Raw genomic sequence first — 100637 nt, 5'->3', positions numbered from 1 at the left:
GGGGGGGGGGGGGGGGGGGGGGCGGGGGGCCTGAAACGGGCGTCGGGGGGCAACCCGTGGGGTTTCCCGCCGTCCGCCCGGATGCGCCGTGCCGTCAGGGGCTCCGTCAGGAGGCCGCGCCGGCCTTCCACTCCGACCAGCCCATGTTCCAGCCGTTGAGGCCGTTGTCCGGCTTGATGGTCTTGTCCGGGGAGTTCACCACGGTGACCACGTCGCCGATGAGCGAGTTGTCGAAGAACCAGGCCGCCGGCTGGTTCGGGTCGCCCGCGCCCTTGGCGTCGTTCAGGCCGACACAGCCGTGGCTGGTGTTGACGCTGCCGAAGATCGAGTCCGATCCCCAGTAGTTGCCGTGGATGAAGGTGCCGGAGGTGGACAGCCGCATGGCGTGCGGGACGTCCTTGATGTCGTACTCGCCCTTGCCCTCGTCGTTCTTGAAGCCGACGGTCGAGCCGTCCATCCGGGTCTCCTTGAACTTCTCGGAGATCACCATCTGGCCGTTGTAGGTCGGGTTCTCCGGGGAGCCCGCCGAGATCGGGATGGTCTTGAGGACCGCGCCGTCCCGGGTGACCGTCATCTTCTTCGTCTTCGTGTCGACCGTGGAGACCTGGCTGCGGCCGATCTTGAAGGTGACGGTCTTGTTCTGGACGCCCTGCACACCGGGAGCGCCCTGTACGCCTTCCAGCGCCAGCTTCAGCGTGACGGTGGAGTTCGCCTGCCAGTACTGCTCCGGGCGGAAGTCCAGCCGCTGCGCGCCGAACCAGTGGCCGACGACCTCCTGGCCGCTGCTGGAGGTCACGGAGATGGCCGCCTGGACGGCCTTCTGGTCCTTGATCGGCTTGTTGAAGGTGATCGAGACCGGCATGCCCACACCGACGGTCTGGCCGTCGTCCGGGATGAACGAGCCGACGAAGCTGTTCTCCGGGGAGACGGTGGTGAAGGAGGCGTTCTCGTGCGCCTCCCGGCCCTCGGCGTCCTTGGCGGTCGCCGACAGGGCGTACTTCGTGGAGCGCTTCAGCGCGGCGTCCGGCTTCCAGCTCTTGCCGTCAGCGGCGATCTTGCCCGCCACGGCCGCGCCCTCGCTGGTCTTCAGCTCCACCTGCGTCAGGGTGCCGTCGGCGACGGCGACGTTCGTCGCGTCGTTGAGGCCGACATTGGTGGCGCCGTCCTTCGGCGTGATGGTTATTCGGGCCTTGGAGGCGTCCTTGGCCGCCGCCGCGTCGACATCCGCCTGGGACTTGCTGCTCTCGCCGCTGCCCTTCGGTTCGCCGCCGTCATTGCAGGCCGAGAGCATCAGTACACCGCCGAGCACGGCGGATATGGCCACCAGGGACCTTCTCCGCCGCTTGCTGTCCGTCCTCACACGCCACTCCATCGTTGCCGGAACCCCCGAGGCTGCCGTCCCGGGGTGGGCCGGGCAGGGGGAATCACCCCCTGCCTCTGCCATGACAACGCGATAACGACGCGGATCGGTTCCACATTCCGTTGGGATGTGGGCCACCACACGGTCAGGCGTTGTCGGTTTCTTCGTCGAAGTCCCCATCTTCCTGGTCCATGTCCCACTCCATGGACTCGGGGTCGTATTCGACGGGCTCGCTGCTCCAGGAGGCCTGCGCGAGCTCCACGCCGGGGATCTCCAGGACCAGGTCGGTGGGGTCGACCAGGTAGGCCAGGGCCTCCGATTCGTCCTCCCGGACGGCGGACTCGGCGTGGCCGCGCTCCTCGTCCGGCATGAACTCGTCGGCCTCGATGTGAGCGAGCGCGGCTCCGGTCAGTGCCTGCGGGTCCGGCACCTCAAGTACCAAATCCACCCGAAGTCGTACGTATCGTGATGTCTCAGAAGAGTTCATACGACGGAGAGTAAGCCCGCGGAACCCCTGACTTTCCCACGACCCGCCCCTTTCCGTAGCATCACCGCACACGGCCAATTCGCTGCTGCCACAAGGGGGATCGCACCGTGTCCGCACGTCGACCGCTGCTCACCGCTCTCGGAGCGACCACCCTCCTCGCCGCCCTCTGGTTCGTACCATCGGCCAACGCCACCGCACCGGAGCAGGCACCAGGCCGTTCCGGCGCGCCCTCGTCCGCGAACACGGCCCGGACGACGGACCTGACGGCCACTTCGACGACCACTTCGACGGCGGCGGGGCCGGACGCGCCGCCGGACGCCCGTCCCGCGGCCGTCACGCTCGCCGACACCGGCTCCGTCGACACCTCCCCCTACCTCCTGGGCGGCACGCTCTGCCTCGGCGTCGGGGCCGGTTTCGTGGCCTTCTCCGTACGCCGCTCCCGCACCGCGTGAACGGCGAAGGGCCGCCCCCGGTGGCGGGGCGGCCCTTCGCCGTTCACTGCGCGTGCGGACGGTGTCAGGCGAGCGGTCCCGTCACGCCCTCGACCGCGTCGACGAGGGCGCCCGTACGGATGAACTCGTCGGCGGCGGCCAGGTCGGGAGCGAGGAAACGATCCGGCCCGGGACCCTGCACGCCCGCTGCCCGGGCGGCGGTGATCGCGGCCCGGCTGGCCGGGGCCGGGGTGAGCCCGTGGCGCAGCTCGATGGCGCGGGTCGCCGCGTACAGCTCGATGGCGATGATCCGGGTCAGGTTGTCGACGGCGGTACGGAGCTTGCGCGCGGCCGACCAGCCCATCGAGACGTGGTCCTCCTGCATCGCGGAGGAGGGGATGGAGTCGGCGGAGGCCGGCACCGCGAGCCGCTTCATCTCGCTGACCAGGGCGGCCTGCGTGTACTGGGCGATCATCAGCCCGGAGTCCACGCCGGCGTCGTCCGCGAGGAACGGCGGCAGGCCGTGCGAGCGGTTCTTGTCGAGCAGCCGGTCGGTGCGCCGCTCGGCGATGGAGCCGAGGTCGGCGGCCGCGATGGCCAGGAAGTCCAGGACGTACGCGACCGGGGCCCCGTGGAAGTTGCCGTTGGACTCGACGCGCCCGTCGGGCAGGACCACCGGGTTGTCCACGGCGGCGGCGAGCTCGCGCGAGGCCACCAGGGCGGCGTGCGCCATGGTGTCGCGGCCCGCGCCGGCGACCTGCGGGGCGCAGCGCACGGAGTAGGCGTCCTGCACGCGGGGGGCGGTCTCCTCCTGGTAGTGGCGGACGAGCCCGGAGCCCTTCAGCACGGCGGCCATGTTCGCGGCGGAGGCGCCCTGGCCGGGGTGCGGGCGGATGGCGTGCAGCTCGGGCTGGAGCACCTTCTCCGTACCGAGCAGCGCCTCCAGCGTCAGCGCGGCGGTGATGTCGGCGGCGGTGTAGAGCTTGCCGAGGTCGGCGAGGGCCATGACGAGCATGCCGAGCATGCCGTCGGTGCCGTTGAGGAGGGCGAGGCCCTCCTTCTCGCGGAGCTCGACGGGCTCGATGCCGGCTTCGGCGAGCAGTTCGCCGGCGGGGCGGACGGTGCCGTCCGGGCCCTCGGCGTCACCCTCGCCCATGAGCGCGAGCGCGCAGTGGGAGAGCGGTGCGAGGTCGCCGGAGCAGCCGAGGGAGCCGTACTCGTGGACGACGGGGGTGATCCCGGCGTTGAGCACGTCGACCATGGTCTGGGCGACGGAGGGCCGTACGCCGGTGTGCCCGGAGGCGACGGTCTTGAGCCGGAGGAACATCAGCGCGCGGACGACCTCGCGCTCGACGCGCGGGCCCATGCCCGCGGCGTGCGAGCGGACGATGTTGCGCTGGAGCTGGGCGCGCAGCTCGGGGCTGATGTGCCGGGAGGCGAGGGCGCCGAATCCGGTGGACACCCCGTAGACGGGCTCGGGCTTGGCGGCGAGCGCGTCGACGATCTCCCGGGAGCGGGCGAGTGCGTCGAGGGCCTCGCCGGACAGCTCGACCCGCGCGTTGCCGCGGGCGACGGCGATGACGTCCTCGGCGGTGGTCCCGGACGTCCCCACCACGACAGTGTGCATATCCATATTCAGCACCCTACGGATTGAATCGCTGTATGTCACTAGGCAAAATTGTCACGATCGCGCAGTACGAGCACCCCTTACCGAGAGCCCCGGCCGGGCGACGGGCCGGGGGCCGTCATTGACGCCCGCGGAAGCGGCGCCGCTCCCCCGGAGCCTCCTGGGCGGCCGCGTCGGCGAGGCGGACCACCGCGGTGTCCCGGCCCGCCACCACCGGCTTGGCCGAACGGGCGGCCTTCGCCTTGTACTGGGCGGCGTCGGCGAGGCGGAACAGCCGACGGGAGGACTTGACCAGCCCGATCGGGTCCCCGGTGGAGGCCACCCCGCAGGCCACGCCCTCGCCCAGTTCCAGCTCGGCGGCCCGGGCGCACAGCTCCTCGGTGACCCGCACCACCTCGTCCGCCGTGGGACCCAGCCCGACCAGGCAGAACTCGTCGCCGCCGAGGCGCGCCACCAGTGCGCCGGGCAGCATGGCCCCGCACAGGCTGAGCACCGACCCGAACCGCTCCAGCAGCCGGTCGCCCATGGCGTGGCCCAGGGTGTCGTTGACCTTCTTCAGCCCGTTCAGGTCGCAGACCACGAGGCTGACCACGGCCCCCGTCCGCCGGTGCTCCTCCAGGGCCTCGTCGAGCCGCATGTCGACCGCCCGCCGGTTGGCGAGGCCGGTCAGCGGGTCGGTGAAGGCCAGGCGCCGGGCCTCGGCCAGCCGCTCGTTCTGCGCGAGGCCGGCGGCGACCACGGCGGCGAGCACGGTCGCGAACTCGGCGTCGTCCTCGTCGAAGTCGGGCAGCCCCTCGTCCCGGGCCACGTACAGCTCACCCCAGGCCCGCCCGCTGAGCACGATGGGCGCGACCACGCAGGTCCCGCGCCCGCGCCGGCGCAGGGCCTCGCCGCGGCGGCCCGGCCGGTCGCCGACCGCGCTCTCGACCCAGGCGTGCGGGCCGCCGCCACCCGCCCAGCGCTCGTGCAGGAACTCGGTGATCTCGGGGAAGTCGTGGACGGGATAGGACTCGTCCTCGGGGAACTCCTCCTCCCCGCTGCGCCGCTCCCCCTCGTTCACGAGCACCCGCAGGCGCCCCCGCTCGCGCTCCCACGCGGAGATCGCGGCGAAGGAGCCGTCCAGGGCCACCCGCGCCCCCCGCGCGGCCGCCCGCACACTGTCCCGCGGCACGCACGCCGCGGCCATCGCCTGCGCGAGGCTCACCACGGCCCGCAGCCGCCCGTCGACTCCCATCACCCCAGGTTAGGTAGTTTTGCCCAATTCAGTGATAGTCGGCGCGGCTTTCGGTAGCAAGATCACCAGCGGTGACGGCGGCGCGGCGGCCCCGCCGGACACCCCCTAGCGCCCGGGCCAGTTCGGCTTGCGCTTCTCGTTGAACGCCGCCACACCCTCGGCCCGGTCACCCGAGAAGGCCACCGTCCGCCAGGCCGCGTCCTCGATCTCCAGACCGGCCGCCAGGTCCATCCCGTGCCCCAGCCGCAGCGCCCGCTTGGCGGCGCGCAGCCCGACGGGGGAGTTCGCGGCCATCCGCCCGGCCAGGGCGAGGGCCTCGGCCGTGTCCGTGCCCGCCGGAACCACCGAGTCCACCAGGTTCAGCGACAGCGCCTCGGCCGCCTCCACCCGGCGCGCCGTGAAGATCAGCTCGGCGGCCCGCGCCGCTCCGACCCGGCGCGGCAGCAGCTGCGTGCCCCCGCCGCCCGGGATCACGCCCACCGACACCTCGGGCAGGCCGACCACCGCCGTCTCGTCGGCCACGATCACATCGCAGGCCAGGGCCAGCTCGAATCCGCCGCCCAGCGCGAAGCCGTGCACGGCGGCGATCGTCGGCATCGGCAGCTCCAGTACGCCCCCGTACGCCCCGCGCGTGGTCGGCCGCTGCCGCACCAGCTCGGCGTCCGACAGGGAGTTGCGCTCCTTGAGGTCAGCCCCCACGCAGAAGGCCCGCTCCGCGGCGGAGGAGAGCACGACCACCCGTACGGACGCGTCCGCGGCGAGCTCGGCGCAGGCCGCCCCGATGGCGCGGGCCATCTCCGTGGACACCGCGTTCATCGCCTTGGGGCGGTCCAGGACCAGCTCCGCGACCCCGCCATCGTGCCGACGTACCGCCACGAACTCAGACTGCACAGCCACAGGACCCTCCCGGTTAACGAACGTTACCCGGGGATCTTAGGCTTCCGCCTGGTCAGCGACCAGGGCTCCACGACACCCAGCCCGCGCACCGGACGCTGCCACATCGGCTGGAGCGCGAAGCGGTACACGCCGCCGCCCTCCTCCGACTCGGCCTCCTTCTCCGACACCGGCGCGGCGCCGGTCCGGCCCAGCTCCTCGGCCATCGCCCCGTCCACCAGCACCGCGTCCTTGGGGGCTATCGACGTCAGCCGGCTCGCCAGGTTCACCGTGGTCCCGAAGACATCGCCCATCCGGGTCGTCACCGTGCCGAAGGCGATCCCGACCCGCAGCTCCGGCATCTGCGGATCGGCTTCCATCGTCTCGATGAGCCGCAGCGCGATCTCCGCCGCCGTGGCCGCGTCGTCGGCGCAGTACAGCACCTCGTCGCCGAGCGTCTTGATCAGCCGGCCGCCGTGCGCCGCCACCAGGTCCGCCGACGTCGTCTCGAAGGACTCGACCAGCTCGCCGAGCTCCTCCTCCTCCAGCCGCCGCGTCAGACGGGTGAACCCCACCAGGTCGGCGAAGCCCACCGCGAGCCGCCGGTCGACCATCTCCTCGTCGTCCGCCACCTGCACGACACGCCCGGTGGCGGCCGCCAGCTGGCGGCGCCACACGTAGACGAGGAACTCCTCCAGCTCGGGCAGCAGCAGCTCGACGAGGGGGTAGGTGACCTCCGTACGGGTCATGCCCGGCTCCGGCGGCTCCGTCAGCCCCTCGAGGAACGAGTCGATCTGCCACTCCGCGAGGCGCGCCGTGGTCTGCCCGGTGGACCGCGCCACCTGCACCGCCATCGGCTCGGACAGCAGCCCGGCCTCCACCAGACCGGCGAGCCGGCGCAGCGCCAGTACGTCCGCCTCCGTCAGGGCCTTGGCCTGGCCGATGTCCGCGAAGCCCATCGCCCGCCAGAAGCGGGAGGCGAGCTCCATCGAGACGCCGGCGCTGCGCGCGGCCTGGAAGGGGGTGTACCGGCGCTCGGCACCCAGGATCAGCTGTTCGAGCCTGATCGCGAGGGGGTCCGCCGTCGGCTGGGCGGTGTGGTCCACCTCGTGCAGCGGGGTGTGCTGGTCGCGCCCGATCGGGGTGCCGGGACCAGAAGGCCCGGGGGCGGACGCGCTGGACGCAGAGTCGTCGACGGTCAAGGGCCGCCTCCTGTCCATTTCCGTGCGCACTGCCCTGCCGAACCGGGTGATCACCACGAGTACCGGGATCGCCTAAACCATACGGCAGGTGTGCCGTAGCTCACTCCCCCTGCCCGTTTTGCGGCTCGCTCCGTCCGGGTCCGGCGGCCCTCAGTGGACCGACCTCAGGTGGACGACGTCCCCGGCCCCCACCGCTTCGTGCTGTCCCTCGGCCGTCCGGATCACCAGGCGGCCGTCGGTGTCGACCGCTTCGGCCGTTCCGGTGAGCGTGCGGCCCCCGGGCAGCTCCGCGCGGACGTGACGGCCCAGCGTCGCGCAGCCCGCCGCGTAGGTCTCCTGGAGGCCGCTGGAGGCAGGGTCGCCGCCGGCCGCGCGCCAGTTCCCGTACCACTGCTCCAGGGAGCGCAGGACGGCCCTCAGCAGCGGGTCCCGGTCGGTCACGGCCGCCTTGGCCAGCGCCAGGGACCCGGCGGCCGGCACCGGCAGCTCGTCCTCGGTGAGGCTGACGTTGAGCCCGATCCCGATGACCACGCCGTCGGCGACCCGCTCGGCGAGGATCCCGCCGGTCTTGCGCTCCTCGCCGTCCACGGTGACCAGCAGGTCGTTGGGCCATTTGAGGGCGGTGTCCACGCCCGCCGCCCGCGAGAGCCCGCCGGCGGTGGCCACCCCGGCCAGCAGGGTCAGCCACCCCCACCGCTCCTGGGGGACGGCGTCGCCCGGCTTGAGCAGGACGGAGAAGAACAGCCCGGACCGGGCCGGCGCGACCCAGCTGCGGTCGAGCCGCCCGCGCCCGGCGGTCTGCTCTTCGGCGACGAGCACGGCCCCCTCGGGCAGCTGCGCCGCCCGGGCCGCGAGATCGGAATTGGTCGACCCGGTGGCGTCGACGACCTCCAGGGAGGTCCACAGCCCTTCCCCGGTGACGAGGGCCCGCTGCAGGGCCGCGGCGTTCAGGGGCGGCCGGTCCAGGCTCGACCAGCGACCGGCGGAAGCTCCAGCTGATGCATCTGATGGCATTTTCGAGTTCCTTTGCGTTACCGCACGTGATCCTTCGACCCGGGATTGTGTTCGGATCGTGACCGACCCTAGCCTCCGGCCTGTGGGGAATTCTCCGGTAAAGCGGGCATTCAAGTTCCGTTTCCACCCCGACGACGCTCAAGCAGCGGAACTGTCGCGGACCTTCGGTTGCGTACGGAAGGTCTACAACCTGGCCCTGTCCGCCCGAGCCCGATCTGCGTTCTCCTACCGGGACGGGCAGCTCGCGCCGGCCAAGGTGGTCGCTCCTCTCGCCATCGTCCGGTCACGCCCGCTTCCGGACGGCATCGAGCCCTGCACCGTCACGGTGTCCCGGGACTCAGGCCCGCCGTTGGTTCGTCTCGCTCCGGTGCGAGGAGCGAGGACACCCCGAGGCCATGCCCGCCACCGCGAGCGCCATCGGCATCGACGTCGGGCTGACGGCCCCGGTCACCCTCTCCAGCGGTGAGGAGGTCGCGAACCCGAATCCCGGACGCAGGGACCGGGAGCGCCTCACCCGCCGGGGGCCGTCCCCCTAGGGAAGGCGGCGAGGCCAGGCAAGCCAATGCAGGTGTGTCAAACGCCGCACTGCCGAGCGCCATGCCCGCCGATACGCTACGCACCAGTAGCCAGCAGTAGTCATCCAATTGACCAGGCCGTTGACACCACGCAGGGAGCCGCGACCCCGATGTCACAACCGTCAGAGCCGATCGACATGCACACCACCGCGGGCAAGATCGCGGATCTGCAGCGCCGCATCGACGAAGCCACCCACGCCGGATCCTCGCGTGCCGTGGAGAAGCAGCACGCCAAGGGCAAGCTGACGGCGCGTGAGCGGGTTGCCCTGCTGCTCGACGAAGGTTCCTTCGTCGAGCTGGACGAGTTCGCCCGGCACCGTTCCACCAGCTTCGGGCTGGAGAAGACCCGCCCGTACGGCGACGGCGTCGTCACCGGCTACGGCACGGTGGACGGCCGCCCGGTGGCGGTGTTCTCGCAGGACTTCACCGTCTTCGGCGGTGCCCTCGGCGAGGTCTACGGCCAGAAGATCATCAAGGTCATGGACTTCGCCCTGAAGACCGGCTGCCCGGTCATCGGCATCAACGACTCCGGCGGCGCCCGCATCCAGGAGGGCGTCAGCGCGCTGGGCATGTACGGGGAGATCTTCCGCCGCAACGTCCACGCCTCCGGGGTCATCCCGCAGATCAGCCTCGTCGTGGGGCCCTGCGCGGGCGGCGCCGTCTACTCCCCCGCCATCACCGACTTCACGGTCATGGTGGACCAGACCTCGCACATGTTCATCACCGGCCCGGACGTCATCAAGACGGTCACCGGCGAGGACGTGGGCTTCGAGGAGCTGGGCGGGGCCCGGACGCACAACAGCACGTCCGGCGTCGCGCACCACATGGCGGGCGACGAGAAGGACGCCATCGAGTACGTGAAGTCGCTGCTCGCGTACCTGCCGTCGAACAACCTCTCCGAGCCGCCGGCCTTCCCGGAGGAGGCGGACACCGAGGTCTCCGACGCGGACCGCGAGCTCGACGCACTGATCCCGGACAGCGCGAACCAGCCGTACGACATGCACACCGTGATCGAGCACGTGCTCGACGACGCGGAGTTCCTGGAGACGCAGTCGCTCTTCGCGCCGAACATCCTCACCGGCTTCGGCCGGGTCGAGGGCCACCCGGTGGGCGTCGTCGCCAACCAGCCGATGCAGTTCGCCGGCTGCCTGGACATCGACGCCTCCGAGAAGGCGGCGCGGTTCGTCCGTACGTGCGACGCCTTCAACATCCCGGTGCTGACGTTCGTGGACGTACCGGGCTTCCTGCCGGGCACCGACCAGGAGTACAACGGAATCATCCGGCGCGGCGCGAAGCTGATCTACGCGTACGCCGAGGCCACCGTCCCCCTGATCACCGTCATCACCCGCAAGGCCTTCGGCGGCGCGTACGACGTCATGGGCTCCAAGCACCTCGGCGCGGACCTCAACCTGGCCTGGCCGACGGCGCAGATCGCCGTCATGGGCGCCCAGGGCGCGGTCAACATCCTGCACCGGCGCACGATCGCGGAAGCCTCCGCGGAGGAGGTGGACGAGACCCGGGCGCGGCTGATCACCGAGTACGAGGACGCGCTGCTGAACCCGTACACGGCCGCCGAGCGCGGTTACATCGACGCGGTGACCATGCCGTCGGAGACGCGGGCACACGTGGTGAAGGGGCTGCGCCAGCTCCGCACCAAGCGGGAGTCCCTGCCGCCGAAGAAGCACGGCAACATCCCCCTCTAGGAGGTCAGTCCTGTGGTGATCAAGGTCGTCAAGGGAAACCCGACCCCGGAGGAGCTGGCCGCCGCACTGGCGGTGGTCCAAGCGCGCGCGGCGGTGCTGGCATCGGCGCCGTCGGGCGCGCCGCCGGTGGCGGACGAGTGGGCGGCGCCCGCCCGGGTGGCACGGCACCGGCTGCCGCAGCCGGGGCCGCGGGCGTGGGGCCGTACGTACTGGCCCGGCTAGGGCGCGTACTGCCCCGGCCAGGGCGCGATCGTGCCGAAGATGGTGTGAACGGGCGGCGGCGCCTGAGTACGGGTACTCAGGCGCCGTGCCCGTCCCGGGGTCAGGATCGGAGCATGCTCTGGTCCGATCCCAAGAACGAGCCGCCGAAGGACATGCGCGACGCGCAGGCGATGGTCCGGCGGCTGACCGTGGTCCTGGCCCTCGCCATGCTCGTCGTGGTCTACGTGCTCGGCGTCGACCACCTGGCCGACCACTTCTAGGCCCTGCCGTCACAGCGGCGCCTGGCCCGCGCTGCTTTGACGACGGGACTTAGGGGTGCCCCGCAGCGCCCCTACGATGGCCACCATGACTGTCGAACCGCGCCCGCTCGTCCTCGCCTCCGCTTCCCCCGCCCGGCTGAACCTGCTGCGGCAGGCCGGGCTCGCCCCGCACGTCATCGTCAGCGGCTTCGACGAGGACGCGCTGGACCACGACGAGCCGGCCGAGCTGGCGCTGGCGCTGGCCGAGGCGAAGGCGGCGGTCGTGGCGACCCTGGACGGGGCCGCGGGCGCGCTGGTGATCGGCTGTGACTCCGTGCTGGAGCTGGACGGCGAGGCACTGGGCAAGCCGGCCGACGCCGAGGAGGCCACCGCGCGCTGGAAGGCGATGCGCGGGCGGTCCGGAATCCTGCGCACGGGCCACTGCGTGATCGACACGGCGACCGGCCGTCAGGTCTCGGCGACGGCGTCCACGACGGTCCGGTTCGGCGAGCCGACGGACGCCGAGGTAGCGGCGTACGTGGCGAGCGGCGAGCCGCTGCACGTGGCGGGGGCGTTCACGCTGGACGGGCTGTCGGCGCCGTTCATCGAGGGCATCGACGGGGACCCCGGCAACGTGATCGGGCTGTCGCTGCCGCTGCTGCGCTCCCTGCTGGGCGAACTGGGTGTATCCATCACGGATTTGTGGGCTTGAGTTCCCCGAACGGCGGCGGGGTGTCCTGCACCCCGCCCCCCGGCCCGGACGCGGTCCCGGATCCCGCCCCGGATCCCGCCCCGGAGGCGGACTCGCCCGGGACGGGTCCGCCCGGGACGGCGTAGAGCGTCAGGGTCAGGACGAGGAGGCACAGGATCAGCGTCGTCACCGCGAAGGCGCCCCAGCCGACCAGGACGACGGCGAGGATGCCGAGCACCCCGTGGGTGACGGCCGCGGTGACGAGGACGACGCGGGCGAAGGATCCGGGCGCCCGGTCGCGGACGGCCGTGACGGCGACGAGCACGGCGCACAGCAGGAGGAAGGCGCCCATGCCCGCCCCGAGGCCGTAGGTTGCCTTGGACATGACATCCGGGTCGCTGCCCGCGATCGACATCGACTGGTTCGCGGTGGTCTCGCCCAGCACGATGTGGACGAGCACGAGCACGGCCGCTTCCGCGACAAGTACGATCGCGGCCAGTCCGGCCACGAGTCTGCGCAGCATCGCGCCCCCACCCCCCACGCGTCACAAGCCTGTTCGACGCCTGGAGGCTACTAACGGGTAAACGTGCGGACAAGGGGTCCGGACCGCTTCGTTACGTGAGGACCCCGGCATGGCGATCATGCAAGGAAAACGTGGGCCGTTCGTAGGGACTCGACAAAGAATCACCCGGGGCGGCTGACCGGCAAGACAGAGACCTTGGCTACATGACGGGGTTACTGTGCAGTCGGGGATCCCCCTGACTTGGGGCGCCATAAGGGTTCCCCGGTAGTGAGGGCCTCGGATCACACTCTGTGTGGGCAAGGTCACCACCGGGGAAGGGTCGAAAGGCCGTGTGGAGTGTCCCTAAACTCAGCTTGTTTCAAGGAGGGAGCCATCGTGCGCAAGGTGCTCATCGCCAACCGTGGCGAAATCGCTGTCCGCGTTGCTCGGGCCTGCCGGGACGCCGGGATCGCGAGCGTAGCCGTCTACGCCGATCCGGACCGGGACGCTCTGCACGTCCGCGCGGCCGACGAAGCTTTCGCGTTGGGCGGTGACACCCCGGCCGCCAGCTACCTGGACATCTCCAAGGTCCTCCAGGCCGCAGCCGATTCCGGTGCGGACGCCATCCATCCCGGATACGGATTCCTGTCCGAGAACGCCGACTTCGCGCAGGCCGTCATCGACGCGGGCCTGACCTGGATCGGACCGCCGCCGCAGGCCATCCGTGACCTGGGTGACAAGGTCGCCGCCCGGCACATCGCCCAGCGCGCCGGTGCGCCGCTGGTCGCCGGTACGCCGGACCCGGTCTCCGGGGCCGAGGAGGTCGTGGCCTTCGCCAAGGAGCACGGCCTGCCGATCGCCATCAAGGCGGCCTTCGGCGGCGGCGGCCGCGGCCTCAAGGTCGCCCGCACCCTCGAAGAGGTGCCGGAGCTCTACGACTCCGCCGTCCGTGAGGCCGTCGCCGCCTTCGGCCGCGGCGAGTGCTTCGTCGAGCGCTACCTCGACAAGCCGCGCCACGTCGAGACCCAGTGCCTCGCCGACAGCCACGGCAACGTGGTCGTCGTCTCCACCCGTGACTGCTCGCTCCAGCGCCGCCACCAGAAGCTGGTCGAGGAAGCCCCCGCCCCGTTCCTGAGCGAGGCGCAGAACGCCGAGCTGTACGCGGCGTCGAAGGCGATCCTGAAGGAGGCCGGCTACGTCGGCGCGGGCACCGTCGAGTTCCTCGTCGCCGCCGACGGCCTCATCTCCTTCCTCGAGGTCAACACCCGCCTCCAGGTCGAGCACCCGGTCACCGAAGAGGTGGCCGGCATCGACCTGGTGCGCGAGATGTTCCGCATCGCCGACGGCGAGGAGCTCGGTTACGGGGACCCGGTCCTGCGCGGCCACTCCTTCGAGTTCCGCATCAACGGCGAGGACCCGGGCCGCGGCTTCCTCCCGGCCCCCGGCACGGTGACGAAGTTCGCCGCCCCGTCGGGTCCGGGTGTCCGCCTCGACGCGGGCGTCGAGTCCGGCTCGGTCATCGGCCCGGCCTGGGACTCCCTGCTGGCCAAGCTGGTCGTCACCGGCGCCACCCGCGAGCAGGCGCTCCAGCGTGCCGCCCGCGCGCTGGCCGAGTTCGAGATCGAGGGCATGGCCACGGCCATCCCGTTCCACCGCGCCGTCGTCGCCGACCCGGCCTTCGCGCCCGCGGAGGGACCCTTCACGGTCCACACCCGCTGGATCGAGACCGAGTTCGTCAACGAGATCCCGGCGTTCGCGGCTCCGGCCGCGGAGGACACCGAGGACGAGCCGGGCCGCGAGACGGTGGTCGTCGAGGTCGGCGGCAAGCGCCTGGAGGTCTCGCTCCCGTCGTCCCTGGGCATGACCCTGGCCCGTACGGCGGCGGCGGGCGGCGCCAAGCCGAAGCGGCGCGCGGCCAAGAAGTCCGGCCCGGCCGCCTCCGGTGACACCCTCGCCTCCCCGATGCAGGGCACGATCGTCAAGGTCGCGGTCGAGGAGGGCCAGCAGGTCACCGAGGGCGAGCTGATCGTCGTACTCGAGGCCATGAAGATGGAGCAGCCGCTCAACGCGCACCGCTCCGGCACCGTCGTCGGCCTCACGGCCGAGGTCGGCGCCTCCCTCACGTCGGGCGCCACGATCTGCGAGATCAAGGACTGACGTCCGCGGCCCGCACAACGCAATCGGCCCCCAGGACCCGTTCGGGTCCTGGGGGCCGACGTCATGTGCGGGGCCCGGCGGCTACCAGGTGCCGGGCGATGCCTCCCAGCTCTTCAGCGGGGGTTCGAACCCACCGTCGGTGCGGTCGGTGCGGCCCTTGAAGGTGAAGGCCGCGCTGCCTCCGGCGTAGTAGTTGTACATGATCGCGATGTCGTCGCGACCGTCCTTGTTGATGTCGCCGGACACCGGCATCCCGGTGTTCTCCAGGTACCAGGACTGCTCCGGGCTGCTCCAGCTCTGGATTTCCTCGTTGACCCCGCCGTCGGGCTTCCCGGTCAGGGTGTACACGGCCGTGCGGCCGTTGTCGAACCGGTACACGATGGCGGCGTCGGCCCGGCCGTCGCCGTTGTAGTCGCCCGAGGTGAGCTTGCTCCTGCTGTAGTCCCACATGCCCGCGGCGCGGTTCCAGGAGCGCACGGGCGCCGCGAAGCCGCCGTCGGCCTTGCCGAGCAGCGTGTACATCTCGACGGATCCGTTGCCGTGGCCGTACAGGGCGAGCATGTCGTCGCGGCCGTCCCCGTTGAAGTCACCGGTGACGTGCTTGGACTCGTTCCAGCACCAGTTGCCGTTGCCGGACTTCCAGCTGCCGAAGGAGGCGTTGAACGTGCCGTCCGCCTTCGAGAGGAAGGTGTGCGTGCCCGTGTTGCAGCTGCCGTGGTCGTACATCATGCCCACGTCGTCGCGGCCGTCACCGTTGAAGTCACCGGCGAAGATCTTGGCCGACGAGGCACTCCAGTTGCCGGGGCCGACGTAGGCGCTGCGCCCGATGGAGTTGAACGTTCCGTCGGCGTTGCCGAGGAAGGTGAACAGGCCGTTGGAGCCGTCGCTGTAGCCGTACAGCGCGGCCAGGTCGTCGCGGCCGTCGCCGTTGAAGTCACCGGCGGCCCACTGCGCGTGGGAGTTGTTCCAGTTGCCGCGGCCGGTGTTGAAGCCGAGGACCGGGGCGCCGACTCCGCCGTCGGCCTTGCCCGGCAGGGTGTAGAGCGCCATGACATCGCTGCCGAAGTCGTAGACGGTGGCCATGTCCGACAGGCCGTCGCCGTTGAAGTCGCCCGCCAGGTCGGTGCGCTGGTCGGCGGTGCGGTCGGTCGCCTTGTGCTCGACGCTGACGCCCGTGGTGTGGTTGTGACGGATGTAGCCGCCCGAGAAGTCCTCGCGGGGGCCGCCGTAGACGTCGTACTCGTCCGACTGCGGGTAGCCCAGGAAGCTCTTCTCGGCACCGAGCGAAAGCCACTTGGCACGGATGCTGCCGCGTACGGACCAGGCCTTGCCGGTGGTCGAGGTCCAGTAGATGGAGGCGGTGTCGGAGGTCTGGCCGCGCTGGCGGAAGTGGTTGTACCGGCCGATGCCGTCGGGGTGCTTGGTCTCGTCGGTGGTCGGGTAGCCGAGCCAGCCGCCGGGGCCGCCGGTCGCCAGGTACTTCTTGTAGACGGTGCCATGGACGGACCAGGAGCCGATTTCGGGCGCCCAGTAGATGGCACCGTTGCCGCCGGAACCGGTGAAGGTGGTGAACCAGCCCACCTGGTCGAAGGTGTTGTTCTCGTCGGAGGTGGGGTAGCCCAGGAAGCTCTTCTCCGCGCCGAGGCTCATCCACTTCTCGCGGATGCCGTTCATGGTCAGCCAGGCGCCGGTGGTCGGGTGCCAGTAGATCGAGGCGTTGTCGCTGGTGGACCCGTTGGTCCGCAGGTGCACGAACTTGCCGCCGTCGGCGGTGTCCGTGACGTTGCCCGAGGGTTTGCCGAAGTGTGTGGTGCCGCCCTTGGCACGGAACTTGGCCAGGATCGGACCGCACAGCTTGTGGGTGCCGGTGGTGGAGACCGCCGAGGCGACGTTCTCGCACTCGCTCCAGGGCGTGCCGCTGACGGCGATCTGGCGAGCGGGGCCAAAGGCGGAGCCGTTGGCCGGCTGACGGCCGGGGAACTCGTTGATCACGCCGTTGTTGTCACGCGACCACAGGTCGGGGAATCCGTCGTTCTCGAAGTCGCCGAGGCTGGTCAGGTGCGGCCAGGCGGTACCGGCGAAACCGGTGCCGATGGAACCGGTGCGCGCGGCGGGGTCCGTGTACACGGTCAGGTCGATGGCCGCCTTCGCCGTGGCGTCGGTGGTCTTCCGGCTCGTGTACTGGTGGATCTTGCCGGTGGTCTTGGAGCGGGCCCAGATCTCGGGCAGCCCGTCGCCGTTGAGGTCACCGGGGGCGCTCAGGGTCATGTCCTGCCAGTCGGCGTTGCCGAGCAGCATGGGGTCGAGGTTGCGCGGGGTGAGACTGCCGGTCGCCGTGCCGAAGTACAGCCAGAGGTTGGCGCCCTCCTTGACCAGCAGGTCGGGCTGGTCGTCCTCGCCGATCCTGCCGTCCAGGTTGTCGTCGTTCACGCTGCCGATGGCCACGGCCTGCTGGGCCTGGGCCCAGTGGTTGTCTTCGGCGTACCGGGTCTTCAGCTCCATCCGGGTGGCGTCACCGGGCTGGAGCTCTCCGTCGCCGGCGCCCAGGTAGGCGTACAGCATGTTCGTGTTGGGGTCGGCGTCCGAGGGCTTCAGGACGACGAGGTCCTCGTAGAAGTCCCCGCCGTTCCAGCTGCCCCACTGGGTCAGCGACACGGCGTTGCCGAAGTTGCTCTCCTTGACCTGCCGGGGCTCGCCGAACGTGCCGGCGCCCTTGCCGGGGACCATCCACAGCCGTCCGGCGCCCTGGTCCATGCTCCAGATGTCGGTCGCGCCGTCACCGTTGACGTCGCCGTGCTTGTCGCGTTCGAGCGGGCGCTTGGCGTAGAAGAGGTACGCCGTCGCGTCGGACCGGTTGCCCGCCGCGTCGAGGCTCCAGACGAAGAGGGACTGGGGACCGGCGGCGGTCGGGGTGTACTTGATCTCCGCCGGACCGCCGGGAGTGGCCGTGTTGACCGTACGGGGGGTCGGGTCACCGATCGTGTTCCACTGGTACCGGGTGACGTCGGGGACCCCGTTGGCACTCAGTGTGAAGGTGCCCTCGGTACGCGCGAAGGTGGGGTTGTCCGGATTGTCCCTGGGGTACTGCGCCGAGGTGACGCCCGGCGCCTTGCTGGGACGGGTGTGGTCGATGCTGAACACGCACTGCCCGGCCCAGGGACCGGCGCCCGCCGCGTCGAGACCCCTCACGTCCCACCGGTAGGTGGCACCGGTGAGCTCGGAGGCGGGGATCCGCAGCAGGGCGACGTTGCCGTTGGCGACGTCGACCTTGGTGGCCTTGAGAGTGCCGTAGTTGTCCGCGTTCCAGTAGTGGAACTCGGCCTTCAGGGCGTTGTCCTCGGCATCGCTGATGCGGGCGCGCAGCACGACCTCGTCCGACGTACCCATCTGGCCGCCGGTGCAGGGCACGTACGGGTCCATCGAGCGGTCGGACGGCAGGTTCGGCAGGGTGTTGAACTGGGTGGAGATGCGGGCGCTGTCCGGGTTCATCTTGCGCCAGGAGACGTCGACCGTGTCCGTGGCGGACTTGAGGCCCATGGTCCAGGCGGGCCAGTTCCAGCGGGCCGCGTCCGCGACCGCGGAGGTCACCTTCAGCTCGATGGTGTCGCTGTCGCCGGGGCAGTTGCGGCCGCCGTAGGACTGGCCGGAGGCGTCCACCAGGCGCTGCCAGTTGGGCTGGTTGTTCCAGGTGGTGGACCTGGTGATGGTGCCCGTGTCCCAGATCTGGATGTCACCGGAATTGCAGCTCCAGGACCCGGCCGACTTCTGCTGGATGCGGAAGGTGGCGTCGAGGATCTGCTTGCCGTGGAGCTCGCCCATGCCGATCTGGAAGAAGGTCTTGGCGCAGACCACCGCGTAGCCCTTGGCGGCGTCCTTGGCGCAGCCGACGCGGGCGTCGTTGCTGAGGGTGCCGCCGTTCCAGTAGTTCGTGTCGGCGGACCCGGAGATCGCGTTGTGCTTGTAGGCGAGCGCCCAGGACGACTTCCAGTCGTCCCGCCAGACCGGGTCGATGACGACCGGGAACGCGGTGTCGGGGGCCGTGAGCAGCTTGCGGTCCGTGGTGAGGGTGAGCTTGCCGCCCTTCAGCTCGACGCCGAGGTCGGCCTGCCTGCTGCCGAGGTCGATGCCGTCGACGGCGGGAGCCCCGGCGGCGGGAGCCGCGGGGCTGGCCGGAGCCGCGGGGGCGTCCGCCGCCGGGGCCTGGGCACCCGCGGTGGTCTTCGCGGCGGATTCGGCGAGCGACTTGGCCGCGGGGGCCTTCGGGGCCGTGGGGGCCGCGGCAGTCCCGGCGGCCGCGGGCCGGTCGGCGCCCGAGTCCCACATCTGCGGCTTGGCGGCGCTGAACAGCGTCTTGCCCGCGGGGTCGACGGCCAGCAGTTCGCCGTTCGCCTCCTTGCGCAGGGTGACGCCGTTGCCCTTGAGCCCGAAGTCGAGGGAGGCGAGGGCCGGGTTGGCCGCGGCCTCGCGGGTCTTGACGACCAGCTGGTGCGAGAAGCCGGTGGCGTCCGCGGTGACCCGCAGGTCCACGCCCCCCAGGACTTCGGCGTACGTGGCGCTGTTGCCGTCCAGCGTCGGCGCGGGGAGCGGCCTCGGCCAGGTCAGGGTGACGTCGCGGCCGTCCTTGCGCATGGTGACCAGCGGGGCGTTGCCGCCGCCGGAGAAGGTGAGCTCGCTGCGGGTCGCCTTGGGGGCGATCCGGCCGTCCTTCAGCTTCTGCAGGCCGGTGTCCACCGGTACCAGCTTGCCGTCGCGGTAGACGCGCGTCGGCACCAGCGACTGCTCGGAGTTGAAGGTCCCGTCCGGGTTGGCCCAGACCTCCTCGCTCTCCGAGCGCTGCGAGGTGATCTCGACGCGCTTGCCGGTGCGCTTGGCCTCGGCGGTCGCCTTGGCCGTGAGCTCCGCCTCGGTGGGCGATGCCGCCTTGGACCTCTCGGCCTTGGGGGCGGTGGGCGCTGCGGCCGCGACGGCGGGCACCGCGCCGATCAGGGTGGCGACCAGAGCGGTCGTCAGGGTGAGTGCCGGCGCCCTGCGGGACGGCGGTCCGGCGACGCGAGCCCGCGTCGGGAAGGGTCTCACTGACTGAGTCCTCGGGGTCGGTTCCGGCGGCTCCCGCGTGGGAGTGGCCGAAAACAATCGGTTGAACCTCTCACCAATGGCCGATTTTCGGCATCTTTTTGGCGACAGGCCATCTGTGTTCGATTGATTTGTAGCAGCAGAACGAGGCAACAGGCGAAGAGAACCCCCCTTTGAGTCGCACCGGACGAGCCCTTTATCAGACGAGGCGCCGGAATTAAAAATTCCGAATATCGCAATCCGCTTAGCGCCCTGACCAGCACTGATGTCACCTTCAGTAACTCCTGGAAAACCGGCCCATTTTCGACGCGCCGATCGTCCACTGTTAGGTTCAGCGCGATTACCCCATAGCGCGGAAACCTGTGAACCGCGCGACCAGATCGGGAGTGTTCGAATTTTGAAAAGATCCCAGGCGCACTTCATGCGTGCGCCTTTGAGACGTGTCTGGCGGTGGCCGATACCGCTGCTGGCCGTCACGATGATGACCACGGGGCTCACCGCGCTCGACGCGGCAGCCGCCACCGGGCCCTCGCTGCCCGGCAAGCAGAAGCTGACCAAGGTCAGCGGCGAATCCGTCAAGGGCAAGCCCGCGGCGGGCCCCGCCGAGTCGCAGACGAAGGCCTGGAAGGGCGCCCCGAAGGTCGCCTGGCCCGCAGCGGGCTCGGCCGAGATCACGCTGCCGGCCACAGCGGCCGCACCGCTCACCGCGCTGAAGTCGGCCTCCGGCGCGGCTTTCGGGGTCTCGGCCCCGGGGATCGCCGTACCCGGCCACGGGGTCAAGGCGGGCACGCTCCCCGTGTCGGTCGCTCCCGCGGCGCCCGCGGCTTCCTCGAAGGCACCCGCCGCTCTCCAGCGGTCGCAGGGAGCGGCGGCTCCCGCCGCCGGCGCCCCCGCCGACGTCAAGCTGAAGGTCGACCTGCACGACCAGGCCACCGCCAAGCGGGCCGGCCTGGCGAACAGCCTGCTCCTCTCGGTGAACCGCACCGACGCGGGCGGCTCGGCCGCCCCGGTCTCGGTGGAGCTCGACTACGCCGCGTTCAAGAACGCGTACGGCGGCAGCTGGGGCTCCCGCCTGCGCTTCACGGCGATCCCGACCTGTGCGCTGACCACCCCGCAGCTGGCGGAGTGCCAGGGCAGCCGTCCGGTCACCACGCAGAACAACCCGGAGACCGGCAGGCTCGTCGCCACCTTCGACGCCCCGGCCAAGCCCGCACCGGCCGCTCCGGCCGCGGGCAAGTCCTTCCTGTCGGCCCCGGCCGCGGGCCCGGCCGCCGCACCCGCCTCCAGCGGGATGACGCTGGCCGCCTCCCCGGGCGCCGACGGCGCGAACGGCACGTACAAGGCCACCTCCCTGAGCCCGTCGGGTTCCTGGCAGGCCGGCGGCTCGGCGGGTGACTTCTCCTGGTCCTACCCGCTGGACATCCCCGCCTCCCTCGGCGGTCCGAGCCCGTCGCTGTCGCTGGGCTACTCCAGCTCCAACATCGACGGCCGCACCAACGCCTCGGCCCAGCAGACCTCCTGGGTCGGCGACGGCTGGGACCTGGCCTCGAACTACATCGAGCGGGGCTACGTCCCCTGCAGCCAGGACAAGCGCAAGGACTCCGGGTACAACAACCCGAAGGACGACACGGGCGACCTCTGCCACGGCGCGCCGATGGTCACGATGTCCCTGAACGGCGGCTCCACGCAGCTGGTCCTGGACGACGCCACCAAGAAGTGGCGCCCGGCCAAGGACGACGGCTCCCGCATCGAGCTGCTCCAGGGCGCGCAGAACGGTGACAAGGAGGGTGACCACTGGCGGTTCACGAACCCCCAGGGCATCCAGTTCTACTTCGGCCTGAACAAGCTCTCGGGCTGGGCGGCGGGCAAGCCCGTCACCAACTCCACCTGGAACGTACCGGTCTACGGCAACCACCCGGGTGAGCCGTGCTACACCGCGACCTTCGCCGACGCGGTCTGCGACCAGGCGTACCGCTGGAACCTCGACTACGTCGTGGACCCGCGCGGCAACGCGATGACCTACTGGTACCAGAAGGAGGTCAACCACTACGGCTCGAACTACAAGATCGCGGGTGGTTCGACCGCCCGCGCGTACGACCGGTCCGGCTGGCTGGACCACATCTCGTACGGTCTGCGCAGCGACAACCTGTTCGCCAACGCCCCGGCCCAGGTGAACTTCAAGGTCGCCGAACGCTGCCTCACCACGGCGACGTTCGACTGCGACCCGGCCAAGCTGAAGCCGGAGGTCGACTGGAACATCGCCAAGGAGTGGCCCGACACCCCCGGCGACCAGCTGTGCGCCGCGGGCGAAGAGTGTAAGGGGCGGTTCACCCCGACCTTCTTCACCCGCAAGCGGCTGACCGAGGTCAGCACCTTCGTGTGGAACGGCACCGCGCACAAGCCGGTCGACACCTGGGCCCTGACCCAGACCTTCCCGATGACCGGTGACGGCACGGACTACCCGCTGTGGCTCGCCGAGATCAAGCACTCCGGCAAGAACGGCGCACAGCTCGACCTGCCGCCGGTGAAGTTCCGCGGCAAGCAGCTCGACAACCGCGTGGACGGCCTGGGCGACGGCAAGCCCGCGTACCGCCGCTACCGGATCGAGGCGATCGACACCGAGACCGGCTCGACGATCCTGGCGCACTACAAGGACACCCAGTGCCGGGCCGCCGACCCGCGCGTGATGCCGGCCTCGCCGGAGACCAACACGCTGCGCTGCTTCCCGGTGGTCTCCGAGCTCCCGGATCCCAGCGATCCGGCGCACGAGAAGAAAATCTACTCCACCGACTGGTTCCACAAGCACGTCGTGGACTGGGTCCAGGAGGACGACCGCAACGGCAACTCGCCGTCGCGCCGCACCGAGTACGAGTTCCTCGGCAACCCTGCGTGGGCGTTCGACGACGAGACCGAGATGATGCGTCCGAAGACGCGCACCTGGTCCCAGTGGCGCGGCTACGAGCGGGTCCGGACCTTCATCGGCCAGGCCCCGGACAAGCGCTCCATGACGGAGACGCTGTTCTTCCGCGGCCTCGACGGTGACCGTCTCGCCCCTTCCGGCGGCACGCGGTCGGTCAGGGTCAAGGACTCCGAGGGCGTCGAGATGGCGGACCACCGCCTCTTCGCCGGCCAGACCCGCGAGGTCCTGGCGTACAACGGCGAGGGCGGCGCCCTGGAGGCGGCGACCACGTACACCCCGTGGCTGCACGGCCCCACCGCGACCCGCCTGCGCAAGGGCGAGACGGCCGCGGAGGACATCGAGCCGCAGCAGGCCTTCGTCCAGCAGACCACCGGGGTCAACTCCCGCATCCTGCTGTCGGACGGCCGCGGCTGGCGCCGTACGGCGATGAAGACGGAGTACGACAACCGCGGCTTCGCCCAGTCGGTGTCGAACCTCGGCGACGTCGCCGACCCGTCGGACGACAGCTGCACCCGCTACGAGTACGACGCGGACGAGACCCGCTGGATCATCGCCCGCCAGAAGCGGGTGGAGACGGTCGCCAAGGCCTGTGACGCCACCGGCGTGCAGCGCCCGGCGGACGTGACCTCGGACAAGCGGATGTCCTACGACGCGGCGGGCAACCTGAAGTCCACCGAGTCGCTGACCGGGTACTCCGGCACCACTGCGCTCTACCAGGTGGACGGCAGCGCGACCTTCGACGCCTACGGCCGCCCGAAGACCACCACCGATGTCTTCGGCAAGGTCACAAAGCTCGACTACACCCCGGCCTCCGGCCAGATCGTCACCAAGGTCGTCACCACCAACTCCGAGGGCCACACCCAGACCACGGAGACCGACCAGGGCCGCGGCTCGGTCCTCGCCAAGCAGGACACCAACGGCCGCCGTCAGGTGATGGAGTACGACTCCCTCGGCCGCCTGACGAAGGTCTGGTCCCCGTCCCGCAACCCGGCGAACAAGTCGCCGAACGGCATGTTCTCGTACGACGTCCGCACCGACGGTCCGGTCGTCATCACCAACAAGGCCCTGCTGGACGACGGCACCTACCGCACCAGCTACGACATCTACGACAGCAGCCTGCGGATCCGTCAGTCCCAGATGGAGGCGCTGGGCGGTGGCCGAGTCATCTCGGACACCTTCTACAACAGCCTGGGCCAGGTCTGGAAGAGCAACGGCGCGTACTACACGGCCGGTACGGCCTCAGGCGTCCAGTTCGCCCCGAAGGACAACGAGGTCCCGTCCTCGACGGTGACCGAGTACGACGGCTCCGGCCGCTCGACCGCCCAGATCTCGCGCAAGCTCGGCGAGGAGACCTCCCGGACGACGACGACGTACGGCGGCGACAACATCACCGTCGACCCCCCGAAGGGCGAGACCCCGACCCGGGCCTTCCTGGACGGCGCGGGCCGCAAGACGGAGCTGCGGTTCTTCCGCTCGGACTCGCCGACCGGCGCGTACGACAAGACGACGTACGCGTACAACCAGCGCGGCGCGCTGGAGTCGGTCGTCAACCAGGCGGGCGACAAGTGGGGCTTCGAGTACGACATCCGCGGTCGCAAGACCAAGCAGACGGACCCCGACAAGGGCGCGTCGACAACCACCTACGGCAAGGGCGACCGCGTCGAATCGGTCACCGACGCCCGGGGCAAGGTCACTGCTCCTGAGTACGACGCGCTCGGTCGGGTCATTGCGACCCACGAGGGCTCTGTGACGGGTCCGAAGCTGACCTCCACCACCTACGACACCCTGCCAGGTGCTGTCGGCTTGCCGGTGGCGTCGACGCGGTACGTGGACGGCAAGGCGTATACCCAGGAAGTCACGGGTTACGACGCTGAGTACCGGGCGACTGGATCCAAGATCACGATCCCGTCCACGGAAGGCGCACTCGCCGGAACGTACGAGTACACGACCGGCTACCGCCAGAACACCGGCCTGGTCGAGTGGATGGAGCAGCCGGCCGTGGCCGGCCTGCCCATCGAGCTCACCGAAATGCAGTACAACCACTTCGAGCTGCCCACGATGATGGGCATCGAGGGGAAGACGTTCGTCGACAAGGTCGACTACTCGCCGATGGGCGACGTACTGCGCACCTATACGGGCCCTGCCTTGTCGCAGGTCTACACGACGAACTACTTCGACGAGCAGACGCGGCGTCTCACCCGGACCGTCAACAGCCGGGAGAAGTCGCCGGGCGCGATCAACGACACGACGTTCAAGTACGACGACGTCGGCAACATTCTCAAGATCACCGACAAGGAGGGCTCGACCGCCACTGCCGACGTGCAGTGCTTCGCGTACGACTACCTGCGCCGGATGAACGAGGCCTGGACGGCGACGGACGACTGCGCGGCCCAGCCGAACGCGTCCGGCCCTGGTGCCAAGCCTCAGGTCGGCGGCCCGAACCCGTACTGGAGCTCGTACAGCTTCGACGCGGCCGGCAACCGCACGAAGGACGTCCAGCACTCCCCGACCGGTGACCTCACCAAGGACGTCACCCGCACCTACACCTATGGCACTCCGGGACAGGCCGCCGCCAACAGCCTGAAGAAGGTCGACACCACCGGACCCGGCGGTTCGCGCACCGAGTCGTACACCTACGACGCGGCGGGCAACACCAAGACCCGCACCGTCCAGGGCGACACCCAGACCCTGGACTGGAACAGCACGGGCCAGCTGGAAAAGGTCACCAAGGGGACCGAGTCCACCGCCTTCGTCTACGACGCAGGCGGCAACCGTCTGATCAAGCGCGACATGACCGGCACCACGCTCTACCTGCCGGGCACCGAGGTCAAGCTGACGGCGGCGGGCAAGCTGGAGGGCACGCGCTACTACGCCCATCCGGCTGGCCCGACGATGGTCAAGACGGCCAAGGACGGCGTGACCTCCACGTCGTACCTGATGAGCGACCAGAACGGCACGGCGACCACCGCGGTGGACGCCACGACCTCGGCGGTCACCCGCCGGAAGTTCACCCCGTACGGTGAGGTCCGCGGCGCGGTCCCATCCGTGTGGCCGGGCAAGAAGGGCTTCGTCGGCGGAGAGGTCGACGAGTCCATCGGAACGGTCCATCTGGGCGCTCGTGAATACGACCCGGCTACTGGCCGATTCCTGTCGGTCGACCCCATCGTCGACTACAGCGAGCCCAAGCAGCAGAACCCGTACGCCTACGCGAACAACTCGCCGGTGACGTTCAGCGACCCGAGTGGTCTGTCGATCGCGCCTCCCACGATGCCGATCAAGGACTTCTCGGACGCCGAGGCGGCCTGGGCCAACATGATCCAGGGCAAGAGCGCCCTGGACATCGCGCTCGAAGTCGCGATGGGCATCCTGAAGGACGTCTCGGGCTTCAACGACATCCGTGACTGCCTCGGCGGTGACTGGGGTGCCTGCGCCGGCCTCGCCCTGGATGCGGCACTGCCCTTCGCGGGCCGCGCCAAGCGGATCATCAAGGCGCTGGACCGGGCCTGGGAGGCCTTCAACAGCTGGTCCCAGAAGCTCTCCCTGGCCCGTGACATCCTCCGCAGAGTCGAGCGCTACCAGCAGGCGATGGCGAAGTACGCCGAGGACCTGGCCGAGTGGAAACGACAGATAGAGGAAGCCGCAGAACGAGCGAGAAAGCTGGAGGAGGAAGCCGCGGCGGCGAGAAGGGCCGCCCAAGAGGCAGCAGCCGCAGCCGCCAAGAAGGCCGACGAGGCGAAGGCAACGGCGGCCAAGCAGGGCAAGTCGTCGGCGACGAAGTCCAAGAAGGCCGACGGCGACGGCAAGGCATCGAAGTCCTCGGAGACGAAGAAGGGCGACGCCCCGAAGAAGTCGAACGGCAAGGACTCCGACGGCGGCGGCGACATGAAGGCCCCCGATGGCTGCAACACCAACAGTTTTGTCCCGGGCACGAAGGTCCTCATGGCCGACGGGTCTTCTAAGCCGATCGAGAACGTTGAGCTTGGCGATACGGTTCTGGCCACCAACGCGGAGTCAGGTACCAGTTCGGCGCAGCCGGTTGTCGGTCAGATCATCGGCGAGGGTCAGAAGAACCTCGTCCAGATCACGATCGACACCGATGGCGACAAGGGCAACGCCACCGAGTCTGTCACCGCGACCGACGGCCACCCGTTCTGGGCCCCGGTTCTGGACAAGTGGCTGAGGGCGACCGACCTCACGGCCGGCCAGTGGCTCCAGACGTCCTCCGGCACCTGGGTTCAGGTCAGTGAGGTCAAGCGCTGGACCCAGCAGAAGCAGGTCCGCAACCTCACCGTTGCAAGCGAGCACACGTACTATGTGCTGGCGGGGACCACACCGTTGCTTGCCCATAATTGCGGGAAATGGACAGGCAAGGGCGAGCACCCTCTCGAGGACAAGGTGGCCAATGCCATCGAAGACGCCCACCCGGATATCGTGAAGGGTATGGGGCGGAAGACGCTTCGCGAGGATGGATCGACCTGGTCAGATCACGATATTTTCGGAGACGACTTTGTCATCGAGGTGGCCAGCGGAAAGGGAACCGGAAAGACCGCGCAAATCCGGGATCGCGTCATACCTACAGCCGGTGGGGCCCGTGTCGCGGTTTACGGCCCAAAGATGGGCGGCAACGTCGCAAAGGGGATTGAAGCGCTAGGCGTACCTGTCTTCAGGAGGATGGAAGACGTGGTCGCCTGGGCCGCTGGCGGATAGCCATCACTGCGCGCCGGTCGATGAGAACGTACCTTCGACCGGCGCGTAGCCGTTCCAGGGGAGTCTTAGGCGATGGAGACGCTTGTAATTGTTGTCGCCGCAGAAGGCTGGGACCTTCAAGCGGTTGCGCACACACTGAGAACCTCCCATCAGGTGTTCTTGACGGAGGGTAGATACCTAGAAGTTTCGCAAGCGACCTCGAGCGCTTACGTGTGCGTTATGGATCCCTGGGAGGAGGGCCTTTTCGAGGATTGGCCCGAGGAACTGATCCCCAAGGGGCATTTCGCAGCCTTTTCGATTGACTATCGAAATCCTGCGCTAATGGAGTCAATTGTTAGAGAAATTTCCGCCAAGGCTAACGTTGCCGTTGATACAAATTTTGGCGACGTGATGTCTGGCGGTGCATTTGTTGCCCGAGTTGACCGCAGTGAGCCTCGATGGGAATGGTGGCATTGGCCGCGCGATCTCAACGATTCCTCCAGCTAAGTCCGGCGACAATCAAGTCTCAAGGACGACCTCCTGGAGCGATTCCGTCAAGACCCGTCATGGGACTGGCTATCCGCAGTGGCAGAATGGCTCCACGGTCAATTCCTGGGCCATTTCAATAGCGCGACACTTGGGCCCCTCCGGCAGAACCGGAGGGGCCCAAGTGTTTGAATACCGCCCCTCACCGGCGCCGCATGTCCGCCACCCTCGCCCGCTCCCGCTCCCCCGGGTCCGACAGGGGTGAGGCGCTGCGGAGCTGGGCCGTCGGGCCGCCGCGCCGCTGGACCGGCAGCGGGGAGTCGCGGCGCGGGCGGCGGCCCGCCATGCCGTCGCCGCCGACGGCCACACCGCCACCGGCCACGGTGATCTGGACGCCCTGGTCGGCCAGCGCCTGGAGCTCCGTGGCCGCGCGGTCGTCGTGCGGCGGGGGCTCGTCCGTCACCAGGCGGGTCATCACGTCCGTCGGCACCGTCTGGAACATGGTGTCCGTGCCGAGCTTCGTGTGGTCGGCCAGGACGACCACCTCGGCCGCCGCCTGGACCAGCGCCCGGTCGACGCTCGCGGAGAGCATGTTGGACGTGGACAGCCCGCGCTCGGCGGTCAGGCCGCTGCCGGAGAGGAAGGCGCGGGAGACCCGGAGCCCCTGGAGGGACTGCTCGGCACCGCTGCCGACGAGGGCGTAGTTGGACCCCCGCAGGGTGCCGCCGGTCATCACCACCTCCACGCGGTTGGCGTGCGCCAGCGCCTGGGCGACCAGCAGCGAGTTGGTGACGACGGTCAGTCCGGGCACCCGGGCGAGCCGGCGCGCCAGCTCCTGGGTCGTGGTACCCGCGCCGACGACGACGGCTTCGCCCTCTTCGACGAGGGAGGCCGCGACATCGGCGATGGCGGTCTTCTCCGCCGTCGCGAGATGGGACTTTTGCGGAAAGCCGGACTCCCGCGTGAAACCGCCCGGCAAGACCGCACCGCCGTGCCGGCGGTCGAGGAGTCCTTCTGCCTCCAGCGCCCGCACGTCCCGCCGTACGGTCACTTCGGAGGTCTGGACGACGCGGGCGAGCTCCCGGAGCGATACCGCTCCGTTGGCCCGCACCATTTCGAGGATCAATTGGCGACGTTCTGCAGCGAACACGAAACTGACAGTAACCCGGGCGACCGTCTGCTTTCAGCTCCTTGCACCGAAATACCGAAGTTGTCCGTACGGCGGGGCGACTAGTGGTATACGCGGTCGGACGGCTGTGTGAACGACCGGCCACGGGACGGCGCCCCGCCCCAAACTCCTTACGGCACGCGGCGGTTACGCCTCTCCGGCGGCCTTCCGCGTGTGCAGCTGCCGCGCCACCTCGGCGATCGAACCCGACAGCGAGGGGTACACGGTGAACGCTTTTGCGATCTGCTCGACCGTCAGGTTGTTGTCGACCGCGATCGAGATCGGGTGGATCAGCTCGCTCGCGCGCGGGGAGACGACCACACCGCCGACGACGATGCCGGTGCCCGGGCGGCAGAACATCTTCACGAAGCCGTCCCGGATGCCCTGCATCTTGGCGCGCGGGTTGCGCAGCAGCGGGAGCTTCACCACGCGGGCATCGATCTTGCCGGAGTCCACGTCGGCCTGGGTGTAGCCGACGGTGGCGATCTCGGGGTCGGTGAAGACGTTCGAGGACACCGTCTTCAGGTTCAGCGGGGCCACCGCGTCGCCGAGGAAGTGGTACATCGCGATGCGGCCCTGCATGGCGGCCACCGAGGCCAGCGCGAACACGCCGGTCACGTCGCCGGCCGCGTACACGCCGGGCGCGGACGTACGGGAGACCTTGTCGGTCCAGATGTGGCCGGAATCCTTGAGCCGGACCCCGGACTCCTCCAGGTTCATGTCCTTGGTGTTCGGGATCGCGCCGACCGCCATCAGGCAGTGCGTGCCGGTCAGCACGCGGCCGTCGGAGAGGGTGACCTCCACCCGGTCGCCGACGCGCTTGGCGGACTCGGCGCGGGAGCGGCCCACGACGTTCATCCCGCGGCGCCGGAACACGTCCTCCAGGACGGCGGCCGCGTCGGGGTCCTCGCCCGGCAGCACGCGGTCGCGGGAGGAGACCAGCGTCACCCGGGAGCCGAGGGCCTGGTACGCGCCGGCGAACTCGGCGCCGGTCACGCCGGAGCCGACCACGATGAGCTCCTCGGGGAGCTCGTCCAGGTCGTAGACCTGGGTCCAGTTCAGGATCCGCTCACCGTCGGGCATGGCGTCCGGGATCTCGCGGGGGGTGCCGCCGGTCGCGATCAGCACGGCGTCCGCGGTCAGGATCGTCTCGGAGCCGTCGGCGGCCGTGACGATGACGTCCCGGGTGCCGTCGATGCCCTGCGGGCCTCCGAGCTTGCCGCGGCCCCGTACGACACGGGCGCCGGCCCGGGTCACGGAAGCCGTGATGTCGTGCGACTGGGCGAGGGCGAGGCGCTTGACGCGCCGGTTCACCTTGCCGAGGTCCACGCCGACGACGCGCGCGGCCTGCTCCAGGGGCGGGGTGTCGTCCGCGACGACGATGCCGAGCTCCTCGTACGACGAGTCGAAGGTCGTCATGACCTCGGCGGTCGCGATGAGCGTCTTGGACGGTACGCAGTCGGTCAGGACCGAGGCCCCGCCCAGACCGTCGCAGTCGACGACGGTCACCTCCGCGCCGAGCTGGGCCCCCACCAGGGCCGCCTCGTACCCGCCGGGTCCGCCGCCGATGATCACGATCCGGGTCACGAAAACTCCGCCTCACGTCTACCCGGCCGGCTGCCGCCCCGGCCGGTGTTCCGGGGGGTCTCCCCGGGGGATGCATTCCGTGCTCCATTGTCCCGCACGCTTCAAGGTGCTTCGCGCCCGGTCCCTCCATCCGGGCACCGGCCGGGCACACCGCCATCGCCACCCCTCCCGTACCCTCGGACTCATGTCGCTCTACGCCGCGTACGCCGGCAACCTCGACCCGCGGCTGATGACGCGCCGTGCTCCCCATTCGCCGCTGCGCGGAACGGGCTGGATCAACGACTGGCGGCTGACCTTCGGCGGCGAGCAGATGGGCTGGGAGGGCGCACTCGCCACGATCGTCGAAGCCCCCCGCCACCAGGTCTTCGTCGCCCTGTACGACATCGCGCCGCTGGACGAGGACTCGATGGACCGCTGGGAGGGCGTCGGGCTCGACATCTACCGCCGGATGCGGGTCCGCGTGCACACGCTGGACGGCGAGGAGGCGGCCTGGGTGTACGTCCTCAACGGCTACGAGGGCGGGCTGCCCTCGGCGCGCTACCTGGGCGAGATCGCCGACGCGGCCGAGTCCGCGGGTGCCCCGCACGACTATGTGATGGAACTCCGCAAGCGGCCCTGCTGAGCGCCGCCCGGCCCGGCCGCGGGCCCCTGCCCCATAGCCGGCCCGGCCCCGCCCCGGCCCCGCCCCGGCCCCGGCCCGCGGCACCCGTGGGGACGATTCGGCGGAAACGACAAGGCAACGATCCGAACACCGTGACCCGTGCCATCTACGCGCGTAGGCAATGAGCGGCTACGCTCTTCCGCGTGAACGCATCTGTTACCGACCCCTTCGCCGACGCCACCGCCGCAGCCGCCCGCCTGCGTGAGCTGACCGGCGCCGAAACCCACGATGTCGCCCTCGTCATGGGCTCCGGCTGGGCCCCCGCCGCAGAGGCGCTCGGCGCCCCCGAGGCCGAGTTCCCGGTCACCGAGCTGCCCGGCTTCCCGCCGCCCGCCGTCGAGGGCCACGGCGGCAAGATCCGCTCGTACAAGATCGGCGACAAGCGCGCGCTGCTCTTCCTCGGCCGGACCCACTACTACGAGGGCCGCGGCGTCGCCGCCGTCGCCCACGGCGTGCGCACCGCCGTCGCCGCCGGCTGCAAGACCGTGGTCCTCACCAACGGCTGCGGCGGCCTGCGCGAGGGCATGAAGCCCGGCCAGCCGGTGCTGATCAGCGACCACCTCAACCTGACGGCCACCTCGCCGATCGTCGGCGCGAACTTCGTGGACCTCACCGACCTCTACTCGCCGCGCCTGCGCGCGCTGTGCAAGGAGATCGACGAGACCCTCGAAGAGGGCGTCTACGTGCAGTTCCCCGGCCCGCACTACGAGACCCCGGCCGAGATCAACATGATCCGCGTCATGGGCGCCGACCTGGTCGGCATGTCCACCGTGCTGGAGGCCATCGCCGCCCGCGAGGCCGGCGCCGAGGTGCTGGGCATCTCCCTGGTCACCAACCTGGCGGCGGGCATCTCCGGCGAGCCGCTGAACCACGAAGAGGTGCTCCAGGCCGGCCGTGACTCGGCCGCGCGCATGGGCACGCTGCTGACCCAGGTCCTCGCCCGCATCTGAGTGACCGTACGAGAGGCCCCAGAGGTACGAGAGGTAAGGCGGAAGCAGTGCAGGAACAGGACGACCTGATCACCCGGGCCCAGGCCTGGCTGGCGGAGGACCCCGACCCGGAGACGGCGGACGAGCTCGCCGAGCTCATCGAGGCTGGCGACACGGCGGACCTCGCGGACCGCTTCTCCGGCACCCTCCAGTTCGGCACCGCCGGACTGCGCGGCGAGCTGGGCGCGGGCCCGATGCGGATGAACCGTGCCGTGGTCATCCGGGCCGCGGCGGGCCTGGCGGCGTACCTGAAGGCCCAGGGCCACACCGGCGGCCTGGTCGTCGTCGGTTACGACGCGCGCTACAAGTCCGCGGACTTCGCCCGCGACACCGCGGCCGTGATGACCGGCGCCGGGCTGCGCGCGGCCGTCCTGCCCCGTCCGCTGCCGACGCCCGTCCTCGCGTACGCCATAAGGCACCTGGGTGCCGTCGCCGGCGTCGAGGTGACCGCGAGCCACAATCCGCCCCGGGACAACGGCTACAAGGTCTACCTCGGCGACGGCTCGCAGATCGTCTCCCCGGCGGACACCGAGATCGCGGCGCAGATCGCGGCGATCGGAGCGCTGTCGGACGTGCCCCGCCCGGCGGACGGCTGGCTGCAGCTCGACGAGGAGGTCCTGGAGGCCTACCTGACCCGCACGGACTCCGTCCTGACCCCGGGGTCCCCCCGGGGCGTGCGGACCGTCTACACGGCCATGCACGGCGTCGGCAAGGACGTCGTGATGGCGGCCTTCGCCCGGCACGGCTTCCCGGAGCCGGTCCTGGTGGCCGAGCAGGCCGAGCCGGACCCGGCCTTCCCGACGGTGGCCTTCCCCAACCCGGAGGAGCCGGGCGCGATGGACCTGGCCTTCGCCAAGGCGGCGGAGACCGGCCCGGACATCGTGATCGCCAACGACCCGGACGCGGACCGCTGCGCGGTGGCCGTCCCGGACGATTCCGCCGCCTCCGGCTGGCGGATGCTGCGCGGTGACGAGGTCGGCGCGCTGCTGGCGGCCCATCTGGTCCACAAGGGTGCGCGCGGGGTCTTCGCGGAGTCCATCGTCTCCTCCTCCCTCCTGGGCCGGATCGCGGAGGCGGCGGGCGTCGGCTACGAGGAGACCCTCACGGGCTTCAAGTGGATCGCCCGCGTCGAGGGCCTGCGCTACGGCTACGAGGAGGCGCTCGGCTACTGCGTGGATCCCGAGGGCGTCCGCGACAAGGACGGCGTCACCGCCGCCCTGCTGGTGGCGGAGCTGGCCTCGGAACTCAAGGAGCAGGGCCGTACCCTGACCGACCTGCTGGACGACCTGGCGATGGCCCACGGCCTGCACGCCACCGACCAGCTGTCGGTCCGCGTCTCGGACCTGTCCGTCATCGCCTCGGCGATGGCCGCGCTCCGCGCCGAGCCCCCGGCCTCACTCGCGGGGCTGCGCGTCGTCTCGGCGGAGGACCTGAACCGGGGCACGGAGTCCCTGCCGCCGACGGACGGCCTGCGCTACTACCTGGACGGCGCCTACAAGGCCCGGGTGATCGTGCGCCCGTCGGGCACGGAGCCGAAGCTGAAGTGCTACCTGGAGGTCGTGGTCCCGGTGCCCGAAGCCTCCGACCTGGGCCCGGCCCGCGTCCGCGGCCAGGAAATCCTGGACGCGATCAAGAAGGACCTGGCCGCGGCCGCGGGCATCTGATCCCTGTCCGCGGGCCCCTCCCGGCGGTAGCCGGGGGGAGACTCCGTCCGTAGTCGGCCTCCTGAGCTGCCGCTCGGGGGGCCGTCGGCGTCCGGGGCCGCCGCGCGGGGCACCCGTACACCCCGCCCTTGCGAAACCGGGCTCCGCCCGGGCCTCGCGCCTCGAACGCGCCGGGCTACCGCTGGAAGGTGCCCCCCGGCGGGGCCGGGGTGTGCCGGCGGGGCGGCTTTGCCCCGCGGGCGATCCGGCTGCACCGGGCGGCACCCCCGATCGCAGCCGGGCCGAATCCAGCCTCGCCGGCGATCGAGCTGTGGGGGTTTCCGGGCGGAGTCCGGGGCACGGTCCGGGGCGAAGCCCCGGGACACCGGCGGGCGCCCGACGGTGGCGGGCCGTCAGCGGGCCGGGGCCGCCGGGGAATCGCTCGGGCGGACGACGTCGCCGAGGGTCGGGATCGACTCCGGGCGGGAGCGGACCGCGTCCGTGCACTCCCACTTCCGCGGCGGATCGGCGTCCGGGCCGCCCAGGACCACCGGTCCCGGGCCCGCCGACACGGCTTCGCTGCCCGCCAGCGTGCACACGATCTGCGACAGCGCCACCGGCGGCAGGTCCTCCGGCTTGCGGCTCAGCCGCACCGTGCCCGCCGGGTCGCCGGTCCTCGGCGCGACCGCCGTCAGTCCCGAGGGGACCCCGGACGTGAAGCCGGCATCCCGCTCCTCGCCGCTCGGCGTCCGCTCCAGCGCCTCCAGCAGCGCCTGCGCGACGAGCGCCACGGGATCCTTCAGCACCCTCTTCTCCGGTATCGGGACGACCCGCTCCACGCCCACCAGCTGCGATCCGCAGACCAGTTCCACCGTGGCCCGGAAGCCCTGCACCCCGCTCTGACCGCCCGGCTGCGCCGGTGTTTCGCACGACACCCGCGAGGGCGCCGGGCCCACGTCCACCGGCACGGTCGTCGCCCTGATCCCGCACCCCGAGACGGCGAGCAGCACCATCGCCACCGGCAGGGCCCTACGCGTCCTGGTCACCCGCGATCACCTTCCCCACGTCCATCGGCAGCCGCAGGGTGAACAGCGCCCCGGCCCCGGCCACGTTGGCGGCGGTGATGTCACCGCCGTGGATGTGCGCGTTCTCCATCGCGATCGACAGGCCCAGCCCGCTCCCGTCCGACTTCGGCCGCGACGCGCTCGCCTTGTAGAAGCGGTCGAAGACGTGCGGCAGGACGTCCTCGGGGATGCCCGGCCCGTTGTCCTGGACCGCGATCACCAGCCACTCGTCCTCCACGACCACCGACACCCGCACCGGCGAGCCGCCGTGCTTGAGGGCGTTGCCGATCAGGTTGGCGAGGATGACGTCGAGGCGGCGCGGGTCGAGCCGCGCCACGATGCCCCGCTCGGCGTCGAGTTCGACCGCGTCCAGCCAGGCCCGCGCGTCGATGCAGGCCGTGACCTGGTCGGCGACGTCCACGTCGTCCAGCACCAGCCGGGCCGTCCCCGCGTCGAAGCGGGTGACCTCCATCAGGTTCTCCACCAGGTCGTTCAGGCGCCGCGTCTCGCTGACGACCAGCGCCACCGCCGGTGCGATCATCGGGTCGAGGTCGTCGACCTCCTCCTCCAGCACCTCGGCGACCGCCGTCAACGCCGTCAGCGGCGTGCGCAGTTCGTGCGACATGTCCGCGACGAAGCGCCGGCTCGACTCCTCCCGCGCGCTCATGTCGGCGACCTTCTTCTCCAGCGCCTCCGCCGTCTTGTTGAAGGTGTGCGACAGGTCCGCGAGTTCGTCCGTCCCCGACACGTCCAGCCGGTGGTCCAGCTCGCCCTCGCCGAGCCGCCGCGCCGCGTCGCCGAGCCGCTGCACGGGCTTGAGCACCGTACGGGCCGCGGCCTGCGCCAGCAGCGCCGAGCCCAGCAGCGCCAGACCCGTCGCGATCGTCAGCGACCAGGCCAGGGCGTTCAGGTCGTCGCGCTCCTGCGCGAGCGACTTGTACATGTAGCCGGTCGGGCCGCCGCCCACGATCCGGGTGCCGCCGACGAGGTACGGATTGCCGTTCGGCTTCGTGCGCTGCCAGTACACGTGGTATTCGGCGTCGTTCGCCGCCGTCGTCTTCTGCCGGTCGTTGACCGCGTTCTGCAGGGACTTCGGTACGTCGCCCAGCCCGAAGGTGTCGGGCCCCGCGGCCCCGGACACCTGGCGGTGGTCCCCCAGCTCCTGCACCAGCAGCACGCTGTACCCGGGGCTGCTGCCCGCCATCAGCTCGGCGGTGCGCTGCATCTCCTCCGGGGTCGGGTCGGCGGGCAGTGCCGCGGCCCGGTTCTGCATCTCCTGCCGGAAGTCGCCGAGTGCGGCCTCCTGGACGCGGGTGAGCACGGCCTCCCGGTTGAGCCAGTACGCGATCCCGGACGCGGAGACCGCGGCCGTGAGCGCGACCAGCGCGAACACCACGAGGAGCCGCAGCCGCAGGCTGGTCCAGCGCCGGCCCGCGAACAGGGGTCTGATCACTGCGGGGAGTCCAGCCGGTAGCCGACGCCCCGGACGGTACGGATCAGGGTCGGGGAGGAGGGCACTTCCTCGACCTTGGCGCGCAGCCGCTGCACGCAGGCGTCGACGAGCCGCGAGTCGCCCAGGTAGTCGTGCTCCCAGACGAGCCGGAGCAACTGCTGGCGGGAGAGCGCCTGTCCGGGACGGCGGCTCAGCTCCAGCAGCAGCCGCAGCTCGGTCGGGGTGAGCTGGAGGTCCTCGCCGTTCTTCGTCACCGTCATGGCGGCGCGGTCGATGACGAGGGAGCCGAAGCTCGCGGAGTCGCTGGACTCCCGCTCGCCGCGGCGCAGCACGGCGCGGATGCGGGCGTCGAGGACCCGCCCCTGCACGGGCTTGACCACGTAGTCGTCGGCCCCGGACTCCAAGCCCACGACCACGTCGATGTCGTCACTGCGCGCGGTGAGCAGGATGATCGGCAGCTGGTCGGTGCGCCGGATGCGCCGGCACACCTCGAAACCGTCGATCCCGGGCAGCATCACGTCCAGCACGATCAGATCCGGCCGCTGCTCGCGCAGCAGCTTCAGGCCGTCCTCGCCCGTCGCCGCGGTGGCCACACGGTGGCCCTGGCGAGACAGCGAGAGTTCGAGGGCCGTGCGGATGGCGTCGTCGTCCTCGATCAGCAACAGGAAAGGCACGGGCTCATTCTGTCCCATCGACCGACGGGAGTTCGACCGTCCGGGGTAGGGATCTCGTCGCGCCGTCGTCCTCGCCCTCGCCGCGTCCGCGTCGCGCCCCCGCCGCCGGCACGCCGAAATCGCTGTGACAGGGCTGTGACAGTCGACGGACACCCCGGTTAAGTCAGCCGGGCAGTCTTCTTATCAGCAACCGAACACGACGGACCCAAGCAGACTCCACGACGGGGGGCGCGAGATGAACACGCTGCACAGCACCACCACCAGCGCGGTTGTCACGCGGCTGCACGATGTGAACCGCCGGGTGGGTGTCCGTACGGTTGCGGTCACCCGTCCCCGGCCGGGACATGTCGTAGCCATTGACGCACACCAGTACCGGGCGGTTCCCGCACAGGGCACTCCGTCCTCCACGTCCGAGGCCGAGTTCACGGCGTACGTCCAGGAGCGCCGGGCCGCGCTGTACGCGACGGCCTTCCACCTCACCGGCGACCGCCACGAGGCCGAGGACCTGCTGCAGAGCGCGCTGTTCTCCACGTACCGCGCCTGGGACCGGATCAGCGACAAGGCGGCCGTGGGCGGCTACCTGCGCCGCACGATGACGAACCTGCACATCAGCGCGTGGCGCCGGCGGAAGCTGAACGAGTACCCGACGGAGGAACTGCCGGAGACGGCCTCGGACACGGACGCGATGGGTGGTACGGAGCTCCGCGCGGTGCTGTGGCAGGCGCTGGCCCGGATCCCGGAGCCGCAGCGCACGATGCTGGTGCTGCGGTACTACGAGGGCCGCACGGACCCGGAGATCGCGGAGATCCTCGGGATCAGCGTCGGCACCGTGAAGTCGAGCATCTGGCGGTCGCTGCGGCGCATGCGGGACGACGAGGCGCTGAGCTTCGGCCGCGACGAGGCGGAGTCCTTCGGGGAACTCGTCGCGTAAGGCGGCACCGACAAGAGCCATCGGGCCGGGGGGCCCGTCCTGCGGGGGTGGGACGGGGCCACGGGGGGGAAGAGGCGGGATCATGCGGCCGGGGGTCCGCGTGGTCCCGCCTTTTCGCGTGCGCGGCGCGGGTTCGCCGCGGGCCGGCGGGCGCGGAGAGCCCAGCCACATCCAGCCCCGCCGGGGCCTGAGGCGCGGGGTCCGCGTGGTCCCGCCTTTTCGCGTGCGCGGCGCGCCCGGGTGCCGGTCCCGGCCGGTACCGTCCGCCCGGCGCGGATTCGCTGCGGCCCCGCGGGAGCCGAATCCACCGGGCGAAGAGCCAGCCACGTCCCGCCCCGCCGGCGCGGTTCGCTGCGGCCCCGCGGGAGCCGAATCCACCGGGCGAAGAGCCCAGCCACATCCAGCCCCGCCGGCGTTTGAGGCGCGGGGTCCGGGGCGGCGCCCCAGGTCTTTGAGCCGGGCCGGGCGGGCGGAACCGGCACGGAACCGCCGGCTATGCCGGAGCGGCGGCGCGGTGGCGGCCCGCCGCGGCGGCGGCCAGGCGCCCGAGGGCCTCGTCGCGGCCACAGGCGTGCGCGCCGAGCGCGATGTGCCGGGCCACGATGCCCCGCTCGGCGCGCATCAGCCGGTAGCCCCTGCGCAGCAGGAAGGGAACGGACTTGCGCCCCTCCCGCAGGTCACGGGCGAGGCGCCGCCTGAAGGTCGTCGAGGGCCGCCCCCGCAGGCAGATCGCGTCGGCCAGCAGCCCCAGCTCCTGGCAGCGCGCCGCTATGTCGGCCGCGAAGATCCCCTCCGCGATGAACAGCGGGGTCCGCGGCGACCGCGAGACGTCCAGGGTCTCGGTCCCGGTCCGCGAGGACGTGGCGATGTCGTACACCGGCACCTCCGTCCGCCCCGCCGCGCACAGTTCCGCGATCGCGGTGACGGCCGCCTCCGCGTCCCAGGACGCCGGGGAGTCCCAGTCGATGTCCGAGCTGCCTTCGACCAGCGGGAGGGTGGGGTCGCCGGCCTCCTTGTAGAAGTCGTCGAGGCGCAGCACGGGCAGCCCGGACCGGGCGGCGAGTACGGATTTTCCGGAGCCCGACGGACCGGTCAGCAGGACGACGCGGGTCGGTGAAGGAGAAGAACAGCTCACGGGACACCAGTCTGAACCATTCCCCCGGGTAGGGGATCCTCCCGGTGCCCGGTTGGTATCCAGGATCACACCTCAACTACGCTGCGTGCGCACGCGACTACGACCACAGGCGGGAATCCCATGGCACGTCACGCAGCCCCTTCCGCAACGCACCGGCTCCGCACCGCAGGGCTGACGGCCTCGATGGCCGGCGCGGCCCTGGTGATGGCCGTCGGCGGTGCGCAGGCCGGTGAACTCGATGTCCCGGCGGCGCTCGCCGGGGTCACCGATCCGATCTCGAACCTCAAGGTGAATCCCCTCGCCCACACGGGCGTGGACCCGCTGGACAACGGCGTCGCCACGAAGGTCGCGGACTTCCCGGCGGTCGGTACGGGCACGGTCACCGGCGTCCTGACGCAGGGGCCCTCCGTCGGCGAGCTGCCCACGGCCGCCGTCACCTCGCTGCTGGGGCCGGTGCTCCCCAAGGCGTAGGCGGGCACGGGAAGGCCCCGGCGGTGCGGAACACTGCCGGGGCCGGTCGCGCCGGGGCGGGCCTAGTACGAGGAACCGCCCGCGCCCAGCGACCCGGTGGGGTGCCAGACGGTCTTGGTCTCCAGGAACGCCGTCATGCGGTGCGTCCCCGGGTCCGCGCTCCAGTCGTCCACAGGCTGTGGACGCAGGACGCGCTTGAGGTTGTCGGCCGCCGCGATCTCCAGCTCCTTGGCCAGCGCGACGTCCGCGCCCGCCAGGTCGATCGCGTTGACGTCCTGGTGGGACGCCAGGTGCGGGCCCATCTCGGCGGCCTTGCCGGACAGGATGTTGACCACTCCGCCGGGCAGGTCGGAGGTGGCGAGCACCTCGCCGAGGGAGAGCGCCGGGAGCGGCGCCTTCTCGGAGGCGATCACGACGGCCGTGTTGCCGGTGGCGATGACCGGGGCGAGCACCGAGATCAGACCCAGGAAGGACGAGTCCTGCGGTGCGACGACCGTGACGACACCGGTCGGCTCGGGGGTGGAGAGGTTGAAGAACGGGCCCGCGACCGGGTTGGCCCCGCCGACGATCTGGCCGATCTTGTCGGTCCAGCCCGCGTACCAGACCCAGCGGTCGACGGCCGCGTCCACGACGGCCGCGGCCTTCGACTTGGACAGGCCCTCGGCCTCGCCGACCTCGCGGACGAACTGGTCCCGGCGGCCCTCCAGCATCTCGGCGATGCGGTAGAGGATCTGGCCGCGGTTGTACGCGGTCGCGCCCGACCAGCCGCCGAAGGCCTTGCGCGCGGCGACGACCGCGTCACGCGCGTCCTTGCGGGAGGACAGGGGGGCGTTGGCCAGCCACTTGCCCTTGGAGTCGGTCACCTCGTACACCCGGCCGCTCTCGGAACGGGGGAACTTGCCCCCGACGTACAGCTTGTAGGTCTTGAAGACGCTCAGCCGCGTCACAGAAGACTCAGACATCGAGGTAGCCCTCCAGGCCGTGGCGACCGCCCTCGCGGCCGAAGCCCGACTCCTTGTAGCCGCCGAAGGGCGAGGTCGGGTCGAACTTGTTGAACGTGTTGGCCCAGACGACGCCGGCCCGGAGCTTGTTCGCGACCGCCAGGATGCGGCTGCCCTTCTCCGTCCAGATGCCGGCGGACAGGCCGTACTGGCTGTTGTTGGCCTTGGCGACGGCCTCGTCCGGCGTACGGAAGGTCAGCACGGACAGCACCGGGCCGAAGATCTCGTCGCGGGCGACGGTGTGCGCCTGGGTGACGTTCGTGAAGAGCGTCGGGGCGAACCAGTAGCCGGAGGACGGCAGCTCGCAGGCCGGGGACCAGCGCTCGGCGCCCTCGGCCTCGCCGGTCTCGGCGAGCGCCGTGATCCGGGCGAGCTGCTCGGCGGAGTTGATCGCGCCGATGTCGGTGTTCTTGTCGAGCGGGTCGCCCAGGCGCAGGGTGCTCAGGCGGCGCTTGAGGGAGTGCAGCAGCTCGTCGTGGATCGACTCCTGGACCAGCAGGCGCGAGCCCGCGCAGCAGACCTGGCCCTGGTTGAAGAAGATCCCGTTGACGATGCCCTCGACGGCCTGGTCGATGGGGGCGTCGTCGAACACGATGTTGGCGCCCTTGCCGCCCAGCTCCAGGGTGACCTTCTTGTCGGTGCCGGCGACCTGGCGGGCGATGGCCTTGCCGACCGCGGTGGAGCCGGTGAAGGCGACCTTGTTGACGTCCGGGTGCTCGACCAGGGCCGCGCCCGCGTCGCCGTAGCCCGTGAGGATGTTGACGACGCCCTTGGGCAGGCCCGCCTGGCGGCAGATGTCCGCGAAGAACAGCGCCGACAGGGGCGTGGTCTCGGCGGGCTTGAGGACGACCGTGTTACCGGTGGCGAGCGCCGGGGCGATCTTCCACGCGAGCATCAGCAGCGGGAAGTTCCACGGGATGACCTGGCCGGCCACGCCGAGCGGGCGCGGGTTCGCGCCGTAGCCCGCGTGGTCGAGCTTGTCGGCCCAGCCCGCGTAGTAGAAGAAGTGCGCGGCGACGAGCGGGAGGTCCGCGTCGCGGGTCTCCTTGATCGGCTTGCCGTTGTCCAGGGTCTCCAGGACGGCCAGCTCGCGGCTGCGCTCCTGGATGATCCGGGCGATGCGGAAGAGGTACTTGGCGCGCTCGGAGCCGGGCAGCGCGGACCACTTCTCGAAGGCCTTGCGGGCGGCCTTGACGGCGCGGTCCACGTCGGCGGCGCCCGCCTGGGCGACCTCGGCCAGGACTTCCTCGGACGACGGGGAGACGGTCTTGAAGACCTTGCCGTCGGCGGCGTCGGTGAACTCTCCGTCGATGAAGAGGCCGTAGGAGGGGGCGATGTCGACGACCGAGCGGGACTCGGGAGCCGGTGCGTACTCGAAGAGGGATGCCATGGTGATCAGTCCACCGTCACGTAGTCGGGACCGGAGTAACGGCCGGTGCTCAGCTTCTGGCGCTGCATCAACAGGTCGTTGAGCAGGCTGGAGGCGCCGAAGCGGAACCAGTGGTTGCTCAGCCAGTCCTCGCCCGCGGTCTCGTTGACCAGGACCAGGAACTTGATCGCGTCCTTGGTGGTGCGGATGCCTCCGGCCGGCTTCACGCCGATCTGGATTCCAGTCTGCTCCCGGAAGTCGCGTACGGCTTCGAGCATGAGCAGGGTGTTGGCCGGGGTGGCGTTGACGCCCACCTTGCCCGTCGACGTCTTGATGAAGTCGGCGCCCGCGAGCATGCCGATCCAGGAGGCGCGGCGGATGTTGTCGTACGTGGACAGCTCGCCGGTCTCGAAGATGACCTTGAGGCGGGCCGCGGTGCCGTCGGGGCGTACGCACGCCTCCTTCACGGCCTTGATCAGCTCGTAGGTGTCGAGGTAGCGGCCGGCGAGGAAGGCGCCACGGTCGATGACCATGTCGATCTCGTCGGCGCCGGCGGCCACGGCGTCGGCCGTGTCCGCGAGCTTGACGGGCAGGGCCGCGCGGCCGGCCGGGAACGCGGTGGCGACGGAGGCGACCTTGACGTCGGCGCCGTTCAGGGCGGCCTTGGCGGTGGCCACCATGTCGGGGTAGACGCAGACCGCGGCGGTCATGGGGGTCGTACGGTCGGTCGGATCGGGGTTGACGGCCTTGGCGGAGAGCGCCCGGACCTTGCCCGGGGTGTCCGCACCCTCAAGCGTGGTCAGGTCGATCATCGAAATGGCCAGGTCAATGGCGTACGCCTTGGCCGTGGTCTTGATCGAACGGGTACCGAGCGCGGCCGCGCGGGCCTCGAGGCCGACGGCGTCTACGCCGGGCAGCCCGTGCAGGAAGCGACGCAGCGCGCTGTCGGACGTCGTCACGTCAGCGAATGCGGTGAGGGTGGTGGGCATGGTCACCAGATGAGCATATCTACGCGCGTAGCGGCCTGTCACCCCCCGGATCGGATTCCAGGGGATCGCTATGGAATCGACACCTCCGTTCCGACACCCTTTCGGCCGTTACACGGCCATGACAGGACCCGAATCCTCCGCCCGCACAAGATCCATAAATTGGTCTTCAGCAGCCCGCCACACCTGACCCGGTGAACCCGACCGAACAGACGCAACGCGGCATGCGGCTCTCCTCCACTCTCCTCACCCACGCTTCAGGAGTCGTTATGCGTACCGCCCTCCGCACCTCGATCGTCACCGTCGCCCTCGCCGGCGCGATGCTCGTCCCGGTCGCCGGCGCCGCGTTCGCCGTGCCGGTCACCGCCGCGCCGGTCACCGCCGTGCCGGTCACCGCCGTGCCGCAGGCGGCCGCCGCCTCGGACGACAGCCGCTACGAGGGCGAGGTCCACGCCATCGGCCAGGGCATGGTCGCGGTGCTGCGCAACAAGGAAGAGGGCCCCGAGGCCTGGATCCGCTGGGTCGGCCACGAGTGGAAGCCGGGCGACCCCTACCTGGTCTCGGTCGTGGCGAAGCTGGACCGGACCCGGACCTCCGACAAGGTCGGCGACGTGTACCTCGAGCTCACCGGGGCCGAATCCGCCAAGCCCGTGCTCGTCGTCACCAGGGGCGGCGTCGCCACGTCCTACCCGCTGCCCGCGGGCAAGGCCGCCGCGGACTGCCGGGTCGGGCCGAAGCAGGAGTCGCTGGGCGCGGGCGTGCGCACCTACCTGTACTTCGGCGAGTACGGCCCGGAGGCGTACCTCTTCCACTCCGGCGACGACCGCGGCTTCGCCGTCCTGAACCGCGACAACCCCGCGCTGCCCGATGCGCAGGGGATCATCGTCCGGATCGTGAACCCCAGCGGCGCCGCGCCCGTCCTCGAGTGGAAGACCCAGGGTGGCGCCGACGCCCCGTTCGGCCGGACCTCGTTCCCCGCGTTCCCCAAGGGGTGCCAGCCGAAGTACACGTTCACCGACGACAAGACGGCGGAGCCCGGCACCCCCGCCCCCAAGCCGTCCGCCACCCCGTCCACCCCGGCCGGCAAGAAGGCCCAGACCACGGGTCAGACCACCGTGGTCCCGAAGGGCCCGGTCGCCGCCGGCGCCGAGCTCCCCGTCGAGACCGCCGCGGACGCCGACAACACGACCACGGTGGCGGCCGGCGCCGGCCTGATCGCGATCATCGGTGCCCTCGGCGCCCGCGTGGCCCTGCGCCGCCGCCGCGCTCAGGGCTGATCCCCTCCCGGTCCCTCGCTCGCCTCGCCTCCGGCGGGCCACCCCTCGCGGTGGCCCGCCGGAGCCCTTTTCCCGTTTCCCGGAGCGTCCCCATGGCCCACCGCGCCGCCCGTCCGCTGCTCGCCGCCGCCGTCCTCGCCGCCGCCCTGACCGGCTGCGGCAGCGCCGCCACGCCCGGCAGCACACCCGGCGGCACACCCGGCGGCACGCCCGGCACGCCGTCCGCCACGCCGTCCGCGGCCGCCGCCCCGCCCGCCGTCACCGCCACGTCCGCGCCCGCGGCCCCGGTGTCGGCCGCCCCGCTGCCCGCCTCCGCGCCCGTACGCGTACGGATCCCCGCGGCCGGGGTCGACGCCTCGCCGCTCCTGAAGCTCGGCCTGGCCGCCGACGGCACCGTCGAGGTGCCCTCCGTGGCCGACGGGGACAGGATCGGCTGGTACGACAAGGGCGTCACCCCCGGCGAGACCGGCCCGGCCGTGCTGATCGGGCACTTCGACACCGCGCGCGGCCCCGCCGTCCTGCGCAACGTCTCGAAGATCCACACCGGCGACGAGATCACCGTCTCCCGGGTGGACGGCAGCACCGCCGTCTTCCGCGTCCGCGAGCTGGAGCAGGTCGACAAGAAGCACTTCCCCACCGCCAAGGTGTACGGGGACACCCTGCAGCCCGAGCTGCGCGTCATCACCTGCGGCGGCGCGATCACCGACGGCCACCGGCCCGACAACATCATCTTGTACGCCGATCTCGTGGGCTGAGACCGCGTGGGGCAGAATCGACCGCATGAGCAGCCAGCAGCCCTCCGACGAGCCGGTGTACGACGACCGGGTCTACCGCTCCTCCATGGCCGTGGTCACGGGTGTGCTGCTGCTCGCCCTGATCGCGTGGCTCTGCGGGGACGCCGTGGTGCGCGGCGCCGGGAACACCCCGTGGATCTCGCTCGCGGTCGCGCTGTGCGCCGTACCGCTGGTCGTGGCCTTCACCATCCGCCCGGCCGTCTTCGCCAATGCGGACCGGCTGCGCGTGCGCAACCCCTTCCGGGTCATCGAGCTGCCCTGGGCGGCCGTGGACTCGGTGCGCGCCGGGTACTCGGCCGAGGTGCTGGCCGAGGGTTCGAAGTATCAGCTCTGGTCCGTCCCCGTCTCGCTGCGCGAGCGCAAGAAGGCGGCCCGCCAGCAGCGGCCCGGCCGCGGCGGCTTCGGCGGGCGCGGCGGGCGCGGCGCCCTGGGGCCGTCCTCCTCGGAGGCGCAGAAGCCCGCCGTACCGGCCGGGCCGCAGCGTGCCGGGGCCGACCAGGTCGTGGACGAGCTGCGGGACCTGGCGGAGCGCGGTGCCTCGCGGCCCGGCGCCCAGGGCGGCGTGCGCGTGCAGTGGTCGTACGAGGTCATCGCGCCGGCCGTGGCCGGCGCGCTGCTGCTGATCGTGCTCTTCGCCACGGGCTGAGCGGTCCCCGCAACGTTTCCGTACATGTCCCCGGCACATCTCGTCCCGGGCGGAACCGGGGCCACCGGGCGGTGCGTCCTCGCAGGTGTGCAGCGTCATGAGGCCGGCGGCAGCGCCGCCACCGCCATTCATCTCCGGTTCCGGCTCCTGGCCGCCCTCCTGCTGGCCGCCCACCTCCTGGCCGTCGGCTGGCTGACCCTTCGGCCGCTGGACGTGCCCTGGGCCGCGGCCGCCAATCTGAACCCGCTGGAGGGGATCAGGGCGGACCTCGCCTACGGGCCGCTGGAGGCCGCCCACCGGATCGGCGAGGGGCTGGCGCTGCTGGCCCCGCTCGGGGTGCTGCTTCCCCTGGTCAGCGGGCGGCTCGCACCGTCGGCGCTGTCCGCGTGGTCGTCGCTCGCCCGGACCGCGGCCGCGGGCGCGCTGGTCTCGGTGTGCATCGAGATGCTCCAGACCGCGGTGCCGGGCCAGGTGGCCGACGTGGACTCGGTCCTGCTGAACACCCTCGGGGTGCTGCTCGCGCACGCGGCCGTCGTACCGGCGCTGCGCGCCCGGATGAGGCGTTCACGCACCGCTTATCAGGGGGCCACCCCGAGAATTACCAGGGTCGGGCTCGGCCCCTGGACCGAGGTCCTGTCGGCGGTTCCCCGGGAGTATTGAGGCATCGCAAGCCGTGCTGGTCTGCGACGCAGCGATCCCGAAGAAGGAGAACCCCATGAGCGCCCTTGCCCGCCCCCGTGAAGGCCGGTGGATCGGCGGAGTCTGCGCCGCACTGGCGCGCCGCTTCGGAATGTCCGCGAACACGATGCGCGTCATCTTCGTCGTGTCGTGCCTGCTGCCCGGCCCGCAGTTCCTGATCTACCTGGCGTTGTGGCTGCTCCTGCCGAACGAGAAGTCCGCCTCCACCACCTGGTGAGCCCTGCGTCGGGCCGGGGGCGCGTCAGCCGGCCCGCCGGACCTTCTCCAGCTGCTTGTCGGCGACTTCCTGCGGCACCTGCGCCTTCTGCTGGCCGGCCGCCACGTTGAGCGCCATCAGCCGCACGACGGTGTCCTTCTCACGTACGACGACCAGGTGGACCTGCGCCGAGACGCCCTGGGCGGCCGCGGTCGTGGTCCAGCTGACGCTCTCGTCGCCGGACGTGCGGTAGTCGGTGGCCTGCACCTCGCGGTAGCTGCCGGTCTGCTTCTCGACCGTGGCGGAGAAGCCCGAGCCGCAGGCGGCGACGGCGGCCCTGAGGCGGGCGACGAGTGCCTTGGCGTCGCCCTCCGCGTAGGAGCTGACCGAGGCGGAGACCGCGAGTCCGACCTGCTTCTGGGAGCCGACGCCGCGGTTGACGGTCTCGCGCGCGGCCGGGTCCGGCTTGTCGCCCATGATGTCGGCCAGCGGCTGGCAGGCCTTCTTGTCGGCCTGCGGCTGACCGTTCGGGGCGCTCGGATTCTTGCCCTGGGCGGAGATCTGGTAGCCGGGCAGGTCGCCCTGCTCCAACGCGGACCGCTCCAGCCTGCCGCCCCCGGCCCCGGGCGCGGCGGAGCCGCCGGGGGCGGTGGCCGTCGGGGCGCCGGGCGCGCCCGGGGCCCGGCCCGCGGAACCCTTGGGGTCCGGGTCGTCGCCCTTCGCGGGGCCGCCCGTGCCGACGCACCCGGCCGTCGCGAGCAGCAGGGCGGGAACCAGCGCGACCATCGTCGCTCGTGCCTTCATGCGCATGACCAAGAACCTCATACCGATGGGGTCGGCGGGCAGTTGGTGGTGATCGTGGCACACGGCACGGCGGTACACACACCTCGCCGAAGAGGCGTACGACCACCGTGCACGCGTTCGCATCGCGGCAGGGTCAGCCGCCGTTGAGGGCGCCGGTGAGCGGGTTCAGCAGGCCGGTGACCGAGGAGGTGGGGTCGCTCGACTGCTGGCCCTCCGCGCCCGCGTGCTGCTGGCTGGTGACGCCCTGGAGCGCACCGGTGGCGGTCCCCAGCGCGTCGGTGAGACCGACGGCCGGGAGGGCGGCGGCGGAGGCGGTACCGGCGGCGACGGCGGCGAAGGCGGCACCGAGAGCGGCGGCGCCGAGGATCTTGGCAGCTGACTGCTTCATGAAGAATAGTCCTTGCGGAGAGGAATTTGAGCGGCTCCGCAAACTAGTCACTTGAAACCCCCACCCGCAAACATCCTTAAATACGAGAAAGCGCCCGGGAATTGCTCACCCCGGGCGCTTTCAGTACGTCACGCCGTGGCCTACGCCGAGACGGAACCCCTGGTGGAGGCGGTCTGCTGGAACAGCCACTCCGACTTCAGTTCCGCATAACCGGGCTTGATGACCTCGTTGATCATGGCCAGTCGTTCATCGAAAGGAATGAACGCGGACTTCATCGCATTGACGGTGAACCACTGCATGTCGTCGAGCGAGTAGCCAAAGGTGTCGACCAGGTGCTCGAACTCGCGGCTCATGCTGGTGCCGCTCATCAGGCGGTTGTCGGTGTTCACCGTGAGCCTGAAGTGCAGCTTCCGCAGCAGGCCGATCGGGTGCTCGGCGTACGAGGCGGCGGCGGCGGTCTGCAGGTTCGACGTCGGGCACATCTCCAGGGGGATGCGCTTGTCCCGGACGTAGGAGGCCAGGCGGCCCAGCTTCACGGAACCGTCGGCGGCGACCTCGATGTCATCGATGATCTTCACGCCGTGGCCGAGGCGGTCGGCGCCGCACCACTGCAGGGCCTGCCAGATCGACGGCAGGCCGAAGGCCTCGCCCGCGTGGATCGTGAAGTGGTTGTTCTCGCGCTTGAGGTATTCGAAGGCGTCGAGGTGGCGGGTGGGAGGGAACCCGGCCTCGGCGCCGGCGATGTCGAAGCCGACCACGCCGTTGTCGCGGTAGCGGTTGGCCAGCTCCGCGATCTCCAGCGCGCGGGCGGCGTGGCGCATCGCGGTCAGCAGGGCGCCGACGCGGATGCGGTGGCCGCTCTCCTTCGCGCGGCGCTCGCCCTCGCGGAAGCCGTCGTTCACGGCCTCGACGACCTCTTCGAGGGTCAGGCCGGCTTCCAGGTGCTGCTCGGGGGCGTAGCGGATCTCGGCGTACACGACGCCGTCCTCGGCCAGGTCCTCGGCGCACTCGGCGGCGACCCGGAAGAGGGCCTCCTTCGTCTGCATGACCGCGCAGGTGTGTGCGAAGGTCTCCAGGTAGCGCGGGAGGGAACCGGAGTCGGCGGCCTCGCGGAACCAGATGCCGAGCTTGTCGGCGTCGGTCTCGGGGAGGTTCTCGTAACCGGCCTCACGGGCCAGCTCGATAATGGTCCCGGGGCGCAGTCCACCGTCGAGGTGATCGTGCAGCAGCACCTTCGGGGAGCGGCGGATCTGATCCGGGGTCGGCAGGTTGGGGGTCTCGCTCGTCATCTGGGCACTCTACTCCTACGCGCGTAGAGCGGAGTCCCGACGGCGGGCGTCGATATGTAACAGAGACCGTGCGGACGGATGGCGTACACCCGAAGGTCTGAGACTGTTCCGTCATGGCACAGCATGCGCCGCCGGCGCGCGGGGCCCGCCTGGGGCGGGCGGCCGGCGCGAGAACCGGCTCGGGTACGACGGAAAGTGCGGTCAACGGGGTGGTGCTCCTGCTTCCCGGGGCGTCCAGATTCTCCCCCGGCCCGCTGCGTCCCCTCGGGCGGGCGCTGGGGCGGGCGGGCGGGGCGGAGGGGCTGGTCGCGCACATCGTGGTCCACGGCGGGGGATCCTCCCGCGAGGAGCAGGCGGGATGGGCGGCGGACGAGGTGGTGCGGCGGTACGGGGACGTGCCGGTGTGCCTGGCCGGCTACGGCGCGGGCGGCCTGGCCGCGCTGCGGGCGGCGGGCCACCACGCCGTCAACTCCGTGGTGGCACTGGCCCCTTGCTTAGAGGAGGCGGCGGCCGCGGCGGGCCGGCCCGAACCGGTGAAACAGCTGTCGGGACGCCGGGTACTGATCGTGCACGGCACCGACGACGCGCGCAGTGACCCGGAGGCATCGTTTCAGCTCGCGGCCCGGGCGAAGAAGGCCAACCGGTTGACCTGTCGCTTCGAGGTGCACTCGGACGGGCACGGGCTGCGCGAGCACCAGCCGGAAGTCGTCGCGCTGGCCGTGGACTTCGTCCTGGGCTCGGTGTTCTCGGGACGGTACTCGCGGCCGGTGACGGACGCGCTCGCCGCTCCCCCGCCGCTGGGCCTGCGGATGCCGCTGGCTTCGGGGTTCGGGCGGTCGCTGCGCAGGTGAGGGGAGGCTCCCGCGCGTACTGTGAGGAGTGGACTCGGGGTGTGCCCTTCCTCCCGGAGGCGATTAGCCATGGCCGGATTGCAGAGCAGGAACTTCGACAAGCCGGACGAGACGCGGCCGTTCGAGGGCGCCAAGGGCAGGCTGGACCTGTTCAACACCGAGGGCGGGGCCGTTGGGCGCGCCGTCTTCGAGCCGGGATGGCGCTGGACGGAGCACGTCAAGCCGCTGGCGGGCACGGACAGCTGCCGGTCCGCTCACACGGGGTACGTGGCGAGCGGGCGCATGAAGATCGTCATGGACGACGGGGAGAGCGCCGAGATCGGCCCCGGCGACTTCATCCAGATCGATCCCGGACACGACGCCTGGGTCCTGGGTGACGAGCCCTGTGTAGTGCTGGACTGGACCGGCTACGGCGACTACGCGAAGCCGGCCGGCTGACGCCGACGCGTCCGCCGCTCCCGCCGCGCCGGCGGCCCCGTCGAAGTGCCGCGCCGGTGGTCGTGCCGGTGATCCCGCCGGTGGTCGCGCCGGTGATCGCGTCGGCTCGGCCCCGGGCCAGCCGCTCCGAGCCGGTGACGGACCTCGGGGCGGTACGGGGGCTGATCGCGGAGCCGGTCGCGGCGTGCGAGCGGGAGCCGCGGACCTCGCAGCCGGGCGGGGCCTCGCGGCCGACGGCTGCCGGGGGCACCTCCCAGCGGTAGCCGGGGAAGTCGAGGGGGTGACGGCACCGGGCTCGCAGGTGCGGACGCTGGGCGACGGGCTGATGCGGATGCCGGTCTTCGACGACCACACGGGGGCCTGATGGCGGCACCGGACCGCGGCGGGGCGGCGCTGGTGGTGCGCGAGCCGAACGCCGTGCACGTCCGGACGCCGCGCGGTCGATCTCGGACGAGCTGCGGCAGGCGATCGTCCGGCCGCTGTCGGAGGGACTGGAGGACAAGGTGATCGCCCGGCGGTTCGGCATGTCGCAGCGGACCCGCCAGCGGCACATCGCCGGGATCATGCGGTCCGTCGGGGCCGAGTCCCGTTTCCAGGAGGGGTGCTTGCCGCCCTCGCAGCCGCCGCCCCGGGCGTCCGGCCAGAGGGGCGCCTACACCTCCGGGAGCAGCCGGCCGCGGCGGGAGAGCAGGAAGCGTTTGAACTCCGCCACCGGAGGGGTGTCGGGGTGGCCGTCGAGCCAGGCGAGGCCGATCTCGCGGACGGCGCGCGGGGCGGTGACCGTCAGCTCGACGACACCCGGGCGGGCCACGGCGGGGGGCGGCAGGAGGGCCACGCCGAGGCCGGCGGCGACCAGGCCGCGCAGGGTCTCGGCCTCCTCGCCCTCGAACGCCACGCGGGGGGTGAAGCCGGCCTCCGCGCACAGGTCGTCGGTGATGCGGCGCAGGCCGTAGCCGGGCTCCAGGGTGACGAAGGTTTCCTCGGCGGCCTCGGCGAGGCGGATGCGCTTGCGGCCGGCGAGGCGGTGGTCGTCGGGGACGACCAGGCGCAGCCGCTGTTCGTCGAGGCGGCGGGCGACGAGGTCGGGGGCGTCGGGCACGGGCGAGGTGAGGCAGAGGTCGAGCTCGCCCGCCCGCAGCCGCTCCAGCATGGCCTCGCCGTAGTTCTGGACGAGGGAGAAGCGCACGCGCGGGTGATCGGCGCGGAAGGCGCGGATGAGGCCGGGTACGGTCTCGGAGCCCAGGGTGTGCAGGAAGCCGAAGGCGACCTTCCCGAAGGACGGGTCGGCGTCCTGCTGGACGGATTCGGCGGCGCGGGCGATCCCGTCCAGGGCCTGTTCGGTGGAGGCCAGGAACGTGCGTCCCGCGGTGGTGAGGGCGACGGTACGGCCCTTGCGGGCGAACAGCGTGACGCCGAGGTCCTGTTCGAGGCGGACCATGGCCCGCGACAGGGTGGACTGCGGGACGCCCAGTTCGTGGGCGGCCCGGGTGACGTGCTCGTGCCGGGCGACGGCCGCGAAGTACGCGAGGCGCGGGGCCAGCAAACGTGTCACCGACACGTCTTCTTCGTAACGGTTCATCGACATGCGCCCCCCTGAGCTGTACTGATGCGTGAGTGCATCGATTATCGCGAATCCGTGCATTGGACGCATGAAAAACACGGGCCTACCTTCGAGGTATGTCTCCCGCTCATACCGGGGCACCCGTCATCCCGGGTGCCTCCACCGCGTCGTTTCCGGACCCCGAGACCAGCACCCCCGAGGGCCGGGAGCCCGGCCGTCCTGGATACCGCCGGATGAGCCTCGCGCTCTTCGCCGCCGGACTCGCCACCTTCGCCCTCCTCTACTCCACCCAGGCTCTGCTGCCCGCGATCTCGGACGGCTTCGGGGTGACGGCGGGTCAGGCCAGCTGGACGGTGTCCGCGGCCACCGGCGCGCTCGCGCTGTTCGTCCTGCCGCTCAGCGCGCTGTCCGAGCGGTTCGGGCGCACCCGGATGATGACGTGGTCGATGGCGGTGGCGGTGGGGGTCGGCCTGCTGGTGCCCTTCGCGCCGAGCCTGGAGTGGCTGGTGGCGCTGCGTGCCGTCCAGGGCGCGGCGATCGCCGGGATCCCGGCCTCCGCGATGGCGTACCTGGCGGAGGAGGTCAAGCCGAAGGCCCTGGTCGGGGCGATCGGTCTGTTCGTCGCGGGCAATTCCATCGGCGGGATGAGCGGCCGCCTGGTCACCGGCTGGGCGGCGCAGCTGGGCGGCTGGCGGGCGGGTCTGCTGGCCGTCGGGCTGATGTCGCTGGCCTGCGCGGCGGCGTTCCTGGTGCTGCTGCCCCGGGCGCGGTTCTTCCGTCCGGCGTCGCTGAACCCGCACGCGCTGGGGCGTACGGTCGCCGGTCACCTGCGTGATCCGCTGCTGCTGCGGCTGTACGGGATCGGCGCCCTGTTCATGACCGTGTTCGGCGCCGTGTACACCGTGATCGGCTACCGCCTGGTGGACGAGCCGTTCTCGCTCGGGCAGGGCGTGGTCGGGTCGGTCTTCCTGATCTACCTGGTCGGTACGGTCTCCTCGGCCGCCGCCGGGCAGCTCGTGGCCCGCACCGGCCGCCGGGGCGCCCTGTACCTGGCGGTGACCACCACGGCGCTCGGGCTGCTGCTGTCGCTGTCCGACTCCCTGACCGCGGTCCTGACCGGCCTGGTCCTGATCACGGCGGGCTTCTTCGCGGGGCACGCGGTGGCCTCCGCCGCGGTGAGCCGGACCGCGAGGTCGGGCCGTGCGCAGGCCTCCGCGCTCTACCAGTCCGCGTACTACCTGGGCTCCAGCGCGGGCGGCACCCTGGGCGCGCTCGCCTACCACTCGGCCGGCTGGGCGGCCACCGTCGGCATCGCGCTGCTGGCCGTGCTCGGCGTCGTCTCGATCACGCTGTACGGGTCGCACGCGGCCCGCGCGGAGCGGCGGATGCCGGCTCCGGTGGTGGCCGCGCGCTGAACAACTCGCGGCAAAGGCTGGGAAATACCTCCCTCCCCCGTGCAACTCGCGCCGTTTTCGGGGCATTCAACACGGAGACGCACACGCGAAGGGGAGGACCGGATGGGGAGGCTGACGACGCGCCTGGGCGCGGGGCGGCGGGCTGCCGTGGTGTTCGCAGGGGCGGTGGCGCTCGCGCTGCCGATGGTGGTCGCGGGCGGCACAGGGGCGCGGGCCGCCTCCTGCAACCTCACCACGGGGCCGTACCAGCGGCAGGTGGAGGGGTTCCTGGGGCGGCCGGTGGACGGCAGGCAGTCGGCGGCCGACTGCTCGGCCGTCAGGGCCTTCCAGACGAGCCACGGGATCACCCCGGCGCAGGGTTACGCCGGGCCGCTGACCTGGCGGACGATGAGCACCATGCTGGCCCAGCGGGCGGCCGGCAGCACTCCCAACAGGGCCGGTGCCTGCCCGGTGGACCGGGGGCGCATCGCCTGCGTGGACCTGACGCGCCAGCTCAGCTGGATCCAGGACGGCGCCACCCTGAGGTACGGTCCGGTCCCGGTCCGCACGGGCAAGGACGGCACGGAGACCCGGACCGGCCTGAAGAAGATCTACTACCGGAGCATCGACCACTGGTCGACGATCTACGACGTGGCCATGCCGTACGCACAGTTCTTCGACGGCGGCATCGCCTTCCACTCGACCCCCAAGAGCATGTGGAACCCGCCGGGTTCGGGCGGCTGCGTGAACATGCGGCCCGCCGACGCCAAGGCGTACTGGAACCTGCTGGGGAACGGCGAGGACGTCTACGTCTACGGCCGCAAGCCCGGCACGTAGGGCCTGTCGGACTCCGCCAGGGCGTCCAACCGCCGCAGGCTGGCGCGTCGTTGCACGAGGGACAGCCCCGCCACCGCCGCCCCGAGGGCCAGCCAGCCGGCCGGGCCCGCCGTCATCACCACGCCGGTCAGCAGCAGGGGGCCGGCCGACTTCTGGACGGACTGGGCCATGCCGGCCACGCCGAGGTACGAGGCGCGCGCCTCCCGGGGCGCGAGGGAGACCGCCAGCTCCCAGGAGCTCACCGAGCGCATCAGCTCTGCCGCGGTGGCCAGCACGGCCGCCACGAGCAGGGCCGCCGAGGCGGTCCAGACCCCGCCCCCGGTGGCGGTGGCGAGGAGGACGCAGCACGCGAGCGTCGTCGCCCCGTACGCGGCGACGGCTCCCGCCGCCCGGCGGGGGCCGCGGACCCGCGCCGACACGCGCAGCTGCAGGGCGACGACGAGGACGGTGTTGACGACCAGGAACGCCGGGACCAGGGCGTGCGGGGCCGTGGTGTGGTGCACCAGCCACAGGGGCAGGCCGACGCCCAGGATCGAGTCGTCCAGGTTCATCGGGATGTCCAGCAGGGCGAACCGGAGGTAGCCGCGGTCCCGCCAGGGACTGCGCCCGGCGACCCCGGGCGCCCCGGGCTCCCCGGGCGCCCCGCGCCTCTCGGCCGTCCCGGCCGTCCCGGCCGCCGCCTCACGGGGCCCGTCGCCGGGCCCTGCGGCCACGAACCCGCGGCCGCGCGGCTCACGCGTGCGCCACACCAGGGCGGCGGCCACGAGGAACGACAGCGCGTTGGCCAGGATCAGCACCTGGTAAGCGCCCCGGGTCCCGACGGCGAGGCCGATCGCGGCGAGGCCCGCGCCGAGCGCGTACCCGGCGTTCGCCGAACTGCGCGACAGCGCCTGGTAAGTGGAGCGCCGCTCGCCCGCGACCCGGGTCGCGAAGAGCATCTCCAGCGTCTTGGCCGCCCGGTCGCCCAGGTACGTGACCGCGACCACGAGCAGCAGCACGTCGAAGCGGGTGACCAGCAGCAGGGCGCACAGGGTGGCGAGGCGGAGCAGGTGGCAGCCGATCAGCAGGGACCGCACCGGGAAACGGTCGGCGAGGTGGCCGGCCAGCGGCGATCCGGCGATGCCCGCCACTCCGGCCGCGCCCACCAGCAGGCCGAGCCGTCCGGCGTCCAGTCCGACGACGAAGGTGAAGTACAGGACGCTGGACGCGGCCCATACGCCCGTACCGGCGCGGTCCAGCAGCTGGGCCAGCAGCATGATCCGCGCGTCGCGGCCTCCCGGCGGCCGGCGCAGCTGCGCCAGCAGGCCGGGTTCCCCCCGCCTCGCCTTGTGGGTCTCCGTGCCGCGCCGCATCCCGGGCCTCCCCCGTCACCGCCGATGTATCTCGACGTCGAGATACATTGCGGAAGCCTGCCCGAGATCAATCTTGACGTCAAGATACTTGATGTCGATAAACCGCGTGTCCGGCTGCGGCTGTCAGACCCCTCCGGTAGTTTCCGGACTACCGGGAACTACCAGGGGGATGAACGGACATGAGCGACCTCGCCACCAACACGGACCTGGACGCCGCGCTGGACCGCTACCGGGTCGAGCTGACCGGGTACTGCTACCGGATGCTCGGCTCGTCCTTCGACGCCGAGGACGCGGTGCAGGACACGTACGTCCGCGCCTGGCGCAGCTTCGAGAAGTTCGAGGGCCGCTCCTCGCTGCGGTCGTGGCTGTACCGGATCGCCACCAACGTCTGCCTGGACCTGCTGAAGGCGGGGAACAGGCGGGCCCGGCCCATGGACCTGTCCGCCCCGCAGCACCAGGCCTCCGCCGTGCTGAACGAGCGGCCCGAGGTGACCTGGCTGGAGCCGGTGCCGGACGGGCGGGTCCTGCCGCAGACCTCCGACCCGGCGGAGATGGCGCTCGCCAGGGAATCCGTGCGGCTGGCGTTCGTCGCGGCCCTCCAGCACCTGCCGGCCAAGCAGCGGGCGGTGCTGATCCTGCGCGAGGTGCTGGCCTGGAAGGCGGACGAGGTCGCGACGCTCCTGGACACCACGGTGGCGTCGGTGAACAGCGCCCTGCAGCGGGCCCGGGCCACGCTGGACGGCGGCCGGATCCGCGCGAGCGAGCCCGCCGACCCGCTGGACGCCGACCAGGCGAAACTGCTGGAGCAGTACCTGACCGCCTTCGAGGCGTACGACATCTCGCGGCTCACCACGCTCCTGCACGAGGACGCGGTGCTGTCGATGCCGCCGTTCGACCTGTGGCTCCAGGGCCACGAGGACATCGCGGCCTGGCACCTGAACCAGGGCATCGGCTGCAAGGGCTCCCGTCTGGTGCCGACCACGGCGAACGGCATGCCGGCCTTCGGCCAGTACCGGCCGGCCGCCTCGGGATCGGGTCACACGCCGTGGGCGCTCCAGGTACTGGAGATCTCAGAAGGCAAGATCGTCGGGCTCAACGCCTTCCTGGACACCGCCCGGTGGTTCCCGCTCTTCGGGCTCCCCGAGCAGCTCGACGAGACCGACGAGGTGCAGCAGCGCGCGTAGCTCGGGTCCGGCGCCGGTCACCCGAAACGGCCGGTCCCGGGCGGTGAGCCGCAGCCGGGCCAGCGCTTCGACGGCGCCCAGGTCCGGCATGGTGACGGTGGCGGCATCGCACACCACCGCCACCGCCCCGGCGTCGTACAGCCGGGCCAGGCTGGCGCACAGCAGCACGGCGTCGCGCGCGGTCGGGCTGGGTCCGGGCAGGACGAGTCGGGTGATCTCCACGAGAGGGTGACTGCCCGGGCCACCGGAACTCATCGGCAGGCCGTGGCCGCCTACGGGCGAGGAAAGCCGAAGGTATCGAGAGTGAGGTCGAACGGCTCGGGGAGATGAACGGTCTCGCCGAACTTGCCCGCGTGCAGGAGGCGGTACTTGCCGTCGCTGGGCTCGCCGTAGAGGTGGATGGTGGGACTGCCCGTCGCGTGCGGGTCGATCAACAGGTAGAGCGGTACGCCCGCCGCGGCGTAGCCGTTCAGCTTGGAGACGCGGTCGTTGACGGCGTTCGACTTCGAGGTGATCTCGACGATTAGCTCGGCGGCGGCCGCGGGAACGAAGTTCTCCCCTTCCGGGACCGTCTCCCTCGGCACGACCGCGAGGTCCGGGATGTAGAGACCGCTGCGGCTCGGGACGGCCACGTTGAGGGTCTGGTGGACGCCCCAGTCGTCGGGGATGACCGTGTACAGGCGGCGTTGCACCGACTCCGCGATCAAGTTGTGGTTGTTGACGGGCGGTGGTGCCACGGTGATGATCCCCTCGATGATCTCCACCTTGCAGCCCTCCGGCGAGTCCATCTCCTCCCAGAGGCGGACGACCGAATCCCAGTCGTCACCGCTCGGAGGCTGGTGCTCGACTGCGAGTGCGCTCATGGTGTGCTCCTATCGCTTCGTCACCGATCCCAGCATGCCGAACGGGACCGGCAAGGGTCTACCGGTCCCGTTCACCCGAATGAGAAGCCGCAGGTCAGGCGATGCGGTCCAGGACGATCGGCGTGGCGGAGAAGGCCGTGCCGGCCGGGGCGATGTCGTAGGAGCCGTCCAGGGAGGCCAGGGCGTACTCGAACTTCTCCGGGGTGTCCGTGTGCAGGGTCATCAGCGGCTGGCCCGCCGTCACCGTGTCGCCCGGCTTCGCGTGCAGCTCGATGCCCGCGCCCGCCTGCACCGGGTCCTCCTTGCGGGCACGGCCCGCGCCGAGGCGCCAGGCGCCCACGCCCACCGCGTACGCGTCGAGGCGGGTCAGGACGCCCGAGGCCGGGGCCGTCACCACGTGCTGCTCGCGCGCGACCGGCAGCGCCGCGTCCGGGTCGCCGCCCTGGGCCGCGATCATCCGGCGCCAGTGGTCCATCGCGGAGCCGTCGGCCAGGGCCTTCGCCGGGTCGGCGTCCTTGATGCCCGCCGCGTCCAGCATCTCCTTGGCCAGCGCGATGGTCAGCTCGACCACGTCGGCGGGGCCACCGCCCGCCAGGACCTCCACCGACTCGCGGACCTCCAGCGCGTTTCCGGCGGTCAGGCCCAGCGGCGTGGACATGTCGGTCAGCAGTGCGACGGTCTTGACGCCCGAGTCGGTGCCGAGGCCCACCATGGTCCGCGCCAGCTCGCGCGCGTCCTCGATGTTCTTCATGAAGGCGCCGCTGCCGACCTTGACGTCCAGGACGAGCGAGCCCGTACCCTCGGCGATCTTCTTCGACATGATCGAGGAGGCGATCAGCGGGATGGCCTCGACCGTGCCCGTCACGTCGCGCAGGGCGTAGAGCTTCTTGTCCGCCGGGGCCAGGCCGTCGCCCGCCGCGCAGATGACCGCGCCGGTGGTGTCCAGGACGTGCAGCATCTCCTCGTTGGAGAGCAGCGCGCGCCAGCCCGGGATGGACTCCAGCTTGTCGAGGGTGCCGCCGGTGTGGCCGAGCCCGCGGCCCGACAGCTGCGGAACGGCCGCGCCGCAGGCGGCGACGAGCGGGGCCAGCGGCAGCGTGATCTTGTCGCCGACGCCACCCGTCGAGTGCTTGTCGGCGGTCGGGCGGGAAAGGGAGTCGAAGTTCATGCGCTCACCGGACGCGATCATCGCAGCGGTCCAGCGGGCGATCTCGGTCCGGTTCATCCCGTTCAGCAGGATGGCCATCGCCAGCGCCGACATCTGCTCGTCGGCGACGACACCGCGCGTGTACGCGTCGATGACCCAGTCGATCTGCTCGGGGCTCAGCTCACCGCGGTCCCGCTTGGTACGGATGACGGAGATGACGTCCATGTGGTGCTTCCTTCTACGCGCATAGAGAGGGGTGTGGGAGAGGGGTTCCGAAGAAGTACGACGGCCCTTCACCCGGCAGGGCGAAGGGCCGTCGGCACGGCTATCTCAGGTGGTCCGGCCCGAAGGCCTGCGGGAGCATCGCCGAGAGCGGCAGGATGCCCTCCGGCGTGTCCACCTGGAGTTCGGGGCCGCCGAACTCGAAGAGCAGCTGACGGCAGCGTCCGCAGGGGACGAGGGTCTCGCCCTTGCCGTCCACACAGGTGAAGTGGGTCAGGCGACCGCCGCCCGTGGCCTGGAGGGAGGACACCAGTCCGCACTCGGCGCACAGGCCGAGCCCGTAGCTGGCGTTCTCCACGTTGCAGCCGATGACGGTGCGTCCGTCGTCGACGAGGGCGGCGACACCGACCGGGAAACCGGAGTAGGGGGCGTACGCCCGGGACATGGCGTCCCGGGCGGCCAGCCGCAGTGCTTCCCAGTCCACAGACGTCACTTGCCCTGGCCCTTGCGGTACGGCATGCCGTCCGCCTTGGGCATCCGCAGCCGCTGCGCGGAGAGCGCGAGCACCAGCAGCGTGGTGACGTACGGGGCCGCGTCCACGAACTGGCTCGGCACCGCGTCCGTCAGCGAGTACCAGAGGGACAGACCGGCGGCGCACGCCGCCGCGATCGCGCCCTGGAAGTGCTTCTTCTTGTACAGGTGCCAGGCGGCGAGCAGCGCCAGCAGGATCGCGAGGAGCAGCAGCATCGCGTGGACGTTCTCGGCACCGCCGCGCAGCTTGAGGCTGTCGGTGAAGCCGAACAGGCCGGCGCCCAGCGCCATGCCGCCCGGCATCCAGTTACCGAAGATCATCGCGGCGAGACCGATGTAGCCGCGGCCGCCGGTCTGGCCCTCCTGGTAGATGGGGCTGGCGACGATCGACAGGAACGCTCCCGCGAGGCCCGCGAGGGCGCCCGAGACGATCACGGCGATGTACTTGTACTTGTAGACGTTGACGCCGAGCGACTCGGCGGCGATGGGGTTCTCACCGCAGGAGCGCAGCCGCAGGCCGAAGGTGGTGCGCCACAGCACCCACCAGGTACCGGGGATCAGCAGCAGCGCGACGACGGTCAGCAGCGACAGCTCGGTGACCAGGCCGCCGATGACGCCGGCCAGGTCCGACACGAAGAACCAGTGCTTCGCCTGGAGGTCCGCCATCCAGTCGGACAGCCCCGGCACCGTGATCTTGTAGATCGGTTCGACGCGCGGCGACTGCTTGGAGGAGCCGCCCGGCGCCTCGGCGAAGGTGAAGTTCGACAGGTACTGGGTGAAGCCCAGGGCCAGGATGTTCACGGCCACACCGGAGACGATGTGGTTGACGTTGAACGTGACGGTGATGATCGCGTGCAGCAGGCCGCCGAGGGCGCCGCCGATGATGCCCATCGCGACGCCGGTCCACGGACCCCACTGGTAGCCGGCCCATGCGCCGAACCAGGTGCCGAGGATCATCATGCCCTCGAGGCCGATGTTGACGACGCCCGCGCGCTCGGCCCACAGGCCACCGAGGCCGGCGAGGCCGATCGGCACCGCGAGCTGAAGGGCGCCGGAGACCTGGCCGACGGAGGTCAGGTCGTCGGCGCCGCTGATCAGGCGGACCAGCGAGATCAGCGCGAGGCCGCCCGCGATGATCAGCAGGATCCAGGGCAGGGTGAGCTTCTTGCGGCCGCCCGGCTTCTTCGGGGCGGCGCTCGTCGCGGAGACGGTGCTGGTGCTCACGCCGCGACCTCCTTCTCGGTCTTGATGGCGTGGCCTGCGGCCAGCTCCTCGCCGACCTTCTGCTGCTGGCGGCGGATGCCGTAGCGGCGGACGAGCTCGTACGAGACGACGACGGCGATCACGATCAGGCCCTTCATGATCGTGCCGATCTCCTTGGCGTACCCGGCCGTGTCGAGCGAGGCCGAGGCCTTGTCGATGAAGGCCATCAGGAGGGCGGCGAAGAAGATGCCGATCGGGCTGTTGCGGCCGAGCAGCGCGATGGTGATGCCGGTGAAGCCGATGCCGACCGGGAAGGCCAGGCTGTACGTGTGGCTCTCGCCGAGCAGCACCGGCATGCCGGCGAGGCCGGCGACGGCACCGGAGATGAGCATCGAGGTGATGATCATCTTCTTGGCGTCCACACCGGAGGCCTGGGCCGCGGACTCGCTGGCGCCGGTGGCGCGCAGGTCGAAGCCGAAGCGGGTGCGGTTGAGGACGAACCAGTAGACGATGCCCAGGGCGAAGGCGATGAAGGTGAAGCCGTAGATCTCCAGGCCGTCCCCGAGGTCCACGGCCGGGAACCAGCCGGCCTCCGGGATGTCGCCGGTGGTCAGGTCGTTGGAGCCCGCCGGCTGGACGCCGAGGTTCTTCGGCAGGATCAGCCAGGCGATCACGCTGGTCGCGATGGCGTTCAGCATGATGGTGGAGACCACCTCGCTGACGCCGCGCTTGGCCTTGAGGACACCGGCGATGCCGGCCCAGAAGGCGCCGACGCACATGGCGACGAGCACGATCAGCAGGATCTGCAGCGGGCCGGGCAGCGTGACGGCCGCGCCGACGACTGCGGACAGCATCGCCGCGAGGCGGTACTGGCCGTCGACGCCGATGTTGAAGAGGTTCATCCGGAAACCGATGGCCACGGCCAGGGCCGCCAGGTAGTACGTACCGGCCTGGTTCACGATGAGGACCTGGACGTCCTCGTAGCTCGCGTTCTCCACCATCAGGCGCAGCGGCTCGATCGGGTCGACGCCCGTCGCGAGCAGTACGAGCATGGTCAGCAGGAAGGCGGTGACCAGGGCGAGCGCGGGCCCGGCGATGGCGAGGAGCAGCCGGTCCTTGTCGAATTTCTTCATCGGGCCTCGTCCTCCGGTGAGTCGGTACCAGCCTCGGTACCGGCGGCGGAGTGGTTGTCGGGTGCGTCCAGGGTCCCGGAGGCGGCGCCCGTCATGGCGGTGCCGAGCTCCTCGGGGGTGACGGTCGCGGGGTCGGCGTCCGCGACCAGGCGGCCGCGGTAGATCACGCGCAGGGTGTCGGACAGGCCGATGAGCTCGTCCAGGTCGGCCGAGATCAGGAGCACGGCCAGGCCCTCGCGGCGGGCCTCGCGGATGGCGTCCCAGATCTGCGCCTGCGCGCCGACGTCCACGCCGCGGGTGGGGTGGGCGGCGATGAGGAACTTCGGGTTGTGGCTCATCTCCCGGCCGACGATCAGCTTCTGCTGGTTGCCGCCGGAGAGGGACGCCGCGGTGACCTCGATGCCGGGCGTGCGGACGTCGTACTCGCGCACGATCCGCTCGGTGTCCTTGCGGGCGGCCTTCGGGTCGATGATGCCGCGCTTGGAGTTGGGCTTCTCGGTGACGTGGCCGAGGATGCGGTTCTCCCACAGCGGGGACTCCAGCAGCAGGCCGTGCCGGTGGCGGTCCTCGGGGATGTACCCGATGCCGCCCTCGCGGCGCTTGCGCACCGGGGCCTTCGTGATGTCGCGGCCGTCGAGGGTGATCACGCCCGAGTCGGCGGAGTGCATGCCCATCAGGGCGTCGATGAGCTCCGTCTGGCCGTTGCCCTCGACACCCGCGATGCCGAGGATCTCGCCCTTGTGGATGGTGAAGCTGATGTCGTCGAGCAGGAGCCGGCCGGTCTCGACGCTCTCGAGGAGGGCGGAGTCCTGCGGGACCGACGGAACCATGATCTCCGGTTCGGCGACGACGACGTCGGACGCGGCGAGGGTGAGGTGCTCGACGGTCAGCATCGGGACGTCCGTCACCGTGGACTCGCGGGTCTCCGGGGACGGCAGCTCCGCGCCCACCATCAGCTCGGCGAGCTGCTTGGGCGTGGTGTTGCGCGGGTCGGCGGTGCCGACCGTGGTGCCGCGGCGGATGACGGTGATGTCGTCGGCGACCTTCAGGACCTCGCCCAGCTTGTGCGAGATGAAGATGACGGTCAGACCCTCGGCCTTGAGCTCGCGCAGGTTGTCGAAGAGCGCGTTCACTTCCTGCGGTACGAGCACGGCGGTCGGCTCGTCGAGGATGAGGATCTTGGCGCCGCGGTAGAGGACCTTGAGGATCTCCACGCGCTGGCGGTCGGCGACGCCGAGGTCCTCGACGAGGGCGTCGGGGCGCACGCCGAGGCCGTACGCGTCCGAGATCTCCTTGATCTTCCTGCGGGCCTTGGCACCGATGCCGTACAGCTTCTCGCCGCCGAGAACGACGTTCTCCAGGACGGTGAGGTTGTCGGCGAGCATGAAGTGCTGGTGCACCATGCCGATGCCGCGGGCGATGGCCTCGCCGGGGCTGTTGAAGGAGACCTGCTCCCCGTCGATGGCGATGGTTCCCTCGTCCGGCTTCTGCATGCCGTAGAGGATCTTCATCAGGGTCGACTTGCCGGCGCCGTTCTCACCGACGAGGGCATGGACCGTGCCCTTGCGGACGGTGATCGCGATGTCCTTGTTGGCGACGACGCCGGGGAAGCGCTTGGTGATGCCGTGCAGTTCCACGGCGGGGGGCGGGCTGGACGCGTTGATGACGCACTCTCCTTGGCGCGGAAGGAGCTGGAAAGCCAAGTTGGCAGGGGGACAGGGCGGGATCGGCCGGGCGGGTGGGCGGGAGCAGGACGGTACCGCGTCCACGATGCCTCTACGCGCGTAGCACTGTCGAAAGTGAAAACTTGCGGCCAACTGGCCACAAGTTCCCGGAACACGGCTCGGGGCCCGGGAGCGGCAGAGACCGCTTCCCGGACCCCGGAGACCACTACAGCATGTCAGAGACGGCCTTACGGAGCGGTCTTGACCGTGATCTTCTTGGCGATGATGTCGGCCTTCGCCTTCTCGACGGCGGCGAGGACCTCGGTCATCTTCTTGTACTCGGGGTTGGAGTCGGCCAGGCCGACACCGTTCGCGTCCAGGCCGTAACGGATCTCACCGATGGTCGGCTTGCCGTCCACGACCGACTTGATCTCGTTGAAGACGGCCCCGGAGACGTCCTTGGTGACCGAGGTCAGGATGTGGTCCTTGTACTTCGCCAGACCGGCCTGGTTGTACTGGTCGGAGTCGACGCCGATGGCCCACTTGCCCTTGGCCGAAGCGGCCTCGATGGCACCCGAGCCCGCGAGACCGGCAGCGGCGTAGACCACGTCGGCGCCGGCGTCGAGCTGGCCCTGCGCGGCGGCCTTGCCGAGGTCGGGCTTGGAGAAGCCGTCGAAGTTCGGCGGCTGGGTCAGGTACTGGGAGAGCACCTTGGCGTTGGGGTTGGTGTCCTTGACGCCCTGGGTGAAGCCCGCCTCGAACTTCTTGATCAGCGGAACCTCGACGCCGCCGATGAAGCCGACGGTGCCGGTCTTGGACGCCTTGGCGGCGGCGACGCCGGCCAGGTAGGAGCCCTGCTCCTCGTTGAAGACCAGGTTGGCGATGTTCTCGCCGGTCACCGAGGTGTCGTCGATGATGCCGAACGTGGTCTTCGGGAACTTCGGCGCGACCTTCTTGATGGCCGGGGCGTACGAGAAGCCGACGCCGATCACCGGGTTGTTGCCCTTGCGGGCAAGCTCGGTGAGGCGCTGGACCTTGTCGGCCTCGCCCTCACCCTCGGTGGGCTCGGCCTCGCTGCCCTTGACGCCCAGCTCCTTCTCGGCCTTCTGCAGACCGGCGTAGGCGGCGTCGTTGAACGACTGGTCGCCACGGCCGCCGATGTCGTACGCGATGGCGACGCTGGAGGTCTTGGCAGACGAGGACGACGACGGGGAGGAAGAGGTGTCCGAGGACTTCTTACCGCCACAGGCGGTGGCCGAGAGGGCCAGCGCCGCGGACGCGATGCCCACGGTGGCGATCCTGGTGATCCGGCGCAAGGGGAGGCTCCTTCAAAACCTGACCGAAGCGCCACGACCGGCGCTGGTTTCGCGGCGATCGTAACGCGCGTAGATGTCAGTTAAAGGCCCGTTCATGAGTCGTTATCGGATCGTCGCGAACCGGACAGTGACCGATCGGTAACTGTCCTTGCACCCAGCCCTTGTGTACCAAGGGCTGGACACCTCCGGCGGGCGGCGCGCGGATGTTGTACCGGCCTTCAGCCGATCGGCCTCGCCCGGCGCCCGTCGAGCAGTGCGGCGGCCGTGAAGAACTCCACTCCGACGGCGATCGCGGACTCGTCCACGTCGAAGTCGCCGCGGTGCAGATCGTGCTTGGCGGTGTCGCCCGGCGTGCGCACCCCCAGCCGGGCCATGGCGCCCGGGACGTGCTCCAGGTACCAGGAGAAGTCCTCGCCGCCCAGGCTCTGCTCGGTGTCCTCGACCGACTCGGCGCCGCGGCGGACCGACATCGCCTCGCGGAGCAGTTCGGTGACCACCGGGTCGTTGACCACCGGGGGCACTCCGCGGACGTGGTTGATCTCGAACTTGGCGCCGTGCATGGTCGCGACCTCGTCGATCGCCGCGTGGATCATGTCCGGGGCGTCGTGCCAGGCGTTCAGGTCCAGGCACCGCACGGTGCCGGACAGCTCGGCGTGCATCGGGATGACGTTGCAGGCGTGCCCGGCCTCGATCCGGCCCCAGGTGACCGACATGCCCGAGCGGGCGTCCATCCGGCGGGTCAGCAGGGCGGGAACGTCCACGGCCACCCGGGCGGCGGCCGTCACCAGGTCGGTGGTCAGGTGCGGGCGGGCGGTGTGCCCGCCGGAGCCGGAGAGGGTGACCTCCAGCCGGTCGCAGGCCGAGGTGATGGGGCCGGGCCGTAGCCCGATGCGCCCGGAGTCCACCCGCGGGTCGCAGTGGACGGCGATGATCTTGCCCACGCCGTCCAGGACCCCCGCGTCGACGGCCTCGGTGGCTCCGCCCGGCAGCACTTCCTCGGCGGGCTGGAAGAGCAGCCGCACGGGAAGGGGCAGCAGCCCCTGGCGGTCGAGCTCGGCGAGCACCAGTCCGGCGCCGAGGACGACGGTGGTGTGCACGTCGTGGCCGCAGGCGTGGGCGCGGTCGGGGTAGACCGAGCGGTACGAGACGTGCGTCTTGGCATCGGGGATCGGCAGGGCGTCGATGTCCGCGCGCATGGCCAGCATCGGCCGTACCCCGGCGTCCCGTCGCCCGCCACCGCCCTCGAACGTGCTCCGCGCCCCTTCGTCCCGGGTCCCGACGTCACAGACCAGGCCCGTGCCGCCCGCCAGGACCCGTGGTCGCAGGCCGGCTTTCTCCAGCCGGGCCTTGATCGCCGCCGTGGTGCGGAATTCCTGGTGCCCGAGCTCCGGGTGCATGTGCAAGTCCCGGCGGAAGGCGATCAGTTCGGCACGCAGGTGATCCGGAAGCTTGCCGGGCAGCTCGGGCCGCTCGGACACGGCGGGCTGGTCGGTCTGGGACTCGCGGGACATCAACTGGGTCACCTGTTGAAGGGTAGGCGCACCCATGGGTCAACTGGCCGGGGATCACGAAAAGTTCATGCCGTTAGGGGAAAGAAACCGGCGTCTGGACGCATGACCGGATGCACCCGGGGGTAAACTGCGGCGCTCACCCGGCCGCCGGAGCCGCCTGCGCGGGCAGTCTGCGCACATCACGGGCGGTGTCGGTGACCCCGGCGAGGAATCCGCGGGCGCGCGGCGAGGCGGTCCCGGTGAGCCAGGCGGGGTCGATATCGCATACGGCGACCGTCACTCCCGTACCAGTCAGTGCGTAGGGCAGCGTGTGGACGACCGTGGACGGAAAGCTGACGACCGTACGGCCGACCGGGCCGCGCCGGGCGATGAGCTCCAGCGGCAGGTCCGGGCGGACGATCTCCAGCCCGGTCGCCTCGCTCAGCGCGCGCAGCTTCTCCGGGGACTCCCGGCGGTGCGCGAAGTAGCGGGTGGCGCCGTGCTCCCGGGTCAGGGCGCGCACGGCGTCGAGGTAGCACGCCCGGTCGACCACGCCGGTCTCCACGAGCGAGGTGCCGACGAGGTCGGTGCCCTTGGTCAGGCGCGGCGGGCCGAAGCGGGCGCGGGTCCAGGCGAAGTCGTTGACCCGGAGCGTCATCGCGCCGTGGGCGGTCACGGGCATCGAGCTGAACACCTCGACGCGCCGGCCGCTGCCCCCGCTCGGGGTGAAGCGGCGCCGCGCGGTCGCCGAGACCGGTGCGTACGCCAGTTCGCGCACCCGGCCGGGCAGTCCGCCGCCGCCGGCCCGGTGCCAGCGGACGAGCCGTTCGCCGCGGGCGGTCTGGGCGATGAACTCCATGGTGGCGGTGCCGTCGTCGACCACGACGAGCTCCTCGGCCCGTACGAGGGTCAGCAGCAGCTGCACGTAGCGGGAGAAGGGGTCGCCGACGACGACCGTGCGCGCCGCCCGTACGTCACGGCGCAGCGCGGCGAGCGCCTTCAGCGGTGCGAGCCGGCCCCCGCGGGCCTCCTGCCAGCGGACCTCGTGGCCTTCGTCCCGGGCGAGCGCCGCCATCCGGCGCAGCTGACCGCGGGACATCGGGTCGGTGGGCGGCAGGACGACGATCCGCAGGGCGGGCGCGGCGGCGGCCCCGGCCGGGCGGCCCGGGCCACCGGCCGGCTGGCGCGGGACCCCGTCCAGCAGCGGGCCGCCGGGTGCGGCACGGTGCGCGTACGCCCACTCCAGCACGTTCAGGAGCTGGACCGGGCTCTCGACGAAAGCCAGGGTGGGGGCTGAAGTGGGCATCACGTACTCCTCGGCAGGGGACGGGACGGGACCTCGTGCGCGCCGGACCGCGGACCCGGTCAGACGGCGGCGAGCTCGCCCTGGACGCGGCGGAGCTTCTTCATGGGGCCCAGCTCGGACGCGTAGACCCGCTTGACGCCGTCGCCGAGGGCGGTCTCGATGGTGCGGATGTCGCGGACCAGGCGGGCGAGGCCGCCGGGCTCGACGGAGGCGGCCTGGTCGGACCCCCACATCGCGCGGTCGAGGGTGATGTGGCGCTCGACGAAGGCAGCGCCGAGGGCGACGGCGGCGAGGGTGGTCTGCAGGCCCGTCTCGTGGCCGGAGTAGCCGATCGGGACGTTGGGGTACTCCTCCTGGAGGGTGTTGATCACCCGCAGGTTGAGCTCCTCGGACTTGGCCGGGTACGTCGAAGTGGCGTGGCAGAGAAGGATGTTGTCGCTGCCGAGCACCTCCACCGCGTGGCGGATCTGCTTCGGGGTGGACATGCCGGTGGACAGCACGACGGTGCGGCCGGTGGCGCGCAGGGCGCGCAGCAGCTCGTCGTCGGTGAGCGAGGCGGAGGCGACCTTGTGGGCGGGGAGGTCGAACTTCTCCAGGAAGGCGACGGCCTCGGTGTCCCACGGGGAGGCGAACCAGTCGATGCCGCGCTCGGCGCAGTGCTCGTCGATCGCGCGGTACTCGGACTCGCCGAACTCGACCTTGTGGCGGTAGTCGATGTAGGTCATCCGGCCCCAGGGGGTGTCGCGCTCGATGTCCCACTGGTCGCGCGGGGTGCAGATCTCCGGGGTGCGCTTCTGGAACTTGACCGCGTCGCAGCCGGCTTCGGCGGCGGCGTCGATCAGGGCGAAGGCGTTGCCGAGGTCGCCGTTGTGGTTGATGCCGATCTCTCCGACCACGTAGACGGGCCGGCCGGGGCCTGCGGTGCGCGGTCCGAACGAGCGCAGGCGGCTGTTGGGGGAGGCGGTCATGGCAGGTGACGTCCTTCGGTGCGGGGGTGCGGGGATGCGGGGTGTTTCCGGGTCATGGGGTGTTGCCGGGTCACGGGGCGTTGCCGGGTCACGGGGTGTGGGCCGCGGGTCGGGTCGTACGTCGAGCAGTGGGGCGAGGAGGCGGGCGCGCTCCAGGTCGTGCGGGTCGTCGATCTCCAGGACCCGTGCGGGGTCGCTGGCGACGGGCAGGACGCGCCCGAAGAAGCGGTGGCGGGCGGTGCGGAAGCCGGGAGCGTCCATGGCGTAGGCGGCGCCGGTCTCCAGCAGGTCCTGGGGGCGGTCCTGGCGCCGGGGTCGGTACGCCGTGTCGTGGTTGACGCCGGTCCCTCCTCCGTCGGGGTCCTCCCGCCAGAGGAAGCCGTGGAAGGGGGCCACGGTCAGGGCGGAGTCGGCGGCGCCGGAGGCGACCGCCGCGGCGACGGATTCGACGTCGGCGGCGGCCAGGAAGGGGCTGGTGCACTGGACGAGGAGGACCACGTCCACGGTGAGGGAGTGCAGTTCCTCGAAGGCGGTGAGGGCGTGCAACAGGGCCGCCTCGCTGCTCGCGGTGTCGCCGGAGATCGCGGCGGGGCGGGCGATCACGTCGGCGCCCGCGGCGCGGGCGACGGCGGCGATCTGCGGGGAGTCGGTGGAGACCACCACGTCGGTGACGGTCGGCGCGCCGAGGCAGGCCCGGACGGCGCGGGCGACGAGCGGGACGCCGGCGACCGCTGCGAGGTTCTTGCCGGGGACCCCCTTGGAGCCGCCGCGGGCGGGGATCACGGCCAGGACGCGGGGGCTCACAGCTCCCCCATCCGGCGGATCACGGGGGCCACGCGCTGCACGCCGTGCCGGTACGCCCCGCGGGCGGCCTCGCGCAGGTGGGCGCGGAGCCGGCGGCGCAGCCGGGACTGCCCGGCGCTCTGCCGCACCGCGCCGGGCAGCGGGGTGCCGTCGGGCGCGAGGTGCTGCCGCGCGAGGATCCCGGGCAGGTACCCGGGGGCGGTGGTGAGCGTGTAGTACGGGGCGACGGGCGGGAGCCGGTCTCCGGCCAGCAGCCCGGCGACCCTCGCCCGGGCGACGGCGTACGCGTCACCGCCTCCGGCGCGCGCGGAAGCGGCCTCGGCCTCGGACCCGGGCTCGTACTCGGCCTCGGGCCCGGCCGAGCCGTGGGCGGCGAGCGTCGGCGCGGCCGGAGCGGCCCCGTCGGCCTCCGGTGCGGGCGGGCCCGGCAGGACGCCCTGCGCCGCCAGCCACCGCGGGTCGGCCTGCGGCAGCAGTCCGGCGTCGAGCTGGTCCCAGGAGGCCAGGCAGCCGGAGCCCAGGAAGTGGTGGTTGCCGAGGGACTCGCGGATGCCCAGGTCGGTGAGGACGGCCGTCGGGATGGAGCGGTTCAGGGACTCCAGGGCGGCGGTGGAGGAGACGGTGACCAGCAGGTCGGTGCCGTCCAGCACCTCGCCCATGTTCCCGTACACCAGCCGGCAGTTGGGCGGGAGTCCGCCGGGCAGCCTGGCGGCGAGCCGCTGGTACGGCTGTTCCTCCAGGTGCGTGGTGTGCTCCCCGGGCCGGCTGCGCAGTTTGATCAGCACCTCGCGCCGGGGGTGCAGCCGCGCGTGCCCGGCCGCCCGCTCCAGCAGGTAGGCGCGGTCGGCGCGGCTCTCGGGTACGGAGGGCTGGACGGCGAAGACCACTGTGCGGGTCCCGCTCCCGGCGCGCTCGTACGGGGCCCCGCCGAGGAACGGCAGCGCCGTCTCGGTGACGGCGCCCGGGTCCGCGCCGACGCCTTCGTACACGGCGCGGAACCGCCCGGCGTCGTGCCGGGAGTTGGCGAGGACGAGGTCGGCGCCGTGCCGCAGCAGCAGCCCGTCGGCGAGCTTCTCGTACACGACGCCGACGTAGCCGGTGACGAGGACGGGGCGGGCCGCCGGTTCGGGCCACAGGGCGCGGGCCCCGTGCAGGACGGCCTGGACGGCCCCGCCGACGAGGGCGAGGACCACCACGTCGTACTGCTCCCGCCCGATCTCGGCGAGGAATTCGGCGCAGGTCACCTCGGTCGGCCGGTCGCCCTGGACCCCCACTTCGCCGAGCTGGCGGGCGGTGGGTGTGGCTCGGCCGCGCAGCAGGTATCCGGCGAGACGGTGGTCGGGCACGAGACGGCGGGCGGTGAGTGCGCCCCATTTCCATCGCGTGTCGGAATCGGCGAGTACGGCGACGCGTTTGCGTTCTGGCACGCGGCAGAAGCTATTCCGCAATTCCGGTGACCGGCCCAACGAGCGCACAACAGCGGGTTAACAAAGCGTCGACTGAATAAGAAGGCGCCCGGGTTAACGCGTCCGCCCCGCGTCGTTCACATGGAATCCGCATCCGGGCCATGGTGAATGCCGAACGGCGCCCTAACGTCTCGCGGGTGCCCAAGCTCTCTGTTGTCGTGCCGTTCTACAACGTGCAGACATTTGCGCCGGATGCCCTGAAGAGTCTCGAACTCAACGCCCGGGACGATTTCGAGTTCCTGCTCGTCGACGACTGTTCGACGGACGGGACTCCCGGCCTGCTGGAGCGGGCCGCGCGCGAGCTGCCCGGGGCGGTGCACCTCAGGCACGAGCACAACGGGGGTCTGGCCACCGCCCGGAACACCGGCCTGGACGCGGCCCGCGGCGAGTACGTGGCCTTCCTGGACGGGGACGACTGGCTGGCCCCCGGCCACCTGACCCGCACCCTGGCCGCCATCGAGGCCCTGGACTGCGACTTCGTCCGTACCGACCACGTGAAGTGCACGGGCAGGTCCCGCAGCGTGCAGCGGGTCCCGTACGGACCGCAGTCGGTCGTCGCCGATCCGCGCACCGCGATCCTGCCCGCCGACCGGGCCACCTCGGTGGACTACCCGTACGCCTGGGCCGGCATGTACCACCGGCGTCTGCTGGACCGTGGTGTGCTGCACTTCACCGACGGGCTGCGGACGGCGGAGGACCGGCCGTGGATCTGGCGGCTGCACCGGGAGGCGCGGTCCTTCGCCGCGGTCGGACTGCCCGGGATCTTCTACCGGCGCGGCGTCGCCACCTCGTTGACACAAATCGGTGACGAACGGCAGCTCGATTTCATCCGCGCATTCGATCAGGTAATGTCCGACGTCATCGCGGACCGGGAATCCGATCTCCTTCTCCCGAAAGCCGTCCGAACGTATTGCGCGATCATCGCGCACCATTTCGGTTCCGTCGAGAGGTACGAACCGGCCGTGGCCAGGAAACTCAGGTCGATGAGCACGGCGGCGCTCGGGCGCATGCCCCAGGACGTGCTCGACCACGTCCTGGACTCGATGGACACGCAACGCGCCACCCTGCTGCGCCGCGTGCGCGGCCGCCGTCGCACCACGTCGGGAGCGGCAGCCTGATGCCCACGCAGATCTTCCTGGCCTCCACGCTCTACGGGGCCGCCACCCTCGCGGCGGGCATCGACGCGGGCTCCTTCCCGCCGGCCGACCGCCGCATCCTGCTCACCAGCAACCACTCCGTCACCGCCGAGGTCAGCCCCGGCGTCGCGGACATGCCGGGCTTCGCCGCCCTGCGCACCCGCTTCGACGAGGTGCTCGACTGGAACCGCGTCATCGAGCCGCAGCACCCGAGCATCTGGGCCCCGCGCGCGGAGGACGTCCCCCTGTGGGAACGGCAGCTGCGCACCCTGTGGGGTCTGGGCGAGGACCGCGTCGAGCTGATCGTGGAGTCGCTCCAGGTACCGCCCGCCCAGACCCTGTGCCGGCTCTTCCCGGGCGCGGCCGTCGACGTCTACGCGGACGGCCTGATGAGTTACGGGCCCACGCGCTTCCGCCTAGACCCGCAGCTCGGGATGCGGGTGCGGCGCGTACTCCACCTGGACCTGGTGCCGGGGCTGGAGCCGCTGCTGCTGACGGAGTTCGGGGCGCGGGTCGAGCTGGTGCCTTCGGAGCCGTTCCTGAAGGTCCTGGCGGAACTGCCCCCGCACGACGCGGACCTGGACGGGATCGGGGAGTCCCCCGCGCTGCTGCTGGGCCAGTACCTCTCGGCGCTCGACCTCATGACGCCGGAGCAGGAGGAGGAGCTGCACGCCTCGATGGTCCGCGGCGCGCACGCCCTGGGCCACACCGAGCTGGTCTTCAAGCCGCACCCCAGCGCCCCGGCCGCCTGTTCGCGCCGCGCGGAGGCGGAGGCCGAGCGGCTCGGTGCGCGCATCACCGTGATCGACACCCCGGTCCTGGCCGAGGTCCTCTACCAGCGGCTGCGCCCGGCGCTGGTGGTCGGCTGCTTCTCCACGGGCCTGCTGACCGCCGCCACGCTGTACGGGCTGCCGGTGGCCCGGACCGGTACGGACGCCGTACTGGCCCGCCTGACCCCGTACCCGAACAGCAACCGCGTCCCGCTGGTCCTGGTGGACGCGCTGCTCCCCGACCTCGCGGACGCGCAGGCGGTGCGCTCCTGGACGCCCCCGACGCCCGCGCGGGTGCGGGCGGAGGCGGCCGGACTGCTGACGGCGGTCGGGTTCACCATGCAGCCGCAGATCCTCGCGGCGCGGCGCCCGATGGCCGAGGCCTACCTGGCCCGGCACCTGACCGCCCGCACCTGGCGCTACTTCACCCGCCGCCGGCTGACCGCGCTCGGCCTGCCGGGCGGCATCCCCGCCCAGCTGGCGTTCCTGCCGCGGAGCCGGGCGGTGCGGCGCGTGGCCCGCAGGCTGCGCCGCGTCCTCGGCTGAGCGGGCCCCGGCCGGGGTGCCTCAGCCGATGCCTCAGCCGACGGCGAGCTTGGCCGCGAAGCCGAGGAAGAGCACGCCCGCCGCCGAGGTGGCCCCGGCCGACAGCCGCTTGCGGCGCCGGAAGGCCGCCGAGAGGCGGGTGCCGCCGAAGATCAGCAGCGTCAGGTACAGGAAGCTGCCCGTCTGCAGCAGCCCGCCGAGGACCAGGAACGACAGGGCCGGGTAGGCGTAGGACGGGTCCACGAACTGCACGAAGAAGGACATCAGGAAGAGGATGGCCTTCGGGTTGAAGAGGCTGATCAGCAGCGCCCGCCGGTAGGGCCGCTCGGTCTCCTCCGGGTCCGCCGGGGCACCGGCCTCCTCCTCGGCCCGCGTCCGGCGCGTGCGCCACAGCGCCCAGGCGCCCCGCATCATGCCCACGGCCAGCCACGCCAGGTACCCGGCGCCGAGGAACTTCACCACCGTGAAGACCAGCGGGCTCGCCTTGAGCAGCGCCCCGGCGCCCACGGCGGTCAGCAGCATCAGCACGGCGTCGCCGGTGAACACCCCGGCGGCGGCCTTGTACCCGGTACGCACCCCGCGGCGAGCGGCGACGGACAGCACGTAGAGCGAGTTGGGCCCCGGCAGCAGAACGATCAGTACCAGGCCGGCGAGATAAGTCGGAAGATCTGTCACACCCAGCATGGGCAGGAGTGTCCCATAGGGTTGCACCTGTCGGGCCGGCCGTTTCACCAGGTGGAATCCGTCGGCTCGTACGCCCCCCACACCGCCCGCAGCGCCCCGCACACCTCCCCCACCGTGGCCCGGGCCCGCAGCGCCTCCTTCATCGGGTACAGCACGTTCTCCGTCCCCGCGGCCGCCTCCCGCACCGCCGCGAGCGCGGCCTCCACCGCCGCAGCGTCCCGCTCCGCCCGCAGCCGGGCCAGCGCCGCGCACTGCCGCATCTCGATCCCGGGGTCCACCCGCAGCGGCTCGTACGGCTCCTCCCGCTCCAGCGCGTAGCGGTTCACCCCGACCACCACCCGCTCCCCGCTCTCGGTCTGCTGCGCGATGCGGTAGGCGTTCCGCTCGATCTCGCCCTTCTGGAAACCGGCCTCGATCGCGGCCACCGCGCCGCCCTGCGCCTCGACCCGCCGCATCAGGTCGAGCGCGGCCGCCTCCAGGTCGTCCGTCATCCGCTCCACCGCGTACGAACCGGCGAAGGGGTCCGCCGTGTGCGGCACGTCCGTCTCGTACGCGAGGACCTGCTGGGTGCGCAGCGCGAGGCGGGCGGACTTCTCCGTGGGCAGCGCGATCGCCTCGTCGAAGGAGTTGGTGTGCAGCGACTGCGTGCCGCCCAGCACGGCGGCCAGCGCCTGCACGGCCACCCGTACGAGGTTCAGCTCGGGCTGCTGCGCCGTCAGCTGGACCCCTGCCGTCTGGGTGTGGAAACGCAGCATCAGCGACTTCGGGTCCCGCGCCCCGAACTCCTCGCGCATGACGCGGGCCCAGATCCGCCGGGCGGCCCGGAACTTCGCGACCTCCTCCAGCAGGGTGGTGCGGGCGACGAAGAAGAAGGAGAGCCTGGGGGCGAACTCGTCGACCGCCATCCCCGCCGCCAGGGCCGTCCGGACGTAGGCGATGCCGTCGGCGAGGGTGAAGGCCACCTCCTGCGCGGGCGAGGCCCCCGCTTCGGCCATGTGGTAGCCGGAGATGGAGATGGTGTTCCACTTGGGGATCTCGGCCCGGCAGTAGCGGAAGGTGTCGGCCGTGAGCCGGAGCGAGGGCCCGGGCGGGAAGATGTAGGTCCCGCGGGCGATGTACTCCTTCAGGACGTCGTTCTGCACCGTCCCGGTCAGCTGGGCGCCCGCGATCCCCTGCTCCTCGGCGACCAGCTGGTAGAGCAGCAGGAGCAGTGCGGCGGGCGCGTTGATGGTCATCGAGGTGGAGACCCGGTCGAGGGGGATCCCGTCGAACAGGGTCCGCATGTCGTCGAGGGAGTCGATGGCGACGCCGACCTTGCCGACCTCCCCGTGCGCGAGGGGCGCGTCGGAGTCGTGGCCCATCTGGGTCGGCAGGTCGAAGGCGACGGACAGGCCGGTACCGCCGCCCGCGATGAGCTGCCGGTAGCGCGCGTTGGACTCGGACGCCGTGCCGAATCCGGCGTACTGCCGCATCGTCCACGGCCGACCGGTGTACATGGTCGGATAAATCCCCCTGGTGTAGGGGAATTCACCCGGTTCGCCCAGTTCGGTCTCCGGGTCCCACCCCGTCAGGTCGCGAGGCCCGTAGACGGGTTCGATCGGGATGCCGCTCTCGGTACCTGCCATGTGACGAAACCCTCCATAGAGCGACCGCGCCCGGGACTGATACAACTCCCCCTGCTACCGCTGGGGGCGACCCCCACCACTCATCGCTTCGTAAGGCTGCGGACGACCCCTGGTCACAATGGCGCAACATCCCGGGTCCGAGCGCAACTCTCCACGCACGCGAGGCATCACCTAGATACACGACGTAGAAATCGGGGGACTGCAATGCAGCGCCAGAGACTCATAATCCGCACGATCGGGGTGGCAACCGCCGTCGCGCTCGCCGCGACCGCCTGCGGGCCGCAGAAGTCGGAGTCCGCCGGCTCCGCTTCCTCGGCCCCCTCTTCGCCCATGGCGGGCGCCACCCCCGAAGCCTCTCCGACCACCGACGCCAAGCCCGGCGACGCCTCGCCTTCGGCCTCGCCGTCCGCCTCGGCGTCGGCGTCGGCGTCCCCGTCCGCCTCGCCTTCGCCGACGGTGAAGCAGATCATGGCCAACGGTGACGACAGCGACCAGGTCCGCGAGCTCCAGGCACGCCTGAAGCAGCTCAAGCTGATGTCGGTCGCACCGACCGGCTTCTACGGCACGAAGACCACCGCGGCGGTCAAGTCCTTCCAGTCGAAGCACGGTCTGAACGCGACCGGTTCGGTCGACGAGACCACCTGGAAGAAGATCCAGAGCTCCACCAAGAAGCCCACCGCCGACGAGCTGCGCCCGCCGACGGTCAACGAGGCGGACGCGCCCGACCCGCGCTGCATGGAGGGCCGGGTCATGTGCATCAGCAAGGAGAGCCGCACCCTCGCCTGGATGATCGACGGCAAGGTCGTCTCCACGATGGACGTGCGCTTCGGCTCGGAGAACACCCCGACCCGCGAGGGCGTGTTCAACGTGGGCTGGAAGGCCAAGGAGTGGACCTCGACGATCTACCACACGCCGATGCCGTACGCGATGTTCTTCAGCGGCGGCCAGGCGGTGCACTACTCGGCCGACTTCGCGGCCCGCGGATACGCCGGCGCCTCGCACGGCTGTGTGAACGTCCGGGACAAGGGGAAGCTGTCGGCCCTCTTCGACCAGGTGCAGGTCGGCGACAAGGTCGTCGTCTACTGGTGAGCCGGGTGGCGGCCGCAGGCCGCGGGTCGGAAGTGAGAGGCGCGGGCAGGGCCGGGGGAACGTGCCCCGCCCGCGCCGTGTGCGCAGAGCCCAGGGGTACGGGGGGAACCCCGGCTCATGCGCGGCCGATGACCAGTCGGCTCGCTTAGTACTGCGTCACCGGTTCGAAAAGTGTTACAGGCAGCTCGGCGCAGCCGGTCGGAGGCGGACGCAGCCCCGTCGGAGGCGGACACGGCCCCGTTCAGAGCCGGTCGGGCAGGGTCACCGAGGCGCCCGGCGCCGGTGTCGGGCTCGGGCTCCTGACCGCCCCGGAGCCCGTACCGCCCGCGGACGTGCCCGGGGAGTCCATGCTCTTGCCGCCGTCGACCACGCCGTCCAGCAGCGCCTCGCAGTAGTGCGGGATGCGCGAGAGGCCGTGGGCCAGGCGGGAGAGCCGCTCGCGCCGGTCGTCGTTGAGCTTGCCGGACCGGTAGTCCTTGCAGAGGTCCACGGCCCGGCGCGCGTTCTCCCGGTCCTGGTCGCGGTCCTTGCTCGCGCCTCCGAAGAGGTCCTGGTACCCGTCCGTCGCGGTCTTGCCGTCCCTGTCGCCCTTGCCCGGGCCGCCGGTCGCCGACGTACCGGACGAGAGTCCGCCGGCGGAGGCCGTACCGCCCGCGGACGTGCCCGGCGGCTGGGTCGGGCCCGCGGAGGCCGACGGGCTCGCGCCGTCCCGCAGGGGGGTGGGGCTCAGTTGCGGGCTGAGCGTCGAGGCCCCGCCGCCGTCGCCCGGGGTGGGCGCGCCGTCGGCGCTCACCGACATCGCCGGGCCCGGCCCGGCGGTGTCGTGCCGCGACTGGTCCAGCAGTCCGGCGCCCGCCGCGGCGGCCAGTCCGCCGACCGCGACGCTCGCGAGGGCCGCCGCCAGACCGAACCGCACCGTCCGGGCACGCCGGGGCGCGGGAACGCGGAAGCCGGCGGAGGCGCGGCCGAGGTCGATCAGGGGTTCGCCGGAGGGAGCCGCGGAACCGGCCCGTTCGGGGCGTGCCGGGCGTCCGGACGTGGCGGCGGAAGCGCCGCGCGCCGCGCGGAAGGCGGCCACCGCCGCGGCCTCACCGGGCAGTTCCGCGGTGGCGGGCGGCGGGCCGGCCAGGGCGTCGAGGGCGGCGCGCAGCCGGGCGGCTTCGCGCCGGGCCCGCGGATCGGCGTCCGGTCCCGCAGGTTCCGCCGGTTCGCCGCGCAGCAGTTTGTCCGCCGCGGCCCTGTCCAGCCACCTGTCGCGCTCGTCGGCCATCACATGTCCTTCTGCGTCCGCCAACGTGAATGCGTCACACCGGTTTGTTCTACGAGGCCCCCGCCGTGGCCACGCTGCGCGGGTACGGCGTCGAGATCCCTCCCGCCCCCGCCGCCCCGTGAATGGCCACCGGCATTATGGCCGACGCGCGTGCCCCGGTCCGAGTCCGGTACCGGGTCCGGCGCGAAGCCGCCCTCCGCGTCCTGCGCTCCGAGCAGCTCCGCGAGCTTCTTCAGGCCGCGGTGGGCGGCGGTGCGCACGGCGCCGGGGCGCTTGCCGAGGGTCTCGGCCGCGCTCTTCGCGTCCAGGCCGACCACGACCCGAAGGACGACGGCCTCCGCCTGGTCCTGCGGGAGCTGCGCGATGAGCGCCATCGTCGAGCTGGTGGACAGGGCCTCCATCGCCGCGCCCGCGGTGTCGCTGTCGGCGGCCCAGCCGGTGAGCTCGGTGTCGTCGCCGCCGATGGCGGGGCGGCGGCCGCGCATGCGTATGTGGTCGAGGGCCCGGTTGCGGGCGATGCGGGCGGCCCAGCCCCGGAAGCGGTCGGCGTCACCGGCGAAGGAGTCGAGGTCGCGGGCTATCTGCAGCCAGGCCTCGGAGGTCACGTCCTCCGCGTCGCCGTCCCCGACGAGCGTGCGTACGTATCCGAGCAGGCGTGGGTGCACGGCACGGTACACAGCACGGAACGCGTTCTCGTCGCCGTCCTGTGCCGCGAGCACCGCGGCGGTCAGCTCCGCGTCGTCCCCCAGCAAAGTCCCCAACCCGTTCACTGTCCTGTACGTCTGGCGCAAATCAGCACGTTACGGCTTTCCCGCACCTTCGTCCACGCGTTGTACAACGAGCAACCAATCCTGCGCAGAGCGAGGTGTGACACAAAACGCACTCAGGACGCTGACAGGGATACGGGCTTGTCGCACGAGCCCGTGACGGATGGCGGCCGGGGCCTCTCCTGTGGGGGGTGGCGGCCTCGGCCGCCCTCCTTGTCCCGTTCCCGGGCGCTGCCCCGTCGAGGTCCACGGTACCCACGTCATCCTTTCGGCTCACTTCCGGGTGAAATCCCCGAATGGGTACGACACGCCCTGCCCCGCGTCTATAGCGTGGCGGCACACCCGCGCCGCGCCCCGAGGAGCCCCCCGCTGTCCAGCCACCTTCCGGCACAGTCCCATGGGCGCACCTCCCCGGGGGCACCTTCCGGACAGCGTCCGGGGGAGAGGTCCGGGGGAGGTCCCGGCCCGTCCCACGGCTCCGGACTGGCCCGGTTCAACACCCTGCCCCCCGAGGCGGCCCTGGCCGCCCTGAAGCAGTGCTGCGGAAGCCGCCGCTGGGCGCACCGGGTCGCCGCGCACCGCCCCTACCCCGACCTCGACGCCCTGGTCGCGGCCGCGGGCGAAGCCTCGTACGACCTCTCCCAGGCGGACCTGACGGAGGCACTGGCCGCCGAGTGCTCGCAGGAGCTGGGCCACGGGGCCCCGTACGCGGCGCTGCTGGCCCTCGACGCGGCCCACTCCGCGTACGAACGGAAGTTCGGCCACGCGTTCGTGATCTGCCTCGACGGGCATCCCCCGGAAGAACGGGCGGCCCACCTGCTGGCCGCGATCCGGCGGCGGATGGGGCACGAGGCGGACGAGGAACGCTCGATCTCCGCCGACGAGCTGCGCCGCGTCGCGCAGGCCCGACTGTGCGACCTGACACATTGGCTGACGTCGGCGGATGGTCTGTCTGGGGCGGAAATGGGGCTATTCGCCCCTGTGGGATAGCCCGTCCGAGCCTGTTTGATCACACCGATGGCCCCCGCGCGAAGGAACCGACAAAGCGTCGCTACGATGTCCGGGGCCGGAGGACCGTACCCGGCCGGGCCCGACCGACAAAGAAGCCGGCTGGCCCCCGCCCCGCTTCCGGAGGGTTTTCCGTGCCGGCTGGAACGTTGTACCGCGGCCGGGAAGGAATGTGGTCCTGGGTGGCTCATCGAGTCACCGGCGTCCTCATCTTCTTCTTCCTGTTCGTACACGTCCTCGACACCGCACTCGTCCGCGTCTCCCCCGAGGCGTACGACGACGTGGTGGCTACCTACAAGACTCCGATCGTCGCGCTGCTGGAGTACGGCCTCGTCGCCGCAATCCTCTTCCACGCGCTCAACGGTCTCCGTGTCATCGCCGTGGACTTCTGGTCCAAGGGCCCGCGCCACCAGAAGACGATGCTCTGGTGGGTCGTGGGCATCTGGGTCGTGCTGATGGCTGGCGCCCTGTACCCCGTACTCGGCCACGCCTACCTTGAACTGTTCGGGAAGTGACACGCATGTCTTCTGACACTTCTTCCGCCAAGGCCATCGGCGACGTCGAGGGCGCATCCCTCTACGACGCCGAGAACCCGGCGCCTTACATCGAGGCCCCGCGCAAGCGGACGGCTAAGACCCCGCGCTCGACCCGCGGCAACTTCGAGATGGTCGCGTGGCTCTTCATGCGCCTCTCGGGCATCGTGCTCGTCGTCCTGGTCATCGGCCACCTGCTGATCCAGCTGGTGCTCGACGGCGGCGTCTCCAAGATCGGCTTCGCCTTCGTGGCGGGCCGGTGGGCTTCCCCGTTCTGGCAGGTCTGGGACCTGCTGATGCTGTGGCTGGCCATGCTGCACGGCGCCAACGGCCTGCGTACCGTCATCAACGACTACGCGGAGCGCGCCGGAACGCGGCTGTGGCTGAAGGGCCTGCTCTACACCGCCACGGTGTTCACCATCCTTCTGGGCACGCTGGTGATCTTCACCTTCGACCCGAACATCCGCTAGGCAACGGGGCTGAGGCGAACCACATGAAGATCCACAAGTACGACACCGTCATCGTCGGCGCCGGTGGCGCGGGCATGCGCGCCGCCATCGAGTCGACGAAGCGCAGCCGCACCGCCGTGCTGACGAAGCTCTACCCCACCCGCTCCCACACGGGCGCCGCGCAGGGCGGCATGGCCGCCGCGCTGGCCAACGTGGAAGAGGACAACTGGGAGTGGCACACCTTCGACACGGTCAAGGGCGGTGACTACCTGGTCGACCAGGACGCCGCCGAGATCCTGGCGAAGGAGGCCATCGACGCCGTCCTCGACCTGGAGAAGATGGGCCTGCCGTTCAACCGCACCCCGGACGGCACCATCGACCAGCGCCGCTTCGGCGGCCACTCGCGCAACCACGGCGAGGCCCCGGTCCGCCGGTCCTGCTACGCCGCGGACCGCACGGGCCACATGATCCTCCAGACGCTGTACCAGAACTGCGTCAAGGAGGGCGTGGAGTTCTTCAACGAGTTCTACGTCCTGGACCAGCTCCTGGTCGAGGAGGACGGCGTCAAGAAGTCGGCCGGTGTGGTCGCGTACGAGCTCGCCACCGGCGAGATCCACGTGTTCCAGGCCAAGGCCGTCATCTACGCCTCGGGCGGCACCGGCAAGTTCTTCAAGGTGACCTCCAACGCGCACACCCTCACGGGTGACGGCCAGGCGGCCTGCTACCGCCGCGGCCTGCCGCTGGAGGACATGGAGTTCTTCCAGTTCCACCCGACGGGCATCTGGCGCATGGGCATCCTGCTGACGGAGGGCGCCCGTGGTGAGGGCGGCATCCTCCGCAACAAGGACGGCGAGCGCTTCATGGAGAAGTACGCGCCGGTCATGAAGGACCTCGCGTCCCGTGACGTCGTCTCGCGCTCCATCTACACCGAGATCCGTGAGGGCCGCGGCTGCGGTCCGGCCGGTGACCACGTGTACCTGGACCTGACGCACCTGCCGCCGGAGCAGCTCGACGCGAAGCTCCCGGACATCACCGAGTTCGCGCGTACGTACCTGGGCATCGAGCCGTACACGGACCCGATCCCGATCCAGCCCACCGCGCACTACGCCATGGGCGGCATCCCGACCAACGTCGAGGGTGAGGTCCTCAGCGACAACACCACCGTCGTCCCGGGCCTGTACGCGGCCGGCGAGGTCGCGTGCGTGTCGGTGCACGGCGCGAACCGCCTGGGCACCAACTCGCTGCTGGACATCAACGTCTTCGGCAAGCGCTCGGGCATCGCCGCGGCCGAGTACGCGCACGGACACGACTACGTCGAGCTGCCGGAGAACCCGGCGCAGGACGTCATCGACCTCGTCGAGCGTCTGCGCAACTCCACGGGCAAGGAGCGGGTCGCCGACCTGCGCCTGGAGCTCCAGGAGACGATGGACGCGTGCGTGATGGTGTTCCGTACGGAGCAGACCATCAAGACCGCGGTCGAGAAGATCGCGGAACTGCGCGAGCGCTACAAGAACGTGTCCGTCCAGGACAAGGGCAAGCGCTTCAACACGGACCTGCTGGAGGCCATCGAGCTGGGCAACCTGCTCGACCTGGCCGAGGTCATGGCCGTGTCCGCGCTGGCGCGCAAGGAGTCCCGCGGCGGTCACTACCGCGAGGACTACCCGAACCGCGACGACGTCAACTTCATGCGCCACACCATGGCGTACCGCGAGGTCGACGACAACGGCACGGACTCGGTCCGGCTGGACTACAAGCCTGTCGTCGTCACCCGCTACCAGCCGATGGAGCGTAAGTACTGATGGGCACCCCGACCCTGAGCAAGACGGACACGATGGAGGCCGCGGCCGCGGCTTCGCCCTTCATCACGGTCACCTTCCGGATCCGCCGCTACAACCCCGAGATCTCGGACGAGGCGCAGTGGCAGGACTTCCAGATCGAGATCGACCCGAAGGAGCGCGTGCTCGACGGTCTCCACAAGATCAAGTGGGACCTCGACGGCACGCTGACCTTCCGCCGCTCGTGCGCGCACGGCATCTGCGGCTCCGACGCGATGCGGATCAACGGCAAGAACAGGCTCGCCTGCAAGACGCTGATCAAGGACATCAACCCGGAGAAGCCGATCACGGTCGAGGCCATCAAGGGCCTCACGGTGATGAAGGACCTTGTCGTCGACATGGAGCCCTTCTTCCAGGCGTACCGCGACGTCATGCCGTTCCTGGTCACCAAGGGCAACGAGCCGACGCGTGAGCGCCTGCAGTCCGCCGAGGACCGCGAGCGCTTCGACGACACCACCAAGTGCATCCTGTGCGCCGCGTGCACGTCCTCGTGCCCGGTGTTCTGGAACGACGGCCAGTACTTCGGCCCGGCGGCGATCGTCAACGCGCACCGCTTCATCTTCGACTCGCGCGACGAGGCCGGCGAGCAGCGGCTGGAGATCCTGAACGACAAGGACGGCGTGTGGCGCTGCCGCACGACCTTCAACTGCACCGACGCGTGCCCGCGTGGCATCGAGGTCACGAAGGCGATCCAGGAAGTGAAGCGCGCGCTGATCACGCGTCGCTTCTGATTCCCCCTCCTTGACGCGGTGAGGCCCGTACCCCTTCCCGGGGTGCGGGCTTCACGCGTACCCGGGGCCCGTCGGGGGCGGGGTGTCCCCCATGACCGGTGGGTCTTCCTCGCGGCAGGCGTGCGGCCGTCTCCGCAGCGCGGTGCTCGGACGGGGTACAGCCCGGGGGGTCGCTGTGGAAGGATCGGCGGCATGAGTGAGCAGCAGCCGAACCCGTACGCGAGCGACCCGGGCCAGGGCGGGCAGCCCGGCATGCCCGGCCAGGGTGACTACAAGTGGGGCCCGGGAGAGGCCAGTTACGGCTACCCGCAGCCCTATCCGGCGGCCGGGCACGCGCCCTACCAGCCGACCATGGGCGCGGGCATCCCGGCCCCCGTTCCCGCCCCGGCGCCGATGAACGGCGCAGGCGTGTCCCTCGGCGACATCACGGTCGTGGGGGACCAGATCATCACGCCGTCGGGCAACATGCCCCTGCGGGGCGCGGTCTGGAACGCGACGGACTTCTCGCGCACCGAGGAGAAGATCCCGACCCACGCGATCATCCTGGCCGTCATCTTCTTCCTGTTCTGCCTGCTGGGCCTGCTGTTCCTCCTGATGAAGGAGAAGAAGACCACGGGCTACATCCAGGTCTCGGTGACCAGCGGCGGCCGCCACCACTCCACGATGATCCCGGCCCAGGACCAGAGCACCTTCCCGTGGGTGATGTCCCAGCTCAACTTCGCACGGTCGCTGAGCCTCTGAGGGGGCGTCCGGGCGGGGCCGGAACACGGTGGCGGCCTCCGCCCCCACCCGGCAGGATCAGCGCATGATCGTTTCTTTTGACGTGGACGGACCCTCCGACGGCCCCGCCGTCGTCCTGCTGCACTCCTCCGTCTGCGACCGGCGCATGTGGGACTCCCCGTACGGGGCCCTGGCCGAGGCCGGGTTCCGCGTGGTCCGGCCCGACTTCCGGACCTGCGGGGACTCCCCGGCCGCGCGGGCCCCGTACAGCGACGACGGCGACGTCGTCGCGCTGCTGGACCGGCTCGGGATCGAGCGCGCCGCGCTCGTCGGCTCCTCCTACGGCGGCCGGGTCGCCCTGCGGATCGCCGCCCTGCACCCGGAACGCGTGTCCCGCCTGGCCCTGCTCTGCGCGGGCCGCCCGGGGCACCGGCCCGGCTCGCCTCAGGTGCGGGAGTTCGGCGCCGCGGAGGACGCGCTGCTGGAGGCCGGCGACCTGGAGGGGGCGGCCGCGCTGAACGCCCGCACCTGGCTCGGCCCGGACGCCGACGAGGCCGCGCACACCCTGGTACGGGCCATGCAGCTGCGGAACTTCCAGGGCTCCGCGTGCCTCGCCGAGGACCACGAACTCCCCGAGCCGGACGTCGACTTCGCCGCGATCACCGCCCCGGTCCTCGCCGTCGGCGGCGCCCACGACCTCCCCGACTTCCGCGCCGTCGCCGCCGAACTCCCTTCCCTCGTCCCCGGCGCCCGCCACCTGGAGCTCCCCTGGGCGGGCCACCTGCCCTCGCTGGAGCGCCCCGCGGAAATCACCGAGCTGCTCCTGGAGTTCCTCCGCCCGATCCGGTGACGCGGGCGCTTCCCGGACGCGGGCCGGGCGCCGCCCTACGATGATGCTCTCGACCCAGCCCACGGGAGGCCCGGAATGTCCACAGCACCCGTCGAGCACCCTGAGTACGCCGACGAGGAGAAGCCGCTGACTCTCCTCGAAGAGGCCGACCTGCTCATGGAGCGGAACCCCGGCTACCGCGTCGAGATCATCGGAGGCATCCTCACCGTGACCCCGCCCCCAGACCTCCCGCACGCACGAGTCCTGACCGACCTCATGCTGCCGTTCCTCAGCGCCGGCCTGCACGGGCCGGAGTCTCATGTCGTGCAGGGTGTCGGCCTGTGGCTGCCCGACGGTCCCGAGGACTACGCGATTCCCGACCTGTCCGTCGTCGACGCCGACATCGACGACCACTTGATCGAGTTCAACTGCTACGACCCGGCGGCCTTCCGCCTGGTCCTGGAAGTGACCTCGTCGAACTACAACAACGACCTGCGTGCCAAGGCCGTCGCCTACGCCCAGGCCCGGGTCCCCGTCTACGTCATCGTCAACCGGAAGCACCAGCGGGTGCACGTCCTGACCGACCCCGCCGAAGGGCAGTACGCCAGCCACCGCATCCTCGCCGCCGGCGAGCTCGCCACCCTCCCCGACTCCCTCGGCGCCAAGGTCACCCTCGACGTGGACGAGCTGCTGGCGGCGGGGCGGCCGCTGCCCCGCAAGAAGGCCGCGCCGCCGGCCTCGGAGGGCTGAGCGCGGGCTGAGCGGCCTCGGGGAAGTGGGGTGCACCCACCGCCGCCAGGAGGGCCGCGCGGCGGAGATCACCGAGCTCCTCCTGGAGTTCCTCCACCCGATCCGGTGACGCGGGCGCTTGCCGGACGCGGGCCGGCCGCCGTCCTACGATGATGCTCTCGACCCAGCCCACGGGAGGCCCGAGATGCCCGCAGCACCCGTCGAGTACTCCGCGTACCCGAATGAGGACCGGCCGCCGACCCTGCTCGAAGCGGCCAACCGGCTCATGGAGCAGGCCCCTGGCTACCGCGTCGAGATCATCGGAGGTCAGCTCACCGTGACGCCGCCCGCGGACCTGCCCCACTCCAGGGTGCTGAACAAGATCACCCGTCCGTTCGTCGCCGCAGGCCTGGACGACGGCGAGACCGAGGTGCACCAGGGCATCGGGCTGTGGCTGCCGGGCGGACCGGAGGACTACGCCATCCCGGACCTCGTCGTGGTCGACGCGGACAGCGATGAGCACCTCGTCAGGAACAACTGCTACGACCCGGTCGTGTTCCGCCTCGTCCTCGAAGTGACGTCGAGCAACTACAACACCGACCTGCGCTCCAAGGTCGGGGCCTACGCGAGCGCCGGGGTCCCGGTCTACGTCATCGTGAACCGCCAGCACCAGCGGCTCCACGTGCTGACCGATCCCGAGAGCGGCGATTACGGCACCCACCGGGTGTACGCATCCGGCGAGCTCGCCACCCTCCCCGACTCCCTCGGCGCCAAGGTCACCCTCGACGTGGACGAGCTGCTGGCGGCGGGCCGGCCGCAGCCCCGCAAGAAGGCCGCGCCGCCCGCCCCGGACGCCTAGCCGCGCTTGCGGCTCAGGCCCAGGCCCACGGCCACCAGGAGGGCCGCCGCGAGGACGATCGCCGCGTCGGTCGCCAGGACCGTGCGGACCCCGTCGAAGAGCGAGGCCCGGGTGGTGGCCAGGACGCCGAGCAGCGGGATGCCGATCGTGAGGCCGACCTGCTGGGTGGTGGTGACCAGGCCCGTCGCCAGGCCCTGTTCCTCGTCGGGCACGCCGCTCGTCACGACCAGCCCGTACGAGATGATCGCCCCGAGGTGGCACATGCTGGCCAGCGAGACGGCGACGGTCGCCACCAGTGCGCCGGAGCCGGTGCCCACGGCCAGCAGCGCGGCGCCGAACGCGCCCTGCCCGAGCAGCGATCCGACCAGGACGCGGCGGGCGCCGAAGCGGCCGATGACCCTGGGGGCGTAGGAGCCGGCGAGGACGGACGCGACGCCCTGGACGCCGAACACCAGGCCGGTCCGGAAGGACGACAGCTCCAGCGTCTCCTGGAGGTAGAGGGTCAGCACGAAGATGACCGTCGACATCATCGAGAACGTCACCAGCCCGGCGACGTTGCCCCACGCGACCGTACGCCGCTTCAGCATCGGCAGCGACACCAGCGGCGCCGCGCTCTTCGACTCGACCACCACGAACGCGGCGAGCAGGCCGGTCCCGACGACCAGCGTTCCCCAGACGTCCGCGTCGCCGAAGCCGCGCTGGGCGGCCGTCGACAGCGAGTAGATCAGCGCGAGCAGACCGCCGGTGACGGTGACGGCCCCGGGCACGTCGAGCCGCGGCCGCTCGGGCGTACGGGACTCCGGCAGCAGCCCGGGGGCGAGGACCAGGACGACCGCCGCGGCGACCGCGAGCAGGCCCATCGTGGAGCGCCAGCCCAGGGTGTCGGTCATGACGCCGCCGAGCACCATGCCGATGGTGAAGCCGAGGGACAGCAGGGTGCCGGAGATGCCGAGCGCCTTGTCGCGCAGCGGCCCCTCGGGGAAGGTCGTGGTCAGCAGGGACATGCCGGTGGGCACGATGACCGCCGCGCCCAGGCCTTGCAGGGCGCGCCCGGTCAGGAAGGACGCCGGGTCCCAGGCGAGGGTCGCGAGCAGCGAGGCCGCGCCGAAGAGCACGAGGCCCGTCAGGAACAGCTTCTTGCGGCCGTACAGGTCGGCGATCCGGCCGAAGAGCAGCAGGAAGCCGCCGGACGGCAGGGCGAAGGCGGTGACCGCCCACTGGAGGGCGGACCGGCTCAGCCCCAGGTCCTTGCCGAGCACCGGCAGGGCCACGTTCAGTACGGAGAAGTCGAGCGCCACCATGAACTGGGCGGCGCAGAGCACGAAGAGGACCAACTTGGCCCGGCCGGAGAGCCGGGCGTCCTCGGGGGCCGCCGTGCGCGGCCCGGTGGTTGTCGTCTGTGTGTCGATCGCCATGGCCACTACCCTCGCGGCCCGGGAATGCCGGTGGAGAGTGGGAACTTATCCTGTTGGCGGCACCACCAGGCAGTCTGACAGGGGGACTTCGTGGCGACGCGGATCGACGAGCACCGGCGGAGCGAGCTGCGCGAGTTCCTCATGAGCCGACGGGCCCGGATCACCCCGGCCGAGGCCGGCCTGCCGGACGGCGGGGCCAGGCGCCGGACGCCGGGCCTGCGCCGGGAGGAGGTCGCCGTGCTCGCCGGGGTCGGGGTCTCCTGGTACCAGTGGCTGGAGCAGGGCCGCGACATCACGGTGTCCTCGCAGGTCCTGGACTCGGTGGGCCGCGTACTGAAGCTCAGCAGCGCCGAACGCCGGCACCTGTACGTCCTGGCCGGGCTCAATCCGCCCGCCCTGGAGGTCGCCCCGGCCCACCGGGACATGTGCCATGGCCTGAAGCGGCTGATCGACGCCTGGATGCCGTTCCCCGCGCACATCATGGACGCGTACTGGAACACGGTGATGTACAACGAGGCGGCCGCGCTCGTCTTCGGGATGCGCCCGGAGATCGTGCAGAACTGCCTGATCGCCTTCTTCACCGACCCCATCTACCGGGCCCGCTCCCCGCACTGGGAAGACGTCGCCTGCAACGTGGTGGCCCAGTTCCGGGCGGCCTGCTCGGAGCGTCCGAACGACGAGGGGTTCCGGGCGGTGGTCGAGGAGGCGCGGGAGCTGAGCGCGGAGTTCGCCGAGCTGTGGGAGCGCCGCGACGTCGAGCCCGGCGGCCAGCTGCAGAAGCAGATGGAGCACCCGGCCGTCGGCACGCTGCACGTGGAGTCGACCCAGCTGCGCGTGCCCGCCCGCCCCGACCTGGCGATCGTGCTCCACACCCCGCTGCCGGGCACCGAGACGGCGGAGAAGCTGGAGTGGCTGACGTCGCCGGAGGGCCGGCGCGGGTCGATGTACCCGATCGCCGGCTGAGTCCCCTCCGGACGCCGTTCGGTTGTCGGTCGGTTCGAGGTCGGTTCAGAGTCGGTTCGGGGTCAGTTCGAGGTCAGTTCGAGGCCAGTTCGAGGTCACTTGGCCCGCTCGGCGGCGCTGCGCTCGACGCAGAACTCGTTGCCCTCGGGGTCCGCCAGGGTCACCCAGCCGGCGCCGTCGGGCTTGCGGTGATCGCCGACGACGGTGGCGCCGAGGGCGAGGACGCGCTCCACCTCCTCGTCGCGCGTCCGGTCCTGCGGCTGCAGGTCTATGTGGACGCGGTTCTTGACGGTCTTGGCGTCGGGCACCGTGACGAACAGCAGCGCGGATCCGGGCGCCGTGACCAGCGCCTCGGGGTCGCCCGGGAAGTCGTCGTCGGCGAGCGAGCCGTCCAGGACGGCGGCCCAGAACTGCCCGAGGGCGTAGGCGTCGGAGCAGTCGAAGGTGAGGTGTCGTACGAGAGAGGCCATGGGCGGCACTATCTGCCAGGCCCTCGACACCTGTCCAACGATTTGGACCGGGGGCGCTCTGTGATGGAGTGGGGGTCATGACCGACGACTTCGAGACGATCACGGTTCCGGACCACCTGTGCGGCTATCCGGGAGTGGCATTCGGCGGCTACGTGGCGGGCGTGCTCGCCGGGCGGGCGACGGCGAAGACCGTACGGGTGGACTTCAGGCGGCCCGTGCCGACCGGTGAGCCGGTACGGCTCACCGAGACGGCGAGCGGGGGCGCCGAACTGACCTCCGGCGAACTGCTGCTGGCCGCCGCGACCCCCGCCGGGCTGGACACGGACGTACCGGACGCGCCCTCCTGGACGGTGGCGTCGGCGGCCGCCGACGCCTACCGGGCGGCGCCTCCGGACGGATCGGCCGACTGCTTCGGCTGCGGCCTGGACCGTACGCCCGCCACCGGACTGCGCCTGCACTGCGGGCTGGTGCCGGGCGGCGCGATGGTCGCCACCGCCTGGACCCCGGCCGCCGGACTCGGAGGTCCGGACGGCCTGTTGCCCCCCGAGCTGGTGTGGGGCGCGCTGGACTGCCCGGGGAACGCGGCCGGACGCCTCCTCGGCGGCCGCCCGGCCGGCGCCGTCACGGCCTCGCTGTCCGCGCGGCTGGTGCGGCCGGTACCCGTCGGCTCGGGCCTGGTCTCGTACTCCTGGATGCTCGGGTCCGAGGGCCGCAAGTACCGGGTGGGCACGGCCCTGGCCACGGCGGAGGGCGACCTCTGCGCCTTCGCCGAGGCCCTGTGGGTGGAACCTAGGCCGACGCCTGCGCCGTGAAGGCGGCCCAGGCCGCGGGGGTGACGGTGAGGGCGGGGCGGGTGGTGTCCTTGGAGTCCCGGACGTGGACGGCGGAGGGGCAGGACGCCACCTCGACGCAGTCCCCGCCATCGCCGCCGCTGTGGGTCGACTTGTGCCAGGCCAGGGCCACTTCGATGCACTGGCCGCCGGAGCCATCGCTGTAACTGCTCTTGAACCACGCCAGTTCGGTGTTCATCGCTCTCCTAGCAGTTGTTCGAGCCGCTCCGCCGAAGCCCTAGGGCTCAGCGCCACTGCACGAATATTCGCATGACGCTGGATCATCTCGCTGACCACTTCCCGAGCGGAGATCACCCAGCTCTGGAGCTGGCCTTCGACGTAGCCGAGCATGCGGTGCTCCGGGGTCTCCGCGATGGTCATCGGTCCCGGCGCACCGACGTGCTCCTCGCACTCCAGCGGGACCAGCTGGATCGACACATGCGGCAAACGCCCGCACTCCAAAAGATGTTGGAGCTGCTCACGCCACACGGCCTCCCCACCGATCCGGCGCCGCAGGAAGGACTCCTCCAAAACGAAGCACAGCACTGGGGGCGGATCCCGATGCAGCAGCACCTGGCGGCCGATCCGAACCTCCAGTCGGTGCTCAATCTCGGCCGCGTCGACCGGCGGCCAGTGGTCACGGAAGACCTGTCGGGCATAGGCCGGTGTCTGAAGCAAGCCGTTCACGATGTGCGTGTCGTACACCCACAGGCTCACCGCCTTCTTCTCGATCGGCGCGAAGTCCCGGAACTGCGGCGCGTACCGCCCCTCCTCCTCCAGGTACGGAAGCACCGCCTTCAGCAGCCCGTCGCCCGCGAGCAGCTCATCGACCCGCTCGACCATCCCCGGATCCATCGCCCGGTCCCCGCGCTCGAACGCCCCGATCGCCGACGACGAGAAGTTCGTCCGGCCGCCCAACTCCTGGCGCGAGACCCCGCGCTTCTCCCGGAGCGTCCGCATCTGCGCGCCCAGGCCGCGGCGCAGCGGTGACGGGAGGGGTTCACTGGGGTTCACGGCCTCGGACACCGGCGTCACAGCCCTTCACGGATCGCCGTCTGTAACGGCGCGACTACTGTTCCAGGCTAGGGCCGAGCCACCACCCTGTGCCCCATGAACGACGAAATCCCCGACTGGGTCCCCGAGGCCGGCTTCCAGCTCCGCCTCGCGGGCGTGCACTTCGACGCGCTGCGCATCCAGGGCCAGCTCGGCGAGGAGGCCGCCAAGCTGCTGTGCGGGCTCACCGACCACGACGCCGGGCCGATCGTCTACGAGCTCAACGGCTTCCGCTGGATGTACTTCCTGCTGCCGCCCGGCACCGCGCGGGAGCACAGCTGGCCCTCGTACACGCAGCGGTACACCTCGCGCACCCGCTACGCCACCGCCTACGTCGGCGTGCCCGCGCTGTACGGGATCACCTGGCCGCTCGCGTGGCGGTCGGTGCCGACGCGGACGGCGCCCTTCGTGGATCCGGGGATGCTGGAGAAGACGTTCGCTTGAACCTGTTCAAAAAAGCCCCTACAGTCATCCCTGTCAGCAGTATTGAACACGTTCAAGGGGGCTGAGGGCTATGGACCTCACCGTGGTCGCGTACGTCATCTACCTGCTCATCAGCATCGGGCTCACCGTCTGGGTCGCCCGTACGCTCAGCCGCAACGGCCGCGTCTTCATCGGTGACGTCCTCCAGGGGAACGAGAAGCTGGCCGACGCCGTCAACCAGCTCCTCGTGGTCGGGTTCTACCTCGTGAACATCGGCTTCGTGACCCTCTACCTGCGGTCGGCCGAGGACATAGTCCGGGCCCGCGACCTCTTCGAGGCGCTCTCGGTCAAGCTCGGCGTCGTTCTGCTGGTCCTCGGCGTCATGCACCTCGGCAACGTGTGGGTGCTCAACAAGATGCGCCGCCGGGGAATCATGGAGCGCCAGCAGACCCCGCCCGTCAGCCCCCAGGGGTGGACCGCTCCGGCCGGGGTCTGAGCCATGGCCACCTCGGGCTCGGGGGCGGTGCGCCACCTGACCGTCCTGTACGACGCGAACTGCCCGCTCTGCGTCCACATCCGGCACTGGCTGCTCGCGCAGCGCTGGCTGGTCCGGCTCGCCCTGGTCCCCGCCGCGTCGTACGAGGCGCGGCGGCGGTTCCCGCAGCTCGACCACGCCTCGACGCTGAAGGAGATCACCGTCGTCGGGGACTCCGGGCAGGTGTGGACCGGGACGGACGCCTTCATCGTGTGCCTGTGGGCGCTGGCCGAGCACCGGCCGAGGGCCAACTGGCTCTCCACGCCCGCCGGGCGGCCCTTCGCCCGGGCCGCCATGTACACGGCCTCCAGGTGGCGGCAGGCGGTACGGACCGACGGCCAGCCTCAGGGGCCGGAGGAACCGGCCTGTGACGACCAGTGCTCCGTGCCCCGATAGGCTCGTGCACCGTGACTGATCAGAAGGCTCCCAAGAGCGAGCAGACCCGCACGCTCATCCTCGAAACCGCGCTCCGCCTCTTCCAGGAGCGCGGCTTCGACAAGACGACGATGCGGGGTATCGCGAAGGAGGCCGGTGTCTCGGTCGGCAACGCCTATTACTACTTCGAATCGAAGGAACACCTGGTCCAGGGGTTCTACGACCGGATCGGCGCCGCTCACCAGGCGGCGGTCCGGCCCATCCTGGACAGCGAGACCGACCTGCAGAAGCGGCTCGCCGGCGTGCTGACGAGCTGGATGGACATCGCGGCTCCGTATCACGAGTTCGCCTCCCAGTTCTTCAAGAACGCGGCGGACCCCGAAAGTCCGCTCAGCCCCTTCTCGCCGGAGTCGGAGGACGCGCGGCAGGCGGCCATCGACATCCACCGCGAGGTGCTGGCGGGGGCGAAGACAAAGGTGCCGGCCGAGCTGGTCGACGTGCTGCCGGAGCTGATGTGGCTCTCGCAGATGGGCCTGGTCCTGTACTGGGTCTTCGACCGTTCGCCGAACAGCGAGAAGACCCGGCGGCTCGCGGAGCGCGGCGCGCAGCTGACGACGCGGGGCATCGTGCTGGCCCGGTTCAAGGTGCTGCGGCCGCTGGTGCGCGAGGTGCACGAGCTGTTCGCGGACTTCCTGCCCGGCATGGCGCAGACGGCCACGGCGGGCGCCCGCAAGCGGGCCTCGGACCCGAAGCCGGATCCGAAGTCGTAGCCGGATCCGCAGCCGTGGCCGTGGCCGTGGCCGGGTTTACAGCCAGTTGAGTTCCCACAGGCGCCAGACGCCGGTCCCGTCGGACAGGTACTGGGCGCCGGTGACGGCCTCGCGGGTCATCACGTAATCTTTCTTCTGCCAGATCGGCACCATCGGGACCTGCTGGGAGACCAGCTTCTGGAGCTCGCGGAAGTCGGCGGCCGCCTCACCCCGCTCCGAGTGGGACTGGGTGCGGGTGATCAGGCCGTCGACGGCCTTGTCGGAGAAACCGTTGTTCATCGACGAGTCCGCACCGACGAGCGGGGCGAGGAAGTTGTCCGCGTCGGGGAAGTCCGCGATCCAGCCGATGGTGTAGGCGTCGAACTCGCCCGCCGCGTAGCCCTTCTGGAAGTCGGTCCACTCCTCCACCGGCTTGATCTTCACCTGGAAGAGGCCGGTCGCCTCCAGCTGCCGCTTGATCTCGTCGGCCTCCGCGAGGTTCGCGCCGCGCGCGTTGACCCCGACGGTGAGGGAGACGGGGGCGGTGATCCCGGCGTCCTTGAACAGCTTCTTCGCCGCGGCGCCGCTGGGCGTCGGGTAGGAGTCGAAGAACGGCGTGCTGTGGGCGGCGATGCCCGCCGGGACCAGGGAGTACAGCGGGGTGACGGTGCCCGAGTAGATCTCGGTCGCCACCTTGGCGCGGTCGAGTACGGCGGCCGCGGCCTGGCGGACGGCGAGCGGGGCGGCGGTGGAGCCGGGGCGCACGTTGAAAACCATGGAGCGGATCTCGGTGCCGCCGGAGGCCTGGTAGCGGGTGTCCTTCATGCCCGGGTTGAGGGATGCGAGCACGGCCGGCGGCATCTCCCGGTGGGCGACGTCGATCTGGCGGTCGTTCCATGCCTTGTCGAGCTCCGCGGAGTCCTTGAAGTACCGGACGGTGACGGGCGCGTGGGCGGGCTTGGCCTGGCCCTTGTACCGGGCGTTGGGCTTCAGCTCGATGCTCGTCCCGGCCTTGTAGGCGCCGAGCGTGTACGGGCCGGAGCCGTCGACCTTGCCGCCCTCGCGCAGCGCATTCGCCGGGTACTTGTCCTTGTCGACGATCGAGGCGGCACCCGTCGCGATCTTGAAGGGGAAGGTGGCGTCGCCTGCGGAGAGGTTGAAGGTGACGGTGCGGCCCTCCGCCCTGACCGACTCCAGGGTGTTGAAGAGCGGCGCCGGACCCTGGTCGGAGTTGATGGCCTTGATCCGGTCGAAGGAGTGCTTGACGTCCTCGGCGGTGATCGCGCGGCCGCCCGCGAACTTCGCGTCGGGGCGGAGCTCGCACTGGTAGGCGGTGAGCTTCTGGCCGACGAAGCCGCAGGAGGACGCGGCGTCCGGCACGGGGGTGTCGGAGCCGGACTTGATGGTCAGCAGCGACTGGTAGACGTTGCTGAACAGGGCCCAGGAGCCCGCGTCGTACGCCCCCGCGGGGTCGAGGGCGGAGACGACGTCGCTCGTTCCGACCCGGATGGACTTGCCGCCGCCGCCGGAAACGGGCAGCAGTTGCCAGGTCCCCACGCCGGCCAGGCCGAGGACCACCCCGGCCGCGATGATCTTCGAACGGACAGACCGCATTGCCCCTGAACCCCACCCCTGTACCGCTGACAGCGATGTGCTGTCCGGTTATCGGACATCCCATCACGGAATTTCAGCCTCCGGAAGGCTGAATCTTTGCGGTTCGCTGCCGGTTCGGGGCGGTCAGGCCTGATATGAGGCGAGTTCCACGACGGTGATGTCGGACGGCGCGCCCACCCGGACCGGGGGACCCCAGGCGCCCGCTCCGCGGGACACGTAGAGCTGGGTGTCGCCGTAGCGCTCCAGGCCGGCGACGGTGGGGTTGGCGAGCTCGGCGAGGTAGTTGCCCGGCCAGAGCTGGCCGCCGTGGGTGTGGCCGGAGAGCTGGAGGTCGACGCCGTGCCGGACCGCCTCGTGGATGACGACGGGCTGATGGGCGAGGAGCACGGCGCTGCGGCTGCGGTCGCGGTCGCCGAGGGCCGCCCGGAAGTCGGGGCCGTGGCCCTCGCTCTCCCCCGCGATGTCGTTCACCCCGGCGAGGTCGAAGTACGGGAGCGGGCGGCGGGCGTTCTCCAGCGGAATCAGGCCGAGTTCGCGCACGTGGTCCACCCACTGCCCGGCGCCCGAGAAGTACTCGTGGTTCCCGGTCACGAAGTACGTGCCGTGACGGGCGCTGAGCCTGCGCAGCGGCTCGGCGGCGGGCCCGAGGTCGTGGACGCTGCCGTCGACGAGGTCGCCGACGATCGCGATGAGGTCGCACTGGGTGCGGTTGACGGTGTCCACGATGCGCTGGGTGTGGGCGCGGCCGAGGACCGGGCTGAGGTGGACGTCGCTGACGACGGCGATCCGGAAGCCGTGCGCGGCGCGCGGCAGCTTGGCCAGGGGGACCTGGACCCGCTTGACGCGCGGGCCGCGCAGTACCCCGTGGGTGCCGTTCGCCACGGTCCCGACGGCCACGGCGGCAGCCGCCCCGCCGATGGCTCGCGCGACGAACCTGCGGCGGTCCAGCTCCGGGGCGGCTGCCGGGTCGCCGGGGCCGGGGCCGGTGGCCCGCGGGGCTGTCCCCCACCCCGCCCCGTCGCGCTGCACCGCCTCGCCGGGCTCCGCCGCGTGATGGGGCTCCGCCCCGGACATCGCCCCGGACATCGCCGCGGACCCCGCACGTGCGCTGCGCGCCCGCACCCCGAACTCCCCCGGGCTGCGCCCGCCCCGGGCGGAGCCGCCGTCCTCCCCGGAGGGGATCCGCTGGGCCGGACGGCGGAGCAGCAGCGCGCGGACCGGCTCCGCCACCAGCATCGTCAAAGTCAGGTAGAGGAGCACCGCGAGCCAGAGGAACCCCGGCCAGGCCACCGCCTGCTGGAGCCGGAAGGGAGCTCCGGCGTGGCCCGCGGTCAGCGCGGCCACGGAGAGGAGGGGCAGGGCGATGGCGAGGACCGTGCCGATGCGGCGGGGCAGGCCGCCGGGGGCGGTGGTGTCGCGGACCAGACGGGTCCAGAGCCACCGGTGGACCAGTGCGAGCAGCGCGAGAACGGCGAGCGCGACCAGCCCGAAGAGGACGATTTTCACGCGTTCGAGCCGGTACGTGATTCACGCCGCAGGGCGCGGACCCCACGCAACCCGATCACTCCGACGGCCGTCCCCAGGAGAAAGGACGTCACCGCGAGCGTCAGGTGCACCCAGAAGTAGGGCGTGGGGTCGCCCGCCGCGTCGAACGCCAGGCCGCTGCCGTCCCTCCACAGGTTCCGGACGAAAGACACCCAGATGAACCAGCTCCACACTCCGAAGGCGAGCAGGAACCAGGAGGCGGTACGGCTGAGTCTCATGCCCCCAGTATCGGATTCGTCCCCGGCACCGACGCGGCGGGGTGGGCTGTCCCGGCGGTCGTTTCGCCGGATTGGCCGGTCAGCGACCGTACCCAGCCCATCGGGAGGTACTTTCACCTGCGTGTCTGTAAAGAAGACCGCGCTGACGGTCCTTTCCGCCGCGCTGCTGGTCCCCACGATGCTGATGGCCCCCGCACACGCCGCGCCGACCCCGCCCGCGCAGCCGGCCGACGGGAAGGCACAGCCGCCGAAGGCCCCGGACGCCAAGGCGGCGCCCGCGCCCCCCGTGTCGATGTCCACGGTCGGCGGAACCCTGCTCGGCCAGCCGGGCACCCAGGTGAACCTGCTGCCCGGCGCGCCCGCCCTGCCCACGAGCCTCACGGGGCGTTCGTGGATCGTGGCCGACGCGGAGTCCGGCGAGGTCCTGGCCGCGCACAACGCGCACTGGCGGCTCCCCCCGGCCTCCACCATGAAGATGCTCTTCGCGGACACGGTGCTGCCGGGCCTGCCCAAGGACAAGGTCCACAAGGTCACCGACAAGGACATGGAGGGCGTCGGGCCGGGCAGCAGCCTGGTCGGGGTCAAGGAGGACCTGGAGTACAGCGTCCACGACCTGTGGCTCGGGGTGTTCCTGCGGTCGGGGAACGACGCCGTGCACGTGCTGTCGGCGATGAACGGCGGCATCGAGAAGACCGTCAAGGACATGCAGGCCCACGCCGAGGAACTGCAGGCCCTGGACACCCATGTGGTCTCCCCTGACGGGTACGACGCCCCGGAGCAGGTGTCGAGCGCGTACGACCTCACCCTCGTCGCCCGCTCCGGACTGCAGAAGCAGGACTTCCGGGAGTACTGCGGCACGGTCGGGGCGAAGTTCCCCGGCAAGCAGGAGCCCGGGAAGCCGCGCGAGTACTTCGAGATCCAGAACACCAACCGGCTGATGACGGGCGCCGGCGGCATCTCCCCGTACAAGGGCATCGCCGGGGTGAAGAACGGCAACACCACGATGGCGGGCGCCACTTTCACCGGCGCCGCGCAGCAGGGCGCGCGCAAGCTCCTGGTCACGGTGATGAACCCGGGCGCGGGCGGCGCCAACTCGGTGTACGAGGAGACCGCCGCCCTGTTCGACTGGGGGTTCGCGGCGGCCGGGAAGGTCAAGCCGGTGGGTGAGCTGGTGCCGCCGAAGAGCGCGGACACCCGCCCGCACGGGTCGCCGGCCCAGTCCCACGAGAACAACGCGGCGGCGGCCGGCGGCGGCTCGGGCGGCGGCTTCGGCACCGCGCTCGGTGTCGCGGGCGGTGCGCTGGCGGTCCTGGCGGGCGGCGCCTTCGTCATCAACCGCCGGTGGCCCCGTGGCCGCAGGGGGCGGGACGAGGACTGGGTGTAGCCGGGCCCCCTGCGGCCGGAACCGGCCCGCACGGTCAGGACGGGCGCCCGGTGTCGTCGCGGGTCGCCGTCCAGGACGAGACGAAGAGCAGCAGCTTCGCCGTGAAGTTGATCCAGAGCAGCAGGGCGATCGGCACGCCGAAGGCCCCGTACATGCTCTTCGTCGCGACCTCCCGCATGTAGCCGCTGAGCAGGAGCTTCAGCAGCTCGAAGCCGGCCGCGCCCATGAGGGCGGCCTGGATCAGGCGGCCGCGCGGCGGTTCGACGCCCGGGAGCAGGGTCAGGAGGTAGATCAGCAGCAGGAACGCGGCCACGACGCCGACGAGGAAGGCGCCCGTGCGCAGCAGCACGCCCCCCGCGCCCTCGCGCGGGATGTGCAGCCACTCGGCGGACTTCCCGACGGCGCTGGCGCCGATGATCGAGGCGGCGGCCGAGGCCAGGGCCGCGCCGCCGAGACCGAGCAGCACCAGCCCGTCCTTGCCCTTGCGGACGATCGGGTTCCCCTCGTCCTCGTCGTCCTTCTCCCACACCGCGCGCAGGCAGTCCCGCATCGAGCCCACCCAGCCGATGCCGGTGAGGAGCAGCAGGGCGCCCGCGACGAGACCGACCGTGCCCGCGTTCTCGACGAGCGCGTTGAGGTTGAGCTGGTCGGAGATGCCGGGGACCTGTTCGGCGAGGTTCTTCTGGAGCCGGTCGAGCTGCTCCTGGCTGAGGAGGGCCGCGCCGACGGCGGCGGCCACGGTGATCAGCGGAAAGAGGGCGAGGAAGCTGATGAAGGTGATCGCCGCGGCGAGGCGGGTCCAGTGGACGCGGTCGAGGCGCTGGTACGAACGCCACGCGTGCGTCTGCATCAGACGGGCCGCCAGTGGCCCGATCACCGGGAGTTTCGTCAGCCAGTCCATGGGGTCACCGTAATTGAGCTGCCGGAAATGGCCGGGATTGTCGCTTTTGGGCACTACGGTCGTCGATTGTGACTTTTCGCGAAGTGCCCCGGACGGACCGTCCGTTCCACACTCTGGTCCTGCGCAGGCTCAGGTTCCGCACCCGCCAGGCCCTGCGGCCGCTCCGTCAGGAGCGTCGTACGGTCTCGTCCGTGGGTGAGCCCGGCTGCGCCGGGACCCCGGTCGGGCCCGTCCCGAAAGGGTATTCACGCAGCTTGCGCCAGACCCCGTCCGAGCCCTGCTCGTAGAGCGCGAAGCCCTCGCAGACCCAGTCGGCGGCGTACTCGGCAAGAGCCGCGAACGCCACGTCCATCGACTCCTCGGAGATCCCGTGGGCGACCGTGACGTGGGGGTGGTACGGGAAGGCCAGCTCACGGCTGAGCGGCCCGTCGGGGGCGCGGACCGCGTCCTGGAGGCGGGTGCAGCCCGCGGCGCCCTCGACGACCTTGACGAAGACGACCGGCGAGAGGGGGCGGAAGGTTCCCGTCCCGCCCAGCCGCATCGTGAAGCCGCGGAAGGCGGCCGCCACCTCGGAGAGGTGGGCGCGGATCCCCGGCAGCCGGTCCGCCTCCACCTCGGTGGGCGGGACGAGGGTGACGTGCGTGGGGATGCCGTGCGCGGCGGCGTCCCCGAAGCCTGCGCGCAGCTCCTGGAGCTGGCTGCCGTACGGCTCCGGGACCGCGATCGAAACGCCGAGCGTTACGGTCCCCACGTATCTCTCCTCCGCTTGTCTGCTCTGCATGGACGCTGCCGACCCAGTGTGCGGGCAGCACCCCCCGTATCGCCAGGGCGTCTGTCGTTCGAGCCCGAATCAGTGCTTCGCGGGCAGGAATCCGAGGCGGTCGTACGTCTGCGCCAGGGTTTCCGCGGCGACCGCGCGGGCCTTCTCCGCGCCCTTGGCCAGGATGGAGTCCAGCGTCTCCGGGTCGTCCAGGTACTCCTGGGTGCGCTGCTTGAACGGTGTGACGAAATCGACCATCACGCCGGCCAGGTCGGTCTTCAGCGCGCCGTAGCCCTTGCCCTCGTACTTCTCCTCCAGGGCGGCGATCGTGTCGCCCGTGAGGGTGGAGTAGATCGTGAGCAGGTTGCTGACGCCGGGCTTCTTCTCGAAGTCGAAGCGGACCTCGGCCTCGGTGTCGGTGACCGCGCTCTTGATCTTCTTCTCGGTGACCTTGGGCTCGTCGAGGAGGTTGATCAGGCCCTTGGGGGACGACGAGGACTTCGACATCTTGATCGTCGGGTCCTGGAGGTCGTAGATCTTCGCGACCTCCTTGACGATGTACGGGGCGGGAACGGTGAAGGTCTGGCCGAAGCGCTGGTTGAAGCGCTCGGCCAGGTCGCGGGTCAGCTCGATGTGCTGGCGCTGGTCCTCGCCGACGGGGACGGCGTTCGCCTGGTAGAGCAGGATGTCGGCGACCTGGAGGATCGGGTACGTGAACAGGCCGACGGTGGCGTTGTTGACGCCGCCCCTGGCGGACTTGTCCTTGAACTGGGTCATCCGGCTGGCCTCGCCGAAGCCGGTGATGCAGTTCATGACCCAGCCGAGCTGCGCGTGCTCGGGCACGTGGCTCTGGATGAAGAGCGTGCAGCGCTCGGGGTCCAGGCCGGCGGCCAGCAGCTGCGCGGCGGAGAGGCGGGTGTTCGCGCGCAGATCCTTCGGATCCTGCGGCATGGTGATCGCGTGCAGGTCGACGACCATGTAGAACGCGTCGTGCGTCTCCTGCAGGGCGACGTACTGGCGGATGGCTCCGAGGTAGTTCCCGAGGTGGAACGAACCGGAGGTGGGCTGGATGCCGGAGAGCGCGCGAGGACGATCAGAAGCCATGGCTTCATTCTCTCAGGTGCGACGGCGGGCTCGGGCCCGTCGCTGGCCGGAACCCGCCGGATGACTGGCGGTCGCGCCGTGCCGCGTACGGGTACCGGGTGGTAGCGGCCCGGCTGGATCTTGCCCCGGCCGGGCGACCGATTTCCGCCACCGCCGGAGCCGTACCTCCCGGGGGCGCTGCCCGGACCCGGGGCGCACAAACCCCCCAAAAACCCCCCCCCCCGGTTGTTGGGGGGGGGGGCGGGGGGGGGCCCCCGGCGGGGGGAGGTTAAAAAAAAAAG

92 protein-coding genes and 2 pseudogenes are annotated in these 100637 nt (G+C 71.2%); 44 read left to right on the top strand and 50 right to left on the bottom strand.

The genetic code is table 11. The annotated features are described in order from the left end of the window. Nucleotides 1-106 precede the first annotated feature (106 nt). Both ACFCZ1_RS25735 and ACFCZ1_RS25730 read right to left on the bottom strand, forming a co-directional pair. Nucleotides 107-1372, bottom strand: coding sequence for an Ig-like domain-containing protein (locus tag ACFCZ1_RS25735; RefSeq protein ID WP_376680619.1), 1266 nt, complete (start codon nucleotides 1370-1372; stop codon nucleotides 107-109). Between the two features lie 133 nt (nucleotides 1373-1505). Then, entirely contained in the window at nucleotides 1506-1808 is a 303-nt protein-coding gene (locus tag ACFCZ1_RS25730) for a hypothetical protein (RefSeq protein WP_376680618.1), read from the bottom strand. A 146-nt stretch (nucleotides 1809-1954) separates the two neighbouring features. On the opposite strand from ACFCZ1_RS25730, the gene ACFCZ1_RS25725 reads away from it, so the two are divergent. Further along, the gene (locus ACFCZ1_RS25725) at nucleotides 1955-2299 is read left to right on the top strand and encodes a hypothetical protein (RefSeq protein WP_376680617.1); all 345 of its coding nucleotides are present in this window, start codon (nucleotides 1955-1957) and stop codon (nucleotides 2297-2299) included. A 64-nt stretch (nucleotides 2300-2363) separates the two neighbouring features. Here the strand turns inward: ACFCZ1_RS25725 and hutH are convergent, their stop codons facing one another. The 5 genes from hutH to ACFCZ1_RS25700 all read right to left on the bottom strand — a co-directional run bounded on the left by hutH (nucleotide 2364) and on the right by ACFCZ1_RS25700 (nucleotide 8228). Beyond that, complete coding sequence (gene hutH / locus ACFCZ1_RS25720) at nucleotides 2364-3905, bottom strand: histidine ammonia-lyase (protein WP_376680627.1); 1542 nt, start codon at nucleotides 3903-3905, stop codon at nucleotides 2364-2366. Nucleotides 3906-4023: 118 nt separating this feature from the next. Continuing rightward, nucleotides 4024-5139 carry a diguanylate cyclase domain-containing protein gene (locus ACFCZ1_RS25715; RefSeq protein WP_376680616.1) on the bottom strand — a complete coding sequence of 372 codons (1116 nt, stop codon included), beginning with the start codon at nucleotides 5137-5139 and terminating at the stop codon, nucleotides 4024-4026. A gap of 105 nt (nucleotides 5140-5244) precedes the next feature. Further along, nucleotides 5245-6036, bottom strand: a complete 792-nt coding sequence (locus ACFCZ1_RS25710; protein ID WP_376680615.1) for an enoyl-CoA hydratase/isomerase family protein — start codon at nucleotides 6034-6036, stop codon at nucleotides 5245-5247. Nucleotides 6037-6059: 23 nt separating this feature from the next. Beyond that, nucleotides 6060-7214: an adenylate/guanylate cyclase domain-containing protein gene (locus ACFCZ1_RS25705; RefSeq protein WP_376680614.1), complete on the bottom strand. Its 1155-nt coding sequence runs from the start codon at nucleotides 7212-7214 to the stop codon at nucleotides 6060-6062. A gap of 150 nt (nucleotides 7215-7364) precedes the next feature. Then, entirely contained in the window at nucleotides 7365-8228 is an 864-nt protein-coding gene (locus ACFCZ1_RS25700; RefSeq protein ID WP_376680613.1) for a biotin--[acetyl-CoA-carboxylase] ligase, read from the bottom strand. 82 nt (nucleotides 8229-8310) lie between these two features. On the opposite strand from ACFCZ1_RS25700, the pseudogene ACFCZ1_RS25695 reads away from it, so the two are divergent. From ACFCZ1_RS25695 to ACFCZ1_RS25675, 5 genes and pseudogenes are all read left to right on the top strand, one after another. After that, nucleotides 8311-8746, top strand: a pseudogene (locus tag ACFCZ1_RS25695) (helix-turn-helix domain-containing protein); the annotation flags it as partial. A 167-nt stretch (nucleotides 8747-8913) separates the two neighbouring features. After that, the gene (locus ACFCZ1_RS25690) at nucleotides 8914-10506 is read left to right on the top strand and encodes an acyl-CoA carboxylase subunit beta (RefSeq protein ID WP_376680612.1); all 1593 of its coding nucleotides are present in this window, start codon (nucleotides 8914-8916) and stop codon (nucleotides 10504-10506) included. A gap of 12 nt (nucleotides 10507-10518) precedes the next feature. Then, nucleotides 10519-10728 carry an acyl-CoA carboxylase epsilon subunit gene (locus ACFCZ1_RS25685; RefSeq protein WP_376680611.1) on the top strand — a complete coding sequence of 70 codons (210 nt, stop codon included), beginning with the start codon at nucleotides 10519-10521 and terminating at the stop codon, nucleotides 10726-10728. A 113-nt stretch (nucleotides 10729-10841) separates the two neighbouring features. Continuing rightward, the gene (gene mmpB / locus ACFCZ1_RS25680) at nucleotides 10842-10988 is read left to right on the top strand and encodes a morphogenic membrane protein MmpB (protein WP_328927313.1); all 147 of its coding nucleotides are present in this window, start codon (nucleotides 10842-10844) and stop codon (nucleotides 10986-10988) included. 76 nt (nucleotides 10989-11064) lie between these two features. Next, nucleotides 11065-11679, top strand: coding sequence for a nucleoside triphosphate pyrophosphatase (locus ACFCZ1_RS25675; RefSeq protein ID WP_376680610.1), 615 nt, complete (start codon nucleotides 11065-11067; stop codon nucleotides 11677-11679). On the opposite strand, the gene ACFCZ1_RS25670 is transcribed toward ACFCZ1_RS25675, so the two are convergent. Beyond that, nucleotides 11660-12181 carry a hypothetical protein gene (locus ACFCZ1_RS25670; protein ID WP_376680609.1) on the bottom strand — a complete coding sequence of 174 codons (522 nt, stop codon included), beginning with the start codon at nucleotides 12179-12181 and terminating at the stop codon, nucleotides 11660-11662. The genes ACFCZ1_RS25675 and ACFCZ1_RS25670 overlap by 20 nt on opposite strands. 375 nt (nucleotides 12182-12556) lie before the next feature. Here ACFCZ1_RS25670 and ACFCZ1_RS25665 point away from each other — a divergent pair, with 375 nt between their 5' ends. Further along, on the top strand, nucleotides 12557-14317 hold the full coding sequence (locus tag ACFCZ1_RS25665; protein WP_376680608.1) for an acetyl/propionyl/methylcrotonyl-CoA carboxylase subunit alpha: 1761 nt from the start codon (nucleotides 12557-12559) through the stop codon (nucleotides 14315-14317). 81 nt (nucleotides 14318-14398) lie between these two features. Here the strand turns inward: ACFCZ1_RS25665 and ACFCZ1_RS25660 are convergent, their stop codons facing one another. Continuing rightward, a complete protein-coding gene (locus ACFCZ1_RS25660) occupies nucleotides 14399-19393 on the bottom strand; it encodes an FG-GAP-like repeat-containing protein (protein ID WP_376680607.1) in 4995 nt (1664 codons plus the stop codon). Nucleotides 19394-19811: 418 nt separating this feature from the next. On the opposite strand from ACFCZ1_RS25660, the gene ACFCZ1_RS25655 reads away from it, so the two are divergent. Both ACFCZ1_RS25655 and ACFCZ1_RS25650 read left to right on the top strand, forming a co-directional pair. Continuing rightward, entirely contained in the window at nucleotides 19812-27017 is a 7206-nt protein-coding gene (locus ACFCZ1_RS25655) for an RHS repeat-associated core domain-containing protein (RefSeq protein ID WP_376680606.1), read from the top strand. 72 nt (nucleotides 27018-27089) lie between these two features. After that, a complete protein-coding gene (locus ACFCZ1_RS25650) occupies nucleotides 27090-27503 on the top strand; it encodes a hypothetical protein (protein ID WP_376680605.1) in 414 nt (137 codons plus the stop codon). A 181-nt stretch (nucleotides 27504-27684) separates the two neighbouring features. Here the strand turns inward: ACFCZ1_RS25650 and ACFCZ1_RS25645 are convergent, their stop codons facing one another. Together ACFCZ1_RS25645 and ACFCZ1_RS25640 are read right to left on the bottom strand one after the other, a co-directional pair. Beyond that, entirely contained in the window at nucleotides 27685-28632 is a 948-nt protein-coding gene (locus ACFCZ1_RS25645) for a DeoR/GlpR family DNA-binding transcription regulator (protein ID WP_376680604.1), read from the bottom strand. A 165-nt stretch (nucleotides 28633-28797) separates the two neighbouring features. Then, nucleotides 28798-30237 carry an NAD(P)H-quinone dehydrogenase gene (locus tag ACFCZ1_RS25640; protein WP_376680603.1) on the bottom strand — a complete coding sequence of 480 codons (1440 nt, stop codon included), beginning with the start codon at nucleotides 30235-30237 and terminating at the stop codon, nucleotides 28798-28800. A 184-nt stretch (nucleotides 30238-30421) separates the two neighbouring features. Here ACFCZ1_RS25640 and ACFCZ1_RS25635 point away from each other — a divergent pair, with 184 nt between their 5' ends. The 3 genes from ACFCZ1_RS25635 (at nucleotide 30422) to ACFCZ1_RS25625 (ending at nucleotide 33551) form a co-directional block, all read left to right on the top strand. Beyond that, nucleotides 30422-30859 carry a gamma-glutamylcyclotransferase gene (locus ACFCZ1_RS25635; RefSeq protein ID WP_069921661.1) on the top strand — a complete coding sequence of 146 codons (438 nt, stop codon included), beginning with the start codon at nucleotides 30422-30424 and terminating at the stop codon, nucleotides 30857-30859. Nucleotides 30860-31041: 182 nt separating this feature from the next. Further along, entirely contained in the window at nucleotides 31042-31848 is an 807-nt protein-coding gene (locus ACFCZ1_RS25630; protein WP_376680602.1) for a purine-nucleoside phosphorylase, read from the top strand. Nucleotides 31849-31895: 47 nt separating this feature from the next. Beyond that, nucleotides 31896-33551 carry a phospho-sugar mutase gene (locus tag ACFCZ1_RS25625; RefSeq protein ID WP_376680601.1) on the top strand — a complete coding sequence of 552 codons (1656 nt, stop codon included), beginning with the start codon at nucleotides 31896-31898 and terminating at the stop codon, nucleotides 33549-33551. A gap of 392 nt (nucleotides 33552-33943) precedes the next feature. On the opposite strand, the gene ACFCZ1_RS25620 is transcribed toward ACFCZ1_RS25625, so the two are convergent. From ACFCZ1_RS25620 to afsQ1, 3 genes are read right to left on the bottom strand one after another with little or no spacing between them, the layout of a single operon-like run. Next, a complete protein-coding gene (locus ACFCZ1_RS25620) occupies nucleotides 33944-34576 on the bottom strand; it encodes a hypothetical protein (protein ID WP_376680600.1) in 633 nt (210 codons plus the stop codon). Continuing rightward, nucleotides 34560-36047, bottom strand: a complete 1488-nt coding sequence (locus ACFCZ1_RS25615) for an ATP-binding protein (protein ID WP_376680599.1) — start codon at nucleotides 36045-36047, stop codon at nucleotides 34560-34562. Before ACFCZ1_RS25615 ends, ACFCZ1_RS25620 begins: the two co-directional genes overlap by 17 nt. Next, nucleotides 36044-36721, bottom strand: a complete 678-nt coding sequence (gene afsQ1 / locus ACFCZ1_RS25610; RefSeq protein ID WP_063783935.1) for a two-component system response regulator AfsQ1 — start codon at nucleotides 36719-36721, stop codon at nucleotides 36044-36046. The genes ACFCZ1_RS25615 and afsQ1 overlap by 4 nt, the downstream gene beginning before the upstream one ends. Before the next feature lie 235 nt (nucleotides 36722-36956). On the opposite strand from afsQ1, the gene ACFCZ1_RS25605 reads away from it, so the two are divergent. After that, nucleotides 36957-37652: a SigE family RNA polymerase sigma factor gene (locus ACFCZ1_RS25605; RefSeq protein ID WP_376680598.1), complete on the top strand. Its 696-nt coding sequence runs from the start codon at nucleotides 36957-36959 to the stop codon at nucleotides 37650-37652. 493 nt (nucleotides 37653-38145) lie between these two features. On the opposite strand, the gene ACFCZ1_RS25600 is transcribed toward ACFCZ1_RS25605, so the two are convergent. Further along, on the bottom strand, nucleotides 38146-38853 hold the full coding sequence (locus tag ACFCZ1_RS25600; protein WP_376680626.1) for a uridine kinase: 708 nt from the start codon (nucleotides 38851-38853) through the stop codon (nucleotides 38146-38148). A 54-nt stretch (nucleotides 38854-38907) separates the two neighbouring features. Here ACFCZ1_RS25600 and ACFCZ1_RS25595 point away from each other — a divergent pair, with 54 nt between their 5' ends. Next, nucleotides 38908-39258, top strand: a complete 351-nt coding sequence (locus ACFCZ1_RS25595) for a hypothetical protein (protein WP_376680597.1) — start codon at nucleotides 38908-38910, stop codon at nucleotides 39256-39258. A 62-nt stretch (nucleotides 39259-39320) separates the two neighbouring features. Here the strand turns inward: ACFCZ1_RS25595 and ACFCZ1_RS25590 are convergent, their stop codons facing one another. The 3 genes from ACFCZ1_RS25590 to deoC are packed head-to-tail and all read right to left on the bottom strand — an operon-like array spanning nucleotide 39321 to nucleotide 42617. Continuing rightward, the gene (locus tag ACFCZ1_RS25590) at nucleotides 39321-40220 is read right to left on the bottom strand and encodes an aldehyde dehydrogenase family protein (RefSeq protein ID WP_376680596.1); all 900 of its coding nucleotides are present in this window, start codon (nucleotides 40218-40220) and stop codon (nucleotides 39321-39323) included. Then, entirely contained in the window at nucleotides 40213-41649 is a 1437-nt protein-coding gene (locus tag ACFCZ1_RS25585) for an aldehyde dehydrogenase family protein (RefSeq protein WP_376680595.1), read from the bottom strand. The genes ACFCZ1_RS25590 and ACFCZ1_RS25585 overlap by 8 nt, the downstream gene beginning before the upstream one ends. A 5-nt stretch (nucleotides 41650-41654) precedes the next feature. Next, nucleotides 41655-42617 (bottom strand): deoxyribose-phosphate aldolase, encoded by a 963-nt coding sequence (gene deoC / locus ACFCZ1_RS25580; protein ID WP_376680625.1) that lies wholly within the window; start codon nucleotides 42615-42617, stop codon nucleotides 41655-41657. Nucleotides 42618-42883: 266 nt separating this feature from the next. On the opposite strand from deoC, the gene ACFCZ1_RS25575 reads away from it, so the two are divergent. The 5 genes from ACFCZ1_RS25575 (at nucleotide 42884) to ACFCZ1_RS25555 (ending at nucleotide 46247) form a co-directional block, all read left to right on the top strand. Continuing rightward, nucleotides 42884-43891 carry a hypothetical protein gene (locus tag ACFCZ1_RS25575; protein WP_376680594.1) on the top strand — a complete coding sequence of 336 codons (1008 nt, stop codon included), beginning with the start codon at nucleotides 42884-42886 and terminating at the stop codon, nucleotides 43889-43891. A 92-nt stretch (nucleotides 43892-43983) separates the two neighbouring features. Continuing rightward, complete coding sequence (locus tag ACFCZ1_RS25570; protein ID WP_376680593.1) at nucleotides 43984-44646, top strand: class F sortase; 663 nt, start codon at nucleotides 43984-43986, stop codon at nucleotides 44644-44646. Nucleotides 44647-44671: 25 nt separating this feature from the next. Beyond that, nucleotides 44672-45331, top strand: a complete 660-nt coding sequence (locus ACFCZ1_RS25565) for a PH domain-containing protein (protein WP_376680592.1) — start codon at nucleotides 44672-44674, stop codon at nucleotides 45329-45331. An 87-nt stretch (nucleotides 45332-45418) separates the two neighbouring features. After that, nucleotides 45419-45991 (top strand): VanZ family protein, encoded by a 573-nt coding sequence (locus ACFCZ1_RS25560; protein ID WP_376680591.1) that lies wholly within the window; start codon nucleotides 45419-45421, stop codon nucleotides 45989-45991. A gap of 55 nt (nucleotides 45992-46046) precedes the next feature. Next, nucleotides 46047-46247 (top strand): PspC domain-containing protein, encoded by a 201-nt coding sequence (locus ACFCZ1_RS25555; protein WP_376680590.1) that lies wholly within the window; start codon nucleotides 46047-46049, stop codon nucleotides 46245-46247. A gap of 24 nt (nucleotides 46248-46271) precedes the next feature. Here ACFCZ1_RS25555 and ACFCZ1_RS25550 read toward each other — a convergent pair whose 3' ends face one another. The 3 genes from ACFCZ1_RS25550 to ACFCZ1_RS25540 form a co-directional block, all read right to left on the bottom strand. Further along, complete coding sequence (locus ACFCZ1_RS25550) at nucleotides 46272-47036, bottom strand: hypothetical protein (protein WP_376680589.1); 765 nt, start codon at nucleotides 47034-47036, stop codon at nucleotides 46272-46274. Between the two features lie 127 nt (nucleotides 47037-47163). Further along, a complete protein-coding gene (locus ACFCZ1_RS25545; protein WP_376680588.1) occupies nucleotides 47164-47418 on the bottom strand; it encodes a hypothetical protein in 255 nt (84 codons plus the stop codon). 140 nt (nucleotides 47419-47558) lie between these two features. Continuing rightward, entirely contained in the window at nucleotides 47559-48707 is a 1149-nt protein-coding gene (locus tag ACFCZ1_RS25540; RefSeq protein WP_376680587.1) for an adenosine deaminase, read from the bottom strand. Between the two features lie 113 nt (nucleotides 48708-48820). Between ACFCZ1_RS25540 and ACFCZ1_RS25535 the strand changes: the two genes are divergently transcribed. The 3 genes from ACFCZ1_RS25535 (at nucleotide 48821) to ACFCZ1_RS25525 (ending at nucleotide 50360) form a co-directional block, all read left to right on the top strand. Next, on the top strand, nucleotides 48821-49558 hold the full coding sequence (locus tag ACFCZ1_RS25535; RefSeq protein WP_376680586.1) for an alpha/beta hydrolase: 738 nt from the start codon (nucleotides 48821-48823) through the stop codon (nucleotides 49556-49558). 69 nt (nucleotides 49559-49627) lie between these two features. Continuing rightward, nucleotides 49628-49996 (top strand): cupin domain-containing protein, encoded by a 369-nt coding sequence (locus ACFCZ1_RS25530; RefSeq protein ID WP_376680585.1) that lies wholly within the window; start codon nucleotides 49628-49630, stop codon nucleotides 49994-49996. A 184-nt stretch (nucleotides 49997-50180) separates the two neighbouring features. Continuing rightward, nucleotides 50181-50360, top strand: coding sequence for a hypothetical protein (locus ACFCZ1_RS25525; RefSeq protein WP_376680584.1), 180 nt, complete (start codon nucleotides 50181-50183; stop codon nucleotides 50358-50360). A gap of 288 nt (nucleotides 50361-50648) precedes the next feature. Here ACFCZ1_RS25525 and ACFCZ1_RS25520 read toward each other — a convergent pair whose 3' ends face one another. After that, nucleotides 50649-51575 (bottom strand): LysR family transcriptional regulator, encoded by a 927-nt coding sequence (locus ACFCZ1_RS25520; RefSeq protein ID WP_376680624.1) that lies wholly within the window; start codon nucleotides 51573-51575, stop codon nucleotides 50649-50651. 98 nt (nucleotides 51576-51673) lie between these two features. Here ACFCZ1_RS25520 and ACFCZ1_RS25515 point away from each other — a divergent pair, with 98 nt between their 5' ends. Continuing rightward, entirely contained in the window at nucleotides 51674-52972 is a 1299-nt protein-coding gene (locus ACFCZ1_RS25515) for an MFS transporter (RefSeq protein WP_376680583.1), read from the top strand. 102 nt (nucleotides 52973-53074) lie between these two features. Further along, the gene (locus ACFCZ1_RS25510) at nucleotides 53075-53788 is read left to right on the top strand and encodes a L,D-transpeptidase family protein (protein ID WP_376680582.1); all 714 of its coding nucleotides are present in this window, start codon (nucleotides 53075-53077) and stop codon (nucleotides 53786-53788) included. Here the strand turns inward: ACFCZ1_RS25510 and ACFCZ1_RS25505 are convergent. Further along, complete coding sequence (locus ACFCZ1_RS25505) at nucleotides 53764-55140, bottom strand: MFS transporter (RefSeq protein WP_376680581.1); 1377 nt, start codon at nucleotides 55138-55140, stop codon at nucleotides 53764-53766. The two genes, ACFCZ1_RS25510 and ACFCZ1_RS25505, sit on opposite strands and share 25 nt — an antisense overlap. A 179-nt stretch (nucleotides 55141-55319) precedes the next feature. On the opposite strand from ACFCZ1_RS25505, the gene ACFCZ1_RS25500 reads away from it, so the two are divergent. After that, complete coding sequence (locus ACFCZ1_RS25500) at nucleotides 55320-56324, top strand: sigma-70 family RNA polymerase sigma factor (RefSeq protein ID WP_376680580.1); 1005 nt, start codon at nucleotides 55320-55322, stop codon at nucleotides 56322-56324. Here the strand turns inward: ACFCZ1_RS25500 and ACFCZ1_RS25495 are convergent. The 13 genes and pseudogenes from ACFCZ1_RS25495 to ACFCZ1_RS25435 form a co-directional block, all read right to left on the bottom strand. Continuing rightward, a complete protein-coding gene (locus tag ACFCZ1_RS25495; RefSeq protein ID WP_376680579.1) occupies nucleotides 56211-56546 on the bottom strand; it encodes an STAS domain-containing protein in 336 nt (111 codons plus the stop codon). The genes ACFCZ1_RS25500 and ACFCZ1_RS25495 overlap by 114 nt on opposite strands. A 50-nt stretch (nucleotides 56547-56596) precedes the next feature. Further along, nucleotides 56597-57187: a Uma2 family endonuclease gene (locus tag ACFCZ1_RS25490; protein ID WP_376680578.1), complete on the bottom strand. Its 591-nt coding sequence runs from the start codon at nucleotides 57185-57187 to the stop codon at nucleotides 56597-56599. Nucleotides 57188-57281: 94 nt separating this feature from the next. After that, on the bottom strand, nucleotides 57282-58559 hold the full coding sequence (locus tag ACFCZ1_RS25485) for a thymidine phosphorylase (protein ID WP_376680577.1): 1278 nt from the start codon (nucleotides 58557-58559) through the stop codon (nucleotides 57282-57284). A gap of 100 nt (nucleotides 58560-58659) precedes the next feature. Continuing rightward, entirely contained in the window at nucleotides 58660-59049 is a 390-nt protein-coding gene (locus ACFCZ1_RS25480; RefSeq protein ID WP_376680576.1) for a cytidine deaminase, read from the bottom strand. Next, the gene (locus ACFCZ1_RS25475; RefSeq protein ID WP_376680575.1) at nucleotides 59046-60311 is read right to left on the bottom strand and encodes an ABC transporter permease; all 1266 of its coding nucleotides are present in this window, start codon (nucleotides 60309-60311) and stop codon (nucleotides 59046-59048) included. Before ACFCZ1_RS25475 ends, ACFCZ1_RS25480 begins: the two co-directional genes overlap by 4 nt. After that, nucleotides 60308-61423 carry an ABC transporter permease gene (locus tag ACFCZ1_RS25470; RefSeq protein ID WP_376680574.1) on the bottom strand — a complete coding sequence of 372 codons (1116 nt, stop codon included), beginning with the start codon at nucleotides 61421-61423 and terminating at the stop codon, nucleotides 60308-60310. Before ACFCZ1_RS25470 ends, ACFCZ1_RS25475 begins: the two co-directional genes overlap by 4 nt. After that, nucleotides 61420-63126, bottom strand: coding sequence for an ABC transporter ATP-binding protein (locus tag ACFCZ1_RS25465; protein ID WP_376680573.1), 1707 nt, complete (start codon nucleotides 63124-63126; stop codon nucleotides 61420-61422). The genes ACFCZ1_RS25470 and ACFCZ1_RS25465 overlap by 4 nt, the downstream gene beginning before the upstream one ends. A gap of 209 nt (nucleotides 63127-63335) precedes the next feature. Then, nucleotides 63336-64403 (bottom strand): BMP family protein, encoded by a 1068-nt coding sequence (locus ACFCZ1_RS25460; protein ID WP_376680572.1) that lies wholly within the window; start codon nucleotides 64401-64403, stop codon nucleotides 63336-63338. A 218-nt stretch (nucleotides 64404-64621) separates the two neighbouring features. Then, nucleotides 64622-65914, bottom strand: a complete 1293-nt coding sequence (locus ACFCZ1_RS25455) for an amidohydrolase (protein WP_376680623.1) — start codon at nucleotides 65912-65914, stop codon at nucleotides 64622-64624. Nucleotides 65915-66050: 136 nt separating this feature from the next. Then, nucleotides 66051-67199 (bottom strand): hypothetical protein, encoded by a 1149-nt coding sequence (locus ACFCZ1_RS25450; RefSeq protein WP_376680571.1) that lies wholly within the window; start codon nucleotides 67197-67199, stop codon nucleotides 66051-66053. A 59-nt stretch (nucleotides 67200-67258) separates the two neighbouring features. Further along, the gene (locus ACFCZ1_RS25445; protein ID WP_376680622.1) at nucleotides 67259-68167 is read right to left on the bottom strand and encodes an N-acetylneuraminate synthase family protein; all 909 of its coding nucleotides are present in this window, start codon (nucleotides 68165-68167) and stop codon (nucleotides 67259-67261) included. Nucleotides 68168-68578: 411 nt separating this feature from the next. After that, nucleotides 68579-68950: pseudogene (locus ACFCZ1_RS25440) on the bottom strand (cytidylyltransferase domain-containing protein); the annotation flags it as partial. 17 nt (nucleotides 68951-68967) lie between these two features. After that, a complete protein-coding gene (locus tag ACFCZ1_RS25435; RefSeq protein ID WP_376680570.1) occupies nucleotides 68968-70398 on the bottom strand; it encodes a DUF6716 putative glycosyltransferase in 1431 nt (476 codons plus the stop codon). Nucleotides 70399-70574: 176 nt separating this feature from the next. Between ACFCZ1_RS25435 and ACFCZ1_RS25430 the strand changes: the two genes are divergently transcribed. Then, on the top strand, nucleotides 70575-71555 hold the full coding sequence (locus tag ACFCZ1_RS25430; protein WP_376680569.1) for a glycosyltransferase family 2 protein: 981 nt from the start codon (nucleotides 70575-70577) through the stop codon (nucleotides 71553-71555). After that, a complete protein-coding gene (locus tag ACFCZ1_RS25425; RefSeq protein WP_376680568.1) occupies nucleotides 71555-72889 on the top strand; it encodes a polysialyltransferase family glycosyltransferase in 1335 nt (444 codons plus the stop codon). The genes ACFCZ1_RS25430 and ACFCZ1_RS25425 overlap by 1 nt, the downstream gene beginning before the upstream one ends. A gap of 33 nt (nucleotides 72890-72922) precedes the next feature. Here the strand turns inward: ACFCZ1_RS25425 and leuE are convergent, their stop codons facing one another. Beyond that, the gene (gene leuE / locus ACFCZ1_RS25420) at nucleotides 72923-73573 is read right to left on the bottom strand and encodes a leucine efflux protein LeuE (RefSeq protein ID WP_376680567.1); all 651 of its coding nucleotides are present in this window, start codon (nucleotides 73571-73573) and stop codon (nucleotides 72923-72925) included. 44 nt (nucleotides 73574-73617) lie between these two features. After that, a complete protein-coding gene (locus ACFCZ1_RS25415; protein ID WP_376680566.1) occupies nucleotides 73618-75198 on the bottom strand; it encodes a methylmalonyl-CoA mutase in 1581 nt (526 codons plus the stop codon). 204 nt (nucleotides 75199-75402) lie between these two features. On the opposite strand from ACFCZ1_RS25415, the gene ACFCZ1_RS25410 reads away from it, so the two are divergent. Further along, nucleotides 75403-76287: a peptidoglycan-binding protein gene (locus ACFCZ1_RS25410; protein WP_376680565.1), complete on the top strand. Its 885-nt coding sequence runs from the start codon at nucleotides 75403-75405 to the stop codon at nucleotides 76285-76287. Nucleotides 76288-76528: 241 nt separating this feature from the next. Here ACFCZ1_RS25410 and ACFCZ1_RS25405 read toward each other — a convergent pair whose 3' ends face one another. Further along, nucleotides 76529-77557 (bottom strand): hypothetical protein, encoded by a 1029-nt coding sequence (locus ACFCZ1_RS25405; protein ID WP_376680564.1) that lies wholly within the window; start codon nucleotides 77555-77557, stop codon nucleotides 76529-76531. Next, complete coding sequence (locus tag ACFCZ1_RS25400; protein WP_376680621.1) at nucleotides 77557-78309, bottom strand: RNA polymerase sigma factor; 753 nt, start codon at nucleotides 78307-78309, stop codon at nucleotides 77557-77559. Before ACFCZ1_RS25400 ends, ACFCZ1_RS25405 begins: the two co-directional genes overlap by 1 nt. Nucleotides 78310-78654: 345 nt before the next feature. Here ACFCZ1_RS25400 and ACFCZ1_RS25395 point away from each other — a divergent pair, with 345 nt between their 5' ends. From ACFCZ1_RS25395 to ACFCZ1_RS25355, 9 genes are all read left to right on the top strand, one after another. Beyond that, nucleotides 78655-79314, top strand: coding sequence for a 2-oxo-4-hydroxy-4-carboxy-5-ureidoimidazoline decarboxylase (locus ACFCZ1_RS25395; RefSeq protein WP_376680563.1), 660 nt, complete (start codon nucleotides 78655-78657; stop codon nucleotides 79312-79314). Nucleotides 79315-79466: 152 nt separating this feature from the next. Continuing rightward, complete coding sequence (gene sdhC / locus ACFCZ1_RS25390; RefSeq protein WP_078556124.1) at nucleotides 79467-79847, top strand: succinate dehydrogenase, cytochrome b556 subunit; 381 nt, start codon at nucleotides 79467-79469, stop codon at nucleotides 79845-79847. 5 nt (nucleotides 79848-79852) lie between these two features. Beyond that, nucleotides 79853-80335, top strand: coding sequence for a succinate dehydrogenase hydrophobic membrane anchor subunit (locus ACFCZ1_RS25385; RefSeq protein ID WP_376680562.1), 483 nt, complete (start codon nucleotides 79853-79855; stop codon nucleotides 80333-80335). 23 nt (nucleotides 80336-80358) lie between these two features. Continuing rightward, nucleotides 80359-82113: a succinate dehydrogenase flavoprotein subunit gene (sdhA, locus tag ACFCZ1_RS25380; RefSeq protein ID WP_376680561.1), complete on the top strand. Its 1755-nt coding sequence runs from the start codon at nucleotides 80359-80361 to the stop codon at nucleotides 82111-82113. Next, entirely contained in the window at nucleotides 82113-82880 is a 768-nt protein-coding gene (locus ACFCZ1_RS25375) for a succinate dehydrogenase iron-sulfur subunit (RefSeq protein ID WP_376680560.1), read from the top strand. The genes sdhA and ACFCZ1_RS25375 overlap by 1 nt, the downstream gene beginning before the upstream one ends. Nucleotides 82881-83072: 192 nt before the next feature. Beyond that, nucleotides 83073-83621: a hypothetical protein gene (locus ACFCZ1_RS25370; RefSeq protein ID WP_376680559.1), complete on the top strand. Its 549-nt coding sequence runs from the start codon at nucleotides 83073-83075 to the stop codon at nucleotides 83619-83621. Between the two features lie 64 nt (nucleotides 83622-83685). After that, nucleotides 83686-84450 carry an alpha/beta fold hydrolase gene (locus tag ACFCZ1_RS25365; protein WP_376680558.1) on the top strand — a complete coding sequence of 255 codons (765 nt, stop codon included), beginning with the start codon at nucleotides 83686-83688 and terminating at the stop codon, nucleotides 84448-84450. A 75-nt stretch (nucleotides 84451-84525) separates the two neighbouring features. Further along, a complete protein-coding gene (locus tag ACFCZ1_RS25360; RefSeq protein WP_376680557.1) occupies nucleotides 84526-85179 on the top strand; it encodes a Uma2 family endonuclease in 654 nt (217 codons plus the stop codon). 184 nt (nucleotides 85180-85363) lie between these two features. Next, nucleotides 85364-86017 carry a Uma2 family endonuclease gene (locus ACFCZ1_RS25355; protein WP_376680556.1) on the top strand — a complete coding sequence of 218 codons (654 nt, stop codon included), beginning with the start codon at nucleotides 85364-85366 and terminating at the stop codon, nucleotides 86015-86017. On the opposite strand, the gene ACFCZ1_RS25350 is transcribed toward ACFCZ1_RS25355, so the two are convergent. After that, nucleotides 86014-87432: an MFS transporter gene (locus ACFCZ1_RS25350; protein WP_376680555.1), complete on the bottom strand. Its 1419-nt coding sequence runs from the start codon at nucleotides 87430-87432 to the stop codon at nucleotides 86014-86016. The genes ACFCZ1_RS25355 and ACFCZ1_RS25350 overlap by 4 nt on opposite strands. Nucleotides 87433-87573: 141 nt before the next feature. Here ACFCZ1_RS25350 and ACFCZ1_RS25345 point away from each other — a divergent pair, with 141 nt between their 5' ends. Then, nucleotides 87574-88395, top strand: a complete 822-nt coding sequence (locus tag ACFCZ1_RS25345) for a helix-turn-helix transcriptional regulator (RefSeq protein ID WP_376680620.1) — start codon at nucleotides 87574-87576, stop codon at nucleotides 88393-88395. A 95-nt stretch (nucleotides 88396-88490) separates the two neighbouring features. Here ACFCZ1_RS25345 and ACFCZ1_RS25340 read toward each other — a convergent pair whose 3' ends face one another. After that, entirely contained in the window at nucleotides 88491-88865 is a 375-nt protein-coding gene (locus ACFCZ1_RS25340) for a VOC family protein (RefSeq protein ID WP_376680554.1), read from the bottom strand. 77 nt (nucleotides 88866-88942) lie between these two features. Between ACFCZ1_RS25340 and ACFCZ1_RS25335 the strand changes: the two genes are divergently transcribed. After that, nucleotides 88943-89677 carry a hotdog fold domain-containing protein gene (locus ACFCZ1_RS25335; protein ID WP_376680553.1) on the top strand — a complete coding sequence of 245 codons (735 nt, stop codon included), beginning with the start codon at nucleotides 88943-88945 and terminating at the stop codon, nucleotides 89675-89677. Here ACFCZ1_RS25335 and ACFCZ1_RS25330 read toward each other — a convergent pair. Beyond that, a complete protein-coding gene (locus ACFCZ1_RS25330) occupies nucleotides 89655-89894 on the bottom strand; it encodes a DUF397 domain-containing protein (protein ID WP_376680552.1) in 240 nt (79 codons plus the stop codon). The genes ACFCZ1_RS25335 and ACFCZ1_RS25330 overlap by 23 nt on opposite strands. After that, nucleotides 89891-90721 (bottom strand): helix-turn-helix domain-containing protein, encoded by an 831-nt coding sequence (locus tag ACFCZ1_RS25325; RefSeq protein ID WP_376680551.1) that lies wholly within the window; start codon nucleotides 90719-90721, stop codon nucleotides 89891-89893. Before ACFCZ1_RS25325 ends, ACFCZ1_RS25330 begins: the two co-directional genes overlap by 4 nt. Before the next feature lie 84 nt (nucleotides 90722-90805). On the opposite strand from ACFCZ1_RS25325, the gene ACFCZ1_RS25320 reads away from it, so the two are divergent. From ACFCZ1_RS25320 to ACFCZ1_RS25305, 4 genes are all read left to right on the top strand, one after another. Beyond that, nucleotides 90806-91192 (top strand): hypothetical protein, encoded by a 387-nt coding sequence (locus ACFCZ1_RS25320; RefSeq protein ID WP_376680550.1) that lies wholly within the window; start codon nucleotides 90806-90808, stop codon nucleotides 91190-91192. A 70-nt stretch (nucleotides 91193-91262) separates the two neighbouring features. Continuing rightward, nucleotides 91263-91667, top strand: coding sequence for a hypothetical protein (locus ACFCZ1_RS25315; protein ID WP_376680549.1), 405 nt, complete (start codon nucleotides 91263-91265; stop codon nucleotides 91665-91667). A 3-nt stretch (nucleotides 91668-91670) separates the two neighbouring features. Then, the gene (locus ACFCZ1_RS25310) at nucleotides 91671-92102 is read left to right on the top strand and encodes a thiol-disulfide oxidoreductase DCC family protein (protein WP_376680548.1); all 432 of its coding nucleotides are present in this window, start codon (nucleotides 91671-91673) and stop codon (nucleotides 92100-92102) included. 11 nt (nucleotides 92103-92113) lie between these two features. Then, a complete protein-coding gene (locus tag ACFCZ1_RS25305; protein WP_376680547.1) occupies nucleotides 92114-92851 on the top strand; it encodes a TetR/AcrR family transcriptional regulator in 738 nt (245 codons plus the stop codon). A gap of 36 nt (nucleotides 92852-92887) precedes the next feature. Here ACFCZ1_RS25305 and ACFCZ1_RS25300 read toward each other — a convergent pair whose 3' ends face one another. The 3 genes from ACFCZ1_RS25300 to ACFCZ1_RS25290 form a co-directional block, all read right to left on the bottom strand. Beyond that, nucleotides 92888-94444: an ABC transporter substrate-binding protein gene (locus ACFCZ1_RS25300; protein WP_376680546.1), complete on the bottom strand. Its 1557-nt coding sequence runs from the start codon at nucleotides 94442-94444 to the stop codon at nucleotides 92888-92890. A 123-nt stretch (nucleotides 94445-94567) separates the two neighbouring features. Then, nucleotides 94568-95950, bottom strand: coding sequence for a metallophosphoesterase (locus ACFCZ1_RS25295; RefSeq protein WP_376680545.1), 1383 nt, complete (start codon nucleotides 95948-95950; stop codon nucleotides 94568-94570). Then, complete coding sequence (locus tag ACFCZ1_RS25290) at nucleotides 95947-96207, bottom strand: SCO4848 family membrane protein (protein ID WP_376680544.1); 261 nt, start codon at nucleotides 96205-96207, stop codon at nucleotides 95947-95949. The genes ACFCZ1_RS25295 and ACFCZ1_RS25290 overlap by 4 nt, the downstream gene beginning before the upstream one ends. A gap of 121 nt (nucleotides 96208-96328) precedes the next feature. Between ACFCZ1_RS25290 and ACFCZ1_RS25285 the strand changes: the two genes are divergently transcribed. Further along, entirely contained in the window at nucleotides 96329-97591 is a 1263-nt protein-coding gene (locus ACFCZ1_RS25285; RefSeq protein ID WP_376680543.1) for a D-alanyl-D-alanine carboxypeptidase family protein, read from the top strand. Nucleotides 97592-97625: 34 nt separating this feature from the next. On the opposite strand, the gene ACFCZ1_RS25280 is transcribed toward ACFCZ1_RS25285, so the two are convergent. From ACFCZ1_RS25280 to trpS, 3 genes are all read right to left on the bottom strand, one after another. Beyond that, nucleotides 97626-98492, bottom strand: a complete 867-nt coding sequence (locus ACFCZ1_RS25280) for a YihY/virulence factor BrkB family protein (protein ID WP_376680542.1) — start codon at nucleotides 98490-98492, stop codon at nucleotides 97626-97628. Nucleotides 98493-98658: 166 nt separating this feature from the next. Beyond that, nucleotides 98659-99243, bottom strand: coding sequence for a 2'-5' RNA ligase family protein (locus ACFCZ1_RS25275; RefSeq protein ID WP_376680541.1), 585 nt, complete (start codon nucleotides 99241-99243; stop codon nucleotides 98659-98661). A gap of 99 nt (nucleotides 99244-99342) precedes the next feature. Further along, nucleotides 99343-100356 carry a tryptophan--tRNA ligase gene (gene trpS / locus ACFCZ1_RS25270; RefSeq protein WP_376680540.1) on the bottom strand — a complete coding sequence of 338 codons (1014 nt, stop codon included), beginning with the start codon at nucleotides 100354-100356 and terminating at the stop codon, nucleotides 99343-99345. Nucleotides 100357-100637: the final 281 nt, after the last annotated feature.

This window comes from Streptomyces sp. NPDC056224, from assembly GCF_042267665.1.
Lineage (GTDB): Bacteria > Actinomycetota > Actinomycetes > Streptomycetales > Streptomycetaceae > Streptomyces.
The sequence above is the reverse complement of the archived record's forward strand: the minus strand, read 5'-3'. Positions and strand labels throughout refer to the sequence as shown.

Excerpts from the sequence above, each read along its gene's own strand:
- ACFCZ1_RS25555 (WP_376680590.1), top strand. The coding sequence starts at position 46,047 with ATGAGCGCCCTTGCCCGCCCCCGTGAAGGCCGGTGGATCGGCGGAGTC.
- ACFCZ1_RS25670 (WP_376680609.1), bottom strand. The coding sequence starts at position 12,181 with ATGCTGCGCAGACTCGTGGCCGGACTGGCCGCGATCGTACTTGTCGCG.
- sdhA (WP_376680561.1), top strand. The coding sequence starts at position 80,359 with ATGAAGATCCACAAGTACGACACCGTCATCGTCGGCGCCGGTGGCGCG.
- ACFCZ1_RS25605 (WP_376680598.1), top strand. The coding sequence starts at position 36,957 with ATGAACACGCTGCACAGCACCACCACCAGCGCGGTTGTCACGCGGCTG.
- ACFCZ1_RS25410 (WP_376680565.1), top strand. The coding sequence starts at position 75,403 with ATGCAGCGCCAGAGACTCATAATCCGCACGATCGGGGTGGCAACCGCC.
- ACFCZ1_RS25320 (WP_376680550.1), top strand. The coding sequence starts at position 90,806 with ATGAACGACGAAATCCCCGACTGGGTCCCCGAGGCCGGCTTCCAGCTC.
- ACFCZ1_RS25700 (WP_376680613.1), bottom strand. The coding sequence starts at position 8,228 with ATGCCATCAGATGCATCAGCTGGAGCTTCCGCCGGTCGCTGGTCGAGC.
- ACFCZ1_RS25300 (WP_376680546.1), bottom strand. The coding sequence starts at position 94,444 with ATGCGGTCTGTCCGTTCGAAGATCATCGCGGCCGGGGTGGTCCTCGGC.
- ACFCZ1_RS25370 (WP_376680559.1), top strand. The coding sequence starts at position 83,073 with ATGAGTGAGCAGCAGCCGAACCCGTACGCGAGCGACCCGGGCCAGGGC.
- ACFCZ1_RS25535 (WP_376680586.1), top strand. The coding sequence starts at position 48,821 with ATGGCACAGCATGCGCCGCCGGCGCGCGGGGCCCGCCTGGGGCGGGCG.
- ACFCZ1_RS25345 (WP_376680620.1), top strand. The coding sequence starts at position 87,574 with ATGAGCCGACGGGCCCGGATCACCCCGGCCGAGGCCGGCCTGCCGGAC.
- ACFCZ1_RS25650 (WP_376680605.1), top strand. The coding sequence starts at position 27,090 with ATGGAGACGCTTGTAATTGTTGTCGCCGCAGAAGGCTGGGACCTTCAA.
- ACFCZ1_RS25520 (WP_376680624.1), bottom strand. The coding sequence starts at position 51,575 with ATGAACCGTTACGAAGAAGACGTGTCGGTGACACGTTTGCTGGCCCCG.
- leuE (WP_376680567.1), bottom strand. The coding sequence starts at position 73,573 with ATGCTGGGTGTGACAGATCTTCCGACTTATCTCGCCGGCCTGGTACTG.
- ACFCZ1_RS25360 (WP_376680557.1), top strand. The coding sequence starts at position 84,526 with ATGTCCACAGCACCCGTCGAGCACCCTGAGTACGCCGACGAGGAGAAG.
- ACFCZ1_RS25735 (WP_376680619.1), bottom strand. The coding sequence starts at position 1,372 with ATGGAGTGGCGTGTGAGGACGGACAGCAAGCGGCGGAGAAGGTCCCTG.
- ACFCZ1_RS25675 (WP_376680610.1), top strand. The coding sequence starts at position 11,065 with ATGGCCACCATGACTGTCGAACCGCGCCCGCTCGTCCTCGCCTCCGCT.
- ACFCZ1_RS25375 (WP_376680560.1), top strand. The coding sequence starts at position 82,113 with ATGGGCACCCCGACCCTGAGCAAGACGGACACGATGGAGGCCGCGGCC.
- ACFCZ1_RS25315 (WP_376680549.1), top strand. The coding sequence starts at position 91,263 with ATGGACCTCACCGTGGTCGCGTACGTCATCTACCTGCTCATCAGCATC.
- ACFCZ1_RS25585 (WP_376680595.1), bottom strand. The coding sequence starts at position 41,649 with ATGGCATCCCTCTTCGAGTACGCACCGGCTCCCGAGTCCCGCTCGGTC.
- ACFCZ1_RS25455 (WP_376680623.1), bottom strand. The coding sequence starts at position 65,914 with ATGTCCCGCGAGTCCCAGACCGACCAGCCCGCCGTGTCCGAGCGGCCC.
- ACFCZ1_RS25595 (WP_376680597.1), top strand. The coding sequence starts at position 38,908 with ATGGCACGTCACGCAGCCCCTTCCGCAACGCACCGGCTCCGCACCGCA.
- ACFCZ1_RS25425 (WP_376680568.1), top strand. The coding sequence starts at position 71,555 with ATGCCCACGCAGATCTTCCTGGCCTCCACGCTCTACGGGGCCGCCACC.
- ACFCZ1_RS25385 (WP_376680562.1), top strand. The coding sequence starts at position 79,853 with ATGTCTTCTGACACTTCTTCCGCCAAGGCCATCGGCGACGTCGAGGGC.
- ACFCZ1_RS25335 (WP_376680553.1), top strand. The coding sequence starts at position 88,943 with ATGACCGACGACTTCGAGACGATCACGGTTCCGGACCACCTGTGCGGC.
- ACFCZ1_RS25290 (WP_376680544.1), bottom strand. The coding sequence starts at position 96,207 with ATGAGACTCAGCCGTACCGCCTCCTGGTTCCTGCTCGCCTTCGGAGTG.
- ACFCZ1_RS25550 (WP_376680589.1), bottom strand. The coding sequence starts at position 47,036 with ATGCGCATGAAGGCACGAGCGACGATGGTCGCGCTGGTTCCCGCCCTG.
- ACFCZ1_RS25530 (WP_376680585.1), top strand. The coding sequence starts at position 49,628 with ATGGCCGGATTGCAGAGCAGGAACTTCGACAAGCCGGACGAGACGCGG.
- ACFCZ1_RS25445 (WP_376680622.1), bottom strand. The coding sequence starts at position 68,167 with ATGACCGCCTCCCCCAACAGCCGCCTGCGCTCGTTCGGACCGCGCACC.
- ACFCZ1_RS25690 (WP_376680612.1), top strand. The coding sequence starts at position 8,914 with ATGTCACAACCGTCAGAGCCGATCGACATGCACACCACCGCGGGCAAG.
- ACFCZ1_RS25340 (WP_376680554.1), bottom strand. The coding sequence starts at position 88,865 with ATGGCCTCTCTCGTACGACACCTCACCTTCGACTGCTCCGACGCCTAC.
- ACFCZ1_RS25565 (WP_376680592.1), top strand. The coding sequence starts at position 44,672 with ATGAGCAGCCAGCAGCCCTCCGACGAGCCGGTGTACGACGACCGGGTC.
- ACFCZ1_RS25490 (WP_376680578.1), bottom strand. The coding sequence starts at position 57,187 with ATGAGCGCACTCGCAGTCGAGCACCAGCCTCCGAGCGGTGACGACTGG.
- ACFCZ1_RS25715 (WP_376680616.1), bottom strand. The coding sequence starts at position 5,139 with ATGGGAGTCGACGGGCGGCTGCGGGCCGTGGTGAGCCTCGCGCAGGCG.
- ACFCZ1_RS25350 (WP_376680555.1), bottom strand. The coding sequence starts at position 87,432 with ATGGCGATCGACACACAGACGACAACCACCGGGCCGCGCACGGCGGCC.
- ACFCZ1_RS25280 (WP_376680542.1), bottom strand. The coding sequence starts at position 98,492 with ATGGACTGGCTGACGAAACTCCCGGTGATCGGGCCACTGGCGGCCCGT.
- hutH (WP_376680627.1), bottom strand. The coding sequence starts at position 3,905 with ATGCACACTGTCGTGGTGGGGACGTCCGGGACCACCGCCGAGGACGTC.
- ACFCZ1_RS25575 (WP_376680594.1), top strand. The coding sequence starts at position 42,884 with ATGCGTACCGCCCTCCGCACCTCGATCGTCACCGTCGCCCTCGCCGGC.
- deoC (WP_376680625.1), bottom strand. The coding sequence starts at position 42,617 with ATGCCCACCACCCTCACCGCATTCGCTGACGTGACGACGTCCGACAGC.
- ACFCZ1_RS25415 (WP_376680566.1), bottom strand. The coding sequence starts at position 75,198 with ATGGCAGGTACCGAGAGCGGCATCCCGATCGAACCCGTCTACGGGCCT.
- ACFCZ1_RS25310 (WP_376680548.1), top strand. The coding sequence starts at position 91,671 with ATGGCCACCTCGGGCTCGGGGGCGGTGCGCCACCTGACCGTCCTGTAC.
- trpS (WP_376680540.1), bottom strand. The coding sequence starts at position 100,356 with ATGGCTTCTGATCGTCCTCGCGCGCTCTCCGGCATCCAGCCCACCTCC.
- ACFCZ1_RS25405 (WP_376680564.1), bottom strand. The coding sequence starts at position 77,557 with ATGGCCGACGAGCGCGACAGGTGGCTGGACAGGGCCGCGGCGGACAAA.
- ACFCZ1_RS25505 (WP_376680581.1), bottom strand. The coding sequence starts at position 55,140 with ATGCGGCGCGGCACGGAGACCCACAAGGCGAGGCGGGGGGAACCCGGC.
- ACFCZ1_RS25540 (WP_376680587.1), bottom strand. The coding sequence starts at position 48,707 with ATGACGAGCGAGACCCCCAACCTGCCGACCCCGGATCAGATCCGCCGC.
- ACFCZ1_RS25355 (WP_376680556.1), top strand. The coding sequence starts at position 85,364 with ATGCCCGCAGCACCCGTCGAGTACTCCGCGTACCCGAATGAGGACCGG.
- ACFCZ1_RS25470 (WP_376680574.1), bottom strand. The coding sequence starts at position 61,423 with ATGAAGAAATTCGACAAGGACCGGCTGCTCCTCGCCATCGCCGGGCCC.
- ACFCZ1_RS25590 (WP_376680596.1), bottom strand. The coding sequence starts at position 40,220 with ATGTCTGAGTCTTCTGTGACGCGGCTGAGCGTCTTCAAGACCTACAAG.
- ACFCZ1_RS25655 (WP_376680606.1), top strand. The coding sequence starts at position 19,812 with ATGCGTGCGCCTTTGAGACGTGTCTGGCGGTGGCCGATACCGCTGCTG.
- ACFCZ1_RS25545 (WP_376680588.1), bottom strand. The coding sequence starts at position 47,418 with ATGAAGCAGTCAGCTGCCAAGATCCTCGGCGCCGCCGCTCTCGGTGCC.
- ACFCZ1_RS25510 (WP_376680582.1), top strand. The coding sequence starts at position 53,075 with ATGGGGAGGCTGACGACGCGCCTGGGCGCGGGGCGGCGGGCTGCCGTG.
- mmpB (WP_328927313.1), top strand. The coding sequence starts at position 10,842 with ATGCTCTGGTCCGATCCCAAGAACGAGCCGCCGAAGGACATGCGCGAC.
- ACFCZ1_RS25500 (WP_376680580.1), top strand. The coding sequence starts at position 55,320 with ATGAGCGACCTCGCCACCAACACGGACCTGGACGCCGCGCTGGACCGC.
- ACFCZ1_RS25570 (WP_376680593.1), top strand. The coding sequence starts at position 43,984 with ATGGCCCACCGCGCCGCCCGTCCGCTGCTCGCCGCCGCCGTCCTCGCC.
- ACFCZ1_RS25365 (WP_376680558.1), top strand. The coding sequence starts at position 83,686 with ATGATCGTTTCTTTTGACGTGGACGGACCCTCCGACGGCCCCGCCGTC.
- ACFCZ1_RS25450 (WP_376680571.1), bottom strand. The coding sequence starts at position 67,199 with ATGCCCACTTCAGCCCCCACCCTGGCTTTCGTCGAGAGCCCGGTCCAG.
- ACFCZ1_RS25485 (WP_376680577.1), bottom strand. The coding sequence starts at position 58,559 with ATGGACGTCATCTCCGTCATCCGTACCAAGCGGGACCGCGGTGAGCTG.
- ACFCZ1_RS25330 (WP_376680552.1), bottom strand. The coding sequence starts at position 89,894 with ATGAACACCGAACTGGCGTGGTTCAAGAGCAGTTACAGCGATGGCTCC.
- ACFCZ1_RS25635 (WP_069921661.1), top strand. The coding sequence starts at position 30,422 with ATGTCGCTCTACGCCGCGTACGCCGGCAACCTCGACCCGCGGCTGATG.
- ACFCZ1_RS25515 (WP_376680583.1), top strand. The coding sequence starts at position 51,674 with ATGTCTCCCGCTCATACCGGGGCACCCGTCATCCCGGGTGCCTCCACC.